Source organism: Streptomyces luteireticuli (genome assembly GCF_041519305.1).
Taxonomy (GTDB): domain Bacteria; phylum Actinomycetota; class Actinomycetes; order Streptomycetales; family Streptomycetaceae; genus Streptomyces; species Streptomyces luteireticuli.
The window spans coordinates 1-109,636 of record NZ_CP167928.1 but is presented as its reverse complement, the minus strand read 5'-3'; the positions used below and the strand labels follow the sequence as shown (position 1 = coordinate 109,636).

General features: G+C 69.6%; 126 protein-coding genes and 4 pseudogenes (1 of these 130 cut by a window edge). 55 read left to right on the top strand and 75 right to left on the bottom strand.

What is annotated here, in order from left to right; translation table 11 throughout:
* Together AB8735_RS36090 and AB8735_RS36085 are read right to left on the bottom strand one after the other, a co-directional pair.
* Nucleotides 1-365: the 5' portion of a hypothetical protein gene (locus AB8735_RS36090; protein WP_372412093.1), read on the bottom strand. The gene continues 361 nt to the left of window position 1, outside the view; the window shows 365 of its 726 coding nt (coding positions 1-365); it begins with the start codon at nt 363-365; its stop codon lies beyond the left edge, outside the window.
* Complete coding sequence (locus AB8735_RS36085) at nt 362-949, bottom strand: RNA polymerase sigma factor (protein ID WP_372412092.1); 588 nt, start codon at nt 947-949, stop codon at nt 362-364. Before AB8735_RS36085 ends, AB8735_RS36090 begins: the two co-directional genes overlap by 4 nt.
* A gap of 506 nt (nt 950-1,455) precedes the next feature.
* Here AB8735_RS36085 and AB8735_RS36080 point away from each other — a divergent pair.
* Complete coding sequence (locus AB8735_RS36080) at nt 1,456-2,415, top strand: hypothetical protein (RefSeq protein ID WP_372412091.1); 960 nt, start codon at nt 1,456-1,458, stop codon at nt 2,413-2,415.
* On the opposite strand, the gene AB8735_RS36075 is transcribed toward AB8735_RS36080, so the two are convergent.
* From AB8735_RS36075 to AB8735_RS36050, 6 genes are all read right to left on the bottom strand, one after another.
* Complete coding sequence (locus AB8735_RS36075; protein WP_372412090.1) at nt 2,412-2,699, bottom strand: hypothetical protein; 288 nt, start codon at nt 2,697-2,699, stop codon at nt 2,412-2,414. The genes AB8735_RS36080 and AB8735_RS36075 overlap by 4 nt on opposite strands.
* Nucleotides 2,700-2,726: 27 nt before the next feature.
* Nucleotides 2,727-3,215: a hypothetical protein gene (locus tag AB8735_RS36070; protein WP_372412089.1), complete on the bottom strand. Its 489-nt coding sequence runs from the start codon at nt 3,213-3,215 to the stop codon at nt 2,727-2,729.
* A gap of 95 nt (nt 3,216-3,310) precedes the next feature.
* Nucleotides 3,311-3,412, bottom strand: coding sequence for a DUF6354 family protein (locus AB8735_RS36065; RefSeq protein WP_372412088.1), 102 nt, complete (start codon nt 3,410-3,412; stop codon nt 3,311-3,313).
* Complete coding sequence (locus tag AB8735_RS36060) at nt 3,409-3,882, bottom strand: hypothetical protein (protein ID WP_372412087.1); 474 nt, start codon at nt 3,880-3,882, stop codon at nt 3,409-3,411. The genes AB8735_RS36065 and AB8735_RS36060 overlap by 4 nt, the downstream gene beginning before the upstream one ends.
* Nucleotides 3,883-4,000: 118 nt before the next feature.
* Nucleotides 4,001-4,570 (bottom strand): GNAT family N-acetyltransferase, encoded by a 570-nt coding sequence (locus AB8735_RS36055; protein ID WP_372412086.1) that lies wholly within the window; start codon nt 4,568-4,570, stop codon nt 4,001-4,003.
* Nucleotides 4,567-5,775, bottom strand: coding sequence for a hypothetical protein (locus AB8735_RS36050; RefSeq protein WP_372412085.1), 1,209 nt, complete (start codon nt 5,773-5,775; stop codon nt 4,567-4,569). Before AB8735_RS36050 ends, AB8735_RS36055 begins: the two co-directional genes overlap by 4 nt.
* Before the next feature lie 192 nt (nt 5,776-5,967).
* Here AB8735_RS36050 and AB8735_RS36045 point away from each other — a divergent pair, with 192 nt between their 5' ends.
* The 5 genes from AB8735_RS36045 to AB8735_RS36025 are packed head-to-tail and all read left to right on the top strand — an operon-like array spanning nt 5,968 to nt 8,758.
* On the top strand, nt 5,968-6,231 hold the full coding sequence (locus AB8735_RS36045) for a hypothetical protein (protein ID WP_372412084.1): 264 nt from the start codon (nt 5,968-5,970) through the stop codon (nt 6,229-6,231).
* Nucleotides 6,228-6,605 (top strand): DUF6415 family natural product biosynthesis protein, encoded by a 378-nt coding sequence (locus AB8735_RS36040; protein ID WP_372412083.1) that lies wholly within the window; start codon nt 6,228-6,230, stop codon nt 6,603-6,605. Before AB8735_RS36045 ends, AB8735_RS36040 begins: the two co-directional genes overlap by 4 nt.
* A 17-nt stretch (nt 6,606-6,622) precedes the next feature.
* Nucleotides 6,623-7,129: a hypothetical protein gene (locus AB8735_RS36035; RefSeq protein ID WP_372412082.1), complete on the top strand. Its 507-nt coding sequence runs from the start codon at nt 6,623-6,625 to the stop codon at nt 7,127-7,129.
* The gene (locus AB8735_RS36030) at nt 7,126-7,839 is read left to right on the top strand and encodes a hypothetical protein (protein ID WP_372412080.1); all 714 of its coding nucleotides are present in this window, start codon (nt 7,126-7,128) and stop codon (nt 7,837-7,839) included. The genes AB8735_RS36035 and AB8735_RS36030 overlap by 4 nt, the downstream gene beginning before the upstream one ends.
* On the top strand, nt 7,832-8,758 hold the full coding sequence (locus tag AB8735_RS36025; protein ID WP_372412079.1) for a protein kinase: 927 nt from the start codon (nt 7,832-7,834) through the stop codon (nt 8,756-8,758). The genes AB8735_RS36030 and AB8735_RS36025 overlap by 8 nt, the downstream gene beginning before the upstream one ends.
* A 231-nt stretch (nt 8,759-8,989) precedes the next feature.
* Here AB8735_RS36025 and AB8735_RS36020 read toward each other — a convergent pair whose 3' ends face one another.
* The 8 genes from AB8735_RS36020 to AB8735_RS35985 all read right to left on the bottom strand — a co-directional run bounded on the left by AB8735_RS36020 (nt 8,990) and on the right by AB8735_RS35985 (nt 17,167).
* Nucleotides 8,990-9,292, bottom strand: a complete 303-nt coding sequence (locus AB8735_RS36020; protein WP_372412078.1) for a hypothetical protein — start codon at nt 9,290-9,292, stop codon at nt 8,990-8,992.
* Between the two features lie 109 nt (nt 9,293-9,401).
* Nucleotides 9,402-11,537, bottom strand: coding sequence for a hypothetical protein (locus AB8735_RS36015; RefSeq protein WP_372412077.1), 2,136 nt, complete (start codon nt 11,535-11,537; stop codon nt 9,402-9,404).
* Complete coding sequence (locus AB8735_RS36010; protein ID WP_372412076.1) at nt 11,534-12,607, bottom strand: hypothetical protein; 1,074 nt, start codon at nt 12,605-12,607, stop codon at nt 11,534-11,536. The genes AB8735_RS36015 and AB8735_RS36010 overlap by 4 nt, the downstream gene beginning before the upstream one ends.
* A gap of 11 nt (nt 12,608-12,618) precedes the next feature.
* Entirely contained in the window at nt 12,619-13,905 is a 1,287-nt protein-coding gene (locus tag AB8735_RS36005; RefSeq protein ID WP_372412075.1) for a hypothetical protein, read from the bottom strand.
* Nucleotides 13,905-14,198, bottom strand: a complete 294-nt coding sequence (locus AB8735_RS36000; protein ID WP_372412074.1) for a hypothetical protein — start codon at nt 14,196-14,198, stop codon at nt 13,905-13,907. The genes AB8735_RS36005 and AB8735_RS36000 overlap by 1 nt, the downstream gene beginning before the upstream one ends.
* 3 nt (nt 14,199-14,201) lie before the next feature.
* Nucleotides 14,202-15,263, bottom strand: coding sequence for an NlpC/P60 family protein (locus AB8735_RS35995; RefSeq protein ID WP_372412073.1), 1,062 nt, complete (start codon nt 15,261-15,263; stop codon nt 14,202-14,204).
* Nucleotides 15,264-15,353: 90 nt separating this feature from the next.
* On the bottom strand, nt 15,354-16,937 hold the full coding sequence (locus AB8735_RS35990; protein WP_372412072.1) for an FtsK/SpoIIIE domain-containing protein: 1,584 nt from the start codon (nt 16,935-16,937) through the stop codon (nt 15,354-15,356).
* 56 nt (nt 16,938-16,993) lie between these two features.
* Nucleotides 16,994-17,167, bottom strand: coding sequence for a hypothetical protein (locus AB8735_RS35985; RefSeq protein WP_372412071.1), 174 nt, complete (start codon nt 17,165-17,167; stop codon nt 16,994-16,996).
* Nucleotides 17,168-17,860: 693 nt separating this feature from the next.
* Between AB8735_RS35985 and AB8735_RS35980 the strand changes: the two genes are divergently transcribed.
* Nucleotides 17,861-18,289 carry a hypothetical protein gene (locus AB8735_RS35980; protein WP_372412070.1) on the top strand — a complete coding sequence of 143 codons (429 nt, stop codon included), beginning with the start codon at nt 17,861-17,863 and terminating at the stop codon, nt 18,287-18,289.
* Between the two features lie 671 nt (nt 18,290-18,960).
* On the opposite strand, the gene AB8735_RS35975 is transcribed toward AB8735_RS35980, so the two are convergent.
* The 3 genes from AB8735_RS35975 to AB8735_RS35965 all read right to left on the bottom strand — a co-directional run bounded on the left by AB8735_RS35975 (nt 18,961) and on the right by AB8735_RS35965 (nt 19,753).
* Nucleotides 18,961-19,215 (bottom strand): hypothetical protein, encoded by a 255-nt coding sequence (locus AB8735_RS35975; protein WP_372412069.1) that lies wholly within the window; start codon nt 19,213-19,215, stop codon nt 18,961-18,963.
* A complete protein-coding gene (locus AB8735_RS35970; RefSeq protein WP_372412068.1) occupies nt 19,212-19,412 on the bottom strand; it encodes a hypothetical protein in 201 nt (66 codons plus the stop codon). Before AB8735_RS35970 ends, AB8735_RS35975 begins: the two co-directional genes overlap by 4 nt.
* A 65-nt stretch (nt 19,413-19,477) precedes the next feature.
* On the bottom strand, nt 19,478-19,753 hold the full coding sequence (locus AB8735_RS35965) for a hypothetical protein (protein WP_372412067.1): 276 nt from the start codon (nt 19,751-19,753) through the stop codon (nt 19,478-19,480).
* A gap of 329 nt (nt 19,754-20,082) precedes the next feature.
* Between AB8735_RS35965 and AB8735_RS35960 the strand changes: the two genes are divergently transcribed.
* The 4 genes from AB8735_RS35960 to AB8735_RS35945 all read left to right on the top strand — a co-directional run bounded on the left by AB8735_RS35960 (nt 20,083) and on the right by AB8735_RS35945 (nt 21,920).
* Entirely contained in the window at nt 20,083-20,463 is a 381-nt protein-coding gene (locus tag AB8735_RS35960; protein WP_372412066.1) for a hypothetical protein, read from the top strand.
* A 66-nt stretch (nt 20,464-20,529) separates the two neighbouring features.
* Nucleotides 20,530-20,838 (top strand): transposase, encoded by a 309-nt coding sequence (locus AB8735_RS35955; RefSeq protein ID WP_372404934.1) that lies wholly within the window; start codon nt 20,530-20,532, stop codon nt 20,836-20,838.
* On the top strand, nt 20,835-21,755 hold the full coding sequence (locus AB8735_RS35950; RefSeq protein ID WP_372404936.1) for an IS3 family transposase: 921 nt from the start codon (nt 20,835-20,837) through the stop codon (nt 21,753-21,755). Before AB8735_RS35955 ends, AB8735_RS35950 begins: the two co-directional genes overlap by 4 nt.
* 33 nt (nt 21,756-21,788) lie before the next feature.
* On the top strand, nt 21,789-21,920 hold the full coding sequence (locus tag AB8735_RS35945) for a hypothetical protein (RefSeq protein WP_372412065.1): 132 nt from the start codon (nt 21,789-21,791) through the stop codon (nt 21,918-21,920).
* A gap of 63 nt (nt 21,921-21,983) precedes the next feature.
* On the opposite strand, the gene AB8735_RS35940 is transcribed toward AB8735_RS35945, so the two are convergent.
* On the bottom strand, nt 21,984-22,403 hold the full coding sequence (locus tag AB8735_RS35940) for a type II toxin-antitoxin system death-on-curing family toxin (protein WP_372412063.1): 420 nt from the start codon (nt 22,401-22,403) through the stop codon (nt 21,984-21,986).
* A gap of 501 nt (nt 22,404-22,904) precedes the next feature.
* On the opposite strand from AB8735_RS35940, the pseudogene AB8735_RS35935 reads away from it, so the two are divergent.
* Nucleotides 22,905-24,363: pseudogene (locus AB8735_RS35935) on the top strand (NF041680 family putative transposase).
* Nucleotides 24,364-24,366: 3 nt separating this feature from the next.
* Here AB8735_RS35935 and AB8735_RS35930 read toward each other — a convergent pair.
* The 6 genes from AB8735_RS35930 to AB8735_RS35905 all read right to left on the bottom strand — a co-directional run bounded on the left by AB8735_RS35930 (nt 24,367) and on the right by AB8735_RS35905 (nt 32,202).
* Nucleotides 24,367-24,741, bottom strand: a complete 375-nt coding sequence (locus AB8735_RS35930) for a hypothetical protein (protein ID WP_372412062.1) — start codon at nt 24,739-24,741, stop codon at nt 24,367-24,369.
* A 359-nt stretch (nt 24,742-25,100) separates the two neighbouring features.
* A complete protein-coding gene (locus AB8735_RS35925) occupies nt 25,101-26,342 on the bottom strand; it encodes a cell wall protein (RefSeq protein ID WP_372412061.1) in 1,242 nt (413 codons plus the stop codon).
* 344 nt (nt 26,343-26,686) lie between these two features.
* Entirely contained in the window at nt 26,687-27,136 is a 450-nt protein-coding gene (locus AB8735_RS35920) for a hypothetical protein (protein ID WP_372412060.1), read from the bottom strand.
* Between the two features lie 396 nt (nt 27,137-27,532).
* Nucleotides 27,533-28,618, bottom strand: a complete 1,086-nt coding sequence (locus tag AB8735_RS35915; protein ID WP_372412059.1) for a hypothetical protein — start codon at nt 28,616-28,618, stop codon at nt 27,533-27,535.
* A complete protein-coding gene (locus AB8735_RS35910) occupies nt 28,615-29,475 on the bottom strand; it encodes a ParA family protein (protein ID WP_372412058.1) in 861 nt (286 codons plus the stop codon). Before AB8735_RS35910 ends, AB8735_RS35915 begins: the two co-directional genes overlap by 4 nt.
* 2,259 nt (nt 29,476-31,734) lie before the next feature.
* On the bottom strand, nt 31,735-32,202 hold the full coding sequence (locus AB8735_RS35905; protein WP_372412057.1) for a hypothetical protein: 468 nt from the start codon (nt 32,200-32,202) through the stop codon (nt 31,735-31,737).
* A gap of 150 nt (nt 32,203-32,352) precedes the next feature.
* Here AB8735_RS35905 and AB8735_RS35900 point away from each other — a divergent pair, with 150 nt between their 5' ends.
* The 3 genes from AB8735_RS35900 (at nt 32,353) to AB8735_RS35890 (ending at nt 34,958) form a co-directional block, all read left to right on the top strand.
* Entirely contained in the window at nt 32,353-32,661 is a 309-nt protein-coding gene (locus AB8735_RS35900; RefSeq protein WP_372404934.1) for a transposase, read from the top strand.
* Entirely contained in the window at nt 32,658-33,578 is a 921-nt protein-coding gene (locus AB8735_RS35895; protein WP_372404936.1) for an IS3 family transposase, read from the top strand. Before AB8735_RS35900 ends, AB8735_RS35895 begins: the two co-directional genes overlap by 4 nt.
* 558 nt (nt 33,579-34,136) lie before the next feature.
* The gene (locus tag AB8735_RS35890; protein WP_372412056.1) at nt 34,137-34,958 is read left to right on the top strand and encodes a S1 RNA-binding domain-containing protein; all 822 of its coding nucleotides are present in this window, start codon (nt 34,137-34,139) and stop codon (nt 34,956-34,958) included.
* Between the two features lie 478 nt (nt 34,959-35,436).
* Here AB8735_RS35890 and AB8735_RS35885 read toward each other — a convergent pair whose 3' ends face one another.
* Nucleotides 35,437-36,447 carry a hypothetical protein gene (locus tag AB8735_RS35885; RefSeq protein WP_372412055.1) on the bottom strand — a complete coding sequence of 337 codons (1,011 nt, stop codon included), beginning with the start codon at nt 36,445-36,447 and terminating at the stop codon, nt 35,437-35,439.
* A 596-nt stretch (nt 36,448-37,043) separates the two neighbouring features.
* On the opposite strand from AB8735_RS35885, the gene AB8735_RS35880 reads away from it, so the two are divergent.
* From AB8735_RS35880 to AB8735_RS35865, 4 genes are all read left to right on the top strand, one after another.
* Nucleotides 37,044-37,643 carry a hypothetical protein gene (locus AB8735_RS35880; RefSeq protein ID WP_372412054.1) on the top strand — a complete coding sequence of 200 codons (600 nt, stop codon included), beginning with the start codon at nt 37,044-37,046 and terminating at the stop codon, nt 37,641-37,643.
* 69 nt (nt 37,644-37,712) lie between these two features.
* Nucleotides 37,713-39,245 carry an ISKra4 family transposase gene (locus AB8735_RS35875; RefSeq protein WP_372412053.1) on the top strand — a complete coding sequence of 511 codons (1,533 nt, stop codon included), beginning with the start codon at nt 37,713-37,715 and terminating at the stop codon, nt 39,243-39,245.
* A gap of 92 nt (nt 39,246-39,337) precedes the next feature.
* The gene (locus AB8735_RS35870; protein WP_372412052.1) at nt 39,338-39,871 is read left to right on the top strand and encodes a CbrC family protein; all 534 of its coding nucleotides are present in this window, start codon (nt 39,338-39,340) and stop codon (nt 39,869-39,871) included.
* A 276-nt stretch (nt 39,872-40,147) separates the two neighbouring features.
* Complete coding sequence (locus AB8735_RS35865; protein WP_372412051.1) at nt 40,148-40,462, top strand: hypothetical protein; 315 nt, start codon at nt 40,148-40,150, stop codon at nt 40,460-40,462.
* Nucleotides 40,463-40,629: 167 nt separating this feature from the next.
* Here AB8735_RS35865 and AB8735_RS35860 read toward each other — a convergent pair whose 3' ends face one another.
* Together AB8735_RS35860 and AB8735_RS35855 are read right to left on the bottom strand one after the other, a co-directional pair.
* A complete protein-coding gene (locus AB8735_RS35860; RefSeq protein WP_372412050.1) occupies nt 40,630-41,115 on the bottom strand; it encodes a hypothetical protein in 486 nt (161 codons plus the stop codon).
* Between the two features lie 278 nt (nt 41,116-41,393).
* Nucleotides 41,394-42,674 carry a transcriptional regulator gene (locus AB8735_RS35855; protein WP_372412048.1) on the bottom strand — a complete coding sequence of 427 codons (1,281 nt, stop codon included), beginning with the start codon at nt 42,672-42,674 and terminating at the stop codon, nt 41,394-41,396.
* A 158-nt stretch (nt 42,675-42,832) separates the two neighbouring features.
* On the opposite strand from AB8735_RS35855, the gene AB8735_RS35850 reads away from it, so the two are divergent.
* Both AB8735_RS35850 and AB8735_RS35845 read left to right on the top strand, forming a co-directional pair.
* Nucleotides 42,833-43,354, top strand: coding sequence for a helix-turn-helix domain-containing protein (locus AB8735_RS35850; RefSeq protein WP_372412039.1), 522 nt, complete (start codon nt 42,833-42,835; stop codon nt 43,352-43,354).
* Nucleotides 43,318-43,845 (top strand): transposase, encoded by a 528-nt coding sequence (locus AB8735_RS35845; protein WP_372412047.1) that lies wholly within the window; start codon nt 43,318-43,320, stop codon nt 43,843-43,845. Before AB8735_RS35850 ends, AB8735_RS35845 begins: the two co-directional genes overlap by 37 nt.
* Here the strand turns inward: AB8735_RS35845 and AB8735_RS35840 are convergent, their stop codons facing one another.
* From AB8735_RS35840 to AB8735_RS35825, 4 genes are all read right to left on the bottom strand, one after another.
* Nucleotides 43,846-44,766 carry an IS3 family transposase gene (locus AB8735_RS35840; protein ID WP_372404936.1) on the bottom strand — a complete coding sequence of 307 codons (921 nt, stop codon included), beginning with the start codon at nt 44,764-44,766 and terminating at the stop codon, nt 43,846-43,848. It lies immediately after the preceding gene.
* The gene (locus tag AB8735_RS35835) at nt 44,763-45,071 is read right to left on the bottom strand and encodes a transposase (RefSeq protein ID WP_372404934.1); all 309 of its coding nucleotides are present in this window, start codon (nt 45,069-45,071) and stop codon (nt 44,763-44,765) included. Before AB8735_RS35835 ends, AB8735_RS35840 begins: the two co-directional genes overlap by 4 nt.
* 330 nt (nt 45,072-45,401) lie before the next feature.
* Nucleotides 45,402-45,632, bottom strand: coding sequence for a hypothetical protein (locus AB8735_RS35830; RefSeq protein ID WP_372412046.1), 231 nt, complete (start codon nt 45,630-45,632; stop codon nt 45,402-45,404).
* Nucleotides 45,629-45,940, bottom strand: a complete 312-nt coding sequence (locus tag AB8735_RS35825; RefSeq protein ID WP_372412045.1) for a hypothetical protein — start codon at nt 45,938-45,940, stop codon at nt 45,629-45,631. The genes AB8735_RS35830 and AB8735_RS35825 overlap by 4 nt, the downstream gene beginning before the upstream one ends.
* 393 nt (nt 45,941-46,333) lie before the next feature.
* On the opposite strand from AB8735_RS35825, the gene AB8735_RS35820 reads away from it, so the two are divergent.
* Together AB8735_RS35820 and AB8735_RS35815 are read left to right on the top strand one after the other, a co-directional pair.
* Nucleotides 46,334-46,642: a transposase gene (locus AB8735_RS35820; RefSeq protein ID WP_372404934.1), complete on the top strand. Its 309-nt coding sequence runs from the start codon at nt 46,334-46,336 to the stop codon at nt 46,640-46,642.
* On the top strand, nt 46,639-47,559 hold the full coding sequence (locus AB8735_RS35815; RefSeq protein WP_372404936.1) for an IS3 family transposase: 921 nt from the start codon (nt 46,639-46,641) through the stop codon (nt 47,557-47,559). Before AB8735_RS35820 ends, AB8735_RS35815 begins: the two co-directional genes overlap by 4 nt.
* A gap of 28 nt (nt 47,560-47,587) precedes the next feature.
* Here the strand turns inward: AB8735_RS35815 and AB8735_RS35810 are convergent, their stop codons facing one another.
* The 4 genes from AB8735_RS35810 to AB8735_RS35795 all read right to left on the bottom strand — a co-directional run bounded on the left by AB8735_RS35810 (nt 47,588) and on the right by AB8735_RS35795 (nt 52,261).
* On the bottom strand, nt 47,588-48,745 hold the full coding sequence (locus AB8735_RS35810; RefSeq protein WP_372412043.1) for a helix-turn-helix domain-containing protein: 1,158 nt from the start codon (nt 48,743-48,745) through the stop codon (nt 47,588-47,590).
* 304 nt (nt 48,746-49,049) lie between these two features.
* Nucleotides 49,050-49,715 carry an HAD-IA family hydrolase gene (locus tag AB8735_RS35805; RefSeq protein ID WP_372412446.1) on the bottom strand — a complete coding sequence of 222 codons (666 nt, stop codon included), beginning with the start codon at nt 49,713-49,715 and terminating at the stop codon, nt 49,050-49,052.
* A gap of 237 nt (nt 49,716-49,952) precedes the next feature.
* Nucleotides 49,953-50,852: a ParA family protein gene (locus AB8735_RS35800; RefSeq protein ID WP_372412042.1), complete on the bottom strand. Its 900-nt coding sequence runs from the start codon at nt 50,850-50,852 to the stop codon at nt 49,953-49,955.
* Nucleotides 50,849-52,261 carry a ParB/RepB/Spo0J family partition protein gene (locus AB8735_RS35795; RefSeq protein ID WP_372412041.1) on the bottom strand — a complete coding sequence of 471 codons (1,413 nt, stop codon included), beginning with the start codon at nt 52,259-52,261 and terminating at the stop codon, nt 50,849-50,851. The genes AB8735_RS35800 and AB8735_RS35795 overlap by 4 nt, the downstream gene beginning before the upstream one ends.
* A 303-nt stretch (nt 52,262-52,564) precedes the next feature.
* On the opposite strand from AB8735_RS35795, the gene AB8735_RS35790 reads away from it, so the two are divergent.
* Both AB8735_RS35790 and AB8735_RS35785 read left to right on the top strand, forming a co-directional pair.
* Nucleotides 52,565-53,086: a helix-turn-helix domain-containing protein gene (locus tag AB8735_RS35790; protein WP_372412039.1), complete on the top strand. Its 522-nt coding sequence runs from the start codon at nt 52,565-52,567 to the stop codon at nt 53,084-53,086.
* Nucleotides 53,050-53,679: a transposase gene (locus AB8735_RS35785; protein ID WP_372412038.1), complete on the top strand. Its 630-nt coding sequence runs from the start codon at nt 53,050-53,052 to the stop codon at nt 53,677-53,679. The genes AB8735_RS35790 and AB8735_RS35785 overlap by 37 nt, the downstream gene beginning before the upstream one ends.
* Nucleotides 53,680-53,844: 165 nt before the next feature.
* On the opposite strand, the gene AB8735_RS35780 is transcribed toward AB8735_RS35785, so the two are convergent.
* From AB8735_RS35780 to AB8735_RS35640, 29 genes are all read right to left on the bottom strand, one after another.
* Nucleotides 53,845-54,516 (bottom strand): hypothetical protein, encoded by a 672-nt coding sequence (locus tag AB8735_RS35780; protein WP_372412037.1) that lies wholly within the window; start codon nt 54,514-54,516, stop codon nt 53,845-53,847.
* Nucleotides 54,517-54,589: 73 nt separating this feature from the next.
* Nucleotides 54,590-55,042 (bottom strand): hypothetical protein, encoded by a 453-nt coding sequence (locus AB8735_RS35775; protein WP_372412036.1) that lies wholly within the window; start codon nt 55,040-55,042, stop codon nt 54,590-54,592.
* Nucleotides 55,039-55,725: a GGDEF domain-containing protein gene (locus AB8735_RS35770; protein WP_372412035.1), complete on the bottom strand. Its 687-nt coding sequence runs from the start codon at nt 55,723-55,725 to the stop codon at nt 55,039-55,041. The genes AB8735_RS35775 and AB8735_RS35770 overlap by 4 nt, the downstream gene beginning before the upstream one ends.
* A gap of 90 nt (nt 55,726-55,815) precedes the next feature.
* Nucleotides 55,816-56,106: a hypothetical protein gene (locus AB8735_RS35765; RefSeq protein WP_372412034.1), complete on the bottom strand. Its 291-nt coding sequence runs from the start codon at nt 56,104-56,106 to the stop codon at nt 55,816-55,818.
* A gap of 99 nt (nt 56,107-56,205) precedes the next feature.
* Nucleotides 56,206-56,511: a hypothetical protein gene (locus tag AB8735_RS35760; protein WP_372412033.1), complete on the bottom strand. Its 306-nt coding sequence runs from the start codon at nt 56,509-56,511 to the stop codon at nt 56,206-56,208.
* 13 nt (nt 56,512-56,524) lie between these two features.
* A complete protein-coding gene (locus AB8735_RS35755; RefSeq protein ID WP_372412032.1) occupies nt 56,525-56,668 on the bottom strand; it encodes a hypothetical protein in 144 nt (47 codons plus the stop codon).
* A 54-nt stretch (nt 56,669-56,722) separates the two neighbouring features.
* Entirely contained in the window at nt 56,723-57,703 is a 981-nt protein-coding gene (locus tag AB8735_RS35750; RefSeq protein ID WP_372412031.1) for an AAA family ATPase, read from the bottom strand.
* Entirely contained in the window at nt 57,700-58,086 is a 387-nt protein-coding gene (locus tag AB8735_RS35745; protein WP_372412030.1) for a hypothetical protein, read from the bottom strand. Before AB8735_RS35745 ends, AB8735_RS35750 begins: the two co-directional genes overlap by 4 nt.
* Nucleotides 58,055-58,516 (bottom strand): Pycsar system effector family protein, encoded by a 462-nt coding sequence (locus AB8735_RS35740; protein ID WP_372412029.1) that lies wholly within the window; start codon nt 58,514-58,516, stop codon nt 58,055-58,057. Before AB8735_RS35740 ends, AB8735_RS35745 begins: the two co-directional genes overlap by 32 nt.
* 292 nt (nt 58,517-58,808) lie before the next feature.
* Complete coding sequence (locus AB8735_RS35735) at nt 58,809-59,861, bottom strand: hypothetical protein (protein WP_372412028.1); 1,053 nt, start codon at nt 59,859-59,861, stop codon at nt 58,809-58,811.
* A gap of 214 nt (nt 59,862-60,075) precedes the next feature.
* Nucleotides 60,076-60,330, bottom strand: a complete 255-nt coding sequence (locus AB8735_RS35730) for a hypothetical protein (RefSeq protein WP_372412027.1) — start codon at nt 60,328-60,330, stop codon at nt 60,076-60,078.
* A 52-nt stretch (nt 60,331-60,382) separates the two neighbouring features.
* A complete protein-coding gene (locus tag AB8735_RS35725; protein ID WP_372412026.1) occupies nt 60,383-60,685 on the bottom strand; it encodes a hypothetical protein in 303 nt (100 codons plus the stop codon).
* A 96-nt stretch (nt 60,686-60,781) separates the two neighbouring features.
* Nucleotides 60,782-63,109 carry a hypothetical protein gene (locus AB8735_RS35720; protein WP_372412025.1) on the bottom strand — a complete coding sequence of 776 codons (2,328 nt, stop codon included), beginning with the start codon at nt 63,107-63,109 and terminating at the stop codon, nt 60,782-60,784.
* A 101-nt stretch (nt 63,110-63,210) separates the two neighbouring features.
* Nucleotides 63,211-63,591 carry a hypothetical protein gene (locus AB8735_RS35715; RefSeq protein ID WP_372412024.1) on the bottom strand — a complete coding sequence of 127 codons (381 nt, stop codon included), beginning with the start codon at nt 63,589-63,591 and terminating at the stop codon, nt 63,211-63,213.
* A gap of 21 nt (nt 63,592-63,612) precedes the next feature.
* The gene (locus AB8735_RS35710) at nt 63,613-65,331 is read right to left on the bottom strand and encodes a hypothetical protein (protein WP_372412023.1); all 1,719 of its coding nucleotides are present in this window, start codon (nt 65,329-65,331) and stop codon (nt 63,613-63,615) included.
* A gap of 105 nt (nt 65,332-65,436) precedes the next feature.
* The gene (locus tag AB8735_RS35705) at nt 65,437-65,994 is read right to left on the bottom strand and encodes a GIY-YIG nuclease family protein (RefSeq protein ID WP_372412022.1); all 558 of its coding nucleotides are present in this window, start codon (nt 65,992-65,994) and stop codon (nt 65,437-65,439) included.
* Nucleotides 65,995-66,137: 143 nt separating this feature from the next.
* Complete coding sequence (locus tag AB8735_RS35700) at nt 66,138-66,734, bottom strand: hypothetical protein (protein WP_372412021.1); 597 nt, start codon at nt 66,732-66,734, stop codon at nt 66,138-66,140.
* Nucleotides 66,735-66,780: 46 nt separating this feature from the next.
* Nucleotides 66,781-67,278: a hypothetical protein gene (locus AB8735_RS35695; RefSeq protein ID WP_372412020.1), complete on the bottom strand. Its 498-nt coding sequence runs from the start codon at nt 67,276-67,278 to the stop codon at nt 66,781-66,783.
* A gap of 318 nt (nt 67,279-67,596) precedes the next feature.
* Entirely contained in the window at nt 67,597-70,008 is a 2,412-nt protein-coding gene (locus AB8735_RS35690) for a hypothetical protein (protein WP_372412019.1), read from the bottom strand.
* 53 nt (nt 70,009-70,061) lie between these two features.
* Nucleotides 70,062-70,412, bottom strand: coding sequence for a hypothetical protein (locus AB8735_RS35685; protein ID WP_372412018.1), 351 nt, complete (start codon nt 70,410-70,412; stop codon nt 70,062-70,064).
* A gap of 103 nt (nt 70,413-70,515) precedes the next feature.
* Nucleotides 70,516-70,776: a DUF5999 family protein gene (locus tag AB8735_RS35680; RefSeq protein ID WP_372412017.1), complete on the bottom strand. Its 261-nt coding sequence runs from the start codon at nt 70,774-70,776 to the stop codon at nt 70,516-70,518.
* A 147-nt stretch (nt 70,777-70,923) separates the two neighbouring features.
* Complete coding sequence (locus AB8735_RS35675) at nt 70,924-71,352, bottom strand: hypothetical protein (RefSeq protein WP_372412016.1); 429 nt, start codon at nt 71,350-71,352, stop codon at nt 70,924-70,926.
* Nucleotides 71,353-71,481: 129 nt separating this feature from the next.
* Nucleotides 71,482-71,640 (bottom strand): hypothetical protein, encoded by a 159-nt coding sequence (locus AB8735_RS35670; RefSeq protein ID WP_372412015.1) that lies wholly within the window; start codon nt 71,638-71,640, stop codon nt 71,482-71,484.
* A 35-nt stretch (nt 71,641-71,675) separates the two neighbouring features.
* Nucleotides 71,676-72,011 carry a WhiB family transcriptional regulator gene (locus AB8735_RS35665; protein ID WP_372412013.1) on the bottom strand — a complete coding sequence of 112 codons (336 nt, stop codon included), beginning with the start codon at nt 72,009-72,011 and terminating at the stop codon, nt 71,676-71,678.
* 330 nt (nt 72,012-72,341) lie between these two features.
* Nucleotides 72,342-72,587, bottom strand: a complete 246-nt coding sequence (locus AB8735_RS35660; protein WP_372412012.1) for a hypothetical protein — start codon at nt 72,585-72,587, stop codon at nt 72,342-72,344.
* Nucleotides 72,574-72,906: a hypothetical protein gene (locus AB8735_RS35655; RefSeq protein WP_372412011.1), complete on the bottom strand. Its 333-nt coding sequence runs from the start codon at nt 72,904-72,906 to the stop codon at nt 72,574-72,576. Before AB8735_RS35655 ends, AB8735_RS35660 begins: the two co-directional genes overlap by 14 nt.
* The gene (locus AB8735_RS35650; RefSeq protein WP_372412009.1) at nt 72,903-73,493 is read right to left on the bottom strand and encodes a WhiB family transcriptional regulator; all 591 of its coding nucleotides are present in this window, start codon (nt 73,491-73,493) and stop codon (nt 72,903-72,905) included. Before AB8735_RS35650 ends, AB8735_RS35655 begins: the two co-directional genes overlap by 4 nt.
* A gap of 220 nt (nt 73,494-73,713) precedes the next feature.
* Nucleotides 73,714-74,466, bottom strand: coding sequence for a hypothetical protein (locus AB8735_RS35645; protein WP_372412008.1), 753 nt, complete (start codon nt 74,464-74,466; stop codon nt 73,714-73,716).
* A 146-nt stretch (nt 74,467-74,612) separates the two neighbouring features.
* Nucleotides 74,613-74,762: a hypothetical protein gene (locus AB8735_RS35640; protein ID WP_372412007.1), complete on the bottom strand. Its 150-nt coding sequence runs from the start codon at nt 74,760-74,762 to the stop codon at nt 74,613-74,615.
* Between the two features lie 753 nt (nt 74,763-75,515).
* Here AB8735_RS35640 and AB8735_RS35635 point away from each other — a divergent pair.
* The 5 genes and pseudogenes from AB8735_RS35635 to AB8735_RS35615 form a co-directional block, all read left to right on the top strand.
* Nucleotides 75,516-75,848, top strand: a complete 333-nt coding sequence (locus AB8735_RS35635) for a GntR family transcriptional regulator (protein WP_372412006.1) — start codon at nt 75,516-75,518, stop codon at nt 75,846-75,848.
* A gap of 151 nt (nt 75,849-75,999) precedes the next feature.
* The gene (locus tag AB8735_RS35630) at nt 76,000-77,442 is read left to right on the top strand and encodes a helix-turn-helix domain-containing protein (RefSeq protein WP_372412004.1); all 1,443 of its coding nucleotides are present in this window, start codon (nt 76,000-76,002) and stop codon (nt 77,440-77,442) included.
* Between the two features lie 20 nt (nt 77,443-77,462).
* Entirely contained in the window at nt 77,463-78,143 is a 681-nt protein-coding gene (locus tag AB8735_RS35625; protein WP_372412003.1) for a RibD family protein, read from the top strand.
* Nucleotides 78,143-78,610 carry a deaminase gene (locus AB8735_RS35620; RefSeq protein WP_372412002.1) on the top strand — a complete coding sequence of 156 codons (468 nt, stop codon included), beginning with the start codon at nt 78,143-78,145 and terminating at the stop codon, nt 78,608-78,610. Before AB8735_RS35625 ends, AB8735_RS35620 begins: the two co-directional genes overlap by 1 nt.
* Nucleotides 78,610-78,717, top strand: a pseudogene (locus tag AB8735_RS35615) (GIY-YIG nuclease family protein); the annotation flags it as partial. The gene AB8735_RS35620 and the pseudogene AB8735_RS35615, both read left to right, overlap by 1 nt.
* A gap of 12 nt (nt 78,718-78,729) precedes the next feature.
* On the opposite strand, the gene AB8735_RS35610 reads toward AB8735_RS35615, so the two are convergent.
* On the bottom strand, nt 78,730-79,365 hold the full coding sequence (locus tag AB8735_RS35610) for a hypothetical protein (RefSeq protein ID WP_372412485.1): 636 nt from the start codon (nt 79,363-79,365) through the stop codon (nt 78,730-78,732).
* A 1,238-nt stretch (nt 79,366-80,603) separates the two neighbouring features.
* Between AB8735_RS35610 and AB8735_RS35605 the strand changes: the two genes are divergently transcribed.
* From AB8735_RS35605 to AB8735_RS35585, 5 genes are all read left to right on the top strand, one after another.
* Nucleotides 80,604-82,532 (top strand): hypothetical protein, encoded by a 1,929-nt coding sequence (locus tag AB8735_RS35605; protein WP_372412001.1) that lies wholly within the window; start codon nt 80,604-80,606, stop codon nt 82,530-82,532.
* Between the two features lie 563 nt (nt 82,533-83,095).
* Nucleotides 83,096-83,824, top strand: coding sequence for a hypothetical protein (locus tag AB8735_RS35600; RefSeq protein ID WP_372412000.1), 729 nt, complete (start codon nt 83,096-83,098; stop codon nt 83,822-83,824).
* A 63-nt stretch (nt 83,825-83,887) separates the two neighbouring features.
* Nucleotides 83,888-84,568 carry a DciA family protein gene (locus AB8735_RS35595; protein WP_372411998.1) on the top strand — a complete coding sequence of 227 codons (681 nt, stop codon included), beginning with the start codon at nt 83,888-83,890 and terminating at the stop codon, nt 84,566-84,568.
* The gene (gene dnaB / locus AB8735_RS35590) at nt 84,565-86,010 is read left to right on the top strand and encodes a replicative DNA helicase (RefSeq protein WP_372411997.1); all 1,446 of its coding nucleotides are present in this window, start codon (nt 84,565-84,567) and stop codon (nt 86,008-86,010) included. Before AB8735_RS35595 ends, dnaB begins: the two co-directional genes overlap by 4 nt.
* Before the next feature lie 139 nt (nt 86,011-86,149).
* Nucleotides 86,150-86,419: a hypothetical protein gene (locus tag AB8735_RS35585; protein ID WP_372411995.1), complete on the top strand. Its 270-nt coding sequence runs from the start codon at nt 86,150-86,152 to the stop codon at nt 86,417-86,419.
* A 127-nt stretch (nt 86,420-86,546) separates the two neighbouring features.
* Here AB8735_RS35585 and AB8735_RS35580 read toward each other — a convergent pair whose 3' ends face one another.
* Nucleotides 86,547-86,837, bottom strand: a complete 291-nt coding sequence (locus AB8735_RS35580; RefSeq protein WP_372411994.1) for a hypothetical protein — start codon at nt 86,835-86,837, stop codon at nt 86,547-86,549.
* 352 nt (nt 86,838-87,189) lie between these two features.
* On the opposite strand from AB8735_RS35580, the gene AB8735_RS35575 reads away from it, so the two are divergent.
* On the top strand, nt 87,190-89,193 hold the full coding sequence (locus AB8735_RS35575; protein ID WP_372411993.1) for a hypothetical protein: 2,004 nt from the start codon (nt 87,190-87,192) through the stop codon (nt 89,191-89,193).
* A 76-nt stretch (nt 89,194-89,269) separates the two neighbouring features.
* On the opposite strand, the gene AB8735_RS35570 is transcribed toward AB8735_RS35575, so the two are convergent.
* The gene (locus AB8735_RS35570) at nt 89,270-89,401 is read right to left on the bottom strand and encodes a hypothetical protein (RefSeq protein WP_372411992.1); all 132 of its coding nucleotides are present in this window, start codon (nt 89,399-89,401) and stop codon (nt 89,270-89,272) included.
* 509 nt (nt 89,402-89,910) lie between these two features.
* On the opposite strand from AB8735_RS35570, the gene AB8735_RS35565 reads away from it, so the two are divergent.
* From AB8735_RS35565 to AB8735_RS35505, 13 genes are all read left to right on the top strand, one after another.
* Nucleotides 89,911-90,951: a hypothetical protein gene (locus tag AB8735_RS35565; RefSeq protein ID WP_372411991.1), complete on the top strand. Its 1,041-nt coding sequence runs from the start codon at nt 89,911-89,913 to the stop codon at nt 90,949-90,951.
* Nucleotides 90,952-91,219: 268 nt separating this feature from the next.
* Nucleotides 91,220-91,480, top strand: coding sequence for a hypothetical protein (locus AB8735_RS35560; RefSeq protein ID WP_372411990.1), 261 nt, complete (start codon nt 91,220-91,222; stop codon nt 91,478-91,480).
* A 329-nt stretch (nt 91,481-91,809) separates the two neighbouring features.
* Entirely contained in the window at nt 91,810-92,904 is a 1,095-nt protein-coding gene (locus AB8735_RS35555) for a hypothetical protein (protein WP_372411989.1), read from the top strand.
* Nucleotides 92,905-93,184: 280 nt separating this feature from the next.
* A complete protein-coding gene (locus AB8735_RS35550) occupies nt 93,185-93,370 on the top strand; it encodes a hypothetical protein (protein WP_372411988.1) in 186 nt (61 codons plus the stop codon).
* A gap of 85 nt (nt 93,371-93,455) precedes the next feature.
* Nucleotides 93,456-93,779 carry a hypothetical protein gene (locus tag AB8735_RS35545; protein WP_372411987.1) on the top strand — a complete coding sequence of 108 codons (324 nt, stop codon included), beginning with the start codon at nt 93,456-93,458 and terminating at the stop codon, nt 93,777-93,779.
* 82 nt (nt 93,780-93,861) lie between these two features.
* Nucleotides 93,862-94,077, top strand: a complete 216-nt coding sequence (locus tag AB8735_RS35540) for a hypothetical protein (protein WP_372411986.1) — start codon at nt 93,862-93,864, stop codon at nt 94,075-94,077.
* Nucleotides 94,078-94,152: 75 nt separating this feature from the next.
* Complete coding sequence (locus AB8735_RS35535; RefSeq protein WP_372411985.1) at nt 94,153-94,380, top strand: hypothetical protein; 228 nt, start codon at nt 94,153-94,155, stop codon at nt 94,378-94,380.
* A complete protein-coding gene (locus tag AB8735_RS35530) occupies nt 94,377-95,099 on the top strand; it encodes a MucR family transcriptional regulator (protein ID WP_372411984.1) in 723 nt (240 codons plus the stop codon). The genes AB8735_RS35535 and AB8735_RS35530 overlap by 4 nt, the downstream gene beginning before the upstream one ends.
* A 69-nt stretch (nt 95,100-95,168) precedes the next feature.
* Nucleotides 95,169-95,501: a hypothetical protein gene (locus AB8735_RS35525; protein ID WP_372411983.1), complete on the top strand. Its 333-nt coding sequence runs from the start codon at nt 95,169-95,171 to the stop codon at nt 95,499-95,501.
* Nucleotides 95,498-95,866 carry a DUF6354 family protein gene (locus AB8735_RS35520; RefSeq protein ID WP_372411982.1) on the top strand — a complete coding sequence of 123 codons (369 nt, stop codon included), beginning with the start codon at nt 95,498-95,500 and terminating at the stop codon, nt 95,864-95,866. The genes AB8735_RS35525 and AB8735_RS35520 overlap by 4 nt, the downstream gene beginning before the upstream one ends.
* A 248-nt stretch (nt 95,867-96,114) precedes the next feature.
* Nucleotides 96,115-96,546 carry a hypothetical protein gene (locus AB8735_RS35515; RefSeq protein WP_372411981.1) on the top strand — a complete coding sequence of 144 codons (432 nt, stop codon included), beginning with the start codon at nt 96,115-96,117 and terminating at the stop codon, nt 96,544-96,546.
* A gap of 217 nt (nt 96,547-96,763) precedes the next feature.
* Nucleotides 96,764-98,461 (top strand): hypothetical protein, encoded by a 1,698-nt coding sequence (locus AB8735_RS35510; RefSeq protein WP_372411980.1) that lies wholly within the window; start codon nt 96,764-96,766, stop codon nt 98,459-98,461.
* A 165-nt stretch (nt 98,462-98,626) separates the two neighbouring features.
* A complete protein-coding gene (locus tag AB8735_RS35505) occupies nt 98,627-99,202 on the top strand; it encodes a GNAT family N-acetyltransferase (RefSeq protein WP_372411979.1) in 576 nt (191 codons plus the stop codon).
* A 302-nt stretch (nt 99,203-99,504) separates the two neighbouring features.
* Here the strand turns inward: AB8735_RS35505 and AB8735_RS35500 are convergent, their stop codons facing one another.
* Nucleotides 99,505-99,738, bottom strand: coding sequence for a hypothetical protein (locus AB8735_RS35500; RefSeq protein WP_372411977.1), 234 nt, complete (start codon nt 99,736-99,738; stop codon nt 99,505-99,507).
* 620 nt (nt 99,739-100,358) lie between these two features.
* Between AB8735_RS35500 and AB8735_RS35495 the strand changes: the two are divergent.
* The 3 genes and pseudogenes from AB8735_RS35495 to AB8735_RS35485 form a co-directional block, all read left to right on the top strand.
* Nucleotides 100,359-100,955: pseudogene (locus AB8735_RS35495) on the top strand (reverse transcriptase domain-containing protein); the annotation flags it as partial.
* Nucleotides 100,956-101,088: 133 nt separating this feature from the next.
* Complete coding sequence (locus AB8735_RS35490) at nt 101,089-102,348, top strand: IS4 family transposase (protein ID WP_372405003.1); 1,260 nt, start codon at nt 101,089-101,091, stop codon at nt 102,346-102,348.
* Between the two features lie 178 nt (nt 102,349-102,526).
* On the top strand, nt 102,527-103,210 hold the full coding sequence (locus AB8735_RS35485) for a reverse transcriptase domain-containing protein (protein WP_372412444.1): 684 nt from the start codon (nt 102,527-102,529) through the stop codon (nt 103,208-103,210).
* 77 nt (nt 103,211-103,287) lie between these two features.
* Here AB8735_RS35485 and AB8735_RS35480 read toward each other — a convergent pair whose 3' ends face one another.
* The 3 genes from AB8735_RS35480 to AB8735_RS35470 all read right to left on the bottom strand — a co-directional run bounded on the left by AB8735_RS35480 (nt 103,288) and on the right by AB8735_RS35470 (nt 105,561).
* Nucleotides 103,288-104,175, bottom strand: a complete 888-nt coding sequence (locus AB8735_RS35480; protein ID WP_372411976.1) for a hypothetical protein — start codon at nt 104,173-104,175, stop codon at nt 103,288-103,290.
* Nucleotides 104,176-104,335: 160 nt separating this feature from the next.
* The gene (locus AB8735_RS35475; protein ID WP_372404936.1) at nt 104,336-105,256 is read right to left on the bottom strand and encodes an IS3 family transposase; all 921 of its coding nucleotides are present in this window, start codon (nt 105,254-105,256) and stop codon (nt 104,336-104,338) included.
* A complete protein-coding gene (locus tag AB8735_RS35470; RefSeq protein WP_372404934.1) occupies nt 105,253-105,561 on the bottom strand; it encodes a transposase in 309 nt (102 codons plus the stop codon). The genes AB8735_RS35475 and AB8735_RS35470 overlap by 4 nt, the downstream gene beginning before the upstream one ends.
* 69 nt (nt 105,562-105,630) lie before the next feature.
* Between AB8735_RS35470 and AB8735_RS35465 the strand changes: the two are divergent.
* The 3 genes and pseudogenes from AB8735_RS35465 to AB8735_RS35455 all read left to right on the top strand — a co-directional run.
* A pseudogene (locus tag AB8735_RS35465) lies at nt 105,631-105,897 on the top strand (IS110 family transposase); the annotation flags it as partial.
* 48 nt (nt 105,898-105,945) lie between these two features.
* Nucleotides 105,946-106,755, top strand: coding sequence for an ExeA family protein (locus tag AB8735_RS35460; RefSeq protein ID WP_372411975.1), 810 nt, complete (start codon nt 105,946-105,948; stop codon nt 106,753-106,755).
* Nucleotides 106,756-107,428: 673 nt separating this feature from the next.
* The gene (locus AB8735_RS35455; RefSeq protein WP_372411974.1) at nt 107,429-108,391 is read left to right on the top strand and encodes a hypothetical protein; all 963 of its coding nucleotides are present in this window, start codon (nt 107,429-107,431) and stop codon (nt 108,389-108,391) included.
* A gap of 11 nt (nt 108,392-108,402) precedes the next feature.
* On the opposite strand, the gene AB8735_RS35450 is transcribed toward AB8735_RS35455, so the two are convergent.
* Nucleotides 108,403-108,831 (bottom strand): hypothetical protein, encoded by a 429-nt coding sequence (locus tag AB8735_RS35450; protein WP_372411972.1) that lies wholly within the window; start codon nt 108,829-108,831, stop codon nt 108,403-108,405.
* Nucleotides 108,832-109,048: 217 nt separating this feature from the next.
* A partial coding sequence (locus AB8735_RS35445; RefSeq protein WP_372411971.1) for a hypothetical protein occupies nt 109,049-109,636 on the bottom strand: 588 nt, incomplete at its 5' end.

Here is a 109,636-nt window from a genome sequence, read left to right as displayed (position 1 = left end):
CCCAGGCCGCGGGCGCCGACCGGGTCGGTGGGGCACTCGGCACCGACGAAGCGGAACAGCCGGGGGGCGGCTCCGGGGGCCTTGATGATCTGGCGGCACAGGCCCTTCAGGTCGCGGCGCAGCCGTTGCTTGAGCTTGCGGGGCGCGGCCGGTGTGGGGCCTTCGACGGATTCCAGGACGAGCGCGGCGAGTTCGGGGGAGGTAGGGGCGAGCCAGCCGGAGATGTCCCGTACGGCGCGGGCGCGGCGTTCTTCGACCTGGTGGATGCGGGCGAAGAGCTTGTGGTCGTCCTCGGCTCGCTGTTCGCCGGTGTAGGCGGGGGTTCGGGTCTGCGCATCCTGCAGGGCGCTTTCGATTTCGATCACTGGTGGTGCCCTTTCGTGTGGCCGGGAGTGTCGCCGTCGGGGGGAGTCAGCGTCGTGGCCAGAGCGGCGCAGCCGGCGGCGAGGTGCGAGCGGACGGTGGAGGCGGCGAGGCCGGTGAGGTCCGCGATCTTCTCGGTGGAGTAGTCCTGGAGGTAGTGCAGGGCGATGCAGGTCTGCTGCCGTCCGGGGAGCCGGGAGACCGCGTAGTGGACCTCCAGGCGGCGGGAGGCGCGCTCGATCTCCTCGTCCGGGACGGCGGCGACCGGCCGGGTCGACGCCTCGAAGATCAGCCCGACGGGGATGACCGGGCGGCGGTCACGCCTGCGCAGCTCGTCCGCCACCGTGTTCCGGAGGATCTTGAAACAGAAGGCGTCGGTGTTGTCGCTGGCGAGCGCGTCGTCCCACTTCAGGTAGATCTGGAACAACGCCTCGTTGGCCATCTCCCGGGCGTCCTCCATGGAGTACAGCCGGGTGTAGGCCCAGGTGACGTACCCCTCGCGCTTGCCCAGGACGAAGGACTCGTACGCGACCTGCGCGTGGTGCTCCGTGGTCACGGTGCGCAGTACCGTGTGGCGGCCGCTCATGCCGGCCCTCGCACGGTACTGGTCGCGGTGGCCGGGTGGTGCAGGTGGATCTGCTCTTCGCGCCGTCCGGTGGTTTCCCCCCGGTAGGGCGGCGTGCCGTAGAACATTGCTGTCCTTATGTCTCGTACTGGACACCTGGTCCCTGCCCCCACCGAGACCCGGGAGAGCACGGCGCTCTCACCTCTTAATGCCGTCGCCGAGGCGCCATACGTCCAGCCGAGCACACAAGAATATTGACGTAACGTTACTTCCTGGTCTCTCTCGGTATTCCCGTTGTGCGGTCCGGGGCGGTGACGGCAAACGTCCGTGCAGGAGCCGTTACAGGTGCGTGGTGCGCTGTTCACTCATCTGGTGCAATGCGCATGCGCCCGCCCAGCGGAACGATCGAACCTGAAGAGCGGAGCACCGCCCTCGGTCAGCCGGGGGTATGGGGCTCCCCGGTCCGGTCTCCTCGAGTCGAGCTGGAGGATCCCGCCCTGTCCGTTTTCTGGAAAGGCGATCGTCGGATGAAGACCCCAGCCACCCTCTCCTCCCCGGATCCGCGTGCTCGGCGCCGGAGACCGGACATCCGCCTGGCGACCCGTCTGCTCGCCCTCACCGGATCCCTCCTGATGCCCATAGCCACAGGCAGCCCCGCCTCGGTGGCTGCCCCCGCCCTGGCCGACCCCGTCGTGGGTTCGGCCGACTGCACCAGAGCAGGGGAGTACATCCTCACCCTGCCCACCGAGGCCGAGCAGCTCACCGTGACGCTCACCGTCCGCGGCGCCGGCGGCGGAGGCGGTGAATACGGCGCCACCAGCACCGGCGATCTCATCGGTGGCGGCGGCGGAGGCGCTGGCGGCACCGCGGTGTGCACGGCGACCGTGCCTGGGGGAACCAACCTGACCGTTGTCGTCGGCGGCGGAGGGGACAACGGCGGCAAGTCGTATCCCTACGGGGGCACGAGTGCCCTCAACGGCCTCGGTCACGGCGGCACCGGAACCCCCGGCGGCGCCAACGGCATCAATGGAGGCGGTGGAGGCGGCGGTGCCTCTGGAGTCTTCGCCGGATCAACGGTCGCAGCCGTGGCCCTGCTGGCCGACGGCCGCGGCGGTGGGGGTGGTGGCGGCGCGGCCGCCGGCGGCGCCGGGGGAACTGGGGGCAGCTTCGACGGCAACGGCGCCCTCGGGGGCACTGCGGGCACCTACGGTGGACCCGCTGTCGCCGCCGGTGGCGGCGGTACCGGCGGCGGAGGCACCTGCCGCGCCTACTTCACGGGCAACGGTGCCCCGGGCCAGGACGGAGGCAAGGGCTCCACCCTCCTCTCCCTGGCCGTCGGCGGCAGCGGTGGCCTGGCAGGAACCCCCACACCCCCCGGCCTCGGCCTGCTCCCCACCCAGGGCGCCGGCGGCCGCGGCGCAGGAGACATACTCGACGCCCGCGACGGCAACGCCGGATTCATCAACGTCAACTGGAGGAGCGTCTAGGCGCGCGCGGCCAACTGGTCAACCGCGTTCTTGGCGTCCTTCAGCCCGTCCCCGGTGAGCTCGCGGTACGCCTTGACGGCCTTGATCCTCTCGCCCTTGCGCGCGAGCTCCGCGATCCGGGCCAGCTCATGCTCCTCCTGCCGGATGCCCAACTGGTCAAGGATCAAGTCGACCTTGCGCTCGAGCCGCGCGACCTTGCGGCTGACGCGTTCGATCCGGCTCTCGACAGTCCAGGCGAGGAGACCGATGAGGGGAAAGATGAAGAGGAGTACTGCCGTGTCCATGATCGAGGATCCTAGGCCGCGCCCCGGTCAGACGCCGGGGCCGGCCTGCGGACGTTCCAGCCCCCGGGAACCGGTCTCCGTGTCCAGCGTGCCGTTGTCCTCGTCGAGGTCCGCCAGCGCGGCGTCCATGGCGTCGATGGTCTCGTAGTCCGGGCTGCCGTCGCGGAGCCTGGGCAGGTCATCGTCCTGCGGGACGGGCCCCTTGAGGAACGGCGGGACGACCGCGTCGACCGTCTGGGCCATGGGCGCCCCGTAAACGGAGGCGTGCCGGCGGGCCTGCTCCCACCAGCCCCCGGCCAGGCACACGGCGAGGACCCGCAGGCCGTCGTGTCCGTACTTCCGCGCGACTTCGTCCACCCAGTCGATCGCGAACTCCGCGATATCGACGTCCTCCCCCATGTCGTGCTCGGCGGCCGGGTCCCGGATCATCGCCAGCGAGATCCCGAGCATGCGCTGCTGCATGCCGATCAGCTCCCGCCGCTCCCACGCCTTCTCGAACTCCGACCGCTCCGGCACCACAGCACTCCTTCCGCTCCCCGGGATTCGTCGACGCCGACCGTACGGCCGCCGACCCCACCTGGGAAGGCCCTGCGGTTTGACCATGTGAAGAGTCAAATGCCCTGTACAGCTGCCGTCACCCGCAGCTGGCGGTCCCTCCAGGTCATGTCCGGTGCCAGGTCGCGGTACAGCTGGCCTTCCTGGACGTTCCTCACACCGCCACCTCCTGCTCGCGGACGTTGAGGGAGGCAGCCTCAGCTGTGCACACCTCGACCACCGGCCCAGTCAGGCGACCGGTCTTCCAGGATTCACGCAGCCCGGCGTCGAGGAGGTCCTCACGGTGGGCAAGGAGCCGCATTTCCCCCGCGAAGTAGCCCTTCCAAGCGGCGTCCGGGGTGACGACGGTGATCCGCCCCGTGCGATCGGCGACCAGGACCGAGCGCTCGGACAGGGTGGTCAACGCCCGCAAGTGCTCAACGCGCACCGTGGCGGGAGCCCACCCCGACTCCACCAGGACCTGCTTGTGATCACGCTGTGTGGACATCTTGTCCTCCGGTCCTTCCGGCTCTTCAGCGGGGGTACAGCATTCGGTCGTGGTCGGGGGCAGGACGCGGTCGAGGAACTCGTTGCGGGCGTCCTTGTCGAGTTTGACGCCGAGGCCGAGCGCGGTGCGCAGGGAGTGCACGGTGACGTCCCGGGGGATGTCGAACCGGCGCGTACCCCTGGCGGCGTGGCTGTGTCGCTCTCCGGGAGGTACGTAGCCACGGCCTGCCGCGGCGGGGCAGGAAGTGGTGGGACGGGGGTCATCCGGCTTTCCCGGCGACGGCCGACAGGCTGGGGCGGATCATGACGGTCAGGACGGGCGCGGTGTCCTGGGGCTGGGCGTGCCCGACGGGCACGTACCCCCACCGCTCGTAGACGGCCTGGACCTTCCCGTCCCCGGCGAGTGGGTTGACCATGAGTGTTGCCCGGCCCGTCCAGCCGTCCAGGAGGTGGTCGTGGACCGTCCGGGCGGTGCCGGTGCCGCGCCGGGAGGTGAGGACCGCGATCTCGTCCAGCCGGAACGTGCGCTGCCCGTCCTCGCGGACGATGTCCGCCGAGGGCGGCGGGTAGACCCTGGGCCACCACGTGTTCTCCGCGCCGAGCGGGCAGCCGTAGGCGTAGCCGACGGGCTCGTCTTCGCGCCAGGCGAGTGCGGCCAGGCAGCCCGGGCGCGTCGCGTGGCGCTTCAACTGCGCGCGCATGCGGGGTGGTTGGTAGTGCTCCAGGTGCTGGAGTTCGGCGCGGGCGTCGACGTAGACGGTGAGGATCGCGTCGATGGTCTCGTCGGTGAGCGGGGTGCGGGTGAACCGGTCAGGAGCGGTTTGGGTCATCGGGCGGCTTCCAGGGTTGTGGTGAGGCGGTGGATGGCGGTGTGGACGCGGGCGCTGCCGGGGAGGCCGGCGGCGAGCCGGGCGGCGCGGTCGATGGTGTCGGCGGCGGCGTCCCGTTCGCCCTGGGCGAGTTGTGCCTCGGCGAGGTGGACGCGGTAGAGGGCGCGGTCGCGCAGGTATCCGGCGTGGACGGTGGCCAGGGCGGTGCGCGCGTGGGTCTCGGCGTGCTGGGGGCGGCCGAGGATGCGCAGGGACTTGCCGTGGAGGGAGTGGAGGTCGGCGGTGCCGTAGAAGCCGAGCCACCGGGGCCGCGGGACGGGCTGGCTGTGGGTGAGGGTGTCGTGGGCGCGGTCGAAGGCGGCTTCCGCGCGCCGGCGGTCGGCGAGCAGGGCGGCGGCGGTGCCGAGCCGGGCCTGGGCCAGGGACCGGCACAGCGGGTCCTGCCGGGCCGCCCGCAGCGTGCTGAGCTTCTCGGCCGCGGCCTTGGCGTCGGCGCGGCGCCCGGTGGTCAGCGCGTAGTGCACCTGGGAGTTCCAGGCGTGGAGCAGGGCGTAGGGGTCCCGGGAGAGCGCGGCCAGGCGTGTGGCGGCGTCGATGTGCTGGGCGGCTGTGGCGGTGCGGTGGCCGTCCAGGGCGTACCAGGCGCTGGCTGCCACCGCGTCGGCGGCCACGGCATAAAGCATGCGTTCGATGCGGTCGGAGCAGCCGCCGGCGTTGACCGCGGCGGTCGCTGTGTGGCAGATCGCTTCGGCGGCCTGTTCGAGTGCCTGGCCGCCTTGGGTCTGGTCGGTCCGGGTGAGCCGGTCCAGTTGCTCGCGCAGGTCTTCCACGTCGGAGGTTCCTGTGCGCCAGCGTCCCCGTCCCGCGGCAGGCGTGATGGCCAGCGTCGCGCTGACGGCGCCGGCGCCGGTGATGAATGTGCGGCGGTGCACCGGTCCCTCCTCCGGGCGTGCGGACGGGTGGATGAAGCCCAGGTCGGCGGCGGTCAGGCCGCTGACCTGGGCGAGGGCACGGCGTTGGAGGGCCCTGGGCCATTGGGTCTCCCCGGAGCGCCATTTACGGACCGTGCCTTCGGTCAGTCTTCCCTCCCGGCCGGTGATGGCACCGATCTCGGAGTTGAGCGCTCGGGCCAGGTCGGGGGCGCTCAGGCCCTGCTTGCCCATCCACTCGACCAACGGCGTGTTGCGCCTGCGCTGGGTGCTCACGGGCCCCAACGGTAGGGGCCGGGAGCCTCCTGCGGCAGGTAAAGAGCGGGTCATTTCGATAGGGGTGGTGCGGGCAGAAAACCGCGCTCCGGTAGGGGCATTGGACGGCGTGCGGGGGTTGCCTGTCCGTACAACTCCCCTTCGCGGCGGGCCGCCCAGGGCGCGGCCCTCCGCTCGCTCAAGGAGACCGTCGTGACCACACCGCCGTCCCCCGTTCCCCCTGCTCCGACCAGGACGCCGGTCTTCGTCTCCCACGTGGCGCCGTCGCAGCGCGACGTGGCATACGACCACCGCGCCGCCCAGGCCGCCGTCCCCGTGACCGTGCACTTCCGCGACGAGACGAGCACCGAGACGCTGCTGGTCCTCGGCCCCGACCAGTTGTCCTGCCTGCTCCGGCAGTTGGGGCAGGCGGCCGAGCAGCGGCGCGCCCTGCTGGCCGAGGCAGGCGGCCGGTGAACCGTCCTGTGGCCGGCGCGGACGGCGACGTGCCCGTCATCGCGCCGATGCTGACCGGTGACACCCGCCCGGTCGACCTCGTGACGATCCGGGCGACGGCCGACCGTGCCCTGCAGGAGCGCGCGTCCGTTCCCCGCCGCGCGGAGGTCCGGGAGCTGACCTCCGCGCTCCACGAGCACCTCGTGCTCCTGGTCGAAGCGGCCCAGCACCGGCGCGACGAGGCCAAGGGCGAAGCCCGGCGGCACTGGGCCGCGGTGCTGAACCGGGGGCAGATGGATCTCGCCCGCCGCGGCAACACCGGGCAGTCGGCCGTGCAGTACCTGCAGGAGATCGCCCGGACCTGCCGGTATCTCACCGACCTGCTGGCCCGGTAGCGGCACGACCGGCCGTCATGTCCGGCGGACAGCACACCGACCGATTCCTGACCCACTTCGACGACGAGAAAGGCGAACACCACATGAGCACCATCACCACGACGGACGTCGAGTCCGCCACCGAGCGCCAGGCGCTCGCCGAGTTGGGCAAGTTCTTCCAGCTCCACGCCGACCGCACCGCGGCCGGCGACACCTCGCTCATGCCGATGTTCAGCGGGCGGATCGACGCGGCCTGGCACCGGCTGAACGACGACCCCCAGGCATGCGCGCAGTTCTGCACCGACCACGCCGGGCGCCAGGTCACGCACGTCTCCACCCTCGGCCGCGGCTTCGTCCAGTGGACCAGCGACTACGAGGCCCGGTTCGGCGCCCTGCCCGTCATCTGGTTCGCCGCCGCCACGGGCAGCATCAACCAGGCCGCCTATGAGCTGTACCGCTCCACGGGCCGCGTCGAGGCGTCGTGGAACTGCGGCCCCGGCGGCGGTGACGGCGACGGCAGCGTGACCGAGGACACCACCGCGTGAGCACCACCAGCAACAGCGGGCCCCGGAGCACCGGCTCCGGGGCCCGCCCCGTCTCGGTCTCCACGCTCGTCCGGCTGACGGAGCCGACGCCGGACGCCGGCCAGCTCGACCACCGCCTCGGCCCGTACACCGCCGCCGTGGCCGCCCACTGCCCCTACCTCGGCCCCTCGACGGCCCGGCAGCTGACACGGTGGGAGCTGTGGGAGCCCGCCGACCGGGCCGCGGTGCCCCAGGCCATCGAGGCCGCGCTGTTCGCCGCCGGCCTCATGGCCGCCGAACGCGTACGGGCCCGCGCCCGCACCCTGGGACCACTGGTGTGCGAGAACGTCGCCGTGCGCTGGGACGCCCCGACCGAGGACCAGCGACTGGCGCTGATGTGGCCGCACTGGGCCCTCAAACTCCTCTACGCGCCCGTCGGCGTGATGGTCGGCAAGTTCTGGGCGGGCGAGACGGACACCGACCGCCGCGGGCGCCCCGTCCCCGTCCCCCCGATCACGTTCCTGTCGCTGCGCCCGGCCGTACGGGCCCGCGACCCGAAGCTGCTGACGTCCCATCCGGACGTCGGCGACATCATCGCCGCCGCCACCAACGATGACGACCGCGACGTCCTGGGCGACGTCCTGGACGATGGCGAGCGCATCGACGAACACGCATGGACCCGCGTACGAGCGTGGGCCGCACACCAGGCGAGGGGAGACCAACATGACTGACCCGGTCGAGCAGTTCACGATGGTGGTGGACGAGACGATCGTCTCGTCCACCGTGGTGTCGGACCGGCGCGGCTCGACCGCGTGGAAGGTCACCACGACCGCCGGCACGTACGTGGTGAAGGCGAACACCGAAACCAGCGACGGCCACGGCAGGGACAAGGAGCGCGAGATCGAACGCGAAGCGTCGGTCCTCCAGCGGCTCACCGCGCTCGGCGCCATCGACCGCACGTACTTCGCCGCGGCCAAGACCTCCCCGCCGGGCGCCCGCTGGGTCGCCGCCCGCTGGATCGACGGCGACGCCATGTGGCCGGCCCTCGCCGAGGCCCGCGACGAGGACACCCCCGCCGCCCGGAAGCTCCTGACCACCGTGACGGCCACCTTGGCCGAAGCCCTCGCCGAGCTGCACGCGGTGCGCTTCACGCACGCCGACGTGCAGCCGACGAACATCCGCGTCACGCCCGACGGCACCGGCGTGCTGCTCGACTACGCGCTCGCCTGCGGACCGGAAGAACACGCGGGCCGCGTCCCGTACCGGGGCGCGCTCACCCACACCACCGCACCGGAGACGGCCGCCGAACTCCTGGCCACCGGCGAGCGCGTCCACGTCCAGACGCTCCCGCCGGCCGACGTGTGGGCCCTGGGCGCCACCCTGTTCTGGTGCTGGACCGGCGAACGCCCCGTCACGTACCGCGACATCGACGCCGGCCGCGCCGGGATGCTCCGCGACATCGCCGACGGAGACCGCCTCCACGACCTGGCCACCGCACGCCCATGGCACTTCCCCCAGATCGAGGACCTCATCACCGCCTGCCTGGCCGACGATCCATCCGCCCGGCCGACCGCTGCCGCCGTCGCGCAATCGCTCGCCCGACCGGCCGCGCAGACGAAAGCGGAGCAAGATATTCGATCAGCCATCTGATCGGCGGCCACGGGGTCACCGACCGCGCCGAGGTACTCACCGGCGTCCGGCCCCCGACAGCACCGGCCCCCGAACTCCCCCAAGCCGCCTGACCCCGGCCGCCGACCACGACGGGAGCCGCCCGGCCCCCTCCCAGGGCCGGGCGGCTCCGCCGTACCGAAGGGGCCTTCAGCCGACCTGGGGATCGTCGTGCATGCCCGGGGCCGGATACGGGGCACGGTGGCCGCAGGGTCACCTGCCGGAAGCCCGCGCGGGTTCGGCCGGCTCGGGGCTCTCGCCGGGCAGCAGCCAGAGGTTGCCGAAGGAGCTGGGCTCCCACGTGCCCGTCGTAGCAATGCGGTCGAGTCGGCGCTGCCGTTGCTCCTGGACGTAGCCGCGGCAGAGACGGGGGTCGTGCCGGTTGTCCGGGTGGCCGGAGAACTCGGCGCAGTGCGGACATCCCGTGCCTCGGGTGAGCCAGGCCCGGATCCCGAGGGCCAGGAACACGCCGCTACCGCCGGCCAGGGCTCCCAGGGTGAACATCTTGGTCGTCATCGATCCCCTTCCGAAGGGTCTTGGTTCAGACAAGGGGCCCAGCCCGGTCGCCTCCCGGAGCCGGGCGGTTCCGCCGTACCGAGGAGAGCCACGACGGCCGGACAGTCCATCAGAGGTCAGAGGGGAGCTTTTCCCCGGTCTCTCCGTCGTACGCGACGCCGGTCGGCGAGAGCCTGATGGTTCGGGAGGTGGCGCGGCTTCCTTCCTTCCAGCTCTTTCCGCCTATCGCCACACGAACCATCACATCGGCGTTGCGATCTTTGACCGGTAGCTCGATTTCTGGACTTTTTGGGTACCAGTCTTTTTTGATGCTCTGGGCGCTCTTTCCGTCTGCATCAAGGCGCAGATATTTGGCGTCGGGGTTGAAGGACGATCTCAATTCCACGATGACGGCGTCTCCGTCTCGGGTCCAGTGGGCGACTACATCGGCGTCGACTGAGTCAACGGTCAGGCTGGCGCCGGACCTTCCTTTATAGGCGGCGGCCTTTTGCTGACGTTCATCGCTCCTGGTGTCGTTCTCCCCTTTCTGCCATACGCCGGTTGCGGTGATTGCCAGAGCTGCGATGGCGGCGACGTAGGGCCAGGTACGGCGACGGGCGCGGGGCTGCGGCTGGGCGTCGTCGGCCGTGGGCGCGGGTGCAGGAGGCTCGGGGAGTCGGTGCCATTGGGCGGTGGAGTCGTCGGTCTGCTCGAACCAGGATGTGCCGTCGTTGTTCCCCATTCGGGCGACGGTAGCGCGCAGTTGAGCGGCCTGGGCTCGATTCCCGGACAGTTCGGCGACCTCGGCGCGGGTGAGGAGCCAGGCCGCGACCTGGGGGGAGTTGATGCCGTGGGCGGTGATGTCCTCCCGCTCGCCCAGCGCGGCGAGTTCGGCGGCTTCGCTGAACCGTCCCTCGCCCGCGGCCTGCAGAACGGTGTAATGCCGGTGGTCGGGCTGCGGTGCCGTGTCGGCGGCGTTGGGCGGCAGGTCGGAGCCCGGCCCGTCATCGGTGCGGGGGTCCTCGTCCTCGTAGACCTCTTCGGGCACCGCCTCCTTCTCCAGGATCGCGACGGGTTCCTCGTCGGGGGCCAGGGCCTCTTGGGCCTTGCGGCGGCGGGTTGAGGTGTCGGTGAGGCGGGCCTCGTCCTCGTCGAGGGTGGTCTGGACGACGTCGATGTAGTCGGGGCCGACCTTCCACACGGCCTGTCCAGGCTGCAGGGTCGGAATCTTGGCGATGGCCCAGGCGGGCAGGCCGAGGATGGCTCCGACGATGGCGGCCTCTTCGGGGCCGAGGCGTCCGACATGGGCGATCTCGCAGAGCCGGGCCAGGTCCTGGGCGCGGCCGTCGCCGAGGTCGGACAGCGTGTGCATGACCACGTCCAGCGACAACGCCGCCTTGCGGCTGTTCTTCAGCAAGCGTTGGATCAGCTCGGCCGTGGCCGGGGAGAGGAGGATCTGCCATGCCTCTTCGAGCACCAGGTGCCGGTGCACGGCTGTCGACTGCCGCAGCCACACGTGCTCGACCCACGCGGTGATCGCGGCCATGAGGGCGGGGATCGCGGGGCTGTTGCGGTCGAGACTGGAGAAGTCGAAGGAGACGATGGGCAGGTCGGTCGGGGGCAGACTCGCGTCCGGGCCGTCGAAGAGGCCGCGCAGTGATCCTTCGGTGTAGCGGGACAGGGCGATGGCGACGCCTTCGCCCCACGCGGCGAGCTTGTCGGCCGGCCACCGTCCGTCCTCCGGGCTCACCAGCGCGTCGACGAGGCCGCCGAGCCGGTCGGCCTTGGGGCTGTTGAGGGCGTGCTGGAGAGCATGGGTGGACTGGGGGGTGAGCGCGGCGGGTTCGACCGCGGCGATCAGCGAGCGGATCAGCTGCTCGCGGACGTCCGGTTCGAACTCGGGGCTGCACGGGTTCAGTGTGAAGGCGCCGGCCTCGATGACCAGGCCGCCGAGGGATCGGGTGAGCTTGCCCCACTCGCCGGCATCCGTCTCCTCCCCGAAGGAGTCGATGACGACGTACTGGTGGCCGTGGTGCAGGATCTCGCGACGCGCACGGACCTTCGCCGTGGTGGACTTGCCCGACCCGAGTCCGCCCAGCGCGAGGCTGTTGGTGGCGGGCAGGACGGCGGCATCGACCAGGACCGGGGTCAGGTGGAAGGGGCGGCCGTCGGTCTCGGAGCGGCCGATCGGGACGCCGGGAAACCGGGCGTCGGAGGCGACCAGGGGCGCTGTGATGGCGGCCTGTGTCGCGGGCAGACGGATCACAGGACGGCCCCCTTCCTGGTGGGTGCGCCGTGCGGGGTGGTCATGGCATGGGCGCGCTGCTGCTGGCCGGTGAGCCAGTCCAGGGAGATGCGGTGCCGGTCGGCGGTCAGGGAGACGTTCCAGCGGGCGTCCGTGACCTCTTCGGGGCTGTCGCCCCACACGGTGAGGTAGGCGTCGACGTCGACCAGGCAGGCGCCTTGCACGAGGGCGTCGCGCACGGTGTCGCTGGCCGCCTCGTTCGTCTCCTTCTTGATCGTGTCGGTGGGGAAGGCCGCGCCGGCGGCGGCCTGCCACTTCGCGGAGCGGCGGGACTGCGCGGCGGGCAGCGGCCGGTAGAGCACCGCGAAGGAGCGGTCCGCGTCCCGGCCGAGGAGGAGCTTGGGCATGAGGTCGCCGCCGGTCTCGGCGGGCCAGCCGGTGATCCGCGCGGTGGCCGCGTACCGGCCGTCCTCCAGCGCGGCCCAGGTGGCGGAGCGGCCGGTCACGGCGGGGACCGGTTGAGGGGTGGCGGGGGTCAGGACGCCGAGCGCGGCGAACTCGCCCTCGATCGTGCCGAGAACGCGCTCGGGCTGCCCGACCAGTCCCTTGGGGATGTGCACGGAGACCGTCTGCTCGTGATCGGTGCAGTCGCCCACCGTGGCGTGGTGAGCGACATGCACCTGAATTCCCGCCGTTCGGGCCTGGCCGGCCGCGAACGTCAGTGCACGGGCGAACGCCGCGTGGAAGCTCTCCCTCACGTGGGGGTCCTGCATGGTGCCGTGGTGCGGGTACAGCGTCCACGTCCTCGTCGTGCCCGCGCTGGTGGCCAGGGCGGGGGTGGTGCGGCGCTCGCGCCAGTGCCGCACCCCGACCGTCGCCCACCGGGCGACCGAGCGGTGTCCGGGCGCGACGTTGACCAGTGAGGCGATCCCGGCGACGATGCCGAACGCCCAGAGGGGCGGCGGCTGGAGCATTACCGATGCCAGGATCGCGGCCCCTGCCCCGGCGTTCGCCTTGGTCAGCACGGCCTCCGCGGGGCTGAGCCCGCGCTGGATGGCAGGGACGCGGTAGCCGGGGGTCAGGGAGTACATCGAACCCTCCTTCAGGGGGTGGCCGGCCCGCCGCCCGATCCGCCCGACCGAGGCTGCGGCGGCGAACTGGGCGTCGACGTCGGTGACGCTGGCCTGGGCGCGGGGTTGGTGTTGGGAGCGGTGGTGGGTGTCCTGCGCGAACCTGCGGGTTGGTTGGCGCGGGCCCGACGGCGTGCCTCCGTGAGTTGTTGGGTGCGCGCGGCGTCGGCGTTGATCTGGTCGGTGACCGAGTTGGTCGTCAGCCGCCCCGGCCGCGGGCGCGGTCTGGCCCCGTATGAGGCGAACAGGACGTCGGCGTCCTTGCCCATCCCCCGGCCCGGGGTGGTCACCAGGCGGGGCCCGCGCGGGCTGTTCTCCTGCTCGTAGAAGTCCGGCGCACCCGCCCGAACAACCTTGCGGACCAGGGGGTTGGACGTGCGGCTCTCCACCATCGACCGCGCGGCCCGGGCCATCCGGGGCCCGAAGTACGGCACCCCGTGAAAGATCATCCGCAGCATCAGGACATCGGCAGCGACCAGGAGCACCCCGTCCACCACCAGCGAGCCCCTGGCGAGGGCCACGAACGGGCTGACCAGGAGCAGCGCGAACGGCGCGAACATCAGACCCAGCAGCTTCTGTGCCCACGCCTGAACGGCGCTGGTGTCACCCCCACGTGCCAGGGACGCGAGCACGAGCGGCGACATGCAGACGAACGCCAGGATCCCGAGGTTGCGCGTCACGAAGACCAGCGCAGCGAAGCCGAGCGCCACGCAGAGGGCCGCGACCATGATCAGGATCGCCAGCGGGTTTCCCGAGTCTGCGCCGTGCTTGAGGTCCTGGGGGATGACGCCGAACAGCGTCGACTCATCCGAGTCGAACGCAGCCTTGAAGCCTTCGCTCACGGCCTTGTTGAGCAGCATCACGACGCCGGGTACGGAGGCCATGCCGGCCACGGCCACCAGCGTCCAGCCGGTCGAGTACCCCAACTGCCTGAGGCGCGGCGCACCCTGCCACGCGGACAGAGCGCACACAACCACGACGCACGTGAAGATCGCGACGGCCAGGTGCTGGCCGAGCCACAGGAACGGTGTGAACACCTCGTCCGTGGCCTTCTCCGGCGCCCATGCCTTGTTGGGTGCAATGAGCCCTTCGATCTTGTTGATCAGCCAGTTGGCGAGGTCTTTGACGTGGTCGGAGGCTCCGTCGGTGAGCCCCTTCCCCGGGCCGGGAGGAGTGTGCCCTCCCCCGCCCCCGCCGTCCTTCCTGACGCAGTACGGGTATGCCGGCGAGCCCTTCAGCAGGTCACACGGGTCCGCCATTACTGCCGCCCGGAGGTGACCGTGGAGAAGAGGTCGGCGCCGTACATCGCCAGGATCACGGCGACGAACAGGACGCCGATGCCCATGGACCCGGTCCGCAGCGCGCGCCGGGGGTCGTGGGCGGTCTGGAGGAGCATGCGGACGGCGATCACGGCGATCACGGCCGCAATCGCCTTGGTGACCAGGCCGGCGCCGGTCAGTCCGATGGAGTTGAAGAAGTCCACGAATCCGACGGAGAAGTCGGTCGGCTTGGCGAGCTGCACCGTGTCGGCGAGGATGACAGGCTTGAGCATGGGTCAGATCTCCTTTGTGCCGTGAATGGGGCGGGCGGCGCCGAACAGGTCACGCATCGAATCGAGCGGGTCGAAACGGACCTTCGTATCGGGCTTTGCAGCGTTGATCATGTAGCCGCCGCCGATGTACATGCCGACGTGATGAATACTCGACGCACTCGATCCGTAGAACACCAGATCACCGATCTGCATGTCCTTCGGATCGACGGGCTTGGATGCCGCGTACTGCGCCTCCGCCGTGCGCGGCAGGGCGATCCCCACTTTCGCGTACGCGTAGAGAACCAGGCCGGAGCAGTCGAAACCGCTGATACCGGCCCCGGAACGGCCCCTGGGGGAACAGCAGGTTCCCGTGCTCGGGCCGGACTGGCTGCCCCCGCCCCACGAGTACGGGGTGCCCAGCATTTCCTGAGCCGCGTTCACGGCCGTAACACCCTGCTGGGCCGTGACGGTTGTTCCGGCCTTTCCTCCTTCCTTGCTGGCCTGGTTGGCCAGGGCGTTGATGGCACGGACGTAGTCCTTCGTCTCCGGGATGTTCGGAACGCCCTTGGCGTCGATCACTGCCTGGGGTCCGGCGTTGTAGGCGGCGAGCATGTTGGACTGCTTGTCACCCGGTACGTCTTTCACGTCCTTGGCCAGGGTGCACAGGTATCCCGCTGCTGACGGTATGGCATCCTCGGGATCCTCTATATCGCGCTTGCCGTCCCCGTTCCCGTCGACTCCGTATTTCTCCCACGTGGACGGCATGAACTGCGCGATCCCCCGCGCCCCGGCAGGAGATTTCGCCTTGGGCTTGAATTCGGATTCCTGACTGAGGAGTGCAGCCAGCAAATTCGGCGTAATCTCCGGGCAGGTGTTCCCCGCCTTCTCGATCAGACCTCGGTACTTGGACGGAACGCTCAAGCTGAGCGCGGCATTCAGGGCCGCGTCGTCGCCGGCGGCCTGGACGAACGCGGCCCCAATGACGAGCACGGTCGCCCCCGCGCCGACCGCCACCGCTGCGGTGCCAGATCTCAAGACTCCCCCCATCCCTCCGTTTTCGGTGTTTGTACTGGTCAGCACCGCCACCCGGCACCGCCACCGCACCGCCACCCGACCGCCACCCTGACCGCCGGGTGGCGGTGCAGTGGGCGGTGCCCAGGCGGTGCCGGGTGGCGGTCACGAATCGGACATAGCAGCGGCGATGAGGTCAGTCAGCCGGTAGCCCCGCACGCCCTTCGCGCCTTTACCGGCCGGCACTCCGAGCAGTGCCTTCAGCTTCTTTCCGCGCTCCGTCGAATCGCTTTCCACGACTCCGAGGACCGGGGCCAGATCGGCAGTGGCGATGAAGTCCAGCTCTTTGCTCTGCATCAGCTCGATGGCCTGCTTCAGCGGGGTATCCGGGGACGCACTGAGCCGCTTCTGGCGCCGGTCATGCGCGTCGTCGATGACTTCCCAGATGAAGTCGTCAGGGAAGTTGAAGCCCCGGATGTGGGTGGACGTCCCGTGTACGAACAACACGGCCTGGCCCTTGTGCTTCGGGTTGAGAAGTACGGGGTTGATCGGCGCCATCGTGGTGAAGTACGAGTCACCAAGGGTGACCTTTGCGGCGCCTTCGGAGTCAACGTACAGGCACGCCCGGTACTGGAACTGCGCCCTGACATTAACCGGGATCGCATCCTTGTCGGGACGCTGGGTCAGGAAGATGACGGAGACACCGGATTCAAGCGCCTTGGCGACCACGTACCGCGACTTGTCCTCAACCCGGGAAACCAACTCCCGGGATTCCTTACTGCCGTTGGACACATAGAAGTCCGCCGCCTCGTCCACGATGAAGAACAGCCGCCTGAACCGGGGCTTCTGCTGCCGCGCCCGGATTGCTTTCTCGATCTCCGCGTACCGATTATCCACTTCGGCGATCAGGTCATCAAGCATGTTTTCCAGAACGGCCGGATCGGTGGACGACTCGTAGCGCAGGGCGATTTTCGCGAACCTGGCCAGGCCAATGAATTTGCCGTCCAGCAAAATCATGTCGAAGTCATCACCGTAGGCGACACACAGGCAGGTGACGAGCCCATTGAGCAGCGTGGTCTTACCCATCTGGCTCATGCCCGCAATGAGCATGGACGCTCCGTCGAACGTCTCCACACCGAACAGCGCGCCCGTGACATCGTGCCCCAGAGGAATCCCCTCGAAGGCGCGGATCTGCTCGCGGCTCGGCGGGTCGAACAGGCGGCTGAACGGCGGCTCTTTGAGGACCAGGAGCCTGACCCGGCGCTCCGTGTCCCGGGAGGTCTCCAGCTTCAGGTGGAGCCGGGTCACGCCGAGCATCGAGCCGATCGGCCCGAGCCGCTTGGCCACGTCCTCGTGGGTGCCGCCCTCGGGCAGAAGGAACGTGTACTGCGTCCCGACGTCCAACACCCTGGTGTCGACGTCGTGCAGGGGGATCACGTCGTCCTTCCCGATCGCCCCCGTACGGACCAGGGCACGGGTCAGCTCCGGATGGGGCACGACCCCGACCGCAGGCGGGGACTCCTGCGCCAGGACCTCGGACGACGCTTCGGCCGGCTGTCTGGCCCATCTGCGGACGACTTCCACCTTGATCCGCCAGGCCAGATACCCGAGCCCGACCAGGACGCCCACGGTGAGGAGCACCGCAGCCGGCCACGGCAGACCAGTCTGGTCCTTGATGGCGTACAAGATGCCCAGGACGATGACCAGTCCGCCGATCGCGCCTGCGCTCTGGCCGTAGACGTCCTCCACCCGGTCGTCGTCGTACCGGTTTCTCCGGTCGTCGTACCGGTATCTCCTCCTTCCCATCAGCGTGTCCCGCCGGCTTCCTCCTCGGCGACGGGATCGGCGGGGGCGGGCAGGACGTGGTCGTCCGCCGCCTGCCGGGCAGGCTCCGGGACGGTCTGCTGCGGCGGGATGTGTGGCGCGATTGCGGGGGCCGCCGGGGCGGCCGATTGTGCCTGCGTGCTGCGGGTCGACATGCTGGGTGGTGCCTCCTGCCGGTGACGTGCTGGTCGTGGTGCTGGAGGTCCGGGCCGGCGGGCGGGGCTGCATCCCGCCCGCCGCACCCGTCACAGGTAGATCACTCCCCGTGAGGTTAAGCGCCTGGTCTGACAACAGGCCAGGGTTTATCGGCAATACCCGCTGCGGCAGCACCCGCCCATCCCGGTCCACCGTGCCGCCGAGCGGGGTGACGCCGTGGTGGCCGCGCTCCCATTTCATCGGGGCCGGCCTATCCTCCGGGGCGGTCTCAGGTTCGGGGAACGCCTTCGCACTGGCCGGGTCCAATCGGCGCGGTGCCGCGGCCTGACGGTGTGCGGCGAGGGCGCGGCGGTAGCCGTCCGAGGCGGTCTCTTGGGTATGCACCGGACCGGCGGGCGCAGGCGCGGGCGCCGGATCGGCGTCGGCCGGCTCGGGCACCGGCACTGCGACGGGTGGCAGGATCCACACGGAGTGAACGACCGTCCGGCCGGCCGACGTGTTGGCGGCCTCGATGAGGCGGTTCTGCTCCAGGCGCGTCTTCGTTGCCTAGGCCGACGACTCTGGGCACACGGTCTGACAATTGTGCCCGGCGGGTGGTAGAGCGTCGGATAATCTCCCCTTATCTGACGCGACGAAACGGACATGACGACCCGTCGGTAGCGTCGCCTGGCAGGGAGGGGAAACCGGCCGACATGTTCTACTTCTTCCACGACGAGCCCCGCGTCGCCCCGTTCAACGCCGACGAGCTGACCGAGGAGCACGTTGCACAGCTCCGGCGGTTCCTGCAGGCCCGGGTCGAGGAACTGCGCGAGCGCCACCCGGCCGGCAGCCCGGAGGAGCGCGCCGCCCAGGTCCTGCACGAGTCCGTCGCCACGCAGATCGACGAACTCGCCTACTGCTTCGACGACGAGGAGCCCGCGACGCTCAAGTCCCGCCTGGCCGCCTGGAACAAGGTGATCTTCGCTATCTGGCCCTGGGAGACCGCCGAAGGCTACGACACCGACCGGTGGCGGCAGGTCCGGCACACCGACATCGACGACGCCGTCGAGGGCGCCCGCAGCCTGCTCAAGGCACGGGAGGAGCAGGCGGAGCGGAAGCACGCCGAGCGGGAGGCTCCGTGACCACGACCGCCAGGGTGCGCTGTGCACCTGCCTCGCCCCGCCCCCGTCGGCCGCCTGGAGCGCCTCCGCCGCGCCCTCGATGAGCTCGCCGCGGCGGCCGGACCTGACGGGGCCCCGGCGGCGAGGGCATCGCACGCCGCCCTGGACGAGCTGGCCGTCCATCAGCAGCAGGTCCGTCGCCTGTTCGACGCTCGTCACACTCTGCCAGACCGGCACCGGTTCGAGGGCGGCGTGCGGGCCGTGCTCCAGGCTCGAGCCCGCAGCGCTTCCTGGGCCAGGTTGTGCAGGCGCAGCGAAGTCCTTCTACCCTCGTCTTCGCTGATGCCCATCGCAGGGTCGCCGAAGGCGAGGAGGGGAATGTGGTCGCCGGGTATCCCTGGTGGCCGAGGTACCTCTCGATCTGACGGCCGGTCATCCCGCAGACCCTCTTCTCGGTTACCTCGTCCAAGACCATGAAGCCGTCCAGCCAGTCCCGCTCCTCGAGCGCTTCGTGCAAGGCGGCGGCGAAGCGCAGCTGCTCCGGCGGCGGCGCGATGGTCACCGGAGCCGCCCGGTGGGTCGGCCGCTGCCGCTCCATGCGGCGGAACCGCGCAGCCAGGGTGGAGCGTGTAGAGGGGATCCGGCCGGGCAGGATGGTCAGCTGGCGGCTGGCGAACTGGTTCGCCCTGCTGCTAGAGGTCGAAGTCGGTGATCGTGACGCGGGGTGATTCGGTGCCACGGGAGACGACGTAGACGATGGCGATCCCGTACAAGAAGGCGGAGCGGAAGTCGTCGCTCCCCCGTCCTGGGTAGGCGATGGATACCGCAGCGTCGAAGGGGTCTGCGGCCAGCTTGGCGAGGGCGGCGTCCAGGAGGCGCTGGTCGTATTCGTCGAGCGCCGTGTACTTCTTGTCCGCGTCCGGAGTGAGGGCGATGCGGTAGGTCACCGCACGGCCTCGTGGGGAACGGCCGGCAGGGCATCGGCTTCGGCCTGGTCGAACGCGGCGTGCACCGCCGGGTTCTGCTCGAAGACCGCAATGCCGCCCCACAGCCCGATGAGGTGTTTGACCGCGTCGTCGTCGACGGCGCCTGCGACAGCGTCGGCGAACTCGTGACGCAGACGCGGGGGCAGGGCGCGGAGCACGGCCAGGACGGTATCCGGGCGACGCGGGCGCTCCGCCCGACCGTACGGCTCTACAGGCTGTGCGCTCACAAGCTTGCTCCCACCTGGTGTTGCTGGCGAGCGGTCATCTCCCGCAGACGGGCGATGACCGCGTCGTCCTCCTCGCCCGCGGACGTCAGGGACAGCGCCCAGGACGCGAGCACCAGCGGCAACTGGTCCGCCGGCGCAGACCCCACCTCGGCGTCGAAAACCACGCGCTGCTCCTTGAGGAGCGCGGTGCGGACGGTGTCGATCGTCGCGGGAATCTCGACCAGTTCGCCGTCGATGTGGGTGGTCCAGGTTGCGGGGGCGATACCGCTCACAGTGCACCTCCTCAGGCGTACCACCGTAGTGGTCCGCGCCGGAGCGCGTACGCGGTTGCCGCGACTGACGACGGCGTCCGCGTCCGGGCAGGAGCCGTCACACATCCCGCCCGGACACCGGCAGCGTACGGGCGGTACCACCCTGGCCAACCAGCCTGACCGTTTCCACTGGAAACGGGACTCGGGTGTGCCTCTGGACCCCGAGTGAGTCCGCAGCCAGCGTGCGAACAGGGCACGCCGGGCCCGAAAGCCCGTTCTCCGGGATCTGATCGGTCGGTATCCCCGATGATGGGGACCGCTCTGGGAAACGGAATGCGGGAGGTGCGCACGTGGCGGTGGAGGCTGGCACACGGCAGGAGGAGCACGTCGCGGGGCGGGTATGGACGGTGCGCCTGGATCCGTACGGCCGTCCTTCCGCCGGCGCGGTGAGGCTCTCCTGCTCCCGCCCGGCCTGCGCCGATCAGCGCTTCCCCGGCGGTGCCGCCGAGGGGCGCAAGGCCGCGATCGGCCACGTCAATGAGCACTTGGCCCGCATCCGCGCAGGCGGAGGGCCGCGCGGCGAGGCGTGGTGCGCCTGCCGCGCCGCCGGCTGCGCGTGGCACACCCCCGACTTCGGCACCGGACGGCCAGGCAGTACGCGACCGGGCGCGGTGCGGTGCGGCGGCCCGATGGTGTTGACGGTGTACGCGGACCGTGCCGGAAGGCTGTGAGCTTCCCCCGAGATGCGGAGTCAGTTGACAGAGGGTCAGATGGGACTCATGAGAGGACCTTCGACCATGGCTGCCCCGAGAAGATATCCGCTGGAGTTGCGTGAGCGTGCGGTGCGGATGTACCGCACCTCCGACCCGAGGCCGCAGATCAAGAAACTGGCCGTCGACCTCGGCGTGCATCCGGAGGCCCTGCGCGGCTGGATCCGCCAGGCCGAGGCCGATGCCGGCGAGCGCGACGACCGGCTCACCACCGACGAGCGGGCCGAGCTCACGGCCCTGCGCAAGGAGAACGCCCAGCTCAAGCGGGCCAACGACGTGCTGCGGACGGCCTCGGCGTTTTTCGCGGCGCAACTCGACCCGACCCGGCCCAGGTGACGGCGCTCGTTGACGAGCATCCCCGCCTGGGGGTCGAGTGCGTACTCCGGGAGCTCCACATCCCTTCCGCCACTTACTACCGCTGGCGCCGCGCGGAGAAGGAGCCGTGCGAACGGCGCCGCCGGGACGTCGAGCTGACCGAGCAGATCCGCACGATCCACGCCGACTCCGGCGGGATCTACGGCTCGCCGCGGGTGCACGCCGTCCTCAAACGGGAGGGCGTCCGCGTGGGCCGCAAGCGGGTCGAACGGCTGATGCGCGAGGACGGTCTTGCGGGCGTGAGCCCACGCCGCAAGAGCGGCTTCACGCGCCGGGACCCGAAGGCCACCTTGGCCCCGGACCTGGTCAACCGGGACTTCACCGCACCCGCGCCGAACCGGCTGTGGGTCACCGACCTCACAATGGTTCCGACCGGCGAGGGGCCGCTGTGGCTCTCGGCGATCCGCGACGCGTTCTCCCGCCGGGTGGTCGCCTGGGAGACCTCCGCCCGCGCCGATGCGGACCTGGTGCTGACCACCCTCGAGTACGCCCTCTCGTCCCGCGAGGTCGAGCCGGGCAAGCTCATTCACCACGCCGATCACGGCTGTCAATACACGTCCATCAAGCTCACGACCCGGTTGGTGCGGGCGGGAATTGAGGCGTCCATGGGGTCCGTGGGGGACTCGTACGATAACGCCCTCGCGGAAAATCTGTGGATGCTGATCAAGACCGAGGGCCTGCGCGGCCGCACCTTCGCCACACGTGCCGAGGCGAACCTCGCGCTCTTCGAGTACATCGACGGTTTCTATAACCCCCGCCGCATCCAAGAACGGCTCGGCTACCTCAGCCCGATCGAGTTCGAGGAGAAGCACTACACCGACCAGGCGACGGCCGAACCAGCGAACCTGAACACCCATCAACCCGTCCCGACCTGCTGATCAGCAACTCTCACGCAGCGGGGGAACCTCAGCATGCTCATGTTGGCACTGGTGATCGTCGTCAACGTCCTCCGCCCGCGTCGGCGGGGGCAGCACCTCGCGACACGGCTCGGCACGGCGGTACTGATCCCCCTCCCGTTCGCAGTGCTCCTGTCCCTGGTCTGACGTACTCCATGCCACTTGCGATCACGGGGTCCCGCGCTGCCTCTCGGCCTGCGCCGCTCAAAGTCAGCACGGTCCTGCAGGAAGATCTGTATCCAAGGGCGGATCCTCCACCAGGTCCCGCAGCTCCTGGGCGATGTCGCGCACATCGCGTATTTCACCGGTTGTCACAGCGATCACCAGACGTTCTGCGGCATCGATGTCCGACCGCAAGTCGATGCCGTTCAACGCCAGAAAGGTGGCGCAGGAGAGCCAGGCCGTGCGTTTGTTGCCGTCAAACAGCGGATGGTTGATGGCTATGGCCTGGAGCAGCGCCGCAGCTTTGTCGATAAGATCAGGATGAACCTGCTGCCCATACATTTCCGCGAGTGGCCGATGCACAGCGGATTCAAGTGAGTTGACGTCACGGAGCACGAGCTCGGTCTCGCCGCAGGCGGGTTCTGCGACGATGAGGACGTCAGCCGTACTCAGGTAGTGAAGTGTCACTTGAGTCGCTCCAGAAGCGCGTGCCACTTCGCTGCTTGCTCGTTGGCAATGCGACGTACCTCGGCCTGATGGCCAGAGCTCTTGGCCGCTTCCTGAGGGTTCGGGTCCGATGCCATGCGGAAGAGCCTAGGAGCGTTTGAAGCATGGCGCGTCCGATTTATCGCTGCCTGGCGGACTGACACTGACCGCGCCAAGTCGGTGCTGCAGGCTGGGCGCTGAGTGGTCGGGGCCAGCAACGGCACGGCGCTGCGTCCTCCCAGACGCTGACCAGGACAGATACCCCTCAGCGCCTGATCGGCACGGTCCATCACGAAGAGCCACACCCACGTCAGGCCCCCGCAAGCACATCTCAAACACGCCCTAACTTGATCTTTAAGGTCGAGGGTCGAATGTGTCCTCGAACTTGATCACTGGTGACGGTAACTTCCGTACACGCAGGCGGCCTTCGGCTGATCATGTGCTCCGACCAAGGACACACATGCTCAGCACGAAGGCCGTGGGATGAGTCTGCTGCACAACGCTGCTCCGGCGGAGCCGTTCGCCGAACTGTCACGCTTCCGGGGCGAGCTCTACTCGTGCCTGACCCCGCGTGCGGATGCTCTGTTCGAGCTGGCGGATGCGGTGTTGTGCACGGATGGCCCGGTCAGGTCGCTGGTCGAGTTGTCGCTGGTGGGCGAGCATCGCCGTGGGCACGGCAGCCTGTACTCCGCCCTGTCGGCGGGTCGGGTGGACGTGTCCCGGCTGCGGCGGGCCGTGGCCACAGTCCCGCTGCCGCGGGCGGCCGACGGTCGGCTGGTACTGGCCGCCGACATCACCTGCTGGCTGCGGCCGGATGCCCATACCTCGCCTGAGCGGATCCTGTGCCACACCTACGGTCGCGGCAAGGACCAGCACATTCCCGTTCCGGGCTGGCCGTACTCGGTGATCTGCGCGCTGGAGACGGGCCGCAGCTCGTGGACCGCGCCGCTGGTGCGCTACGGCTGGCTCCGGGGGATGACGGCGCCACGGTGACCGCGCGGCAGATGCGCGAGCTCATTGAGCGCCTCATCGAGGCCGGGCAATGGCGCCAGGGCGACCTGGACATCCTCATCGTGGTCGACGCCGGCTACGACGTGCCCCGCCTGGCCTTCCTCCTCGAAGACCTGCCCGTGCAGGTGCTCGGGCGGATGCGCTCGGACCGTGTCCTGCGCCGGGCCGTCCCGCCACGCGAACCGCACACCATGGGCCGCCCGCCACGCCACAGCGGCGAGTTCGTCTTCGGCGATCCGTCCACCTGGGGGGCATACCCGATGCCCAGACCACGGCCGAGACCCGCCTCTACGGGAAGGCCGCCGCCCAGGCATGGGATCGTCTTCACCCGCGGCGGACCCACCGCTCCGCGTGGACCGCCCAGTCGGGCGCCCTCCCGGTCATCGAGGGCACCGTGATCCATCTGCGGGTCGAGCACCTGCCCAGCGGAGCCACCCCGAAGCCGGACTGGCTGTGGTGGTCGGGCACCGGCGCCACCACCGCGGACGTCGACCGGCTCTGGCAGGCGTTCCTGCGGCGCTTCGACATCGAGCACACCTTCCGGTTCTTCAAGCAGCCCCTGGGCTGGACCTGCCCGAAGATCCGCACACCGGAAGCCGCCGACCGATGGACCTGGCTGATCCTCGCCGTCTACGCCCAACTCCGGCTCGCCCGGCCACTGGCAGCCGACCTACGTCGCCCCTGGGAGAGGCCCAGTGAACCGCACAAGCTCACTCCCACCCGCGTCCGACGCGACTTTCGACACCTCCGCCCCAAGGCCGCATGCCCGGCCAGCGCACCGAAACCCACCAGCCCAGGACCGGGACGGCCGCCAGGCCGCAAGAACGCTCGCCCCACCCCACGCCACGACGTCCACACAGTCCGCAAAGCGGACACTGCGAAACAGAAGAAGAAGGCGTCAACCACCCCTCGCCCACGGCGCACAGGTTAAAGATCAAGCTAAAAATCGAACGTCGCATGGCTGAGGATCCAGAAGAACCTCACGATGCCACAAATCACGAGACTGAGTGCCCCAGCCACGCGCCGGTCGCGCCCCCTGCTCCCACATGCCTGCCACGCGCGCCTGCAACAGTCCCTCCCAGGAACGCCCCGCTGAGGGCACACCGAAAACAACAGCGGACATCACCACGAACTGGACGCTGTTGTCGTGGTTGCTCTTCCAGTCATGGGTCGACGGGTACCGGAACGCGTCGAGAGCCCACGACCACACCCACAGGCACGGTGCCAGGAAGAGCACCGTCAAGACAAGCATGAACAGGATCTGGACTCCCCTGCCCTCACCACGAGTGATACCGGTTCCATCAGTCATGACACCCACCCTGGACCGCAGGGCCCACGGCGGCCTATCCGCTCTCGTACTCAGACCGACGGCCATCTCTCATCGAAAAGGCCTGCCTCCCTGCAATACCTCGCCCCAGCCAGCAGCGAGACCGGCGGGAGACAAGCCAGATGTGGCACACCCAGGCTCCGGCCGACGCCGGTCGGTCATCATCAGCACACGGCCATGCGGGCACGATGCTCCGACCTCCAATTCGAAGACCTACGTGCTTCTGGAACAGCTGTCATCGGAGTCGGCAACGCACTTCGGCGCATTCCATGCGCCGTCTCGCTGGTCAACGACACCTGCTCGGCTCTCCTGTCCACGGTTGGATGGTGTGGCTGCAGCTGTCAGCCAGTGCCCAGGTGAACGTGGGAGGAGTGGCTGAGCCCCACGAGCTGGGCGACCAGGACAGTGCCGAACAGGTCGAGGGCGTCGTCCTCACCGTGCAGGTCGATGTGGTCGAGCACGAGGTGGGGGTTGTAGCGGGCGGCGAGACGGGCCTGGGCCCGGTCCTCGTCGGTACGCACGGCGGCGGAGTCCTCGTCCTGGGAGCAAGTGGTCCGTCGGCTTTCGCACCAGGCGCGCCATGCGGGGTTGTCCTGGGGTGCTACTGCGAGATGCGGCCCGCCGGCTGGTTCAGTGGCGGGTTCGGTGGAGGGTCGGCCGTGCTTGTGGAGCTGGGCGGAGATGTAGGCGGCGGGCCTGGCCGGGCGCCAGACGAGGTACCACGAGTGGAGCTCGGCAGCGATGTCGTGGACGTCCAGGCCCGCGTCGATCAGGGGACGCAGGGAGAACGCCAACCGGCGTAGCCCCTCGGTTTGCGTCCAACCCACCAGAGGACGTACTTGGCGGGTGATGAGGATGTCACGGGCCACCTGCCTGGCTGGACGATGAGTTCCACCGCAGGTGCCGTGGCGTGCGGGCTTCCGCGGAGACTTCTTCGAGGGAGATGTGGGGGTGGTTGGACGCGTCGCGCGCTTGCGCGAGGTGTCTTTTACCCCACCACTCACCTCAACTGTCCCTGACTGGGGGGTACGACCAAGAGAATGGGGCTCACGCCCCGCCTGAACAGCGTGGTGTCCTGCCTCACCGGACCGCAGTCGTACCTCGGCGACAGCCCGCTCGCGGCCCTGGGGAGTAACTCCGCTGATCCGTGCTTCGTAACCGGCTCCGGTGACGATATGGCCCATGGCGGTGTCGTAGCAGGGCGGGATGACGGCCCCGTAGACCGTGGCCGTGGCCGTGTATTTGCGGCCGGGGATGCGCAGGTTGCGCTTGGAGCCGTGCACCAGCCAGACCAGCGCCCCGAGTTCGCGCAGTACAGCCGCGTGCCGCTTGACGGTGGGAACACTTAGGCCCAGACGGTGTGCGGTGCCCTGGAGGTCGTAGAGCACGATGCCACGGCCGTAGTCCATACGCGCAGCAAGGTCGCGTGCCAGTGCGGTGGTGGTCGCGTTCGCCTTGGGGTGCAGGCCGGCGCCGACGAGCCAGGCGACGGCCCGCAGCCAGATGCGGGGCTGGGCGCGACGGGAGGCGGTGTGCAGAGCTTCCTGCTGCCTCCCGCGGACCAGGATCTGGGCGGCAGGCACGGGGGTGTCAGGTGCGGAGACGGGCCGGGGAGAGAGGTACGGACCGGTTTCAGGCAACACTGAACCGGCCTTCTGACCAGTAGGCATGTCTACTCCGGTCGAAGGGTGGAAAAGGGGAACCCTTATCGCCGCCTGGGCCGTGGGGCGTTGCCCGGCCGGGCGTGGAATGTGAGGGTCAGTGAGCTAGGGGTGGGAGGTGGCGCCACCTCGCTCTCGGAACAGGAAAGCCCGGGGACGGTGCCCCCGGGCTGTGGTGCCGGAAGGAAGCGCCGCTGTACCCGGGTATGGGGACCGGCGGCGGGCCCACGGCCTTTGCGGGCCGCTGGTGGCGCGGGACGGGGTTGTCATGCGGAGGCGGGCTCGGGGGCCTGCTCGCGTGCCCGGCGGCGGGAGGGGAGTTCCTCGAACCACTTGCCGATCGGCGCGAAGTAGAAAGGCTCGTCGGAGAGTTTGAACAGGGCCTGGCAGTACGGGCCGGGGCCGGTGGCCAGTGTGCAGCCGGTCTGATGGATGAACAGGCCGCTGTCCGGTGCGATGTCGTCGGGGATCGCTGCACGGGCGGTCTCGACCGTTATGGCCTCCCAGACGCGCAGTGCCTGGTCCTGGTTGGCCGGGCGGCGTTCCTCGGGCCAGACGAGACGTTTGAGGGCCCCGTAGAGGCGGACGAGGACGATGTCGTTCTCCACGAGGTAGGTGGCGTCGATGACGCCTTCGGCCGCCGCGTCGCGAGCGACCTTCGGCAGGACGCCTGCCTCGGAGGCGATCTTGCGCAGGGACCAGGTCTCGGATCGCATGTCTTTCCCTCTCCTTGGGCTCTCACTGTATCTGATCGGGACTCACTTTGTGGAACTGACAGAACCAAGTGGGCGTGTCGGCGAAGCGTCCGCCGAGTGGGAGGCAGTGCCTCAAATCCGCCTGAATGCTTGATCTCTGGCCTTTTCGAGCGCTTGCCGGAGGAAGAGCGGGTGGGCCTGACAGGGCGTAAGTGAAACTGTCAGAGTCGTAGTGTGTGCAGGAGCCGGACAGTGGGAACGCACGACAGCATCACTGACGAACCCATCGCATGCATGACCGCATGTCAAAGTGCATGCATGACCGCAAGAGTGAATGTGAAGACGTGAAGACCGATAGCCGGAAGAGGCGGACACCCAGATGGTGTCCGCCTCTTCCGGCTATCGGGTCCTGCAGGGTCAGCCCTCTATGGGCCCCTCGGCCTCCAGGACGTCGAGGAACGCGTCCACTGCGGCGCAGACGACGTCGATGACGATGCCGTGCCGGTAGCCCCGCAGCGACTGCCGCAACCCGTTCAGCAACTCGGCCGACACCGGGCTCACACTGAACTGCGCGCTCCGGCCGGCCGGGTGCTCCCCGTCCCACCGTTCGATCAACCACTCGTTGGCCAGCGCCACTTGCTCCTCCGCGCTCTTCGGCAGCGAGCGCAGAGCGGCGTCAAGGTAATGCCCCGCCGACAGACGGCCGCGCCCCGACGAAGCGGCATCGGCCTCCGCCCGGTCCTTGAGCCGGGTAACAGTCTCCGGGACCAGACGCCCCGACCACATCCCCCAGTTCCGGCCGGTGCGCTGGGCAGCGAACGACGCCAGCACCGCAGCCTGGGCCGGCTTCTCCTTCCTGCTCGAGCGCTTGGGCTTCGCAGCCCGCAGGACGGGAGGCTCGGCAGAGACCGCCGAAAACGTCGGCCCCTCGTTCACCCGCACCGACGTGCGCACGGTGCGCTGCGCCGGGTCAGGCCTCCGGGGCGTGGGGGCAGCCTGTGCGACCGGCACGTCCTCGAGGATCAAAGGTGTCGGTTCTGCGGGTGACACCGGTACCGGCTCGGCAGGAGCCACATCCGCGGAAGCCACCTCGGCAGGAGCCGACTTGGCAGACGTCGGCTCTGCCGGTGCCACCTGGGCGGGTGCCGCCTCGGGGATCTCCGCAGACACGGCCGGAACCGCAGAGACGACAGGCGTCACCTCGGGTTGCGGGACTGTCTGCTCCGCAACGGGCGACGGAACGACCGGCGGCGCCTCCGCTGCCGACGTCCGCTGCTCCTCCGGTGCGGGAGCGGGAGTGGCCGTTGCTGCGGGATCCGCAGAGGAGCGGGGGGCGGGCTCGGTGGCCGGCGACGGCACGTGCGGCTCGTCGACCGGCATCACCGACTGCCGCTCCTGCTCGGCCTCCTCGTTTCCGAGGAAACCGCCCTCGTCGGCGTCGTTCCCCACATGTTCGACGGCCGCGAAGTTGAACTGGCGCTTTTTACCCCGGCGCGTGCTCATGCGTCACCCGCTTTCTCCACCTCGGCCAGGCGGTCGAGAATCTCCTGCGTGAGGTCCTCGTACCACCGGCTGGCCGCATAGGACGGCTCGTCGATCACGATGGGACGGCTGACACCGTAGGACGCGGAGATCTGGTCGCTCGTGCGGATCTGCTTCTCGAAGGCCTTCAGATCCCACTTGACCAGGTACTCGTCCACCGCATCGCTCTCATCGTTGCGCTTCGACGGCGTCCGGGCCTCGTTGAGGATCGTGCCGAGGAACACCGGATGACACACACCCCCGGTCCGCTCGGGAACCTTGGCAGTGTTGTTCCGGACAACACGGGCACCATCGGCCGTCGCGATCCGCGGCGTGCAGACCGCGATGACGTAGTCGGCAGCCGCCAGGGCCACAGAAGCCAGCGCATCCGCCGACGGCGGCGTATCGATGAGAACGAAATCGAAGTCATCTTTCACCATCAGCAGCAACTGCCGAAGCGTCGACGTCGCTTCCCAACCCCGCTTCGCCACTTCGGTCTTGGCGCGCTCCGTCACACCCATGACCGACCCGATGACATGCAGCGACCCCGGTGTGTCGAAACCCTTCAACAGCACCGAACGGTCGATCAGCCGCTCCCGCAGCGATGCCATCGACGCCAGATCACCACTGTCATGCGCATCGATGTAATCGAGCAGAGCACTACCGATGTCCGCAGGCTTCTTGGCGAACGCACCGACCGACACTCCAAGCTGACCCTGAAGCTCAAGGTCGATCAGAAGAACCCGGGCCCCGCCACTGGCGAGCGACGCCCCGATGTTCACGGTGGTCGTGGTCTTGCCCACCCCACCCTTCTGACTGGCGACAACAAGAACCTTCATGGGGTGCCCTTCATCTGCATCACTCGCAGGCACAACGCCTGGACCGGTCTCACAGGACGCCGCCCGACCCCTACTTGAGACTGACAGCATCACCGAACTCCGGACAGATTAACAGTCAGCTCACCCTCATCCACACGATAGAGGGCGCTATGAGCGTGTCTCCGGGCCACCACCACATGAATAGCGGTACTGACAGCACCGACAAATCGGTTGATCTGCGCTGATGAGCCCCCAGAAACCTGCCCAGGACAGCCGTACGACCGCACGGACGACAGCACAAACCGCCATACCGCCGCCCGAATGCCTGCCGGCCCACCCGCCCGTCACACCGCAGGAACGCCTGCCGAAACAGGCGAACGACCGTCAATCCGCAGCACCGACCAACGGCACGCACAGCCGACAGCCCACCGGAACGCACGATGCTGCGCCGGCCTGACCGACCTGCTGCAGAAGTGACGGAACGCAGGAGCGCCCTGACGTCGGATCGTCCGGACGCCCGGATGCCTAGGCGTCACGCTGTCCGTCCCGGAGCGGGAGAGGACGAGCGAAAGCCCGGCAGAACGCACGGGGATCCACCGGAGTGTGTGCCCGGCCGGAATACGGCAGGACCGACCGGCCGCAGGAACGCCGGAGCAACTGTCCGTCAGGGAGCACCGGTGCTGGTGTGCCGGTCTGCACCAAAGGACGCGCGGCTGAGGGCCTGCCAGAACGGCCGCAAGCAGAACCGCACGCCCGTCTGTCACACCGTACGGCGGCACGCAGGGACGGACGCAGAGGCGACCGGATGACTGCCGGTACGGATGCACTGACGTCAGCCCGCCGGACAGAACGCAGGCAAGCACGGACGGACGCCCGCTAGAGCGCAGGAGACAGCGCATGCCTGCACGCCCGGATTGCAGGACGACAGACCAGATGCCTGGAGGAAAGACCGGACGAGCGGATGAGTGCAGGCACAATCGCGCTGCCGTCCGTACGCCAACAGGATCGCAGGACCGAGAGCATGAGCAGGTGCACGGACGCCTGAGCGCTCGTGTACCTGCAGGAGCGTGCATAGGAAAGCGTGAAGGCATGGATGCACACCTGAACGCAGTGAGCATTGTGCAGATGGCTGTCTGTGTGTCCGGAGGAGTGCCTGCGCCTGTGCGTGACCGTAAGCATGACTGTGTGCAGGGATGAACGTTCAAGTGCATCACTTGGTGTGTAGGAGACGGCAGGTATGTGAGTGCGAGAGAAAGCTCGCGTGACCGGATGCAAGAGAGGAGGGGAGATCGAAGAACAGAGAGTGTGAAGGGATGTGAGCAGGGATGCGCGAATGGAAGAGAGACCGCATGCCCAGGGGAATGGATGGGCGGATGAATGAACCAGGTGCTGAGCGTACGACTGTGAGGGTCACTGCCTCGGTGAATGGAGAGAGGAAGGAGAGAGGGGGCGAGTGGAGGGCTGCGCGAATAGAAGAAGTTAAGAGTGAGGGAGTGAACGTGGGCTTGGACGGTCGAGTGAACAAAGAGAGGAAGGAAAGGGGGAGGGAGCGAACGGATGCTGGTGGGGAGGAGAGTGAGCAAGAGGGTGTGAGTGCAGGAGTGGGGTAATGATCGAGTTGTTGTGAGAGTTGACGAGAGTGTTGATGGAGGAGTTAGAGCATGAGAGGACAGTCGCATCGAGGATCGACTCTATGGATGATCAATAGAAGGTGCTTCTGCACGTAGAGCCGCAAGAGTTGATGCATGCGTTGGTGCATGATTGAACGCAAGATAGATTGAGACTTTGTGAAAACCGGTTGGGTGGCCCGTCCCGTGGCTTCACCCCACAGGCTGGAGCCGACGGACGCGTCCCCACCACAAACCTCCAGGCTCCCACTGAAGCCAGGCTGCTCGTGACAACCGCACATCAGACTGCAGTCACATAGAAGACCCAACCCGCCGGCTCCGGCTGCCCAAAGCAGGGACCGGCAACGGGAAAGCCCAGCCCTTCGCCTCCTGGCCCGCCGCAGCCAGAACCCGGACGTGACACAACAGGCCCCCGGACCACCAGCCGCTCGGAAGCCTGCCGCACCGAACGCACGACAGCTCGTCGATCTCGCCGGAGAGGAGTCTGACACTCCACACGAAAAGGGCTGCTGGAGCCCTTTGGTCTTGAGCACGGACCAGGGGGGGCGGGGGCGCCCGGTGCGGAAAACCGATGCACCGGACGCTCCGCCCAGCGCCCCACCCTGCTGTGCAGCCGGAGCAGTCCACGGCGGGAGATCTGCGAGGCCGGCGGTCAGGCGACTACTGACCTCCGTGTAGTGCGCGCACCAGGCGCATGCATGCCCTGGATGAGGTCGTGCACGTATCGGCGGGGCATGCCGAGCCGTGCGGCAATCTCGCCGTCGGGGACACCGAAGGCCGCCAGGTGTGCGATCTCCGAACGCCGGTAAGCGGCCAGCTCGTCCCGACCGCAGTTCTCCCGCACACCGGTATCCGGCATGCATGCCGGATCATCGATGTCGTCCCAAGCGGCAGGCGGCTCCCAACCGTGCTTGCTGGCCCAGGACTTGGCCCGCACCACTCCCGCACGCGAAACGCCCAGCTCGACGGGATCGGCATTCCACAGCCGGGTGTAGGCCGCTGTGATGGCCTGGGCCACGGAGACACGCACATATACACGCCGCCCTTGCCGGATCGCCCCGACGGTCTCCCCGCTGACCCCGACCACCTCAGCAAGCAGCTCCAGCGTGAAACCGACCACCGAGAGAGCCTGAAGCCGACGACGCGCCCCGACGGCGTCGACGAGTCCCTCGCGAGCACTCCGATAGCCACGACGCGGAACTGAGCTTCCCCCGAGATGCGGAGTCAGTTGACAGAGGGTCAGATGGGACTCATGAGAGGACCTTCGACCATGGCTGCCCCGAGAAGATATCCGCTGGAGTTGCGTGAGCGTGCGGTGCGGATGTACCGCACCTCCGACCCGAGGCCGCAGATCAAGAAACTGGCCGTCGACCTCGGCGTGCATCCGGAGGCCCTGCGCGGCTGGATCCGCCAGGCCGAGGCCGATGCCGGCGAGCGCGACGACCGGCTCACCACCGACGAGCGGGCCGAGCTCACGGCCCTGCGCAAGGAGAACGCCCAGCTCAAGCGGGCCAACGACGTGCTGCGGACGGCCTCGGCGTTTTTCGCGGCGCAACTCGACCCGACCCGGCCCAGGTGACGGCGCTCGTTGACGAGCATCCCCGCCTGGGGGTCGAGTGCGTACTCCGGGAGCTCCACATCCCTTCCGCCACTTACTACCGCTGGCGCCGCGCGGAGAAGGAGCCGTGCGAACGGCGCCGCCGGGACGTCGAGCTGACCGAGCAGATCCGCACGATCCACGCCGACTCCGGCGGGATCTACGGCTCGCCGCGGGTGCACGCCGTCCTCAAACGGGAGGGCGTCCGCGTGGGCCGCAAGCGGGTCGAACGGCTGATGCGCGAGGACGGTCTTGCGGGCGTGAGCCCACGCCGCAAGAGCGGCTTCACGCGCCGGGACCCGAAGGCCACCTTGGCCCCGGACCTGGTCAACCGGGACTTCACCGCACCCGCGCCGAACCGGCTGTGGGTCACCGACCTCACAATGGTTCCGACCGGCGAGGGGCCGCTGTGGCTCTCGGCGATCCGCGACGCGTTCTCCCGCCGGGTGGTCGCCTGGGAGACCTCCGCCCGCGCCGATGCGGACCTGGTGCTGACCACCCTCGAGTACGCCCTCTCGTCCCGCGAGGTCGAGCCGGGCAAGCTCATTCACCACGCCGATCACGGCTGTCAATACACGTCCATCAAGCTCACGACCCGGTTGGTGCGGGCGGGAATTGAGGCGTCCATGGGGTCCGTGGGGGACTCGTACGATAACGCCCTCGCGGAAAATCTGTGGATGCTGATCAAGACCGAGGGCCTGCGCGGCCGCACCTTCGCCACACGTGCCGAGGCGAACCTCGCGCTCTTCGAGTACATCGACGGTTTCTATAACCCCCGCCGCATCCAAGAACGGCTCGGCTACCTCAGCCCGATCGAGTTCGAGGAGAAGCACTACACCGACCAGGCGACGGCCGAACCAGCGAACCTGAACACCCATCAACCCGTCCCGACCTGCTGATCAGCAACTCTCACGCAGCGGGGGAACCTCAGAACCGGCACCCCCAGGACGGCAGCAGCCGTGTCACGATGGACGGCCGCGCGACGGCCCGAGACGATGCCCGCGACAGTCGAGGCGGACAGACCACCGCGCGCGGCGATGTCGTGCACAGGCATACCGGCCCGCAGCAGACGCAGCGCGTGAGCCTGAGCATCACGGGCCGGCACCGTAGCCCGGATCCCCTTACGACGGTCGGATTGACCAGCCCGACGGGCGCGTTCAGCAGCTGCGCGGCACTCGGGCCGTGCACATCCGTACCGACGGCAAGAAGCCATCCCATGCCGCACACGGGACTTCAAAGGCCTGGCCATGAGCACTCCTCATGTGATGAAGGAACGGGCCGCCCACACGATGCGAGCAGCCCAGGACGAAAGAAACAGGCGGGCAAGTGACCCACTGACGGGCCCAACCCGCACACACGGGAACTGGCAACCACCCGCAGGAAGCCCCAGCGAGAAGCCGATGCATCTGCACCGCTTCTGCGCTCAGTTGGGGAATGCCGCGGGCTAGGCTTCGCCCGTGCCTGAAGCTGCCTCCGACCCCCGCCTGCGATCCTTGTTCAACCGGCTGGAACCAGGACCGGTGAGACGAGCGCACGTCATCGGCTTCGACGGGCCGGATGTCCTCGTGCACCTTGAGGGAACGGAGGGACGGAACAGCGAAGTCGGGCGGATCCCCGAGCTTGAGGTGTCGATGCGTCGCATCGAGCACCCTTCGGAGATCCTCGAGCTGGGCCAGGAGATCGAGGCCGAAGAGATCGGACGCTGGCGCGAAGGCCAGCTGCACCTGTCAGCAAGGGCTTGTGAAAACCGGGCGCTGCGGTCCTTCCTCATCGGCATGCGCCCAGGACAGATCGTCTCGGGGACGGTATCCGAGGTTCACGACTTCGGGGTCTTCGTCCACCTGGACGGCGAGCCGGATGGCCTCTGCACAGGATTCATCCGAGTACCGGACCTTTCCTGGTCACGGATCGCCTCCCCCTCAGAAGCCGTGGAATCCGGGCAGCGGATCGCCGCCAAGGTGATCACGTCCGAGACACGGCAAGGCCAGGTCACCGTCTCGTTGAAAGCCCTCCAGGACGACCCGCTCGTCGACTTCGCCTCCCAGGCAGGCCGGATCATCAGCGGAACGATCACAAAGGTCCTCCCCTTCGGCGTCGTTGTGCAGGTCGCCCCCGATGTCGAAGGCCTTCTCCACATGACAGAACTGACTGCGGAGTCCACCGACATCCCTGACCTCCACGTAAGGGAAGGAGGATCAATCAGAGTGCAGGTAACGGAAGTTGACCACCAGTGCCACCGGGTCAGCCTTCACGCAGTCGCGAACGACACGCCCAACTGACCCCGCCAGCCATCAGCAGGGGAGAACGGCTCAAATCCGATGCTGGCCACATCGAAGGCCGCAGCTGGGTGTGCAACTCGGACGTCGGGCCCAGCGAAGGCAGCGCTGTGACCGCGTCGCCTTGTACGGGATGGGAGGCCTGGGACAGACATCTGGATGGCACTGTGTGTTCGTCCCGGGGCGGAGCTGTGGCTCGAAGGGCTGGTGTTGAGCCAGCTGTGCGGGCTGTTCCAGGGGCCGGCGGTCGAGGCTGGCAAGTCGTGCTCCCAGCCGGGCCGGAGCCGTGGGCGCCCCAGCCGTCCCGGGCACCCGTGGGCATCTTGAGTCCCACCTGGGCCGCGGCGCAGGCCGCGTCATAGACGTGCGCCCGGCTCTTGGGCGGTTGCGGGGACGGGAGTGGGCGGCCCGCATGGTGGTGCGGGCCGCCCACTCGGTGGAGGCAGACGTGGCCTGTTGTCGTTGCCGGTGCGGTGTTCTGTCAGGCGGGGCTGTTCTGGGCTGCCCATGCGGCGAGGTGCTTCTCGTAGGCGTCGTGCCAGGCCTGAGGGTCATGGCCGGCCTGTTCTGCCGCGTGCCAGGCCAGTTCGCCGAACTCGCCGCTGTCCAGTTCCACGGCGAGGGTGGTAATGGTCGTGTGCAGCAGGTCGGGTGCGGCCTTCGCCAGCGCTTCCAGGAACCGGTAGGCGATCCAGGACCGGCCTCCGGCGAGGGCGTAGGCGGCCAGGGCGGCGGGGTCGCCGGTAGCGGCGGAGAACACGTCGGTCGTGGACCGCAGGATCTGCTGCAGAAGGTCGACGGTGAAATCGTCGACGAGCTTGGCGCTTGCGTCCGTTCCGGACAGCACTTGCCGGTCGTGCGGTGCAGTGGGGTCGAGGCTGGTCTGCCACTGTGCGCGGGCGGCGGCGGGGTCCATCGTGTCCTCGGGGGCGCGCGGCAGCAAGGGCATCTGCAGGCCGAGCAGGTTGTGGCCGATGACGATGAGCGGGGCCGTGGGGTTGGCCTGCCAGGTGGTGACGGCGTAGCCGCCGGCCTGCCAGCGGGCGAGGAGTTTGCTGTTCCAGCAGGCGGCCGTTACTTGCTCAAGGGGAGCATCGAGGGCTGTGACGGTCAGGGCTCGCCAGTCGGGCCAGTCGGTGGAGGAAGTTTCCACGGGCAGCCGGGAGCGGCCCGGTTCCGGGGCGAAGGTCAGGGTGTGGTCGTCGACGGTGAGGGTGATGCGGGCATTCTCCCGGCAGCCTTCCACCCAGGAGGTCACAGTGTCGAGGTCGTCGGCGGCGATGGTGCGAGCCCAGACCGGGCCGTCGGAGTCCTCGGTGAGAGGCTCCCGGGCGACAGCGAGCGTGTGCCGGTCACTGGCGATGGCGTGCAGGTGGCAGCCGTCGCTGTCCAGGCGCAGGCCGCGGAGCCCGCGCTGCCCGGAATGGACGCCGAGGTGCGGACGGGTCTTCCTGATCAGCTCGGTGAACTGGTAGGTGGTGAGCGTGGTCAACGATGCCTCCGAGAAGGTTGATTGGGATGGCGGGTCCGGAAGCTGTCCGGCTCCCTGCCCGCCTTTCGCCCGGGCTGGCGTCGGCCGGGGCGAAAGGGGGACGGGCAACCATCAGACGCTGCGGCGGATTTCGTCAGCGCGCTGTTCGTGGAACCCGGCCTACTCGCGGTGACCGGTCTCGTCGGACGCCGGGCTTTGGCCTGGTAGGACCTGATCAGCAAAGCGGCATGGCCGGGCGGCGGACGCTTGAGTACGCGCTGTTCGGGCGGCCTGCCCCGTACTCGACTCCCGGGTTGGGTGAAGTTCGAGTACGACGCAGGGTGTCCGGGTCAGGGGCGGATATCGGGAACATCCCCGCGTGCGCGGGGACCACAGGCCGTGACCTGGGCCTTTACAACGAGGGGGCGAGGTTTTTACTCACTTTCGCTGAGTCTGACATTTAGTGCTTCTCTGCTGAATGGGGCGTGCTGATGAGGGTGTTGCTGGGCAAGTAGCGTAGCCCGAAGGTGCACTGATCTCTCGTTGGTCTCTGCGCTTGCGGAGATGGGTGCGGATCCTTTCAAGGGAATGGCTGAGTCGGCGGGACGCTGACGGGGGTGTGCTCGGGGCTGCTCGTCTCTACCGTGGCGGTGGAGGAGGGGTGGCGGATGGGCTCGCTGTTCGAGGAGTTGGAGGCTCGTGAGGCGGCCGCCCGGGTGCGGGTGGAGGGGCTTGAGGCCGAAATCGCCGCAATGGCCGGGAAGTTGGAGGTGGCCCGGGAGGGGCTGGAGCGGTTGCGGATCGCCCGGGAGACGGTCGCCGAGGTGATGGCCGAGATGTCGGCGGACGCGCCGGCGGTGCAAGCGGAGGGGCCCGAGACCGAGGCAGTGGACGAGGTCCGGGAGCCGTCGCCGTACGCGGGTGCGGAACGGCGGGTGGTGGGTGTGCTGGCCGTGCCGAAGTGGCAGCCGGGCATGGACGTGAGCGTGCTGCCTCGGGTGTACCAGGACATCCTGGAGGTCGTTGCGGATGCTCCGGGGCCGGTGCGGGCGAAACAGGTCGTGCCGAGGATCGGGCTTCCCGCACAGACCGGGAAGATCGAGGGCACGCGGTCGAAGCTGAAGCGGCTGGTCGAGCGGGGCTGGCTGGACGAGGACGAACCGGGGCTGTTCACGCCTGCGCGCCGCAGGACGGCCGCATCGCCCAACACCTCGTAGTGGAGGGGCTCTTCTGTCTACAGTCGTAGGTGCCAACCAGTGACCTGCAGGACGAGAAGAGCCCCGAGGATGGAACCGTACGCCGCCAACAGTGCCGCTGACCCCTTTGCCCGCTCCCTGAGTGCCTTCGAATCGCTGACACGCACGCTGTCAGGCCCGCCCGCCGCTGACTGGACCCACGCTGAGCTGGAGGAGTGTCTGGAGGAGGCGGGCCGGGAGCTGCTGCGGCAGCTGCTGCAGGACCATCTCGACCTGCGTGCTCTGCGGGAGGAGAGCGAGGTCCGGGCCGGAGCCCGTCCGGCTGTGGTGGGGCCGGAGGGGCGGACGCGGCCCTGGCGGGAGCCGGGGCATACGCGTTACCTGGCCTGCCTGTTCGGTCTGGTGCAGGTGCGCCGGGTGGCTCACCGGGGCCCCGGACTGCCCAACGTGCACCCAGCCGACCGGCAGCTCGCGCTGTCGGCGGGCCGGCACTCGATGGGACTGCGCCGCCTGGCGGTCACCGAGGCGGTGCGCGGCTCCTTCGACCAGGCCGCGGAGGCGGTCGAGCGCCGCTGCGGAAGGGTGCTCGGCAAACGCCGCCTGGAAGAACTCGTCACCGCGGCGGCCGTGGACGTCGCCGCCTTCTATCAGGCGAGGGTCCCCGTTCCGTGCAGCCGGGACATGCCGCTGGTTCTCCAGGCGGACGGCAAGGGGGTGGTGATGCGGCCCGAGGCTCTGCGTGAGGCCACCCGCAAGGCGGCCGAGAAGAACGCGGGCACCCATCGGGGCCGGCTCGCGCCGGGCGAGAAGCCGAACCGCAAGCGAATGGCCACCGTGGCCTGCGTCTTCGACACCCGCCCCGCCCCGCGGCGGCCGCATGATGTGATCCACCCGCCCGGTGGCCGCAGTGGCGAGCGCGCTGTCCGTCCGGGACCGCGGGCCGAGCACAAGTGGTGCACCGCCTCGCTCGTCCATCCGCCGCAGGTCCTGATCGCGAACGCCTTTGCCCAGGCCGAGGCCCGCGACCCGCACCACACCAGAACCTGGATCGTGCTGGTCGACGGCGCCCGCCACCAGCTCGACCTCATCCACACCGAGGCCGAGCGCCGGGGCATCCGCATCCACGTCCTGCTGGACTTCGTGCACGTGAGCGAGTACTTGTGGGCTGCGGCGCACGCCTTCCACCTGCCAGGCAGCCGCGAGGCCGAGACGTGGGCCGCTGGCCATCTGACCGCGATTCTCGCCGGTCACGCCGCCCGCACCGCTGACGAGATCGTCGCCGAGGCCGACCGGGCCGGGCTGTCGGCGGCCCGGCGCGAAGCGGTCGACGCCTGCCACCGCTACCTCACGGGCCACCTCGATCAACTCCGCTATGACACCGCTCTGGAGGCCGGCTGGCCGATCGCCACGGGTGCGGTCGAGGGGGCCTGCCGGCACTTGATCGCCGACCGTCTCGACATCACCGGAGCACGCTGGGGCCTCGCCGGCGCCGAAGCCGTCCTCCAGCTCCGCGCCGTCGTCGCGAACGGCGACTTCGACTTCTACTGGCGCTTCCATGCCGCCCGCGAGCACCAGCGCCTCTACCCCGGGCCCCACCAGCAGGAATACGAACTCACCGCTTGATCACAGCCCCTCCTTGCGGAGAGACTGCAGACCATGGAGTTCATCGGCGGGGCCGTCGGCACCCAGATCAACAGCGACGTCCAGGGGCAGCAGTGAGCGTCAGCCTGCCCTTCTTCCGCTACCACCCCGATCCCCTGGCCACCGGATCCGTCCGGGCGAGTGCCGAGACATGCGTCTGCTGCGACCGCAGCACGGGATGGATCTACACCGCGACCTTCTACACCGCCCAAGAAACCAACGGGAACTTCTGCCCCTGGTGCATCGCCGACGGCGCCGCCGCCGAACGCTTCGCTGGTGAGTTCACCGACGCCTACGGGCTCGACGGCGTCAGCGAGGAGACCCTGCACGAGGTCACCCGCCGCACCCCGGGCTTCCACGCCTGGCAGGATCCGCACTGGCTCGTCCACTGCCAGGACGCGGCCGCTTTCATCGGCGAGGTCGGATACACCGAGCTGGCGGCGCACTCCGAGGCCCTCGACCAGCTCCGCCTCGACCTACGGATGGACGGCTGGCACGACGCCTCCCAGCTGGAACACTTCCTGACCCACCTCGGTCAGGGGGCAAGCGCCATGCTTTTCCGCTGCACCGTATGCGACACCCATATCGCCTACGCCGACGCTTCTTGACCCACGCCGACGCCAGCAACCGCGAAACCGAGCCGATCCTCCCTTCAAAGGATCCGCACCCTGCGGAGATGCACCCGTGCTTGAGTCCTCCGCTTGCTTGGCGGTGAACCGCTGGCACTCCAACCCGTTCCGGGCGACCGGCTCTGCTCTCCGTCCGCGTGGAGATGATCCGCTGTTCGCCGAATTGAGGGTCTGCACGCGGCGTTGCTCACCGTTTTCTGCAGGTTGGGGGCTGTCTTCGGGTTCGCGACGACTGCTGATCCCCATGATGGGCAGATGACGACGTGGATGCGCTGCTACTGGGACGAGGAAGATGTCTGGTTCTACTTCGAGGTCGATTCCGAAGGTTGGGTGACCCGGCAGGTCGAGCTTCGTGGGCCTGAAGGGACCCCGCTCACAGCGGCGTCCCTGGAGGAATGGCAGCGGGCCCAGCAGGCAGGATGTCTGGCTGCGTACGCGAGGGAGTACGGCCTTACAGCAGAGCTCCCTGTCTCGCAGTGGGAAGGCCACGAGCCCGTTGAGCTGACCTCGCAGGAATTCGAAGAGACTTGGGATGTCGCCCGTCGGCAGATCGCCTCCCGGCCCCGCTGACCTCTCAGCCCTGCTCGGGAGCATTCCCGGGTATCCACTGGCCCATCGCTTCGACCATGGCCGGGGCCCCGGTGCCTGGGCTGGGCGGGCGGTCGTAGCAGCGCGCGGTGCCGTGAGCTCGTGGAGTCGTCGATGACGCGGACCGTACTGGCGAGAGGACGTCCGGGTCAGCGATGGATGTCGTTGTGAGCGCGGGCGAACATCCCGCGCTGGTGGCTGGTGTTGTAGTTCTCGGTGTAGGTGACCGGGCCTTCGTAGATGTGGGTGGAGACGGCAGTCCGGGCACGGGAGACGGCGCTGCCGATGGCTGTGGCGAGTATGGCGGCGCCGGTGAGCGGCAACGTGACCATGAGAACGCCGGTGAGAGTGACAGCAGCCAGGCCGTGAGGAACCAGCCAGGCCCCGCAGCCGATGCCGGTGATACCGGCGCCGACGCCAACAGCAGTGACTGCGATCCCCGTTGCCCAGGCAGGCACGATCCGGCGGTCGTCCTGCTTCACGGGCGGGGCGGATCCGTACGCGGGGACGAGGGAGTCGTCGCGGTAGGAGGTGGGGAACTGAGGCTCGGGACGGTACGCCTCGGCGATGAGGCGGTGGGCTTCGGTGGCGGCCTCGGACTCGGGCAGGCCGTGCTGGGTGTGCAGGGGGTCCATCGGGATTCTCCGATCACGCGGAAAGTGGAGCGCCCTCCTGGCTGTGGTGGCCGGGAGGGCGCGTGGGGGAGAGGCATGCACGGCGGCGAGAGGGCTCCGCCGGGGCCGTCCGGCGGAGCCCTTCGCCACCGCACGGCAGGGGAGTGGGGCTGGCGGACGGGTAGTCACCGCACCCGTTCCCCGGGCATCCTCGGGCCGACAAGCGCGGGGAGGAGGACGGGTGGAGTTCGTTTTCGAGTGCGGGTGGTGCGGCGGGGACAACTACCTCGGCGTGGACTTCACGCGGGCGGGGCGTCCCACATGGCCAGGACCTCGGCGACTTCCGGCACGCGGCGGTGATGCCGCAGGGCGGCCAGGACCACGTTGCCGCGCTCGGCCGCGCGCGTCGACGGCACCGAGGCCGCCATGGCGAACATGCGGCTCGCCTGCGCGGCCGCCTCCTCCATCTCGTTCGCGTCCAGGAGCGCGGTAACCAGCCAGGAGGTGTACAGGGCGTACTCGCGGACGTGGGTCGGGTCGTAGCCAGCCAGCACGCCGCGCAGCAGTGGGACGGCCCACAGCGGGCGGTGGAGCTGGGTGGCGACCCGGGCCTGCATGACCTTCTGCTCCGCCGAGTCGACCCAGTACAGCCACAGCCGGTCGTCGGCCTCGCGCGGGTCGGCGTCAGTGATCTGCTGCATCGCCTCCCCCATCGCCCGCAGTGCCGTCCGGTCGTCCCTGACCAGCGCGCTCGTCCACGCCAGCCGGGCCGACGTCAGCGACCGTGCCACCAGCGGGACATCGGAACCGGCCGCGGCCTCGGCTGCCTGCACCAGCTCGACGCCCCGCCGCGCGTCGCCAGAGTTCGCCACCCAGTAGCCCCAGGAGCCGAGGAGATGCGCGGCCAGGGCCCCGTCCCCGGCCTGGCGGGCAGCCGACGCGCCGAGGCGGAAGAGCGGTTCGGCATTGACCCGGCCGCCGGTGTCGGTGGCCACCCAGCCCGCGAGCTGCGCCATCTCGGCGACGGCGACCAGCAGGCGCCGCCCCACCTCCTCGGTGTGGGAGGTCTGGTTGAACAGGTTCACCGTCTTGCGCAGCTCGCGCACGCACGTCTCGACCAGGTCTCCCCCGGCCAGGACGTCGTCGGCCAGGCGCATGCCGTGCACCCGGCGCAGCAGCGCCTCCGCGTCGTCCATGCCGACCCGGCGCCCCGCCTGCGTGCCGCACGGGGCGAGGAGTTCACCGGGCGGAAGGAGGGAGGCCAGGACCTCGTCGGGGGTGGCGGTGGCGACGTGGCCGATCCTGCGGGCCGCCTTCGAGGCCGCGCGCGCGGCCTGCAAGCGGGCGACGGGCACGTTCAGGACGCTGGCGAGGTGCGGGAGCCAGAAGGGCCCGGTCGTGCGGCCCTCGTACTCCACCTCCCACCGCCACACCTCGGTACGGGTGATCGTGTTGCGGCCGGAGACGGCGACGAGGGCACGGGCGAGGTCGTCCTCCGCCCATCCCCCGCGCTGGCGCAGCGCGCGGATCAGCGGCCCCAGCCGCTCACCGGTCACCGGAGGTTCAAGCATCACAGACATGTGTACCCCTTCACGAGCAGCCAGGGGAGAGGGCAGGGTCAGTCAGCCGGCGCGCAGAGCGGCAGGGCCAACGGCGCCGGATCGGCGCCGGTCTCGTCTAAGCGGTCTTGGTGATTTGCGGTGTGGCTTGGGTAGATGGCATGGCAGGAGGGGCTGCCATGGCGATGAAGCCACTGCGGGTGGAGCTGTCGCCGACGCAAGTTGCCGGGTTGCGGCGGCGGTTGAGGGCACGGGACCTGACGGTCAACGAGCGGATGCGGCTGGAGTGCGTGCGCCTGTCGGCGAGGGGCTGGACGGTGCCCAAGATCGCGCCGGTCGTCGAGAAGCACGAGGTCACGGTGCGAAAAGCACTGCACCGGTTCCTCGACGGGGGCTTCGATTCCCTGGCTGACGCACCGCGCGCGGGCCGTCCGCCACGCTGGAAGCGCGAGGACCTGGACGCGCTGGAGGCGATGCTCGACGCCGCGGCGGAGGCGGGGACGACGTGGACACTGCCCGCACTGGCCGAGTGGCTGCGCCGCGAGCGCCGGGTGGACATCGACTCGTCCTGGCTGTCGGTCCTGCTGCACCGGGACGGCTTCCGCTGGAAACGCACCCGCGACAGCCTGCGGCACAAGGCCGACCCGGCCCTCCAGGCCGCCGCGTGGGAGCGGCTGGAGGGTTTACGGCTGTACGGCTGAGGGCCGAAGCGGGCGAGGAGGACCTGTACTTCCTGGACGAGTCGGGGTTCTCCCCGACTCTCCCGACCGGTTTCACCTGGGCCCGCACCGGGGTACGTCCCGTCGTCAGGCGCGAGGACACCAAGAACCGCCGGGTCAACGTGCTCGGCGCCCTCAGCGGAACCGGACCGGACCCCGAACTGGTCTGGACTGCCGTTGACCACAGGATCGACGCGCGGATGGTCCTCGACTTCGTCTGCCGGCGGATCGCCCGCATGCCCGACGGCGCGGACCAGCTCGCCGGCCCGCCGTCCACCTGGCGGCGGCACCGGCCGTGCACGGTCGTCATGGACAACGCCCAGATCCACCACGCCAGGCTCTTCAAGGGACGACGCGAGGAGCTGGAAGCCATAGGGGTCCACCTGTTCTACCTCCCTCCCAGGTCACCGGAGCTGAACCACATCGAGCGCGTGTGGCGCTCTGAGGTTCCCCCGCTGCGTGAGAGTTGCTGATCAGCAGGTCGGGACGGGTTGATGGGTGTTCAGGTTCGCTGGTTCGGCCGTCGCCTGGTCGGTGTAGTGCTTCTCCTCGAACTCGATCGGGCTGAGGTAGCCGAGCCGTTCTTGGATGCGGCGGGGGTTATAGAAACCGTCGATGTACTCGAAGAGCGCGAGGTTCGCCTCGGCACGTGTGGCGAAGGTGCGGCCGCGCAGGCCCTCGGTCTTGATCAGCATCCACAGATTTTCCGCGAGGGCGTTATCGTACGAGTCCCCCACGGACCCCATGGACGCCTCAATTCCCGCCCGCACCAACCGGGTCGTGAGCTTGATGGACGTGTATTGACAGCCGTGATCGGCGTGGTGAATGAGCTTGCCCGGCTCGACCTCGCGGGACGAGAGGGCGTACTCGAGGGTGGTCAGCACCAGGTCCGCATCGGCGCGGGCGGAGGTCTCCCAGGCGACCACCCGGCGGGAGAACGCGTCGCGGATCGCCGAGAGCCACAGCGGCCCCTCGCCGGTCGGAACCATTGTGAGGTCGGTGACCCACAGCCGGTTCGGCGCGGGTGCGGTGAAGTCCCGGTTGACCAGGTCCGGGGCCAAGGTGGCCTTCGGGTCCCGGCGCGTGAAGCCGCTCTTGCGGCGTGGGCTCACGCCCGCAAGACCGTCCTCGCGCATCAGCCGTTCGACCCGCTTGCGGCCCACGCGGACGCCCTCCCGTTTGAGGACGGCGTGCACCCGCGGCGAGCCGTAGATCCCGCCGGAGTCGGCGTGGATCGTGCGGATCTGCTCGGTCAGCTCGACGTCCCGGCGGCGCCGTTCGCACGGCTCCTTCTCCGCGCGGCGCCAGCGGTAGTAAGTGGCGGAAGGGATGTGGAGCTCCCGGAGTACGCACTCGACCCCCAGGCGGGGATGCTCGTCAACGAGCGCCGTCACCTGGGCCGGGTCGGGTCGAGTTGCGCCGCGAAAAACGCCGAGGCCGTCCGCAGCACGTCGTTGGCCCGCTTGAGCTGGGCGTTCTCCTTGCGCAGGGCCGTGAGCTCGGCCCGCTCGTCGGTGGTGAGCCGGTCGTCGCGCTCGCCGGCATCGGCCTCGGCCTGGCGGATCCAGCCGCGCAGGGCCTCCGGATGCACGCCGAGGTCGACGGCCAGTTTCTTGATCTGCGGCCTCGGGTCGGAGGTGCGGTACATCCGCACCGCACGCTCACGCAACTCCAGCGGATATCTTCTCGGGGCAGCCATGGTCGAAGGTCCTCTCATGAGTCCCATCTGACCCTCTGTCAACTGACTCCGCATCTCGGGGGAAGCTCACTCGGTGAAGTACGAGGACATGCCAGTCCGCGCCTACACCAGCACCGCCACGCTGCACGCTGCCGTCGACCAAACCATGACACGACGAGCCACAGCACTGGCACCAAACACAACGCACTTACTCAAGACCGCTTAGGAGCGCGCCGCCGTGACCATCCAGGATCACGGCGACGGGCACGCCGAGGGCGATGGAAGCCAGAGCGAGGAAGGCCCTGGCAGGGTGTGCGGTATCGATGGCGTCGTCACGGGCATGCCGGGCGCTCACCGATTTGCCGCCGTGATCCGGTCCACGGGGGCGGTCCATTCCCGTCCACCGTGCTCGGGGGCCAGCCAGGCCCGTGTCACCATGCGCGACCGGCCGCCGGGGCCCTCGACCTGCTCAGGAGCTACCGCGCGCAGAACCCCGGTGCGGTCGGTGGCGGTATCCACGACGAGGCGGCCGAGCAGTGGGTGTGCCTGGTGCCCAAGTCCGAGATCCTGCTGGGCGCTCACCGGTCTCCGCCTTCCCGGCGGGCCATCTCGGCGGCCTCGCGCTCCTCAGTCCTCTTCCGCAACGCGTCCCGCCGCTTGTCGATCGTCTGCTCCAACTGGAGGTGGAGGAGCTCGACTTGGCCGGAGGTAAGGACTAGGACGGCCTCGGCGCTCGTTCCGTCCCGGAAGCGGACCCGTACGGGCAATGCGGCCTGACTGGCCCTGTCGTCGTAGACGACGTCCCTCTTCAACGGCTCGACGTGGGAGACGAACACCGGGGTCCGGGTCGGGGTCGGGTTGCTGGTCTGGGTAGTTACGGTCGGGCTCATCGAGGAGGTTCCTCTGCGTGGGTGTGATGGCGACGGACCGCCGACTCATCACCACATCTCCGGCAGCCCGCCGCGCTGTGTAGGGCGCCGCCCGGGGCCCCAGGGGAGCGCAGGGCTCCAGCCCCGGGCGGCCTCACCCGAGCAAACCGCGCTGGGCACGCCCGGGGAACGGGCACGGTTGGTGCTGCTGAGATCGCTGTCGGCGAGGTGATGCGCCGCGCATCACTTCCCAGGCGGCTACGCGGCCAGGACGTTCATGTGCCGGGCGAGCGGAGCCAGGCCCGGAAGTCGGCGGCGGCCCTTGGACTCCTGGATCTGGCGGACTGAGCTTCCCCCGAGATGCGGAGTCAGTTGACAGAGGGTCAGATGGGACTCATGAGAGGACCTTCGACCATGGCTGCCCCGAGAAGATATCCGCTGGAGTTGCGTGAGCGTGCGGTGCGGATGTACCGCACCTCCGACCCGAGGCCGCAGATCAAGAAACTGGCCGTCGACCTCGGCGTGCATCCGGAGGCCCTGCGCGGCTGGATCCGCCAGGCCGAGGCCGATGCCGGCGAGCGCGACGACCGGCTCACCACCGACGAGCGGGCCGAGCTCACGGCCCTGCGCAAGGAGAACGCCCAGCTCAAGCGGGCCAACGACGTGCTGCGGACGGCCTCGGCGTTTTTCGCGGCGCAACTCGACCCGACCCGGCCCAGGTGACGGCGCTCGTTGACGAGCATCCCCGCCTGGGGGTCGAGTGCGTACTCCGGGAGCTCCACATCCCTTCCGCCACTTACTACCGCTGGCGCCGCGCGGAGAAGGAGCCGTGCGAACGGCGCCGCCGGGACGTCGAGCTGACCGAGCAGATCCGCACGATCCACGCCGACTCCGGCGGGATCTACGGCTCGCCGCGGGTGCACGCCGTCCTCAAACGGGAGGGCGTCCGCGTGGGCCGCAAGCGGGTCGAACGGCTGATGCGCGAGGACGGTCTTGCGGGCGTGAGCCCACGCCGCAAGAGCGGCTTCACGCGCCGGGACCCGAAGGCCACCTTGGCCCCGGACCTGGTCAACCGGGACTTCACCGCACCCGCGCCGAACCGGCTGTGGGTCACCGACCTCACAATGGTTCCGACCGGCGAGGGGCCGCTGTGGCTCTCGGCGATCCGCGACGCGTTCTCCCGCCGGGTGGTCGCCTGGGAGACCTCCGCCCGCGCCGATGCGGACCTGGTGCTGACCACCCTCGAGTACGCCCTCTCGTCCCGCGAGGTCGAGCCGGGCAAGCTCATTCACCACGCCGATCACGGCTGTCAATACACGTCCATCAAGCTCACGACCCGGTTGGTGCGGGCGGGAATTGAGGCGTCCATGGGGTCCGTGGGGGACTCGTACGATAACGCCCTCGCGGAAAATCTGTGGATGCTGATCAAGACCGAGGGCCTGCGCGGCCGCACCTTCGCCACACGTGCCGAGGCGAACCTCGCGCTCTTCGAGTACATCGACGGTTTCTATAACCCCCGCCGCATCCAAGAACGGCTCGGCTACCTCAGCCCGATCGAGTTCGAGGAGAAGCACTACACCGACCAGGCGACGGCCGAACCAGCGAACCTGAACACCCATCAACCCGTCCCGACCTGCTGATCAGCAACTCTCACGCAGCGGGGGAACCTCAGACAACCTCGCGGGCGTGGACCTGGTAGCGCATCCACTCCGGCGCCATCGCGTGCACCTTCGCCAGCGTGCGCACCGCCTCGGCGTACCGGCCCTGCCAGGTATGGGCCTGGGCCACGTCCAGCAAGTGCCGGCCCCGGGCGACCGGAGGAATGCGCCGGGTCGGTGGCACCTGCCGGGCCAGGCGCAGGGCCTCGTCCGGATTCTCCTCGGCCATGGCCAGCTCGACGCCGACCATGGTCACCAGCGAGGGGCCGAAGGCCGCGTGGTGGGCCCCGTTGACCAGATCGGTGGCGTCGGCGTCCACGATGGCCGTGCACCGCCTGGCGGTGGCCAGCAGCTCGTGGGCGGTGGCGTAGTCCTCCAGGCGGGCGGCCGCCGTCATCGCCGACAGCTTCAGCCGCCCGTACATCCGCACCGCCGGGTAGTGCTCCCGGATAAAACGCACTCGGAGTTGGTCGGCGGCGGTGGTCGCCACCGTGGCCACCATCTCGTTCTCCTGCTGGCGCATCAGCACCCACGCCAAGGCGTTGAACGCCCCGGCGATCAGCACCGCGTCGTCAGTGCCCTGTGCGGCCAGCAGGGACCGCTCCACCGCTGTGCGGGCCAGGTCGTCCTGGCCTAGGTGTACCGCCCCCCACGCGGCGGCCTGGTAGCCGCGGGCGAGCGCGGCACGGGCCGAGCGCCGCTCGTCGCCCCGCAGCTCCTCAGCCGCTGCCCGGGCTGCGGCCAGGAACGCCGGCAGGCCACCCATCATCTCCGACAGGGCGCCGTCCCAGTACCGCTGCCAGGCCACCTCGACCTCGCCTCGCAGGTCCGCGGCGGTCAGCGTGCCCGCCTCCTGCTCGGCCAGCTGCAAACCTGGCAGGGTCTCCAACGGGTGGACCGCCCGTCGCAGCGCGCGGATGCCGTCCTCTTTGGGGGCGTCGTCCTGGTGGAGGGTCTGGCGCTGCCCGAGCAGGATGGACGGCTTCACGTCCAGAGCCCGGGCAAGCTTGGCGAGGGTGCCCATCAAGGCGGTGGTCCGCGCGTTGCGTTCCAGGCCCCGGATAGTCGGCAGGCCCACGCCCGACCTTCCGGCCAGTTCCCGCTGGGTCAGGCCAGCCTGACTGCGCAGGCGGGCGAGGTTGTCGCCGATCGTCGGTTCCGTGCTCACCACAGGGCTCCCCTGGAATTGCGATCCCGTACCCGGACGGTACCCGCCCCGGCACATCCCTCGAACCGGAACCCGGTCACATCTTCGGACCGCGAAGGCAGCCCCAGCGGAGAATGCGCGCGTCCGCTGGCACCGAGGACGCATCGCGGGCGACGTATCGAAGGTGGGCTCGTCCGCGTCGTCGATACCTCTCCCCCACCGTGTCAGCTCTGTGGCTTCGGCAGCGTGTTGACGGCGCCGATCGTCTCCCCGGTCGCGCCGAGGCATACGTCTTCCGCTCAGGTGGACCAACCCCACCGCCGCTTCAAGCGGTACAGCCAGCGTCGATCCCCAGCAACGTCTCCACGCGCGCCGCGGCCCCGCTTCCCGGCTGAGCAAGCACCGTAGTCATGCCGGCCTCGCGGGCAGGGGCCAGGTTCCACTCGTAGTCGTCGACGAACACGCACTCCTCGCCCGGCAGGTCCAGGCGCTCCAGCACCGTCCGGTAGATCGCGAGGTCCGGCTTGGCGACCCGCTCGCGTTCGGAGATCACCGTCACGTCGAACAGCTCCCACACGCCCAGGGCCTCGTACGGGTTGTAGGGGTGCAGGCCGAAGCTGTTCGAGAGCATCGCGACCTTGTACCCGGCCTTACGGGCCGCCCGCGCCACGGCCACCATGTCGGCGGCCGGTTCGACGTCGGCCCACACCCGGCCCATCAAGTTCTCATGCTGTTCGAGCCCGAGCAGCAGCGCGGTCTCCCGGTTCCACTCCTCCTGGGTGAGCGCCCCGACCTCGAGCTGCTCGTACAGGCTGCGACCAACCGGGTCGTCGCCGAGGGTGTACCACCATGCACCGGGATCGAGCCCCTCGCTCATACACCAGGCACGGTGAACAGGGCGGAGGTCTGCTGTCAGCACCCCCGCAAAGTCCAAGACGAGCCCTCGAAATCGGCTGTGGCGACCGTTGTAGCTCTCACCCGTGTGCGGCATGCCCATACTGTCCCCCTCCGATGCGTGGCTCACTGGGACGATATCGACAGTGTCCGGACCATCTAGGCAGCGCAGGAAGACTCGGGCCAATGCCCGGTAAGACGCGTAGACAGGTTCCCCTTGGCATCCGCGCCCCACCTGCCCCGACCACCAGGAACAGAAGGGCCGGTTCCTCATTGAGGGGAACCGGCCCTTCTGTTCCGCGAGGTGTACGCGCGGCGTTTCCATTGGAAACGGTCAGGCTGCTCGCTCGGTGAAGCCGAGGTGGGTCATCACCTTGCGATAGTCCACGGAGGGGTTGCTGTTCGGCAGGAGGACCGGCAGCGGGCACTCGTCCTCATACAGCTTCTTCGCGTCGGCCGAGTACCGCACGTACGGAAGCAGGATCGAGCCGTACAAGGCTTCGGCTTGCTCGGCAGCGCGGCGGGCGGCAGCTTCCTTGTAGGTCTTGGTCGGCGTTCCGGTGAGGAGCATGTGATTGAGCGTGGGGCGGCCGGGTACGGAGCGGCGGTTACGGTTCTTGTCCCGTACTCGCTCCAGCTCCTCGATGAGTCCCTGAACCAGGCGGACGTCTTTCGGGTCGGCCTTGACCGAGGGGATCACGGAGTCGTCCTCGTCCATCATGCGCAGGACGGAGTAGGGCATCCTGCCGTAGCTCGCGGGGAAGTCCATGTAGAACACGGTGTCGTCGCCCTCGTAGGCATGGAGGATCTCGGCGAACCAGTCGTTGCGGTCCGGGTCCTCTGCGATGGCGGTGTCCGCGCCGGCCATGGCCGAACTGCTGGGCACGACCCGGAGGTTCGGGATGGGGGCGAACGCGTCGTCGTCGTAGCCCTCACCGATGCGGTAGCGAGCAGGCAGGGCGACCTCGTCCAGCGTCGCGCCGCCGTAGATCAGGTCGAGCGAGGTCTTCTTGCCCTTGAGCGCGGTCTTGTCGTAGCCGAGGACGAGCGAGGACGACATGTTGCTGTCCAGGTCGAAGACGACCCCGGGGTACTCGCGCAGGGCCGCGGTGACGGCCATCGAGGTCACGCTGGTGGTCTTCGAGGAGCCGCCGCACTCGATCACGTAGGACCAGATGAGGGGCCAGCTACGGCCCTTGGGGCGGAAGCGGCGGTTGAGAGCAGTGGCGGTCATCGGGCTCCTCCTGCGGCGACCAGGCCGAGTTCCTTCTTCTCCCACTCGGTCTGTGGTTCGTAGTCGGCGTGCTTCTGGAGGATGCTGAGGTGGTGGATCTCGCGGCTGGTCCAGGTCTGGCGTCGGGCAACCGTGCGGAGTTCTGCAGCGGCCAGGGCACTCGCGAAGGCGGCAAGGCGCTGCAGGGCGATATCGCCTGACTCCTGCACGGCGCCGAAGTAGGCCAGGGCGTCGGTGGCGTCGATGCCGTGGCGGTCGACTTCACGCAGCCAGACGAAGGCACGCTGCTGTGCAGCGGACTGTTGCTGCGGGGCGAGCAGGGTGGCGGTGAGCACGCTGAGGAGCAGTTCGTGGGTCGCTGCGTCGTCCGTGTCGACGGTCTCGATGAGGAGGCGACAGGCGGTATCCCGGGCTGCTGCTGCAGCCCGGCGGTCGGACTCATCCTTCCCCGCGAGCGACTTGCTCTGCTTCGGCTTGCGCTGGGCTGGCGGGCTGCCCGCAGCGTTTCCATTGGAAACGGCTTCTTCGTTCGGCAGCGATGTCGTGTTGTCGGCCTCAACCTCGCCGTTTCCATTGGAAACGGCGAGGTGGTTCGCCGATGACGCCTCGGTGGCGGCCACATCTCCGCCGCCGGCGTTTCCATTGGAAACGGTGACATCATCGAGGGCCTCATCGACCTGGCGTTGGCGGGCCAGGACCTGGGCATGGGCTTCTGCAGGTCGCGCGCCGCCGAGTACGAGGGCGAGGTAGTCCCGCTGGTCCCCGCTGTCCAGCTTCTGAGCCTTCTCGGCAGAGCTGACCTTCAGCCTCCCGTCTCGCAGCGCCTGCTGCACCTCCGGAGCGAGGTCGAGCAGCTTGACGCGCTTCCAGACAGTGCCCTTGGAGATGGCGCCGTCAGCGGTCTCGCCGACCTTCTCGGCGATCTGCTCGTAGGAGAAGCCCGACTCGCGGAGCGCGTGGTAGTGCTCGGCTTCTTCCAGCGGGCTGAGCTGAGCACGCCTCAGGTTCTCGATCAGGGTGATGAGACGGGCGTCCTCCACCTTGTCGTCGCGCAGCACGCTGGGGATGGTCTTCCATCCCAACTGCTCGATTGCGCGCCAGCGGTGCTCGCCGAAGAGGATCACGTTCGGTGCGGTGATCTTGTCGGCAGTGTCCGGGTAGGTCTGGAGCCAGACCTCGGCGCGGATATGCGCGATGTTCTGCAGGAGGCCGACTTCACTGATGGTCGCGGCGAGCTCGGGCACCCCCTTCATCTCCCGCTTGTTGAACGGGTTGGGGCACAAGGTCGCGGGATCCAGATCCAAGGTGTCGCCGCTGCGGTCCTTGTCTGTGTAGAGGACCTCCTCGGGCGCAACCTGAGGGGTGGACTTGGTGCTTTTGCGCTTGGGCCGCGGGAGCGCGCCTGCCATTGATTCTCCAGGACTGCGATCAGAAGTACGGCCTGAGAGTAGCGTTTCCAATGGAAACGTCGCCTCTCGGCGTCACCAGAACCTGTCTTCGCGTCGCCGACCAAGCATCATAAATCGGGGCAATACCCCTGGCCGAGCGGGCGTTTCCATTGGAAACGGGGCCCTGAAACACGAGATGGGTCCGGTTCATCCCCACCTTCGGGAGACGAACCGGACCCATCGTCTGCGAGGTCAGCAAGTACCTAAGCGGTCTTGGTGATTTGCGGTGTGGCTTGGGTAGATGGCATGGCAGGAGGGGCTGCCATGGCGATGAAGCCACTGCGGGTGGAGCTGTCGCCGACGCAAGTTGCCGGGTTGCGGCGGCGGTTGAGGGCACGGGACCTGACGGTCAACGAGCGGATGCGGCTGGAGTGCGTGCGCCTGTCGGCGAGGGGCTGGACGGTGCCCAAGATCGCGCCGGTCGTCGAGAAGCACGAGGTCACGGTGCGAAAAGCACTGCACCGGTTCCTCGACGGGGGCTTCGATTCCCTGGCTGACGCACCGCGCGCGGGCCGTCCGCCACGCTGGAAGCGCGAGGACCTGGACGCGCTGGAGGCGATGCTCGACGCCGCGGCGGAGGCGGGGACGACGTGGACACTGCCCGCACTGGCCGAGTGGCTGCGCCGCGAGCGCCGGGTGGACATCGACTCGTCCTGGCTGTCGGTCCTGCTGCACCGGGACGGCTTCCGCTGGAAACGCACCCGCGACAGCCTGCGGCACAAGGCCGACCCGGCCCTCCAGGCCGCCGCGTGGGAGCGGCTGGAGGGTTTACGGCTGTACGGCTGAGGGCCGAAGCGGGCGAGGAGGACCTGTACTTCCTGGACGAGTCGGGGTTCTCCCCGACTCTCCCGACCGGTTTCACCTGGGCCCGCACCGGGGTACGTCCCGTCGTCAGGCGCGAGGACACCAAGAACCGCCGGGTCAACGTGCTCGGCGCCCTCAGCGGAACCGGACCGGACCCCGAACTGGTCTGGACTGCCGTTGACCACAGGATCGACGCGCGGATGGTCCTCGACTTCGTCTGCCGGCGGATCGCCCGCATGCCCGACGGCGCGGACCAGCTCGCCGGCCCGCCGTCCACCTGGCGGCGGCACCGGCCGTGCACGGTCGTCATGGACAACGCCCAGATCCACCACGCCAGGCTCTTCAAGGGACGACGCGAGGAGCTGGAAGCCATAGGGGTCCACCTGTTCTACCTCCCTCCCAGGTCACCGGAGCTGAACCACATCGAGCGCGTGTGGCGCTCGGTGAAGTACGAGGACATGCCAGTCCGCGCCTACACCAGCACCGCCACGCTGCACGCTGCCGTCGACCAAGCCATGACACGACGAGCCACAGCACTGGCACCAAACACAACGCACTTACTCAAGACCGCTTAGCCGCTTGTCAGGAGGCCAGCGGAGCCCGGACCTTCGGGGTGAGGCACGGCCGGCCCTATCGGGCCTCTCACTCCATTCTGCATCTGCTGCAGGGGCACCCCGAGTGATGCTGGTCGAGACGTGGATACGGGGGAAGGGCGTACGGGGGCCGGGGCGGTCATGCACTCATCCCGCGATGGCGTCGGCGAGGAGTACCGCGATGTCGACGTCCTGCGGGTCGATATAGCTGTCATGGTCGCTGACGTCGAACACCGCATCGTTCGCGGTGACGGTAAAGCCGGGGACGACGAGGGCGGCGCGGCCTTCCAGTTCGGTGTTGAAGCCGTCGGCGTCGCGGGAGGCAAGCCAGGTCTGGGTGTAGGGGCCGAGGCGGAGCACCGCGTAGCCGGTGCCGTCGGCACGGCGGGCTTCGACATCGACGCCGTAGTGGGCGGAGGGCATGCCGATGTCGTCGGGGAGGGGCAGGTGCGCGGCGGCGTGGGTGAGCATCGTGTAGGCCCGCTGCCAGGTTCCGAGGATCGCGGTCGTCTCGCAGCGCAGCCATCCTCGGTCGGTGTAGCCGAGCTGGCGGCCGTGGAGGTAGGCCGCGGCGTGCGGGGTGTCGGGGTGGACCAGGGCGACGGCGATCATCTCGGTGCCGTGGTCGTCGCCGGGGCGTGGGTGCGCGCGCTCGACGAACGGTCCGACCCGGACGGCGATGTCCTGGGAGCAGCCTGGCGTCCAGGGCTGGGGATCGCGCACGGCGGTGAGCATGGCGCGAAAGTCGTCGACGGTGGCTTGGTCGTCGGGGGAGAGGATGCCGGGCGCGCGGCCGGGGCGGCGGAAGAGGCGCTTCATCGGGTGGGCTCCTGCTTGCGGGCGGGGTGGGGCCAGGGGAGGACACGGTCGCGGTCGTCCTGCGGGGTGCTGCTCATGGTGTGGCCTCCGGGCGGAGGTGCGGGAGCTGGAGGAGGATCTGGTCGACGAGGTCCTGGGTCGGCTTCCAGGCGCCGAGCGCGCCCTTCGCGGGCACGGGCAGGGCGAGCTCCTGGACGTCGGCGAGGACCAGGTGATGGGCGTCGCGCTGTGCCCAGGGGCTGGTGCACAGCGCAGAGCCTTCGTCCTGGTGGCAGTCAGTCAGGCGGGCGACGCCGATGACCGCACCGCGGTGCAGCTCGCGGCCGCGGATCGCGGTGGCGACCAGCGGGTCGTGCAGCACGGTGCGCTCGAGGGTCTGCCCCGCGTGCAGCAGGACCCAGCTGCGCCATGTCCAGGGCTTGGGCCGGTTTTCCGGGTTCTTCCCGGCGAGGACGCAGGTGGCCCAGGGCTGTCGGATCGTGATGCCCCGGATCCAGTCGCCGCCCTCGAGTTCGGCGGCGGTCACGCGGCCCTCGCCACGGTGTGGGTGCCGAGCCGCCCGGCGCGGCGTCCGTTGATGCTCGGGGCGTCGGCGTGCTCGATGTTGGCCTGGATGACGGTTCCGGTGTGCTTGCCGGCGTACATCGCGGCGTCGGCGGCGCGCATCAGCCGTGACCGGTCCCGGGTGCCGATGACGTCCGCGGAGGCAGCACCGACCGAGACGGCGACGGGCACGGTGTGGCCGTCGCCGGTGGGGACCGGCTCGTGCAGGGCCTGGTTGAGCTGGTCGAGACGGACGGTGCGGCGACCGGGGCCGACCCAGGCGGCGATGATGAACTCGTCTCCGCCGTCGCCTCCGAGCCGTCCGACGACGCCGCGGCTGCCCGCCCACTGAATGATCCGGGCGGCCGTGGTCGCCAGGACCAGGTCGCCGACGGCGTGGCCGTAGTCGTCGTTGAACCGCTTGAAGTGGTCGATGTCGCGGACGAGGACCAGGGCGTTGTCGCCGTAGCGGTTGATGAACCGTTGCACCTGCGGTTCCCAGCTTTCGCGGCGCAGGGCGCCGGTGAGCGGGTCGCGGCCTGCGGCGGCCAGGCGGCGGTGCAGTGCCACGGCGTGGACGGTCCAGCCGGTCAGCGGGACCGCGACCGTGGTCAGGAACAGGGCGCACTGCGCGAAGCGGGCCTGTGCGTGGGTGTTGGAGGCCATACTGGTGGCTCCCTCTCGTCTCATGCGGGATGGGTGGGCCCGGGGCGGCCGACTGGTTTTCCGGCCTTTGGCGGCCGTCCCGGGGCGAATTCAGATCAGACTGTTGGGGTTGATCCACGCCTTCGTGGTGGCCTTGTGCCAGTCCATGACCCAGTCGGGGCGCAGACCGTGAACGGCCCATCCGTCGCTGGAGTCGTCCGGGACTGCGCGGCCGGCGGACACGTACTGCACGGCCCTGTCGTAGGCGTTGTGCGCGGCCGCCAGGGCCTCACCGGGTCCGGTGGCACGGCCGGTGAGGACGTGATGACCGCGCTTTGCCTGGTCCGTTGAGTGGTGTATCGGGACGTCGACCTCGTAGTACCGCAGGCGCATGACGTCCATCTCCCTTCGTCGTGTTCGTGGTTGAGGGGCCACTGCGACCGCCCCGGCCCGGCGGTGCGGGTCCGGGGCGGCACAGAGTGCGCTCAACTCGGGCGGGGATCAGCTGGCCGTCTGGATGCCGTCGCGCAGGTGGGTGCGTGCCCAGGCCAGAAGCGAACGCTGGTCGCCGTCCGGGCTGGTGAGTGCGTCGGTGAGGTAGGTGAGGGCGGAGTCCAGTTCCTCACTGGCGTCCTGCCAGTGGCCGAGGCTGGACGTGGCGAGGACGTCGCGGACTTCTTCGACCAGGTCGATGAAGTCGTTCGGGGTGACGCCGCGCTGCGGCGGGCCGCCGATGAGGGCGGCGAGGTCGGTGGCGAAGCAGTCGCGCAGCGCGGCGAAGGTGTCGGTCCTGGTCTGGACGGTCATGCGGATCTCCTAGTCAGAGGTCGAGCCGGATCGTGATGGGGATGCGCGGGTCACCGGCGTTGGTGTGGACGGTGCGGCGGTGGGCGGTGAGGCCGGCGGCCCCGACCCTGGATGGGCAGGTGGCAGTCCGGGCAGCCGTGGAACCAGTCGTCGCCATCGGGGAGTTCGGCCGGGGTGAGCGGGTGCGGGTGCGGCCCGTCGGCGGCGCGGCTCACGCGCGGACCGCGTCCGCGTACTGCTCCTCCAGGTCGGCGCGGCCCTCGGGGTCGTCCTCCTGGTCGTCGTCCTCGCGCGAGCCGTGGACGGTGCAGCGCACGTCCGGGTCGTGCATCAGCTCGCCGGTCAGGGCGTGCAGGAGATCCGTCGCGTTATGGACTGGCACCCACGCCGTGCCCTCGCATTCGCCGTCGTCCGGGCAGCCCACCAGGGCCTCGAAGCCGATGTCGCCCGCGCCGTCGACGTCGTTGCGCTGTGCGAGGATGACGCGGTCCGCTCCGAGCCGGATCTCCGCTACGCGGTCGCCGTCGGCGAGCTGCGAGCCGTCGCGCCAGCGCCACATCCGCAAGGCCTCGGAGCCGGAGTAGCGGCGGACCAGGAGCAGGTCACCCAGGCCCTCGCCGCCGTCCCATCCGAGGTCCGCGCGCCAGGCGTCGCTGACGCGTTGCAGCAGTGTCTCCAGGCGGTAGAGGTTCTCCGCGACGACGACGTGGTCGAACCCTTCGGCGGGCAGGCCGGGCCACGCGTTGACCATGGCGGCGTGCTGGGCGAGGACGACCCGCTCGGGCACCCGCCGGTTCGCGGGCTGGCCTTCCTGGCGTTCAACGCACACGGAGGCCGGGGTGGGGATGACCAGCGCGACCGTCGGCACGCCGTGACGGCGGGCGGTCGCAATCAGGTTGGCGCGTACGGCCTGCTCGCAGTTCGTGGCATCGACGACCGTCATCTTCCGGCGGGCGAGGCGGGCCTCCAGGACGGCCTGGAGCGCGAACACCGCGTCGTCGGTCGCCTCCTGGCAACCCGCGTTGTCACTGACCAGGGCCCTGAACCTGTCGAGCTCCAGGACCTGGGTGTCGGGCCAGGTGGAGGCCCACGTCGACTTGCCCGACCCGGCCGCGCCGATCAGGCACACCAGCGACGGGTCGGGGATGGTCATGTCGACGGGCAGCGCGTTTTCCAGGCGGAACGGCTTCATGCGGATCCTCCCTGCGGGTCAAGAGCACGGGTGGCGTAGTAGGTCTGAGGGCCGGCGTTCTCGGTGATGAGCGCGGCGGCTTCTTGCAGCGCGCACGACATCTGGCCGTCGCGGTCCGGCTCGATCCGCGCGGCGGCCTGCGCGGCGGCGGTGAACAGCTGCGCGAGGGAGCCGAAGACGCCGTCCTGACGGTGGTCTTCGTAGTGGAGTTCGCGCAGGATCTCCGCACGTTCCTGGGCGTCGATCTCGCCACGCAGTTCGTCCTCGACCTGCTGGAGGGCGAGCTGGACGATCCCGGCGGAGGCGCGGACGCGGTCGATGCAGGCGCGGGGCGTGAGCCCCGGGCCGCCGTCACAGCGGGAGGCTAGCGGCGGCCAGCGCAAGCAGGGCCAGGGCGGCCAGCATCAGGTCGATGGAGCGCCGCAGGTGGCGGTACTTGCTCACGGCGAGGGTGGACAGGATGCGGATGCGGGCGGCGCGGGTGTCGTCGTTCATGCAAGCGCGGATCTCGTCTTCGTCCAGGCGGGCCCAGTACGGGAAGGAGGCCCGGTCGTCGCCGCGCAGGCGGGGCCGGACGACCAGGAGCAGCAGTACGGCGGCTGCGCCCAGGGCGACGACGGCGAGCGCGCCGAGGGCCTTGGTCGTGGGCGGCAGGTCCTTGTCGGCGACGGAGGCGAGGCCGGCGAGCACGGCGCCATTGAAGGCGAGCAATAAGGCCGACTTACTGTCCGTGCGGCCGATCTCAGTGGCGACCGTCGTGAGGGCGTTGTCGAGGTTCTTGTCCGTGATGGGGGTAGGGACGGTGGTCGTCATGTGGTGGTCCTCCTGGTTGTGAAGAGGGAGCAGGCGGTCACGCCGCTCGGGCGTAGCCGCCTGCTGAGGAGGTTGGTCAGAGGGGCCCGTCGTCGGGGGAGGGCGAGCCAAGGTGGGCAGGGTCTTGGTTCGTTACGGCTGCGGCGGCGGCCGTGGCCGGTTCGGCGGCCTTCGGCGGTACTGGACTTGACGGCTTCGTCGTCGCGCTTGGCCTGCAGGCAGCCGCACTCTTCAGTACGAAGTGCTGTCGCCCCGGCCGGTGTGGCCGGGGGCGACGGTCTGTACTGCTGGTTCAGCCGCTCGTTGCCGCCGTGTCCGTGGTGCTGGGCTTCTCGGCTCGGGCCTGATCACGGTCGTCGGCCCACTGCTGCGGGTCGTGTCCGGCTTCGACGGCGGCGTCCCAGGCCCATTCGCCGATCTCGCCGGAGTCGAGCTGTTCGGCGAGGTCCGCGGCGGTGTCGGCGGCCAGGTCCGGGTCGGCCTTCACCAGGGCCTTCAGGAACCGGTACGCGGCCCAGGCGTGTACCCCGGACAGGGCGTAGGCGGCGACGGCTCCGGGGTCGTCACTGGGTGCGTTGAACAGGCCATTGGTGGCGTTCAGGGTCTGTCGCAGCAGTTCCTCGGTCTTCTCCGGGACCGTGCTGGCGGCGGTGTGCGCGGTGCGGCGGGGCTGGGGGAGGGCGTCGGCCAGGTCGAGGCGCTGTCCGGTGTCCGTGCCGAGGCTGGTCTTCCATGCGTCCAGCGCGTCGGCGGGCGTGTCCGCCTGGTCCAGGGTGGGGGTGCGCAGGCGGTGGGGTGCCTGCAGGCCGATGACGTCCGTGCCGACCACGATCAGGGGGTTCTCTCCGCCGGCGTGCCAGGTGTGGACCTCATGGTTGGCGTGCTGCCAGCGCTCCCACAGCCTGGAGGTCCAGCGCGTGCACGGGGCGTCGTTGGGGACGTCGGCGAGCGCGGTGTGCAGCAGCTTTCGCCAGTCGGGGAACTTCTCGCCGTCCGTGACGGGGATACGCAGTGTGCCGCGCGGGCCGTCGAGGACGAGGCGGCCGGCCTCGGTGGTGAGGGTGAGGGCGGCCTCGCCGTGGTGTGCGTCGACCCAGGCGCGCAGCGCGGCGATGTCCGGGCAGTGCACGGTGCGGGCGAACGGCTCACCGGGGGTGATGAGGCGGGCCCGGGCGACGGCCACGGTGTAGCGGTCGCTGGCGATGGCGTGCAGGTGGGTGCCGTCGCTGTCGAAGCGGATGCCGTCGAGCGCGTCCAGGCCGACGCCGTCCGCCGCCGTGTGCGGCGCGGTTGTGCGGATCAGGCGGGCGAGGTTGTGGGCGTTGAGCGTGGGTGAAGAAGCCACGGCTGGATCTCCTTGTGGTCGAGTGAGCCGAGCGGTGCGTATAGCGGTTGGTCAGCGGTGCTCGTGCCGGGGCAGCCGGAGAGGGCGGTGCGGATAGCGGGGCCGGGGCGCAGGGGCCGGCCTTCTCGCTCGGGTGGTGCGTGCGGCCGGGCGGCCTGTCCGGTCCTCGCCGATCCCTTGGGCGGGGCGGGCGAGGACCAGGCGGGGCGTCAGGTCAGCGGGCGGTGCGGAAGCCGCGGGTGGCCCACGACCGCAGCCGGTCGAAGCGGGAGGGGTGGGTATGCCGCCAGGCGGTGTCGAACACGCCGTGCTCGGTCGGGAAGGAGTTGGACGCACCGCACGTGCACGTCCAGACGTACGGCTCGAGGCGGGTGTCGTCGCGGGTCGCGGTGGCCTTGGCAGAGAGGCCGTCATGGCTCCCGTGGAAGGTGCCGACCCAGAACTCGGTCTCCTCCAACTGCGGCTTCATTGGGAATCCCTTCGATGCTCGGTGGTGGTGCTGGACATGGGTGGCGGGCGGGTCAACGCCCAAGCGGATAAACGTTGTCGGGTCCGTCGTCCAGGTCGTCGTGGTCGTGCATGGGCTGCGGCGGGAAGTGGAACGCAGGGTAGATGTTGACCCGCAGCGCAGCGAGAGCCGGGTTGTTGATGACCGGACGCAGGCTCAGGCCGCGCAGAGCGAAGATGCTGGAGAGGGCCCGCTGGAGGGCGGCGAGCTGTTCCTCCAGCGGGTCGGTGGCAGGGACGGCGGCGCCCCACCGGCGAGGGGCTGTCCGGAGGGGCGCGTGGTGCTGTGCGGTGACGGGTTGCTGCGGTCGGCGCACTCGCCGCCGTGGTCTGCGCGGTGGTGGCTGCCGGAGCTGGAAGTGGGGGTGTAGGAACCGGAACGGCGCGCCCCCGGTGGGGAGCGCGCCGTTCGGTCAGGCGGCCTCGCCGCTGGTCTTCTCCGGTCGGCCGCCCAGGGCCACCTTCGAGACCTTCCCCTCCTTGATCCGGTGGATCTCCCCCTTCTTCTCCAGCTTGTTCAGCACGTTCGCGAAGGTCGACTCCGCGACCCCGCAGGCGGCCTGCAACTGGCCCCGTTCCACGTAGTCGATGTCGTCGGGGTCGATCTCGTCGCCCTCGTCGACCATGTCCACGTACATGGGGTCGGACTCGTCACGGAGGGCGGCCAGGACCTTCTCCTCCGACGTCAGCTCCTTGGCCTTCGGGAGGTCGACGCCGGCGAACGAGGTCCCCGCCTCGCCGGTTGCCCCCTCGTCGTCCTTCTCCTCGAAACCGGGGATGGGGGTCTGGGCCAGCTCCTCCATGTACGCCTGGTCGCCCCACCAGGGGACGTCGACCGGGGCCATGATGTTCTCCGGCCGGATGTGCTCGGTGGCGTCCTCCAGGGTGTCGATCCGCATCATGCCGGCGCGCCCGCCGGGTGCCGCGACGTAGCCCAGGCCGAAGGTGCGGCGAGGGTCCGACTCGTCCATGGTCGGGTCGTACACCAGCGCGTCGTCCTCCTCCACCCATACCGGCGGGATCAGGGAGGGGTCGATCCCCTCGAAGCCGGGGGGAAGGTCGCCCAGGTTCACCTGGTCGCTGTCGGTGCGGAGGATGATCCAGGTTCCGCCGGCCAGGAGGTTGGCGCGGATCGCTTGCTCTCCGCCCAGCTGGTCCAGGTTCACGGTCTGGTTGATCAGGACCCAGGGCATGCCCATGGAGCGGGTCAGGGAGGCGCCGTCTTTGACGATCTTGACGGCCTCCTTGCGGTTCGGTGCGCCCGGGGCCAGCATCTGGGCGGCCTCGTCCAGCAGGGTGGCGCAGTACGGCCGCATCGGGGACGGCTCGAAGTTCTTCAGTTCCAGGCGGGCGGCCTCTTCGATCCGGTGCTGGAGGACCCACCAGGACAGCCGCATGGCGCCCAGGGCGCCGTGCTTCGTCAGGCCGCTGTACGCGGCCATCTTCGGGATCGCGGGGTTGCTGGCGCCCTTGGGGTCGCCGTAGATCTGGGCCATCTTGTTGGCGTGGTACGCCAGGCTGACCATCTGGCCCGTGCCTCCCTTGCCGGAGCCGGTGGTACCGGCGATCACGACGTGGAGGGCGCCCAGCTTCGGGTCGAACAGCTGGATCTTCGCGGGGAAGCCGGAGACGATCTTCCCGATGTTGACCCAGCCGCCCGGGGTGGCCACCAGGGAGTCCAGGCCCTGGAATTCGTGGCCGGCCTCCAGCGGGTTGTGGTCCATGACGCGGATGATCGCGCGCCTGGGGTCGCGCCGGCCCGGCTCGTAGGAGACGAGGTCGATGGAGCGGCGCAGCGCGCCGGCCAGTTCGCCGACGTTGACGACGCGGGGGAGTGCGTCCAGGTCGTCGTCGGCCACGACGCGCGCCACCTGGCCGCCGGTGTTCTCGTCCTTGCCGACCTCCTCCAGGTGGGTCTTCGGCAGGACCCGCGCCCTCACTCGCTTCCAGGCGCCCTGGAGGGTGGAGGGGTCCAGCTCCGCGCGCTGGGTGTACCAGACGGTGATGAACGCCTCCCCGGAGTGCGCGCCGTACTTCATGTCGATGTCCTCGACCGGGCGGCCGAAGAGGCTGGAGACGGCCTCCTTCGACACGTTCACGCAGTCGCCCAGGGCCGCGGTGATCCGTCCCTGCCAGCGGTCCGCGTAGATCACGACGTCGGAGAGGACCTGGTTGCGGTGGCGTCCCGTCTTGGGGTCGCTGATCACGCGCCCCCAGGCCGCGATCATCTTGTCGGCCAGGGACACCGGAGCGGGGGCGCCGGTGTTGGCCGGACCGGTTGGCGTCGGCGCCTGCTCCACCTCGACTTTCTGCCGGCCGAAGACGCGGCGCAGGCGCCAGCCGGTGAAGGCGACCGCGGCCCACCAGCCCAGCGACAGGATCCCGGGAACGGTGGTCGGCTCGAGGAAGCCTGCCATCAGCGCCTCGGACGTGCCGGCTCCGCCCAGCTGGCCCACGGCCAGGCCCATACCGGTGGTGATCGTGGAGAGCCCCATGGTGTCGCGGTGCGCCCGCGCGATGTCGATCCCGGGGAGCTGGTTCGCCCAGCGGCCCAGCCGGTTCATGTAGTTGGCGCCGGCGAACGTCGCACCGGCCGCGAAGCCGGACCCGACGTAGGCCGCCGCGTTCGGGTCCAGGTAGGGGGCCAGGATGCCCACCCCGACGGGCAGGACGATCTGGAGCGCCGCGGTGGCCCGCTCGGCCGGCTCCGCCTTCGGCACGGTCTTGGTGATGGTGAGCATCGGGGGGGCAACTCCTGTCTGGATCCGGGGTGATCAGCAACCGGCGCGGCCGGCCCGCAGGGTGCGATCCCCTGGGGCCGGCCGCGCCGGTAGTGGTGGTGCTATTCCTGCTCGAACCAGTCGCGCGACACCTTCTCCAGGCCGTCGACGTCGGAGCGGTCGAAGGCTTCCTGGAACCCGGCGTGGGTGGTGCGGGCCTGGTCGCCGGCCGCCTTGGCGGCCTTCGCGGTGTCGGCCGTCTTCGCCGCGTAGGTGAGCGCGCCCTGCGACACCCCTCGGATGACCTTCGCCAGCTCCTGGCACTCCGCCAGGGAGTCGCGGTCCACGCTTTTGGCGCCCAGCGCGTCCGCGTCGGAGGCGGTGTCGTCGGCCAGCTCCTTGATGTTGTCCGCGGCCTTCTTGACGCCGTCCGCGTTACGGGCCAGGGCCTTCTCCTTGGCCTCGGTCTTCCGGACGAGGACCTTGTACGTCAGCTCCGCCATGATCGACTCTCCCGTCTGGTCCTACGCGGCGGGCGCGTAGGAGCCCTTGTCGTTGTAGAAGCGCAGTTCGGCCGGCTTCGTCTCGTCGCTGTCCACCACGGCCTTGTACAGCGGCGCGTACCGGGTCCCGATGTTGGTCAGGACGACCTTGCACATTTCCGCCGCCCGCTTCGCGCGCTTGTGGAGTTCGGCGGCCTCCGTCGCCTGGGCCTTCGCCGCGTCGGCCAGCTTCGTCAGCTTCGCGGCCAGCTTCTCCCCGCCTTCGACGGCCTTCGCCTGGTCGGCCAGCTCCTGGCAGTCCTTCGCCTCGTCCTCCGCGGCGGCCTGGAGCGACTTGCACGCGTCTGCCACCTTGATCAGGTGGTTCTCCTTGGCCTCGAGCTTGCGTTCGTACTGCTTGAAGTTGCGCAGTTCCTTCCGGCTGATCGACCCGCGGGCGCCCTCCGTGCCCAGGGTCAGCGTGTTCGTGTCGATCTCCTTGACCAGGAGGGGCTTCACGTCGGTGCTCACTCCGTCGTCTCCTTTGTCCGGCGGGGCGATGACGAGCCTCTGGCCGCTGGGCCCGGTGACCGTCGTCCCCTTCGGGTTGTCCTTCTTCGGGTCCTGCTGCTTCGCCTTGTGGTCGGCGTGCGCCTTGTCCAGCCGGGCGTGCTCCTTGCCGTTCTCCTCTTTCGTGTCCTGGTAGCCGTCCTTCGCGCCCTTCGCGTACGCCTTCACGTGGTCGACCGCGTTCCGGACCGCGGAGCCGTCGCCGTGCCCCGTCTCCCGCGAACGTTGGAGCGGGGTCCGGTTGTCGGTCCCGTTCGAGCTGTGGCCGGCCGCGCCGTTCTTCCCGGCGCTGCCGCCGGAGCCGCCGTTCTTGCCGGAGCCGCCGCGCGAACCGGATCCGCCACCGCTCCCGGAGGAACCGCCCGAACCCTGGCCGCCGCCGCCCTTCTTCAGGTCGACCTTCGTGCCCTTGCCCTGGCCGGCCTTGTCCTTCGAGCTGCCGGAACTACCGCCGGACGAGCCGCCCGACGTCGATCCGCCGCCGCTTCCGGAGGCACCGGCCTTCCCGTCCTTGCCCGCCTTTCCGCCAGCTCCCGCGTTCCCCGATGAGCCGTCCTTCCCCTTACTCCCGGAGTCCTTCGCCCCCTTGGAGCTGGTGTCCTTCGACGAACCTCCGCCACCGTTTCCACTGGTGCCGCGCCCGCCGCCGGATCCGCCGCTCCCATTCGAGCCGGACGAGCCGCGCCCGCCGCCTCCGGTGGCGCCGCCGCTTCCGCCGCGTCCGGTACCCGTGGAGCCGTTCCCGGTGGAACGACCCGAACTCCCGCCGCTGTTTCCGCCGGAATTACGGCCCCCTCCACCGGCCCCTCCGGAGCCGTTTCGGGTGGGAAGCCCAGGCGACTTCATGACCGTGGTGGTCCGGGTCTCTTTCACCTGGTGCGCACTGGCCCTGGCTTTCTCCAGGTCCAGCCGCTTGTTGGCTGTCCCGCCGCCCTTTGCCCAGCGGGTCGCGCCCGCCCAGATCAGCGTTTTGAACACGCCCTCCTTGTGCCGGGTGCCGGCGGCGTCGGATCCGGCGCCGGTCAGGTCTTCGGGGGCCTTGAACGACTCGCTGGTGATGCCCGGGGAGGAGCGGTCCACCACTCCGTCGGGGTCCGCCTTCGCGGCCGGGTCGTCGCCGTCCGGCCTGGCTCCGGCGCCGGTCGCTGTGACCGGTCGGGCAGGCTCCACCGCGGCCATCAGGGCAGCCATGATGCCGGTGTCTGCGGCGGGTACCGGCCCGGTGCTGGCGGCCGGCGCAGCGGGCGGATCGGGGGGTCCCGCAGGGACCGGGGGCACCGTATCGGTCGCCATCTCTTACTCCCCTTCCTCGTGTGCCACCAGCGACCACTGGCGCTTCGAATTGCTGACCAGCCCGGCGCTCTTGAGCTCGGACAGCTTCACGGCCAGATGGGGCACGGGAACACCTGTTTCTGCGGCTACCTCATTCACCGTCATCGGTGCGCCGATGACCTCCAGAGCAGCCAGGATTTTCTCCTTGACCGTGGGCGTGGACGGGGATCGTTTCTGACTTTCCCGGAGTTCTTCCAGCCCTTCCAGGGGCGGGAATAGCCCTTCGTTCCGGAGGGCCTGAACCGCGTCGGTGACCATATGGACGGGGTTTGCCTCCCCGAAGTCGAGCCACTCCCCGATCCCCCGGAATCGCTTCAGGTGATCGTGGATCAGCCCCTCCAGGAGGCGTCCGCCCTCGATGGTCGCCAGGATGCGGAGGGGGTTCGGGTTGCCCGACTGCAGCTCCACCAGGCGGTTGCGCGCGTTGCGCGCAGAGCCGATCTTTACCCGTCGGTCGGCCGCGGATCCGATCACGTAGACCACCCCGTGCGCGTTGCTCCGGCCGGTCCTGTCGTGCCGCATGTGCTCCCTCGATCGTTACTTAGAGTGGTTACTCCTTACCTGCTTCCGGGCCGAAAGAGCGCCCAGGGCGCCTCCAGGGGACGCCTTTTCGCTGTTCAGGCGATCGGGAGTAGGTAAGGAGTAACCATCTCGACTACTGTGTGTTACGAACTGGTGGCCTTCTTGCCCTTGCGCGCGAACACCGCGACGGCCAGGCCGCCGCCGGCGACGAGACCCAGCAGGGCGGGGGAGTTGATCCCGCCGCCACCCCCTCCGTTACCGGCATCCCGGGTACTGCCGGCGGCTTCCACGCCGGAGCCGCCGGTGGCCTCGTACTGCTGCTTGCAGTCCGCCACGACGTCGCCCCTCGAGGGCGCTCCGTACCCCTTGCCGATCTGGCCGGAGGAGTCCTTCACGCACTTGTCGACGGCCGCCTGGATCTTGTCGGCGGAGGCGGTCGCGGCCTTCTTGTCGGTACTCGCCTTCTCGTTCCGGATCTTCATTTCCTCCAGCTCCAGCTTCTTCATCTGGACCTGGAGGGCGGCGGCCTCCTTCTCGTCCTTCGCGACGGCCGCCGAATGGACCTGGAACCAGATGGTTCCGCCACCGACGATCGCCACCCCGGCCGCCGCGATGGCGACCTTTCCACGGCGGGTCAGACCGGCCTTCTTGTGCTTTGCGACCGGGGTTCCGTACGGCCCTTCATCGGCGTACGGAGAAGCGTTAGGTTCGCTATTTCCAAAGGTCGTTCCTGCCGCCATTCCGGCCCGAATACCTTCGAACACCTTCTCTTCTTCCGGTGTCATTTCAGTCTCCGTTCTTTCGTGCCATATCGGAGGCCGCCGAAATCGTGGCCTCCACACCCCGGAAGGTGTTGCAGGGAAGGTCGTTCCATTCCCAGAACCGCATGTTCACGCCCTGGCGGGCCAGCTGGTCCTGGATGTAATGCACGGCCTTTCCCCGGTCGATCGCGGTCACGTGCCCGGTGGATTCCAGAAAGGTCTGGGCACCCCTGATGCACATGCGTCCGGTGGGGGAGAAATCGAAGCTCTGACACCAGCCGTAGCGGGTCAGGACCTCGATGACCTGGATGAGGTGGTACGACGGCTTCAAAGGGCGCGGCTCCTGCCAGAGCCCCAGGTCAGTCATCGCGGACCGGATCCTCCTGGGGACCAGGCGCTGCCCCCAGTTCGGGGGGTCGGGAGCCCAGATCTCCAGGGCCGGCGGGATCACCGCCGGGGGTTCCAGCGCGGGCGCCGGCGGAGCCGTCGTGTGGGTGAAGCTCCCGGACGTCGTGCGTGCCATGCTGTGCTCCTTCCTTGCGTGAGTAGGGAAGCCAAAGGCCCCCGCTGATCACGTTTCAGCGGGGGCCTTTTCGGGGCGGGGCGGTCTGGGGGCTTCGTCCTGGCGTTTCGGCGCCTTTACCGCGCTCCCGAGGCGCTGTCTTCGTCTCGGGGGCCGGCGGAACCGCGGAAACAGCGGTTCGTGGGGGGCAGTCGCAGCGAGGGCCAGCCCGATACCCGTGAGGTGTCGTCACTGGTGGTGCCGGACTCTGGATCGCGGCTGAACGTCGGAGCTCGACCCGGCGTTGGACCTCTCGGAGCGGGATGCGGTCGCATCTGCTCACCTCGGGACGAGGTACTTGTCCGCGTCGGCCGGGCGGAGCAGGCCGGCCTCCTGCAGCAGCCGCACCGCGCGGTCGCGGTTGCAGCCGAGCGTGGTGCGGACGCGGCTCACGTTGACGAAGCCGTCCTCTTCGCGTGGTAGTTCGCGCACGCGCTTGATCAACGTGTCGTCGTCCCGTGCGGGCGACGTCGTACTGGTACGGCTGCTCGTACGGTCCGTGGTGCTGGTACGGCGGGCCGGGCTTGTACGGGTGCCGACTCCTCGGTCCTGGGCGGGCGGGCTCATGCGGACATCGGTGTCCGTACGGGCCGTACCTGTACGGGCCGCCGGGGTCTTGCTCGTACGGTCCGGGGGGTACGGGGTGTACGCCGGGGCTGCTTGTACGGCGCTAGTACGGTCGCTGTCCGTCCTGGTCAGGGCCGTATCGGGTGTGCCGCCGGGCTGGGCTTCGCCGCTTGTACGGGCGGCGGGCGTACAAGACGGACCGGAGGACTCGGGGGCGGTGTCCGTACTAGCCGGTGCGTCGTACAGGGGCGTACCAGTAGCTCCCGTACCCCCTTCCTCCGTACGGTCGGCGACCGGCGCCGAACCTGTACGAGACTCCGTACCAGCGTGGGTTCCGTCGTCGGCGCCGGTACGGTCGGGCGCGCTGTGGTGCATCAGGGAGTGGACTCGCCAGATGACCACGACGAAGATCAGCACCACGTAGGTGGTCAGCGGCCAGGGCGCCGGGTGACCCGGCTCGCCGACGCCGGCCTGCTCCGCGAGGTGGTAGGTGACGTTCGCGCTCGCCATCAGCAGGAGCGCGGCCGGGATGTCCTTCTGGGTCCGGAAGCTCGTGACGCAGTAGACGTCGAGGCTGACCGGCAGCAGGGGCGCGATCACTTCGTGGATGCCGGCCATGCGGGCGAGCCCGAACTCCCCGCTGGCCGCCAGCCCAACGCCGGCGGCAAGTGCCACCCACGGGGCCAGCCGCCACACCTTCTCTCCAGCACCACGGCGCACCGCCTGCCACCAGGACGCCTTCTGCTTGGCCTCCTTGGCCTCGGCGAGCATCCGCTGTGCCCGGGACTCATCGGCCTGGGCCCGGCGGGTGATGGCCTCGGCCTTCGCCTTGGCCTCCTTGACGACGCGCTCGGCCTCCTTCTCCGCGGCCTCACGCAGCTGCTGCGGGACGGCCGCCGCTTCCCGGCGCAGGCGCTCACGCTGCGCTTCGCAGGCACGCTTCAGCTCGGCGAGCTCGCTGTTGAGGGCGATGCGCTTGGTCTCGGCCTCCTGGTCGAACTTCTCCCGCAGGCCGCGCAGTTCCGTGCGCAAGTCCGCGCGGGCGTTCTCCGCTTCGGTGTGGAGAGCGGTCGCGGCCTGCTCAGCTTCCCGGCGGCGGGCGTCGGCGGCCGCGACCGCGTCGCGGTAGAGCTGCTCACCCTCCGCCCGGCGCGCGTCGTACTGCTCGGCCGCCGCAGCGGCGAGCCCTGCGACGCGAGCGCGGGCCACCTCAATCTCGCGCTGCGCCGCGGCCACAAGGTCCTCGGCCTGCTGCTGCGCGCAGGCCAGGATCTCGCCAGCCTCCGCGCGGCGTTGCTGGACGAGGCGGGAGAGCTCGGCAAGGTCGTCCTCGGCCAGCCGACGCAGCTCGGCGACAGCGGTGCGGGTCACGTCCTGGTCCTCGGCGGCCAGGGCGGCGAGCTCCTCGACTCGGGCCCGCGCGGCGGCAATGAGGCTGTCGGCACGCTCACCAGCCTCGGCCAGTGTCCGCTCCGCCTCGTCCCGGCCCTTGGCCAGTTCCTTCTCCAGGCCGTCACGGCGGGCGGCCGCCTCCTGGGCGGCTTGGGTGGTGAGGGCTTCGGCCTGGGCCCGTGCCGCGCCGAGGAGTTCCTCGATGTGGCGGTGGGTTTCGGCGAGGTGCCGCTCGGCGTCGCTCTCGGCCTGCCGCTGAAGGTCGGCAGCCGCCGACCGGGCGGCATCGACGACGCCCTGGGCCTCGCGGGCGGTCTCGTCCAGCAGGTGCTGTGCGAGGTCGGCCTTGTCGGCGGCACGGTCCCGGGCGTCGGCCGCCTTGTCGAACGCGGCGTTCTGCAGGGCGTCGGCCTTCTCGCGGGCCAGGTCCAGGATGTCGGCGGCGCGGTCCCGGGCGTCGGCGTCTCGTTCGGCGCTGCCTGTCTGGAGGGACGCGGCGGTCTCGCGGGCGCTGTCGAGCAGGTCGGCGGCGCGATCGCGTCGGTCAGCGACCTGGGTGTCGGCTTCGGGCCACCGGGCGGCCGGCACCGACGGATCGGCCGGAGCGGGGGAGTGCCGGGGCGCGGGCGGCGTCGACGTCGCGGCCGAGGTCTTCGCCGGCGTCTTCTTCCTCTGGTTGCGGGTACGGGTCGCGGAGCGCGCGGCCATCGCCATCCTCGTCTCGTCGTTCATGAAAGGGGCCCGCACCGGTCGTTGCCGATGCGGGCCGCGGAGAGGGAGCAGGTTCAGGGGAGTTCGGGCCGCTGGGCGGTGGTCGCCGTGTGCTGGGTGAGCCAGGCGACGGCGGCTGCCGTCATGCCTCCGACGTCGCCGTCGGACTGCAGCGGGGCGGTGTCGATGTCGCGCATCGCGTCTTCCGGCGGCAGCAGCCGCATGTAGTCGCCCTGCGCCCCGCTGATCCAGCCGCCCGTCACCGGGGCGAGGTCGTAGCGGACGCCGCTGGTGTAGTGGATGGCGTCCGCGATGCGGCAGACGACGGTGTGGCCCGGCTGCCCGCGCCAGAACTTGGCCGGGTCGCGGTACAGCACGTAGTCATCGACCCTGAACGTGGTGGTGGTCTGGGTGGAGAAGGTCATCCGTAGCTCCTCGTCACGTACGCGCCAGACTGTCCGGCTCCCCTTCACCGCCCGTCCCGGCCGCCACCGTTCAGCGGTCGGTGCGGGTGGATCAGGGCAGCCGTCAGGCCGCGATCGCGAGGGTCCGGTGCGGGGCGATGACCTGGCCGTCGGGGAGCAGCTCGCCGGTGTCCTCGAAGAGGAGGACTCCGTTGCACAGCAGGCTCCAGCCCTGCTCCGGGCGGCCAGCGACGGTGTGTGCGGCTTCCCGGTCCGGGCTGCTGGCCGACGGGCACGTGGGCGTGTGCGGGCACGGGGAGTTCGGCAGCCGCCAGGCGGAGCCGACGTCGTTCGTGGTGGTGCCGGGCGGGGTGGTGCGGCGCATGGAGAGTCCTCCAGGGACGCGTGCTCGGGGTTTCCCCGGGCACTACGGGAAGGGCCGACGGTCCGAGACGGGGCCGTCGGTCTGCTGAAGCGGTGCTGTGTGCGGGAAGTGGCCCGTCCTGTCCCGGTGGGTGGGAGGTGGCGGGGGTCAGCGGCCGTCGTACGGCAGCGCGCGGCAGACCTCGGCGTGCTTTTGCGCCCAGGACCGGACTGTGGCGACCAGGGGCAGCGCGGCCTGGGCGGTCTCGGCGGCGTCGGCGTCCAGCAGGAACGCGTCCGTGGTCAGTACCTCGTGGTACGGGTCGGTGCAGCCGTGGCCGGTGCACTGGGCGAGCGCAGCGACCTGGACCGTGTCCTCATCGCTCCAGGTCGTCTTGCTGTAGCGCTGGCCGAACTTGATGTGCAGCTCGGCTTCGACGACCGCTTCGGCGACGGCGCTGAACCGGCCCACGACCTCCTTGTCGGTGGAGTGGTGGCTGATGCACCGAGCGCCGCTGGCGAGGTACTCACGGTGGTCGCGGATGGACTCGGTGACCGTCTCGGTGATGTCGGGCGCGAAGGTGGGACGGCGGGGCATGGGATGCCTCGATTCATCGGTGGTGGTCCGGGCTGTCCGGCGCGGAGACGGAGCGGGTGGATCATGCGGTTGGCAGACCGCGTCGACCGTCGACCGTTGCGATGTTGCGCGGCTCGCGGTCGGGTTCCTCTACGGGGTGTCGGCGTCGGTACGGACGACGGCGAAGGCGTCGTCGTGCGCGTCGAAGTGGACGTGCACAGGGCGTCCGGTCAGCGCGCGTTCCTCGGCCGCCCGACGGTCGGCGCGCCGGGCGGAACGCGGATCGCCAGCGGGGAAGGTGCGTAGCATCACCGGATCCCCGGTCGCGCAGTCGCGGCAGGCCATCACCGTCCACCGCCCGACCCGAAGCCTTCGGTGCCCCCGGTCTGCCGACGCGCATCGGCGCGCCGCAGCCGTCGGCGCTGGTTCTCGTCCAGGCCGCCCCAGATGCCCGATTCCTCGCGGCTCTCGAGCGCCCAGGTGAGGCACGTGTCGATGACGGGGCAGCGGGAGCAGACGGCCTTGGCCTCTCGCGCCTGGAACACAGCGGGGCCGGTGGTGCCGATCGGGAAGAACAGCTCGGGGTCCTCGTCCCGGCAGGCGGCGTTGGTCCGCCAGTTCGTGTTGACGGGGAGGTTGGGGGAGGGGGCGTAGGTGGCGCGTACGATGTCGCGTTGCATGCGGGGCCTCCGATCAGGTCCTTGGATGCGAAGTGGCCCTCGGGGAGCACCTCCCCGGGGGCCACTTGCTGTCGTGTGCCGGCCTTGAGGCCGAGCGGGGCCGGGGATAGGCCCCCGCGGATCCGGGTACGGGCGGACGGGCCGGGTTACGGGTGTCCGGCGGTGGCTGCGGGATGCGGACGGGCGGGACCCGGGTCCTCGGCGCGGCCGTCGCGCTCGTGCGGCATCGGTCGGACGGGGAGTGGGGGACGGGTCGTCATCGCGGCCTCGTCTCGCTCTCCCGGTTGGCCTGGGCGACCTTGCGGGACAGCTCGGCGCGCTCTTCCTCCGTCATCGCGCTGCACCTCCCCACGTCCTGGTGGCGGTGTTCGCGGTGTACCAGCGGCCGTTGACGGGACCGTGCTCGATCAGGTCTCCGCGGCGGGCGCACAGCTGGAGGTCGTGGCGCGAGGTCGAGCGCTGGCATCCCCAGCCCAGTGCCCGGTATAGCTCCATGCAGCGGCGGGTCGTCCAGGACCCGCCCTCGCGACGGACCACGGCGAGGAGTCGGCGTCGGCGGTGCTCAGCGGTGGCCATCGACGACCGCCTCCTTGCTGGATCGCATGGCTGTCGCGGCGGCGCGGGCGGCCTGGAGCTGTGCGTACCGGGTGCGGTGGGTGCAGTGCTGGCAGCGGCAGTTCACCGGATGCTCCGGCATCCGCGTCCGCGCGGCGGCGGCCAGGCCCTCCAAGTACCCGGCGACCGCCACCTCGTCCTCATCGAGGAGGAACTCCCTCAGAGGGGTCTCGGTGTCGGCCGTCGGCGACGTCGTCCTGCCCGCGTGGAAGGCGATCAGGAACCGGACCGTGTCCGTCGAGCGGGCGGCGCGTTCTTCCGCCAGGGCGTAGTCGGTCATCGTCCGCCCCCGGCGCCCGCGGTTTCGCGGCGGTCGGCCTCCCGGGCGCGGCGCAGGGCCTCGTCCGCCTGCCCATGGTCGTCTTGCTGCGCGACCGTCCACCTGGCCCGGGCTCGCCGCTCCTGGCGGACTTCCTGGAGCCGGCGGACGGCGGCTTCCCGCTGGCGGCGGGCACGGGCCGAGCGCTCGGCCGAGGGCCGCGTGATCACGGCTCCCGCGGCGTGCACTGCGGCTGCGGCGGCCATGTAGCGGCGCCACTCCACCAGCTGGGACCGGTCCTTGGCTGCCTCGGCCCGTAGGCGCGTTGCGTCCTGGACTCGGAGGTCCAGCAGTTCGAAGCCGGACAGGCCGCCGCGGACGACGTCGTCCTCGCGTGAGCGGCCCTCGCCCTGGCGCAGCGCGAGTTCGCGGCACTCGGCCATCACCGGGCAGACCTCCCGGCAGAACGCCTTCAACCGCTCAGCATGATCCGCCCATTCGGCGTCAGACTCGTCGTCACGGAACCACTCGTCCGGGAGCGGAGCATCGTTCGGACGGCCACAAGCCCCACGAGCCATCACCGTCTCGACGAGCTCCGCAGCCCGCATGTGTTGCACGTCCTGCGCCCGAGCGGGCGCAGCTGTCATGATGGACACGGTCGCAACTCCTTCTCACCGGAAGCGGCTGGACACAGACAGCCCAGGGGCGCAATCCCTGGGCTGTCGGCGTTCACTCCCCAAATGGGGAGTCGACTCGGCTGCCGCACGAGCAGCCACGACCGCCTCCACCCGGCCGAGGCGGTGGGGACGATCGTGATCGCTCGTCAGCTCACTGGCCGGCGGCTGTGCCGGACAGGCGGCCCACCTTGCCGACGTGGGCGTCCTGCTGCTCGACGAGGCGGCGGACCAGTTCCTCCAGCGGCGGGTAGGAGTCCCAGGAGCTGTAGTAGCGCTTGCCGTAGTCGCTGGCGTCCGCGATGTGCCAGCCCTTGGCCTCCGCGTATCCGGCGGCCTTCAGCGCGGCGTCGTGGCCCAGATCGGCGGAGCGGTGCTTGTCCTGGACCTCGGCGATCTCCGCTGCCCGCAGGTCGAAGGAGATGGCGGCGGCCATGGTGCGGTCCTGGGCGTCGACCAGGCGGGAGACGGCGGACGGCCACTCCCTGCCGGCTTCTGGGGTGCGCAGGTAGTCGTACGCCGTCTCCAGGGCTTTGAACTCGTGCTGGTAGGTCTTCCAGAGGGCGGGCGCGTCCTGGACCACGGCCTTGAGGTCCGCGACGTACGCGGCGTCCTTCCACTCCCCCCGCGCCCGTCCGTAGAGGTTGGACAGCACAATGCGGGCCTTCTCCCGGAGCAGGTACTCGGCCTCGTCCTCCGCCTCCCGCACGTAGCTGAGCTTCGGGTCGTCGTAGGTAGCGGGCTCGTACGGCTCCTCCTCCCGCCCTGTGAACGGCTCGAACTCGAAGCGGATCCCGTCGGAGCGGGGCTCCACCTTCGTGAGGTACTTCGGGAGGTACGGCTGAAGTCGGGCGAAAATCTCCTCCAGCTCCTCCGGGGTGATCTGGAAGCTGTAGCCGAGCGGCATGGTCAACTCCTTCGCGGATGGTTGCGTGGTGAGGGCAGTGACGACCGGGCAGGGCCGAGGCCCTGCAGGTTGGCTGTCGTTCGTGCAGCCGCGGCCGCCGCCCCCGTTCGTTGGGGTGGCGGCGGCCGCGGTGGTCCGTCCAGGTCTCAGCCGTGTTCGGCGTCGCGGGCGTCCAGCTCAGCCAGGAACTCCTCGTACTCGGCCTGGTCCATCGCCTCGTACGTGGCGTGCACCTCCTCCAACTCGTCCTGACGCTTGGCGTAGGCGGCCATCCGTGCTTCGAGTTCGTTGTCCATGACTTCCTTCCTGCCCTACGACGGGGGTCACGCCGAAGAACTGGTGGTTGATCAGGGAATCTGTGGCTCTCCTGGCGTGGGGGGGTGGGGAGCGGGTAGTCCTCCGCGCTCTCCACCGCTCACCGGACCACCCGAAGGCGGGTCGGTGAGCGACTGGGCAGCGCGGGGCTGCGGTGGTGGCTGCGCGGCACCCCGGTGCTCCTGGTGCCGGATCTCGTAGGGACGCGGACCGCGAGCCGTCCGGGAGATCCGTCCGGTCGGGCAAGTGCGGTGCAAGGTCTGCCGCGTCGTTCTTTAACGTCGCGAGGGTGTCGACCCTCCGTGCTCTCCCGCAGCAATGAACCCTGCGGTGTCGTCGCACGCGCCGGCTGCCACCACCAGCGGTAATGGCGCCTCGCGACGGGTTTCCACTCACCCCGGCCGGTGCGGTCACGGCCGGTACTGCGGTGGTGGATCACGCTGTGGAGTTTTCAAGGAACGGCTGCCTTTTCCCCTCCCGCTTTCGCGTTCGAAGTCCGGGCGGTGTCAGGAGGCCGAGGGTCCGGCTCCCACATCCGGCACCGCCGATTGGCGGTTCCGGGTGGAGGAGCCGGGTCCATGAGGACCCGGCGCGCTGTCAGGGTGCGAAGCTCCGTCGACCACCTTCATCGACATTGCTAACTTAGCTGATACAGTCGGGGTTGTGTCAAGCAGGTTGGTTGGTGAAGCTATGGAAGCTAGCTAGGTCGAGGGAGTCGCTCTACGATGTCGCTCATGACAAACGAGGCCGTCCAGCCGTACCAGCGGATCGTGCAAGGCGTGCGCGACAAGATCCGCACAGGCCGACTTGCGGCTGGCGCCAAACTGCCCAGCACCCGGGAGCTCGCCGAGGAGTACGGCGTCGCCCCTGGAACGGTGCAACGAGCACTGGCCGAGCTCCGTGCGGCGAAGTTGATCTACTCGCACCAGGGGCGTGGATCGTTCGTCAGCGAGGCGGCTCATGGCATCCGTGAGGACTCGACCACTCGCGCCATCAAGGCACTTGAGAATCAGGTAGCTCAGCTGACCGCTCGCTTGGACAAGATTGAGCAGGAGCGCGATGACTGACTCCCTTCCCCTGCTGCTGTGCATAGCCGCTACTCCCTCGCCGCGTTTGCCGTCGGTACGAGATTTGTAGGCCCGGGCGAGGAGCGCTTTCTAGATCCGACATGTATCCAGCCGCTGGATACATCGAGTGGAGACATGGAGGGGGCTCGAGGTGGGGCAGCAGCCGAAGGCGCTGACACCAGAGCAGTCGCCCCAGCATCGCTTCGGCTACGAGCTGCGACAGCTTCGGAAGAACCAGGGGCTGTCCATGCGGGCCTTGGCAGCGCAGGCGTTCATTTCGCACTCCAAGCTGCAGAAGTGGGAGAACGGGGAGCGTCCTCCCAGGTACCGTTCCGAGGTCGAGTTCGTCGATTCGCTGCTGAACGCGGGCGGCTCCCTGGTTGAGTCATGGGAGCTCATCAGCCCGCGTGTATCCGGGCGCGGCCATGTATCCGATTCACGGCTCCATGTATCCGAAGCGTCGTTGGGTCTGGCGAAGGCCACGGCCATCCAGGCACCGTCAGACGATGAGGGGATCTTTGTCCCCGCTCGTCTACGGGATGGATCGGTGATTTTCGTGGCACTCGATCGTCGCGCAGTATTGCGCGGAGGGGTCGGCATCGGTGCTGCGGCTGCAATCGGCGCGGGGACGCCGACGGCCGCAGACTCGGGTGTCACGTCGGGGCTGTCACGGCACCCCCGACGATTCGCGGGCGCCTACAGCGGAACCCCGGTGGAGTACCTCCAGCGGACTCGTCGGTTACTGATCGACAGCGACAACCTCCTCGGGCCAGGGCAGGCCATCAAGGCGGCCCGGGAGCACATCAGCATCATCAAGGAGCTACGGCGGGACGCCAACGGCACCGACCGGCACGTCCTAATGGAACTGCAGACCCAGTACGCGGAATTCACCAGCTGGCTCTACGAGGACCTGGGTGACTTCGAGAGCGCCCAGTTCTGGCTGGACCGGGCGTTCCAGTGGAGCCACACCGTCGGCGACGGGGATCTGACGGCGTACGTCATGGCCCGCAAAGCGCAACTCGCTGGAGAAATGCGGGACTTGGGCGATGTAGTGGATCTGGCCGAAGCTGCACGGCGCATGGCACGGCCCCGCAGCCGACTCGCCGCGGTTGCACGGACGTACGAGTCGTACGGCCACGCGCTCCGAGGCAAAGCGGCGGACAGCGAGAGGGCCATCGACGAGGTCCGCAACGCCCTGGACAGCGTCTTCGCTGACCCAAGCCCATGGGGCGTATGGCTGAACCCCCAGTACGTGGACGTGCACCGAGCACAGGGCCTCGAAGCCCTCGGAAAGCACGGCCAGGCGGCCGACATCTTCATGACGGCGATTCAGTCTTTGCCTGAGGGCTACCATCGCGACCGCGGTGTCTACCTGGCTCGAGCAGCCACGGCCCATGCCGGCGCTGGCGCCCCGGAGCAAGCGGCCTCCGTGGGCCTTCAGGCCCTGGTGGTGGCGGGAGACACCGGTTCGGGGCGGATCTTGCAGGAGCTCGCCCGTCTGGACAAAGCACTCACGCCCTGGCGGCGCCTCCCCGAGGTGAACGAGTTCCGCACCACTTTCGACTCCGTGCTCGTACACGAACACGAGTCCTGACCGAAACGGATTCCAAACTGATGACGACGCGCCCGTACGTCTTGTTGTCTGCCGCGATGAGCGTCGACGGCTACCTGGACGACACCACACCCGAACGACTCCTGCTCAGCAACGAAGAAGATTTCGACAGGGTCGACGGAGTCCGCGCCTCATGCGACGCGATACTGATCGGCGCGACGACGATGCGCCGCGACAACCCCAGGCTTCTGGTCAATTCCGAGGACCGCCGCGCGGCCCGAGTCGCCGCAGGAAAGCCCGCATACCCCCTGAAGGTCACCGTGACTGCATCCGGTGACCTCGACGCTGGCCTCAAGTTCTGGCACCACGGCGGCGACAAACTCGTCTTCACCGTCGACAGCGCCGTAGAGAAAGTCCGAGCCACTTTGAATGGACTGGCCGACGTCGTCAGCACCGGGTCAGAGCTCGACTGGGACATGGTCCTCGAAGAGCTTGGCCGCCGTGACGTCGGCCGGCTCATGGTCGAGGGAGGCGGCACGATCCACACCCAGCTGGTGGCCCAGAACCTTGCCGACGAAGTCCATCTTGCCGTCGCCCCGCTCCTGGTAGGCCAGCCGGACGCCCCGAAGTTCCTAGGCCCCGCCGACTACCCGGGCGGGTCGACCGCCCGGATGCAGTTGCTGGAGGCCCGAGCGATCGGCGACGTTGTCCTGCTCCGCTACGCCCCGAAGGGGCGCAGCTGATGCCCGCGCCCAACCGAGACCAGGACCTGTTCTGGATGCGACGTGCGATCGAATTGGCGGCGCGGTGTCCTCCAGCTGCGGGCGCCTACTCGGTCGGTGCCGTGATCGTTGGCGGGGACGGCACCGAGCTGGCGACCAGCTACTCTCGCGAGACGGACCCCCGCGGGCATGCGGAGGAGGCCGCCCTCGCCAAGCTCCCCGAAGGCGACCCGCGGCTGGCAGGCGCGACGATCTACAGCACGCTGGAGCCCTGCTCCCAGCGCAGCGCGGACCGCACGCCGTGCGCGCAGCGGATCCTCGCCGCACGCATTCCCCGTGTCGTCATCGCCTGGCGAGAGCCGACCCTGTTTGTCGCCGACTGCGTCGGTGTCGAACAGTTGGTGGACGCGGGGGTGGCCGTGGAGGAGCTCTCAGAGCTCGCCACCGATGCCAGGGCAGTCAACCGTCATTTGCTCGGGGACTCTTGATGACCGTCATCGTGTATGCCATCAGCAGCTTCATGCAGCCAGCACCCGTCAAAATCGGTTTGACGACCAACGTCGCCAGGAGGCTGCGCCAGCTGCAGACCGCCTCCCCTGTCCAATCCTCATTGAGGAAGCGCGGCTGCGAACGGATGGGCAAGGTGTCCTGGCGCAGCCGTGCGCTCGCCCTCTCCAGCTTCGACGCCGACTGGGGTGAGGGCGCAGAGTGCGGCCTTGAGCGTGGTGGTGTCCTGCTGCCAGCGCTTCGGCGCGATCAGCTTCAGCCGTGGAGCGTCCCCCGGTGGGAGGACCTGGTTCTTGCAGTCGATTGCGGGGATGAGGCCAAGGTTGTGACCGTACAGAAGTACCGGCTTCTGCGCGATGAGGGAGCGCAGTTCGAGGCGAGCGATGGGGCCGAGGAGGTAGACACGGCTACCGGCCCGCTTCTGCTTGCCCACGACGACGAGGCCGTCGAGGTGTTCAGCGAGGCTCTCCCAGTTGTACGGGCGGTCGTCCGTGACGGTGTTCCGGTAGTGGAGGATCTCGACGCCGGCGGGCAGCTCTTCGGCGATCTGCGCGAGCCACGAGTCCCACTTCGGGCCGTTCATGGCTCTGGGGGATGCACTGACGTAGACGCGCACCGGGGTGCCAGGGTCCCGGTCAGCGGCAAGCCGACCCATGGCCGTGACGAAGCGCCGCTGCTGCACCGGCGTCGAGAAAGTTGCCACGTCCAGGGGATCGTCGGTCGGCGTCTTCTGCATGCTGCTCATCATGCCGGAGTCGGCACTGGTGGAGCAGCGTGGGGGAGAAGCACGGTCGGGCTGGTGACTCGTCAGGAGGCCATGGGCGCACGGCGACACGGTACGCGCCGGGATGTCGCTGGCTGCCCTGAGAGGGGTAATGTGTCCGTCGATAAGATCTATACGGACATGGTTTGGCCCCGCGAGGCTGCACTCCGGGGCCCGGCCGCAGACCTTCATAGGCGGTCTCGACATGACCCAGGGTACCCGCACCCTCTTCTAGACACACAACAAGGCACCCGCCCCCGTAGCAGCGACGACACGCTCGTCGCTCCGGTCGGCCGGTGCCTTTCCCATGCTTCCGTGCCGGTCCGGGCACGGGTACACCTCTCCCCGGTTGGGGGTTGAGATGACGTAGGCCTTGGGGCGGCGCCCGCTGTGCGGGGCTTCTAGCCGCCCGGGTCGCTCGGCCTTCCGGTGATTGCAGTCACCCCGGCTCAGCGCCCATCTGATCTCCGCTCCGGCCTTGCAGGGCCTTCGCGGAGGGATTGCTCGACCCGGTTGCAGCCGGCTTCGAACGGTCCAACTTTCGGTTCTCCCAGAACCAGCCACCCCGTAAGGGCGGCCTTCGCATACCTCCGAGCTCGAAAGAGCGCTACTCGAAGGAGCGCTGTCATTTTGCACTACACCTCAGGGTCCTGTCAGCCCCGGCATGTCCATTTGGCGTGGATTGTGGCTTCGTGTGCGTCACATCTCCGTCCGCCGAGTGATCGCGCACGGGCGTACCAGCGCCGGCTCGGTGCGCTCGGCCGACCGCATGCGCCCGTCTCCCAGCCAGCGCTCCCGGCCGAAGTTCAGCGGATTACCCCTTCCTCCTTGCTCCCGTTGACCGCTTCCGTTGCCCGGCCCGGGAGGCGTCCGTTGAACGCGGTGGCGGCGTCGACCGCTGCGGTGGTCCAGAAGGCCGTCCCGCTCCACGGGAAGGAAATCAAGATTCCTGCCCACCGGGCGGGAGCCTTCGGGGTTCTGACTGCTGCTCGGGCCCTGTCCACAGGGGTCCTGCGTGAGGCTGCCGGGATGTTCTTCGAGCAGTTGTTCAGGTCCGCGATCGCTACGGCGGTGGGCCGGTGAGCGCGGTGGCGGCGTCGGCCGCCCCGCTCATGTGTCCTCTCGGGGAGGTCGTCGACGACTCCGTCGGCGAGGCCCCGGTCCGGCGTTCCAGGCGTCGGTTGGAGCCGGTTCCCGCGCAGGCGGGTCCGGTGCCGGTTCGTGGGCCGGGTCACCCGCTGGCGCTGGGGCGTGAGGCCCGTGCCCGGCTGGGCGGTGCGGTCCACGCGCTGCTGGACGTGCCCGGCCTCGAGGGTGCGGTGGACGCGGTGCGGTTGGCGGTGGTGGTGCTGGCGTCGCGGACGCCGTCGGAGTCGGGTGTGGTGGAGATCCGCACCTCGGAGTTGGGCCGGTGGCTGGGGCTGTCGGTGTCGTACGTCGCCTCCGTCGTGCTGCCGGTGCTGCGCCGGTCGGGTGTGGTGTCGGTGGAGACGGTGGAGGGCGAGTACGGCCAGGACGTCGGTCTGAGGTGCAGGGTGCTGCCGCTGTGGGCCGCGCGGGACGTGGTCGGGCATCCGCTGGCTCTGACGAAGAAGGAACTGGCGACGCTGCTGCGGCTGGTGGAGGCCGTGATGGCGCCGGGCTGGAGGCACCGGGACGGGCGGGTGACTCCGCCCGGGCTGATCGGTACGCGTACCGGTCGGGGCGCGGCGACGGACCGTCTCGCGTTGTTGCTGTTGGTGCTGGAGGCGCGGGAGTCCGGGCGGGTGCGGCAGTGCGGCGGGAAGGTGGACACCGGGCGCGGGCGGGCGGCGGCGACGGTGGGCCGGCTGCTCGGGTGCACGGCGTCGGCGGGGGAGCGGGTGGTCGAGCGTCTGGAGAGCCGGGAGCTGGTGCTCCGGGTGCGGCTGCGGACGGGCTCGGGCTTGGCGAACCGGTCGCGGTTGATGGTACCGGCGGTCGCCGCCGCGCACGCCCGTACGGTCGTTGACGATGTCCGGGAGGACCTCGCGGAGGCCCTGGAGCCCGGAGGATACCCCGACGTTGCGGCAGGGCCGAGTGAGGCATCGAAGCCAGCGACGAAACCGCAGGTCAGCGACAAGCCAGGAGCAGGCGAGGCCGATATTCCAGAGCCCGACGCTACGGCAACCCTTCACACTAACCACCCTCACCTGGCTACTCCCGTCGTCCCCTTGCAGCTCTCTGGTCGTTGTTCCGGCGAAGCCGGTAGGGGTGAAGGCCGTCGGCCGGAGCGCGCGTGCGTGCGCGAGGACCAGACCGGCGACGGTGAAGCCCCCGCTGTTGAGCCAGCGTTGTCGGTGGTTGAGGACGGCCCGCTACGCGGGGAACACCCGGAAGAGCCCAAGTTCCCCTCCGTCCCTCTTGGCAGAGTGCTCGCCCGGCGGGCGCCGAGGACGGCTCGGCTGCTGGCCAAGGTGGTCGGTGGGGTGACCGGGTATCAGCAAGGGCGGCTGGAGCGGTTGGTGAACGGGTTGCTGATCGACGGGGAGACCGACTCGATGATCGTGATGCGGTTGCGCGACCGCCTGGCCAAGATCACTACCGGTGATCCTGGGCGGCCGTACGCGTTCCGGCGAAACGGCCTGTCATGGGCGCTGAGCATCGGTCTGCCCTACCGGCCGGGCGGGATGACCCAGGTGCCGTGCAGGAACCGGTGGTGCCGCAACCTCGTGCTCGGCAAGGCGACGGACGACGTCCGCTGCGACGCCTGCGAAATCGCCGCGCAAGATGCGGTTCACCGCCGACCCGCTGTTGCCGAGGCGGCGCCCCCGCCGCCGCTGGAGGTGCTGCGCGCGCGGTTCGCCGCCCCCGCGGCCGCGGACGCCGAGGATCTCCCGCCCAGCAGCGGGGAGGAGGTGACACCGGCCCCGGTCGACCGGGTGGACGACGAGAGGCCGGTGGTGCCGGCCGTGGTGCGGGAGCAGATCGACGTGATCGCCTCCGTCGATGCCCGCGCCGGGCGCCTCGCAGCGGAAGCCGCTGCCGCCCTCTACGGCCCCGCACCGGACGACCAGCCGGAGGAGTACGAGCGCGTGCCCGCCGCTATGGCGGTCCTCAGCGCGATCACCGAACGCTACGCGGACGTACTCGCCGCGCACTACTCCGGGACCGCCGCATGACCAGGCAACGGTCCGAAGACCGTGGGGCACCTGCGGGATGTGCAGCATCCGCAGCGCGGTGCCGTAGCCGCCCTCCGGGCAAGCGAAGTGGGCGAGGCGGTTCGCCGACCGGGGTGATCGCGCGGCGAGGGCCGGCGGAAGTACCGCCGACGTCGGCGGCAGCCGGTGCCGCGGTTGCGGACGGATCGCTGCCGGGCAGGAACGGTGCTCTGGTGCGGGGTGCTGGTCGATAGGCTGACAGGGTTGCCGTCTCGCTGGGCCGGAGGGTTTCGTGATTACACGTCATACCGGGGACCGGGTGGTGGTGCGGTGCGATCTGTGCCCGGGGCGCCCGGTGTTGCCGACGCCGTACGAGGACGTGAATCCGGCGAAGTGCATCCGGTGCCAGGGGGATTACCGGTGGCTGCCGGTCCCGCACCCGGACAGATCACCTGTGTGAAGTGTGCCGGCGGGAGTGCCCGGACTGCCAGGCACCCTCCCCTGAGGGAGGCCGGTGTCTGACCTGCCAGGGGAAGTGCCGGACGTGCCGGGGGCCGCTGCCCGAGCGGGAGTACGTCGTCGAGGTGGTCGAGCCGGACAAGCGCAAGGACCGCAAACGGCGCTGGAACCAGCACTTCTTCCCCCAGACAGCCCTCCGCGACCAGTGCGACGCCTGCCTGGCACAGGCAGGCTCCCGCGACCCGCTGCGGGCGGTGCTCGCGGCGTTCCCGGACCCGTTGCTACGGGCCTGCGAAGGCGTACTGCCGCCGTCGGCGGTAGCGACGATCCGAGACGAACTGCAGTACCGCACCGTGCGACAGCTCACCGACCGGATCGAACGGCGCTGGTGGACCAGCTGGTCCAGCCGCCCCCTGCAACGACCGGCGGTCGAGAAGCAGGAGGGCTACGGCCCGGACGACGTAGTGCTGTGGCTGCTGGCACCATCGGAGTGCCGGGGCGGCTGCGAGGACGGCTTCGCCCCCGACCGCCCGGACGCACCCTGCACGGTCTGCCGCGGCACAACCCAACCTCCCGGACCAACCCCCGCAGACACCGCAGCCAGTTCGGGACGGTGGGGACGGCCCGCCGAGCCGGCCGTAGCGGCAGCGGCGGACCGGACGCCGGAGGAGGCGGTCGCCCACCGGCCACCGATGACCGAGTGCACCGGCCGCGGCGGCACCTGCGGCGTCCCCGTCACCACCCCCTACACCCAATGCCCCGCCTGCCTCAACTGGCCCCGCTGCGCCTGCGGCCGGCACTACGACCCGACCCAGCACACCGCCTGCACCACCTGCAGCGCGTACTCCTCTTGATGCCCCCGGGATTTCGGCCGTGACCTGGAACCCGCTGACGGACCGGCGCACAGGAGGCCCCAGTTGAGCAAGCCCTCCCCGCCCCGGGGCCTCGCCCCGACCTCGGCGGCACCCGGCCCCGGGCCGGACCTGGCGCTGATCGCGTTGCGCAACGCCCGGCACGACGCGCGCTTCCGCACGGCCTCACCAGCCCAGACCCCCAGACCCCGCCCAGCACGAAGACCAACCTCATCTCCCGTGCCGTTGGGGGCTGTCGTCGAGGAGCTCATGCTGCGCGAAGGGCGCAGCTTCCTGCCCGGCGGGGAGCTGCTCGCCCAGTGGGCCGATGCCGTGGGTCCCCTCGCCCGTGGGGTACGTGCGGTGGCGCTGCTCCCGGAGCGTGGCGAGCTCGTGGTCCGTGCCATCTCGTCGGCATGGGCGACGCAGACCCGACTGCTCGCCCCGGCACTCGTCCAGCGGGTGAACGAGAAGCTGGGCGAGCACCGGGTCCGTTCGCTCCACATCCTTCCGGACCACGGCCCGCTTCCGGTCGCCACTCGACCCATCACGGTCTCCACCGTGCCGTCCGCAGATCCGTTGTTCGACGCCGCGGTACGCGCCGCGGCCGAGCGGCAGTCCCGGACCGCGGCACAGGAACCCGCCCACGCCACCGGCGTCACAGCGGCCGACTCGCGGGACCGCTCGGTGCGGGCCCGTGCCCTGCAGCGGGCCCGCACCGAGCGGTCCCACGGCGAGGAGGCGTGACACCCCGTGAGGGCCGGGGCGACGCCCGGCCATTAAGGTGGCCCGGATGCGTACCAGCCCGTTCCCCGCGGGCGAGAAGAAGAGGGGATGGACGGATGGGCCAGGACAAGCTCGAGGCAACGCACAGCGCCCACGACGTGGCCGCGGAGAGGGCTCTCCTGCGCGCGCTGCTGCAGTCCACCGAAGCCATCGCCGACATCGTGGAGGTGCTGCGGAGCGACGACTTCTACCGGCCCGCCCACGCCCTGATCTACGACACCGTCCTCGCCCTCTACGCCGGCGGCCAGACCCCCGATCCGGTCTCGGTCGCCGCAGACCTGGCCAAGCGCGAGGAGATCGACAAGGCGGGCGGCGCGGACTACATCGCCTCGCTCGCCGGCACCCCTTCACGCAGCAGCGGCTGGGCGAAAGACGCCTCCCGGGTCCAGTCCCTGGCCGTGCTCCGCCGCACCCGGTCGGCCGCGATCCACATCGAGAACCTCGCCAACGAGGGAACCGCCGAGAACGCCGACCGCATCATCGAAACGGCCCAGGCCGAGATCTTCGCCGCCACCAGCCGGCGCCGCGACGTACTGCCGCCCCTCTACTCCCTGGGCGACATCCTCGAAGGCACACTCGACCAACTCGAAGCTACCGGCTCCCGAACCAGCGAACTCCCCGGAGTGCCCACCGGCTTCACCGACCTCGACACCCTCACCCAGGGCCTGCACCCCGGCCACCTCATCGTCCTCGCAGCACGTCCCGCCATGGGCAAGTCCACCCTCGCCCTCGACTTCCTGCGCTCAGCCTGCCTCAAGAACAACCTCCCCGCCGCCCTGTTCACCCTCGAGTCCAGCCGGGACGAGATCGCCACCCGCCTCCTCTCCGCCGAAGCCCGTGTCGGCCTCCACCACATGCGCTCCGGAGCCATGACCGACGAGGACTGGACCCGCCTGGCCCGCCGCATGCCCGACATCGCCGCCGCCCCGCTCTACATCCAGGACAGCGCCTACTCCACCCTCGTCGACCTGCGCGCCCAATGCCGCCGGCTCCACAGCCAGCAGGACGTCCGGCTCGTCGTCGTCGACGCGCTGCACCTGCTCACCTACGGCACCCGCCCCTTCGCCTCCCGCTACGAGGAGATCTCCGAGATCGCCCGCTGCCTCAAGCTCCTCGCCAAGGAACTCGGCATACCGATCGTGGCCATCTCCCAGCTCAACCGCGGCCCCGAACAGCGCACCGACAAAAAGCCCATACTCAGCGACCTCCGCGACTCCGGAGCCCTCGAGGACAACGCCGACACGGTCATCTTGCTGCACCGCGAGGATGCCTACGAGAAGGAGTCCCCGCGCGCGGGCGAGGCCGACCTGATCGTCGCCAAGCACCGAAACGGCCCGACGGCCACGATCACGGTGGCCTTCCAGGGCCACTACTCGCGCTTCGTGGACATGGCGCAAACGTAGAAGGTCCTGCCTGCTCAAGCGCGAGCCTTCCGGCTGCTCCGAGGTGGAGGCATTGTGGGGCGGCGCAGCAGTAGTCGAACGCGATACCGTGAGGCACGATGCCCGCCCAACGCGATCATCACCGGATGGGAGCGAACTCGTGACCGCACAGCCCGTAGAGCCGTACGGCCAGCCGGAGCGGCCGCGTCGCTCGGACACCGTCTTGGCCGTGCTGCGTGCCCTTCCTCCTCGTCTGCGACACGAGTTCGCCGATGCTGTTGCGGGCGCCCCCGACGACGAAGCCGTCAAACACCTCATCGGGCTGTGGGGCGGCATCGCGGTCTTCGAGAAGAACCCGGCGGTGCACGCCGCGTTCGCCCAGGCCGAGTCGGACACTCTGCCTGCCGTACTGCACGAGGTCTCTCGGTGACCTATGGGTGGAGGATGCCACCCGCACCGCATGGACTCTGGTGACTCGCTACAGCCTTCCGAGCTGGCGCGGCGGTGTCCGTTCACGGTGGTCCGACAACAGCTGACGAAGTCCTCCTCGGGAACCATTAGCCGACGGGCTCGTCGTCCTCGCAGGGGGCGTGGAGTGCGCAGTCCTGGCAGTACTCGCCCTGGTCATTGACGAGCCACCCCTGTCCCTGTGCCAGGACTTGCACCTGCTCACCGTGAGCCCGTAGGGCCGCCCAGGTCGGATCGTCCCGGTCTCCGGACGCCGGGCCGGGCAGCGGCTTGGCGAGCGGGAATTCGCGTTCCAGCACCTTGGTGCAGTCCCCGTCCTGGCCGTCGCACTGCACACCCGCGACGATCAACGTGGTGAAGTTGTCCGCATACGTACTCATGCCCGAGCACCCTGGCGGACCGGCGGTCAGAAGTCCTGGCCGCCACCACGGCCTTGCTGCGCAGTTCCGCCGCATGGAGCACGGGCTGGTCGGAGGCTTCGGGGTGCGAGTGCACTCGGAGCCTCCGTCGCCCGGCAGGGCGCTGTCGCAGGGGCCCCGCCACGTACAGCGGGCCGGTGGGTACGCGGACACGCTAAGGACAGATGTGCCGAGAGCTGGTCTATTGGAGTCCGTGGGGGTCCTTCCATGGAGGGAAAGCAGTAGGCCGAAGCAGTGGCGGTGGCCGCTCCGGGTTGGTGCACGGCGTCATCGTGATGGCCTATCAGGCGATGTCGGTCCGGCGGGAGCGGTCATGGTGTACGAGGTGGTCGAAGCGCGGTTCCGTACCGAGTTGGAGGCCCGTTGGTCGGTGTTCTTCGACTACCTCGAGGTGCCGTATACCTACGAGCCGGCGACGTTCAAGGCTGGCGACGGGAGCGTGTGCACGCCGGCTTTCTGGCTGCCGCGGGAGCGGTTGTGGTTCGTCGCCGCGCTGGAGACCGCCCCGCCCTGGTGGTGCCGGTTCGCGGCCGCCGCCAGCAACCAGGGCTGGGTGTGGGATACGTGGAAGTACTCCGACGAGGAGGACGAGGAGACGGATGTCGATCCCACGCCGTTCGCGGTCGGCGAGCAGTGGCAGGGCAGCGCTCTGCTGTCCCTCGGCGGGATTCCTGATGGGTACGCCAGGTCCCCGCATCTCACCCAGGGGCCGTGGCGCGAGCACCATTTCGGCATGTACACCGAGAACGACTGCCCCTACCAGTGGACGCTGTGCCCGGAGTGCGGTTCGTTCGGAGCCACCTTCTGGGGATACGCGGAGCGGTTGCCATGCCGGTGCATCGACGATCACGTTCGCCACAAGGTGGCCAACGGCGCCGACGAACGGCTACTGGTCGCCTACCGCGCCGCCGCTAAGGAGGACATCACCATCGTCCCGGACCCGGGCAGCGGAACGGCCGTCGCCGTCCGGGAGGCCCTGGCACGCCAGGAGGACACCGCCCTGGTCGCCGAGTGCTGCACAGGAAACTGCCAGTCCGTCGGCGAGCGGCTGCGCGCCGAACTCCCCGTCGGCGCCTACATGGGCGGGATCGTCGAGGGCTCGGACGTGCTGTGCGGGGAGTGCCCGGGCTTCGTGTGCACGCGGTGCGGCCAGCAGCCGGCCGCGGCAGCCGGTGCGGCGTGCCGAGAGTGCGATCCCCTGGTACTGCTGACCTACGACCGGACCCGGCAGGTACTCAACACCAAGGCCGGCGAGGCCGCGCACGCCGTCGGCCGGTCAGCCCGCGAGATCAACACCCTACTCAACCGCGAGACGCGGGCGCGCAACCGGGCTCACGCGTCGATGGAGCAACTCGCGCAGGCCCTGACGCTCGTGGACTCGTGGATCGCCGACCCGTCACAGATCCCGCCCACCGGGACAGCCCGCCGACCGGTCCTGTCCGAGGACGAGCTCGACACGCTGCACGGCAAAGAGCTGAACCAGGTCCTCAGCCAGTGGGTCGGCCCGCTCGCCGCCGCCACCGGCCGCACGATCCCCCTGGTCCAGCTGTGGCTCAACGACGTGATGGGCGTGGAAAAGCGCAGTGAGGCCAACGACGAACAGCTACGCGAGGCGATCTGGCAGGCCCAGGCATGGGTGCAGGACCCGGCGTCCTACACCGCGTACCTCCACGCGGCCCAGGCCGAGGTGCCATCGGGCGGTCTGCCCGAGCCGCTGAGCACCCGGCTGGCCCGGGCGGAGTCGACCTGCAACCTGTGCACCAGCCCGGTGGCCGAGGGCGACGTCATCGGCCGTCTCCACGCGCCGATCGGACGCCGGTTCGCCCGGATGGGCTGGCTGTGCGCACACTGCCTGCATGACCGCCGGACCAAACCCCGCCGGCTGGACGTGATCCTGCGGATCTTCCACCACACCTTCTCCGGCGGCGGAGTACGGCTGAACAGTGCCGAAGCGGAGGTCCTGCTGCGTTGGCTGCTTGACCTCCCGGAGCCGGCCGAAGCCGACCGGGAGGCGGTGCAGGACGCGCTCGTGGCACTCGGGCACGGTATCGATGACGAGGAGCCCTCTCTCCTGCTGCGCTACCAGCCCACCCAGAGCCTGATCCGCACCCTGTACCAGTCTCTGGATCCAGTAGCCACCGACGAGCAGAGCGTGGTGCTGAACGCCGTGGCACAACACCTGGCGGAATGGCACGACAACCCCCAATGCCTCGACCCCGCCCACTACACCAGCCGCGTGGCGTGGCGTCGCGCCATCTTGGAGCAGACCGAATACCCCACCGTGCTCTCCCAACGGGGCGGACCCTTCTTCGTCTGATCTGTCCCGGCGACGAACCGTGCTGAAGCCATGGGGCCGTTTCCATTGGAAACGGCGGAAGGCGATCAACAGGTGGTCAGCCTGTGAGGGAGCGCAGGTACTCTGCCGCTTCCCGCGCGGCCTGCTGCGTGTCCTCGTCGCGTTCCCCGGCCCGCCGTTCCAGCTCGTCCAACAGGCCCGCGATGCCGTCCAGGACGAGGACCGGCACCTGGGACGGTCTGAACAGCTGCCAGAGCGGCGCGGGCGCGCGCCGCCGGAGACTGGGCAGCCGTGGCGTCGGCGGGGATCAGGGCATGGACACCGCGCCCCAGGGCACGGTCGCGCGTCGGGGTACTCACCGCGCAAGTCGAGCGTTATCTAGTGCTGTTGCCTATCTACGCAGGTAGAAGGCATGCATGCTCGGGAGACACGTGAGTTACGTGCTTGCCAGTTGCCGTAGGTGCAGGCGACGCCCTGGCCGGCGGTACAGCAGGCCTCGGTCTGGGGCGACTCGCGCCAGCAAGATGCGGAGTCGCCTGCGAGACCGGGTGAGTGTCACAGCCCTGTCGAGCGATGGGCGGGTGAGTTCCTGTACAGGTGTTGCCGTTTCCTGACTGGCATGGGTGATCTTCGGGGCTTTCCGTGCCGCATCGGGGTGATTACCGGTTGAGTGCACTGTGTGACCAACGGTGGTGACCCTCGGTGAGGGAGGAACGGCTGATGAGGCGAACACGGTGGTTGGCAGGCTGGGTGGCGGCGTTGGCGGGGACGGGGTTGTTGTCCGCGTCCTTGACGGTGCCGGCGGATGCGGCGCCTGCCCGGTATCAAGTGTTCACCGGCGCTGGCGGGCAGAAGACGTGGACAGCCCCGCAGGGAGTGAAGAAGGTCCACGTCTACGTCTGGGGAGCCGGTGGTGGCGGCGGTGGCGGCGGCGGTGGCGGCGGTGAGGGCACCGGGTCAGCCGGGTTCGGCAGCTGGACGGGCGGTGGCGGCTCTGGCGGCGGTGGAGGAGCCGGTGGGGGCGGCGGTTCCACCGGTGCGTTCAAGCACTGCGTCTTCGACATCGCCAGATGGAAAGGAGCGCGGACTCTCCGGCTGGACCCGGGCAAGGGCGGATCCGGCGGAAGTCGCGGTTCGGGAGGTGCGGGCGGTGCGCGCGGCCTCAACAAGGTCGGTAAGGACGGCAAGATGGGCAAGAACGGCACGTCGGGCAGCAAGGGGTCGGATGGCGGTATCAGTCATGTGGAGTACTACTCCACCTCCCGCCAGGGCTTCTTCGGGTTCACCACCGTCTTCGCGGGCTACGGCGGAGGCGGAGGACACGGTGGTCATGGGGGTAACGGGGGCACGGAAAACGGGGCGGCGGCCGGACGGGGCTCGCGCAACCCGGGAGCAGGGGGCGAAGGCACGTGGTCCGGTCGATGCTGGGATGATGTGAAGGTCCTGCCCGTCAAGGCTGGGTCGAAGGGGGGTCTCGGCATCAGCAGTGGCCGTGTGGTGAAGGACGACGACGACCCGACCGGGGGCGGCGCTCCGGGCTCCGGGGGCGCAGGAGCGCCCGCCTACGCCAAGGCAGTCAAGCTGCCCAGCGGCTCCACCTACACCCCGCCCGCCGGGGCCGGTCGTGGCGGGAAGGGCGGCAGCGGCAACATGACAGTCGGATGTGGCCGTGGCGGTCGGGGTGGCAACACCGAGACCTCTCCGCAGGCCGGCCAGCGCGGCTGCGACGGAGCGGCGGGCTCCAAAGGCGGGGACGCGGTGATTGTTGTCGCCTGGTGACCTTCCCGCCCCACGCATGTGTGGGGTGTTCCTGCCCGGTCACGGGACGGAACACCCCACACTGCTGTTCCCGCCCGGGCACTGCCCGCCCGGCCAGGCTGCCCGCCACGCCCGCAACGGGGGTGAAGCTCTGGTCAGCGAATATCCGATGATCCGTCGTTCGGGTTGTCGGGCGCACCCTGGTTCCGGAATGCGGCGTTCACAAGGTGCCGCGTGCCCGCCGGGCACGGGCGGTCCACAGCCCGCAGGAAAAAGGGGAGTTACCACGATGGTCAAGTTCAAGAAGGCCGCGGCCGTCGCCGCGTGCGTCGCCGTGCTGGGCACCGGCGCCGGATTCCTCTCCGCCGGTACAGCCGCCGCCGACACCATCAGCTGCTCCGACACGCTGCCGGCGCACACGAACGGGAATGCGGCCAACGACGTCCCCCAGCAGGCCAACGCCACTGGAGGCTCGCTGTTCGACCTGGCCAAGTGCACCGTGAACCAGGGCAACAAGGGCCTCAACGGCGCCGACAACGACGAGGGCTGACCGGCGCGGCCGGCCACCGGCTTCCGGTCTTCCTCCCCCAGCCGCCGGCGGCCGCGGCCGGCTCCCTGTGTCCCGCGGCCGGGCTGCGGGACACAGGGATTTTCCGCTCCGGGAGCACGAGGTCCACGCGTGCCGTGCGGGGGGGCTGTGTGTAGTCGATCCTCCTCCTTGTGGACGTCGGCCCCGGGGCCGGGAGTTCCTGCAAGCCTCCGTCGGCACGTCCGGTACCGGCGCCCTGAGTCAGGTGCTCGCGGGCCTTCGGGATGGTCCTCGCAGCTGTTCATCACGGTGCCGCAGCAGGCACCGCGACACCGAAAGGCAGGAAAACCATGAGTCGTGAACGGGCTCGCGCCTTCCGCTCGGCCTCACCGTCCACCCCGGCCCTGCGGACCGCGATGGGGGTGCTGTCCCTGTTGGGGGGCGTCCTGACGCCGTTGACGCTGGCTACTCCGGCATCCGCCGCCACCTGCGCCACCAGCTACACCAAGCCGGGCATCTACCTGTGCTCGCCGCCCTCCGGCACGAAGAAGATCACCATCACGGTGAAGGGGGCAGGCGGCGGAGGCGGCGGCGGGGAGGATTCGTCCGGCGCCGGCGGCGGGGGCGGCAGCCAGGTGCAGTGCACCGTCTCGGGCCGCAGCGTCGGCTTGCCGCTCAGGATCACTGTGGGCGAGGGCGGCGGAGGCGGACGGGGACCTGAGGGTGGGTCCGGGGGAAGCGGCTACGGTCGAGGCGGCAAGGGCGGCGACGCCCGTAAGACGACCGTCTCCGAGTCCAAGAAGAACGGGGTCGTGCCCGCCGCGGGGGGCGGCGGAGGTGGCGGCGGGACCAGCAACGTCCGATGGCAGAAGTACGACCTCAAGTTCAACGCCATGGCTCAAGGAGGTGGTGGTGGAGGCGGCGGCGGCAGCATGCTCGACAGGAACTACCTTGCTAAGTACCCGGGGGGCGGCGGGGGCGGGGGCGGCGGTGAATATCGGCACCCGGGGAAGGACGGCCAGGGTATCCGCAAGTTTGACGTCTACCACAACCATGGCGGTAAGCCCGGAAACCGCGGTGGAAGGGGCGGTAACGCCGCTTGGTACGACGGCTATCACGAGAAGGGCGGTGACGCCACGGGCGGACGGGGCGCCGAGAGCGGCAGCTGCGTCGTCAAGAAGTCCGGGGTCTACTCGAAGAACGAACCTGACGCCCGGGTCGACTCCGTCTCCTCTTCCGACGGACCCAACGGCGGAGCCGGCCAGCATCCCAACGGGGCCCGGGGAGGCAACGGCGGAGGAAACGGTGGCGGCGGCGCTGGCCGCAAGGGCAGCAGCGGCGGGAACCGGGGAGGCACCAGCACGGGCGGCGGCGCCAACGGCCAGGCCAACGGCGGCTCCGGAGGCAAGGGCGGCGACGGCAGCGTCACCCTCCGCTTCTCCTGATCTGTCCGGGTACCGGGACGACACCACCGTCGTACTGCGGGCAGGAACGCGGGCAACGTCTATGCAGGCCCGGTCTACGCCGCTGCGAAACCAGGCGGCCGACTGCGCCGTGGCGCATCGCGAGCAGGAGTGCCGCCTACTTCCATGGCCCGCCAGGCCCCCGCCCCGTCCGGGCGGGGGCCTGGCGATGTAAACGCGGAAGTGTCAACTCCCCTTCCTTCTCACAGTCGTTCGCGTTGCCGCCCGAGAGGCGCTGGCCATCATGGGTATCGGTAGGCGGGTGACCACACACCTTCGCTGGCGCCGCGCCGCCGCGGCCGCCGCCCTGTGCCTGTCCGCCCTCCTCGCCACCGCCGCCCCGGTCTCGGGCTCCGCACCCGTCTCCGCCCCCGTGGCCTTGCGGGACTTGCCCGAGCCGCCGGAGACCGACACCGGCCGGCTCGATGATGCTCCTTCTGTCCGGTGAGCCAGGTCCGGTGGGGTCGAGGTGCGGCCCGGGCTGTTCTTCGGCAGTCTGGGATCACGTGGACTGATCGCGAAGGGACCAAGCCATGGAGATCATGGATCAGTTGCAGGACAAGGCTGGCGAGCTCGAAGAACAAGCCTGGAGGGCCATGGGTGCGACCAGAGACGAAGCATCCGAGCATGCCCAGCAGGACCCGGAGCAGGACGAGGACGAGCAAGAGGACGAGGAGGACGACGAGGACGAGGAATACTCCAGCCCCGGCAGCCCCGGGGGGCCACCTGGGCGGCCGGACTTTCCCGACTGGAGGGCGGTGAAGTCGGCGTGGGCCTGCTCGACGGCTTCTCCCGCTATCTATGGCTCAAGGAACTTTGCGCAGGTCAGATGGCTGATGGGGTGTGAGGGACGTTAGGTACATGGCTGGACACCTTGAACTATGAAGCGCAATGCTTCATAGTTGATGTCGTCAGAGATGCTCGTACAAGGGAGTCAAGATGATCACCACGCGCGACCTGGCCGCAGAACTTGGCGTTCCTGCCGACGACATCGACGTACTCGCGGGCCAACTCGTCGATCTCGACGGTGAAGATGCAGTCGTCGCTGACAGCCGCGCCGTCGTCAATGCTTCCGGGCGCCAGGTGGGCGTCGAGACCACGCTCACCGATGAGGCGGCGCAGGCCGTTCGGGAGCAGATCACCGCCCAGGACTGAGCACCGTCACCGGCCACAACGCCTCCGCCGCCATATGCGCGGGGGCGTCTCCGGCGTGCAGAGGGAGATTCCACTATGACCGGCACGGACTCTGTGCTCTGGACGCTTGACGAGGTGCGCAACTACCTCGGGCTCGCCACCCCCAACGGGGCGCGAACCGCCCTGTCGCGCTGGGGTGTGCGTCCCGTCGCGCGCCAGCCCGGCCGCAGCGGCCAGAACCTCTACAGCCCCGAGGAGGTTCGCAAAGCCCACGCCACACGTCCTGGGCGTGGAGCCCGCACCGATCTGAAGAGGAGTGAATGACGCAGCAGGTCACGCGCCGGGAGGCCGAGGCCGAACTCGGCTACGCACCCGGGAGCCTCAAGACGCTGATGCAGCAGAGCCCAGGGCGCTGGCCGGCTCCCGTAGGGCGGCAGGATCACCACCCCCGGGCCTTGCTGTACGACCTGGAGGCCCTTCGGGCGGCCGTCGGCACCCGGACCGCGGATGTCCGGGGGAAGCGGCCCGACGGAGCGGACCCGGACGGTCTGGTGACGTGCCTGTCGTGCGGACGCAGGTTCCGGTCCCTTGGACCGCATCTCGGTCGGGTGCACGGCATGAGCGCGGCGGACTACCGGGCGGAGCACCGCCTGCCGGCGGCCAGTGCGTTGATGGCCAGAAGCACCCGGCAGGCCCTGTCCGCCGCGCGCACCGGGGCGATGGAACAAGACCCGGAGATCATCGCCCGGATGAGAGCCGCGGCTCTCCCCGCCGAGGAGCTGGCACGGCGCTCCGCCGAGGCCCGGGCCGGAACCGACAGCCTTCCCGCCGTTCGCGCGGCGCGTGCCCGAGGAGCGGCCCGCACCCTTCCCCTCGCGCAAGCAGCACGGCGGGAACAAATCGAGCAGACCGCGCGGGCGGCCGGCTATCCGTCGATGGCTGAAGCGGTGGAGGCGACGCGGCACCTCTCCGTGGGGGCTGCGGCAACTCGAATCGGTGTCGGGTCCTCAACGATCAAGCGTTGGAGGAAACGTGCTCAATGACCGTGTCCTGCCCCCGACCACGGCCGAACGCTGACCCCGGCCGGAGAACCAGCAGAATCGGAGGATCAGATGTCCACACAGCGTGATCACGAGCAGACCCCGGTAGACACGGGGTGGTACCCCGCCACGGTGCGCGTCGAGCACCTGCGGGCGCTGACCACCCTGTCCGAGCGCGCGGTCCTGGTCGCCGACCGCGCGGGCCGGCTCACCGTCGTCACCCCGGACGCCGCCGCCAGGGGATGCCTCGCGGGGGAGATGCGGATGCTCGCCACCCGCGAGGATCTCCTCGACGCCGGGCTGCGCGAATCCTGGAAGGCCGGTCGCCTGATCGGTCCGGTGGTCGAGGTGTGCACGACCGAGGCCGCCTCCATCAATGCCCGCGAACAGGCGGTGGCGGTGTGAGGAACGTCCAGGAGGGCCAGCTGTACCGCGACCTGGCACCGGACATGACGTGGCGGGACCGCCGGCTGCGAGTGACGGCGATCGAGGACGGCGGCCGCGCCGTCTGCGCCATCGAGCACGACGTGGGCGGCCCCACCTCCGGCGCCACCACGCGCATCCACGCCAAGAACCTGGCCAACCCCCGCAAGTTCGAACTCCTGGAAGAAGCCGCCGCACTCGCCACGGACCCGCGCTACGCGAAGTTGCTGGCCGCCTTGGCGGCGGTCGACCGTCCCGGCGCCACGCTGCAGGACTACGCCCGCGCCGCCTGGGACACCTTCGTCCCCGGCCCACGGGACGCCGTCACCGCGCCGGAGGTGCGCTGAGCGTCCGCCGTGCGGGGGACCGTCATGACGACGGGGTCCGTCCCGCACGGCCTCGCTGCGAAGGGCCGCGTTCGTGCTTCCGTCCCGGCCCGGTACAGCAGGACACGAGTTGCCCACGGACGCCTCCGACGTCGAAGTGCAGCCCTCCACCCCCGCTTCGTCATCGAATTCCGGAAAGGCCGCGCGGGCCGCTCGCCCCGGGCCATACCCTCGCGGTCATCGAATCGGTCAAACGGAGGGGAGCGCCGATGTCCGAGATCCGTGGTCCGGTGAAGGAGCTGGAGTTCTCCGACGATCTGCACACGGACGATGTCGAACCGTTGAAGGCGTTTCTCAGCGCCCGCCTCGGAGAACTCGTCCGTCAGCATCCCGAGGGAAGTGCTGAGCACTTCGCCGCGGTGAGGCTCAGCGAGGTCACCCGCGCCGACTGCATCTACCTGTCCGATATCGCCGGTATGTGGGGCGATTTCGTCGTCGCGGGCCGGGGCGGGGACCCCGGTCTGGTCCAGTGGCTGCGCCAGAACGTGGCGCAATGGTGGAACCGGTTGTGCGGCACCGCCTCCCGGTTCAGCGATCATGCCGACTACAACCCTCGCTGGCGGCGGCTGGAGAGCATGTGCGCCGAGCATGCCGCGATCGAGGAGGCGCTGGCCCTGGAACGCGCACGGCGGTCGAGCTGACACGGCTCACCTGCTGTTCGCCACGCGTCAGGTTTTGGCCACAGGGGGTACTCCTCGGTCGTTATGTCCGCCGTGGTGCCGCGCTCGGCGGCTGCGCTGGCACGATGACTTGCGTCAGGGGGTGGGGCGGCAGGCTGGGGGGCTTGTGCGGGATCGTCGGCGGATCCAGACCGCGGTGCTGGGCAGTGCGGACTCCGAAGAGCCTCTAGCCCTGCCCATGGAGGCGATCGAAGTCGACGCCTTCCGCCGCCGGCACGAGAGCGACACCTTCTGGTGCGGGTTGTTGCTCGGCGGCTGCGGTGGGCAGCTGACCACCAAGCTCTACACGGACCGGGTCTGCCACTTCGCTCATCACCCCGGTCCGGACGGGCAGCCGCACGTGTGCGGGCGCCGGGCCCGCGGGGTGGACAGTGCCGACCACCTGTACGTGAAATCGGCGGCCGCTGCCTGGCTCCGGGACCGGGACGGCCAGGCCGGTGCCGACCTCGCCCGGCCGGCCGGGGCGCCGATCGGCTCGGTGGTGGACGTCCGCTTCCGGCACAGAGGGCTGCGGGTGCACCTGGACCAGGCGGTGCCGCCGGTATGGGACCAGGAGGATGTGGAACCGGTGCTGGGGATGTCCGTGCCGGTGGACCAGGACACGGTGATCCGCCGCTGGTACGTGCACCGCATCCGCCTGGACAGCGAGGGAACGACCCGCCAGGTCCGGATCGGCACCGAGGCGTTCGCCCGGCCCACCGAATGGTTCCCCCTGGAAGCATGCGAGATCACCGACCGCGGACTGTCGACACCCGCCGTCGAACGGATCGTCCGCTCCCGCAGCACCCGGCCCACCACCGCACCCTGGTCGCGACAGCGCACCGGGAAAGGACCCGACCCGCAGGCACGGGCCCAGGCACTGCTGGCGAAGCTGGCCCACGCCCGCAAGGTGGACTCCGTCATCGTCGTGACCCGGCTGTGCGGCGACATCGCTTCGGTGACCGGCGTGGACCAGGACACACAGGCGCAGCTGACGGCCGCCGTCTCGGACGCCCAGCGCTGGCTGAAAGCCCAGGCCGACGTACGGCGGGAGCTGTTCTCCCGCCTGGAGGAGGCGATCGCCGCCCGGGAGATCCCCCTGGTCCGTGAGCTTCTGGCACGGGTCAACGCGACGGCAGACCACGACCGCACCGACGAGGAGGACACGGTCACCGCGGCGGCCGCCGAGCAACTCCGCGACGAGCGGCGGGCGCAGAACCAGGCAAGGGAGCAGGCGAACCGTGATCGACACGCGGCTGGAGCAGGGATCCGTGTGCGCAGCCTGCTCCGGTCTCTGCAGCGTCACGGCGCCGATCAGCGGCCGGCGTTGCTGCGCGAGATGGTGCGCGAGCTCCTCCTGGTGGCGGAGAAGGCTGGCAACCGGATCGACATGCACCAGCGGGAAGAGATCGACGCATGGGCGACCCGTGCCGGTCTGGGCGAGCCCCCTGCGCAAACGACCCCCTCGGTGCGACGGACCACCAGCTCCCTATCGCATGCGAGCAAAACAGAGCCGAGAGCGAAGCGGAAGCCGTCACTGTACGAGCAAGTCGAGCTCCGCTCCTGGTTCACGAAACCGTGCCCACGATGCGGCGCCCCTGAGGGCAAGAGCTGCTACAACGACGACCAGGTCGGCAACGGCCCCCGCCGGCAACTTCCTCACGACGAACGACTCCGGCTGATCACCGACGAAAAGAAGTCCCGCACAGGCCAGGGCAAGCAGCGCCCTCGGCCGCGTGCACGCCAGAACCCGTCGGCATCCGAGCCCTCGTGGCGAGTCATCGACGTCACCTGCCCTGTCTGCGACGCAACGCCCGGATCGCGCTGTGCGACACCAGGGCGACGTCCGCATGAAGCCCGTGTGACCCGGTTCCGGCTCCGGTTCGAGTCACGTTGAGCAGGCGCCGCCCATCTACCACCAGGCTTCCGACAGGCGCAGCCACCGCAATCCCTACGCGCCGCACGTATCCCCCTGGCTGGGAGGTGTGAGCCCCGCCGGAGGGGCTGTGGCCACCGCAACCGGACTGGTGGCTCGATCCAATGGGCCGGGACAATGGATCTCATGAACGCATTACCCACGCTGACTGCCACTGAGATCACCACAGATCGTCTCAGGCTGCGACAAGCGCACGACGCCGACATCGACGGCCTCATCGAGCTCCAGACCGACCCACAAGTCCGTGCCCACCTCGGCGGCCCGCGGCCCCGTAGTGTCGTCGAGCAGTACTTCAACGCGAACGGCATCAGCGCTATTGCAGGCAAACCCGGTACCTACGTCATTGCCGAAAAGGCAACCGACCGGCTCATCGGGACACTCGTACTCGACCGCCGCTCCGCCGACCTTCCCGGACACGTCACCGAGGAAGGCGGGGAACTGGAGCTGACCTACCTGCTCCGGCGTGGAAGTTGGGGTGCGGGGCTGGCCTTCGACGCCGCCAAGGCTGCGTTGCGGGCCGCCGCCGACGAGCTTCCCGACCAGCCGGTCCTGGTGGTGACCCAGACGGCCAACGAGCGTTCCCTCAAGCTCGCCACCCGTCTCGGCTTCCAGCGCATGGGCACCTTCGAGGCGCACGACGCGAAGCAAACCCTCGCTGTAGCCGATCTGCACTCGTTCAAAGCCCGGTCTCCTACCTCTTGACCCACGCACACCTGCGTACGACACGAAGCTGCGCTGGATCGGGAACAGTTGGTCGCAACGGAAGTCCGCAGCCTGCACGTCCTGCCACCCACGCCCCTATACCGCGGCGCCCGCTGCAACGGCGGCCGCCGGCCCAGTCCCGCAATCCGCGGCCGCGCCCACCGGGCCGGTCAAGACGCAGGAGACCGACTCGGACGGCTACCGCCGCGCGCTCGAAGTACAGCGCTAAACCGCGCCGCCGCGCCGGGTGGACCTGCCATCGCCCAGGCGGTGGAACAGCAGGACAGCATGACCCACCGGTGTCACAGCAGTCCTCCCAGCGGCAGGGCCCGCTCGGCGAGTTGTCCGCGCAGCCGTTCTCCGGAGGTGTCGGCTTCGGTGAGCCAGTCGGCGGCGAGGAGCAGTTCGGCGTGCTCGCCGATGTGGTCGGGTGGCAGGGTGAAGAACGCGGCAACCTGGTCCGGGGCGAGTCCGTCGTCCTCGGCGCTCCCGAGGCGGCCGTTGGGGCGGGTGTGGGCGGCGGTGTACAGGGCCAAGAGCCGGGTGGCGGCGGTGGCCTTCTTCTTGCGTTGTGTCCTGAATATGAAAGGGAGTTGGTTGTAGGTCAGCTTCTGGAAATAGTGCTGTGCGGGAGATGAAGGGTTTGTGGCCCTTCGGAGTCGCCCTGCGGGGGGAGACTTCAAACCGCCTCATGCTGCATTGGTTTGAAGACCGTTGTAGTGAGCGATGAGGAAAAGGCGTCGTTAGAGGCGTCAGGTGGGGTCCGGGAAGACGAACACAAGTGAATCGCTGCTGACGTGTCGAAAGGAAGTCAGACGACATCAAAACCGGGGTGTCGTAAGAATCCCGGGATAAGCCTGGCGGGTGCCCGTTTATTGGCCAGGCGGTGTCCGGCATGCAGGCGACGTGAGCCCGGACTGCGGCTTCCGCATGGAACAGGAGAAGGCGTGCTCCGATACGGTCCCGTCCTTGTGGCGGGCGAGAGGGAGCGCCCCAAGCGGCAGACACTGCGAGGGGCTGAGTACCGATGCGGTGCACGCTGGCGGACCGGCTCGCAGTAGTGACGAAGCCCCTGTAATGGGGGTGGAGCGAAGGGGTCGGGTCGTTCGTGACTGCGTTGATCACATCAACCGGACGGCAGTCCGGGAGGAGTGCGATGGGCCAGTTGAAGTCTCAGGTCAAGCCGTTTGATATCTCGAAGTGGGAAGTTAAGGAGGCGTGGGAGGAAGTCAGAGCGAATAGGGGTGCACCCGGTGTGGACGGGCAGAGTATCGACGACTTCGAGAAGGACCTGAAGAACAACCTCTATCGGGTCTGGAACCGTATGTCGTCGGGCTCCTACTTTCCGCCTCCGGTGCGCGCGGTTGAGATTCCCAAGCCACACGGAGGCGGCACGAGAATACTCGGCATTCCTGCTGTCGCCGATCGGGTGGCCCAGACCGTTGTGGCCCGGCACCTGATGCGAAGGGTGGATCCTGTTTTCCATCCGGACAGCTACGGATACCGGCCTGGACGGTCCGCCTTGGACGCGGTGGAAAGGTGCCGGGAGCGCTGCTGGAAACGGGACTGGGTGGTGGAGTTCGACATCGCCAAGTTCTTCGACAGTGTGCCCTGGGACCTGCTGGTCAAGGCGGTGGAAGCTCACACCGACGCCGTTTGGGTGAAGCTGTACGTGCGCCGGTGGCTCGCCGCCCCGCTCGTCATGCCCGACGGCTCCCTGCTGGAGCGGGAACGCGGAACCCCGCAAGGCAATGCCGCGTAGTTAAGAAACTCGGCGTTCCGTGTCCACATTTTCACAGCGACACGCCGGGGATGGTTGTGGACAGTCAACCTGGGGCGGTTCTGCTCTTTCGCTGTGGCCACGAATCTGGTTATGTTTCTCGTTCATGGGTGGGATTCGAGATGAAGGGGCCATCTCCGGCGAGCGTTTGACTGACCGGGTGGGTATCGGGGTTCTGACGCGTCTGGTGCACCGTGACCTGGTCGATGAGGTTCTCGCGGAGACGGGGCGGACGGAGAAGAGATCTCGTCTGCTGCCTGCACGTGTCGTTGTGTATTACGTGATGGCCATGTGCCTGTTCTTCGGCGAGTCGTATGAGGAAGTGACCCGTCTGCTCGTCAACGGCCTGCGGTTCCTGGGGACATGGCGGAAGGAATGGACGGTTCCCACGTCCAGCGCGGTCTCCCAGGCGCGCCGGCGTCTGGGGCCTGAGCCGCTGAAAGCGCTGTTCGAGCGGGTGGCGCTGCCGTGTGCCCAGCGCGGTACGCAAGGGGCATGGCTGGGGAATTTTCGGCTGATGGCTATTGACGGTTTCGTACTGGACCTCCCCGACACGCCCGCGAATGACGCGGAGTTCGGGCGTTCCGGCGGGGAGAAGAATCCTGCCCCGTTTCCACAGGTGAAGATTGTCGGGCTGGGAGAATGCGGCACGCATGCCGTTGTGGCTGCACGGCTGGGGCCCTGGCGTACGGATGAAGGGACACTGGCCCGGGATCTCGTGGCGGATTTCGAGCCGGGCATGCTCATCACTGCTGACCGGGGATTTTACGCCTACCGGCTGTGGGAAGCTGCTGCGGCCGCGGGGGCGGATCTTCTGTGGCGGATGCCCGACGGACCTCATCTGCCGGTGGTCCGACCGCTCAAGGACGGCTCGTACGAGTCATTTCTGCTGGACCCGAAAGTACGCCGCCGGCGTGCCGTCCAGCGTCACCGAGGGGCAGCACACATCGAAGAGCCGTCCGGCATCCCGGTCCGGGTCGTCGAGTACGAGGTGACCAACCGTGAAGGCAAAGGAGAAATCTTCTGCCTGATCACCACCATCATGGACCCGGACGACGCCAGTGCTGCCGAGCTCGCGGCGGCGTACGCGGAACGCTGGGAATTCGAGTCCGGCCTCGACGAGATCAAAACCCATCAACGCGGCCGCGGCGCCGTACTGCGTTCAAAATCCCCGGACATGATCGAGCAGGAGATCTGGGCGCTCCTGCTCACCCACTATGCGGTCCGGCACCTGATGTGCGAAGCCGCCGACCAAGCCGATATCGACCCCGACCGGCTATCTTTCATCCGCTCACTGCGCATCATCCGCCGTCAGATCACTGACCAGGCGGGCTTTTCCCCCTCACCGTCTCGCGAAAGCTCTTGAATCAGCTTTCACAGAAATTCTGGAGAGGCCCAACCCCAGCCGGCGCCACCGCACCAGCCCACGAGCCGTCAAACGCATCCACGTCCACGCCTACAGGAAAAAGAAGCGCACCGAAACCACAGTCCACCACCCAGACCCACCGGACATCAAAATCCTCGCCGTTTCTTAACTACGCGGCATTGCCCCGCAAGGGGCTCCGGTGTCTCCCGTCCTGGCGAACCTGTTCCTGCACTACGCGTTCGACACCTGGATGACGCGGGAGTTCCCGACCATCTGGTTCGAACGCTACGCGGACGACGCGGTGCTGCACTGCGTCACCGAGCGCCAGGCCCGCCAGGTGCTGGCCGCACTCAGGGACAGGCTGGTCGAAGTCGGGCTGCAGCTGCACCCGGACAAGACCCGGATCGTCTATTGCAAGGACACGAACCGCCGCGGCTCCTACGAGCACACGGCGTTCACGTTCCTCGGGTACACGTTCCGCCCCAGGCGAGGCCGGAACCGGCACGGCAAGCAGTATGTGTCGTTCACACCGGCTGTCAGCAAGGACGCTCTGAAGAAGATCAGCCGCGAGGTGCGGTCATGGCAACTCCACCGGCGCACTGACCTGTCCTTCCAGGAGCTCGCCCGCCGGATCAACCCGGTTGTGGCGGGATGGGTCAACTACTACGGGCGGTTCCGGCCCTGGGAGTTGCACCCCCTCCTCATGCGCATCAACGCCTACCTGGTGCGCTGGATCCGCCAGAAGTACAAACGGCTCGCGGCGAAGCGGAAGGCCATCGCGAAGATGCGGGAGATCGCCCTGCGACACCCCCACATGTTCGCGCACTGGCGGCATGCCACCGCCCCCGCCTCGGCCTGGTGATCAGGACGACAAGAGCCGTATGACGAGAGATCGTCACGTACGGATCTGTGAGGGCCGAGGGGTGAAACTCCCCTCGGCTACTCGGCGATCTTCCGGTCGCCCACCACCTTCTGGGCCCAGCCGGAGATCCTCGCTCGGGTGGTCTTGCCGAAGGCGAACGGGAGGGGCTGGCCGGGCAGCAGCGTGGGGACGGTGACCGGGGTGGGGTCTTCGGAACGGGAGGCCATCAGCTCGGCGACGGTGCCGGGGAGACGCAGCCAGTCGGCCGCGACCAACTGCTCAACCACGTGCTCGGCGTCGTCTTGGAGCCAGCCGGTGAGGTCCTGGCCCGTAACGTTCCCGGTGCCGGCCCGGGCGGCCCGCAGGGTGAGCATGAGGACCGCCAGGCGCGCCTCGGCCTCCGGGTGCGGGGCGTGGGCGGCGACGTAGTCCAGCACAGCACGGGCGTGCACGGCCTGGGTTCGGGTCATCAGCCGTTCCACCACCGGCCCTACCGGCCCTTCGTCCGCCATGTCGCCGATGGGCTGGCCGGTGCGGTTGGCGTGCATCTCGCGGGTGGTCTGCGCGGCTTTCTCGGCGCGAGCGGCCTCGTGGCGCAGGGAGCCGTCGCCGCTCACGTCGGCCCACAGGCGGAAGGCGCGGGCCTTGCGCTCGTGGAGGGTGGCGAGGAGGGCGAGGTCGGGTTCGGTGCGCTGCTGGTAAGTGCGGAACGCGTCCCCGAGTTCGATGAGCTCCAGGCGCAGGACGTCGGGCTCGAGGTCGTGCGGGACGATCCGCTGGGCGATCTTCCCCCGCGGCTTCGCCCGCCGGGAGGCTCCGCCCGGTGCGGCGGCGCGGGCGCGAGGGACCGATGCCGGTGTGGCGGCCGCGGACGACGCGGCACCGGCCGCGGGGGAGGGGGCGTGGTCGGAGAAGACCGCTGCCACACCGTCCCCCAGCGTGCCGCCTGCCCTCTCCTGCTCCATATCCGGCCCTTCCGCCGCCTGGTCCGCCCCGGTCGGGGCGGTGCGGGCCGGGGGCGGGGCAGTGTCCAAGACGCGGCAGTCGGGAGTGGCGGCCGCGCACCGCGCGCACATCTCCGCGATGCGCCACAGTGAGGTTCCCCCGCTGCGTGAGAGTTGCTGATCAGCAGGTCGGGACGGGTTGATGGGTGTTCAGGTTCGCTGGTTCGGCCGTCGCCTGGTCGGTGTAGTGCTTCTCCTCGAACTCGATCGGGCTGAGGTAGCCGAGCCGTTCTTGGATGCGGCGGGGGTTATAGAAACCGTCGATGTACTCGAAGAGCGCGAGGTTCGCCTCGGCACGTGTGGCGAAGGTGCGGCCGCGCAGGCCCTCGGTCTTGATCAGCATCCACAGATTTTCCGCGAGGGCGTTATCGTACGAGTCCCCCACGGACCCCATGGACGCCTCAATTCCCGCCCGCACCAACCGGGTCGTGAGCTTGATGGACGTGTATTGACAGCCGTGATCGGCGTGGTGAATGAGCTTGCCCGGCTCGACCTCGCGGGACGAGAGGGCGTACTCGAGGGTGGTCAGCACCAGGTCCGCATCGGCGCGGGCGGAGGTCTCCCAGGCGACCACCCGGCGGGAGAACGCGTCGCGGATCGCCGAGAGCCACAGCGGCCCCTCGCCGGTCGGAACCATTGTGAGGTCGGTGACCCACAGCCGGTTCGGCGCGGGTGCGGTGAAGTCCCGGTTGACCAGGTCCGGGGCCAAGGTGGCCTTCGGGTCCCGGCGCGTGAAGCCGCTCTTGCGGCGTGGGCTCACGCCCGCAAGACCGTCCTCGCGCATCAGCCGTTCGACCCGCTTGCGGCCCACGCGGACGCCCTCCCGTTTGAGGACGGCGTGCACCCGCGGCGAGCCGTAGATCCCGCCGGAGTCGGCGTGGATCGTGCGGATCTGCTCGGTCAGCTCGACGTCCCGGCGGCGCCGTTCGCACGGCTCCTTCTCCGCGCGGCGCCAGCGGTAGTAAGTGGCGGAAGGGATGTGGAGCTCCCGGAGTACGCACTCGACCCCCAGGCGGGGATGCTCGTCAACGAGCGCCGTCACCTGGGCCGGGTCGGGTCGAGTTGCGCCGCGAAAAACGCCGAGGCCGTCCGCAGCACGTCGTTGGCCCGCTTGAGCTGGGCGTTCTCCTTGCGCAGGGCCGTGAGCTCGGCCCGCTCGTCGGTGGTGAGCCGGTCGTCGCGCTCGCCGGCATCGGCCTCGGCCTGGCGGATCCAGCCGCGCAGGGCCTCCGGATGCACGCCGAGGTCGACGGCCAGTTTCTTGATCTGCGGCCTCGGGTCGGAGGTGCGGTACATCCGCACCGCACGCTCACGCAACTCCAGCGGATATCTTCTCGGGGCAGCCATGGTCGAAGGTCCTCTCATGAGTCCCATCTGACCCTCTGTCAACTGACTCCGCATCTCGGGGGAAGCTCAAGGTGCTCCGGGAAGACCAGTGGGAACCTTCGCAGACCACAGAGGTATCACCGGCGCCTGCAGCGCGTCTTCTACACCTCCGCGCTCTTCAGCATCCGAAGCGACCCCAACTCCCGGCAGTTCTACGACCGGAAGAAGGCCGAAGGGAAGCGGCACATCCAGGCCGTGCTCGCCCTGGCACGCCGACGCGTCAATGTCATCTGGGCCCTGGTCCGTGATGGACGGTGCTACCAAGTCACACCTCCCACGACAGCAGCCGCGGCTTGACATCAAGCATTGGGAAGCCTCCACCAGCGAACTCCCCGGAGCCACCACGTGATCGAGAAACTGCAAGCCCACTACGGGTTCGAGCGGATGCCGTTCGGCCGGAACCTCTCGCCGGGCATGCTCCACCGGCACCAGGCCCACAACGAGGCCGTCGCCCGGATCTCCTGGTGCATCTCCGAACGCTCGATCGGGGTGGTCACCGGCGAGGTCGGCGCCGGCAAGACCGTCTCCGTCCGCACCTGCCTCGACGCCCTCGACCCGTCGAAATACACCGTCATCTACCTGCCCAACCCGATGATCGGCGTCCGCGGCATCTACGAGGAGATCGTCAACGCCTTCGGGCAGACGCCCTCCCACCTGGGCTCCCGCCTGGCCGTCCAGACCAGCAAGGCCCTGATGAGCGAACGCGAGGAACGCGGACGCACCCCCGTCCTCGTCCTGGACGAGGCCCACCTGCTGACCTACGAACAGCTCGAAGCCGTCCGGATGATGACCAACCAGGGCATGGACCAGGACTCCCCGCTGTCCTGCCTGCTGGTCGGACAGCCCACCCTGCGGCGCACGATGAAGCTCGCCGTCCTGGCCGCCCTCGAACAGCGGACCGCCCTTCGTTACACCATGCCGGGCATGGCCTCCGCCGAGACCACCAGCTACATCGCCCACCACCTCAAGCTCGTCGGCCGACCCGACCAGCTGTTCACCGAGGACGCCCTCTCGCTGATCCACACGACCTCGCGCGGCTATCCGAGGGCGGTCAACAACCTCGCCCTCCAGTCCCTCGTCGCCGCCTTCGCCACCGGCAAGAACCTCGTCGACGACGCCTCCGCCCGCGCGGCCGTCAGCGAGGTGGTCGACTGACCAACCGGCACCTCGCCGACGAAAGCGACACCTTGCCGATGAACGCCCCGCTTGGCACCCCGCCAGCGGGGCGTCGTCGTCACCAAACATCGGCACCGTGAATGCCCGACTCATCGGCATTTTGAGCGCCGGGCAACAGATACCTGTCGCTGTCATCCCCACACCGCCACAAGACCACCACGCACCCGGCCGGCACCCGTGCCGGCCGGCACGGGGCACCGAACCTCCCAAGGCCCGGAAGACAACCTCCCCACGCGTCCCGCCCGAAGGGAAAACCGCCCCCGAGCACGCCCGCGCGTCAAAAGTGCCAGAGGTGTACCACCGACCACCCGCCACCGGACGACGACCACCCGCACCCCCGCCGCACCCACACCACACCACCGACCCGCCACCTGTGTGACAGACACACCCCCGGGCCCGGCACCAGAACCCCTCCCGTCCACCAGGAGCCCGCCTCCCCTCCCTCCCCCCCCCCAGGACTCCCCCACTCCCCCGCTCCCCCGCCCGCCCGGTCCGAAGTGCCGTCCCGTGAGCAGGACCGGGCCCGGCGACCGGCGTGCTACCGCCCGGGACACAGGCGGCTCGCGCCCGGTGACGCGCGCGCCGGGCGGCGCAGACTTGCGCGGCGTGGCCTGCGACGGGCGGGCCCTCGACAGCCGGAAGGGCGGCTGCGGTGGCGACCAAGGGCAAGGGGAAGACCGGCGAGATGCTGGCGCGGCGGCGGGCGGCGCTGGAGCGTGCCGCGCTGCGGATGGCCGAGGAGCGGCGGGCGGCGGAGGAGGCGGAGGCCGAGCGGCGGCGCCGGGAGGCGGAGTTCGACCAGCTGGTGGCCGACTTCGAGCTGGCGGTCGAGGACGCGGCGGTGGTGGCCGCGGAGGTGCGGCAGGTGCGCGAGCGCGGTCAGGCGCGGGTTGACGAGGCGCAGTTGGCGGTGGCACGGGTGGTGCTGGCGATGGGCCAGGCGGGAGAGACGGTGGCCGGGTGCGGGCGGCGGCTGGGCGTGGGGGTGGAGCGGGTCAAGGAGCTGCGGCGGCTGGGCCGTGGGGCGGCCGGGCAGGAGCCGACTCCGGCGCCGGGGAAGAGGGAGGGGGGCGTCCCGGGACGGCCGGAAGGGGCGCAGGAGGGGGCGGCCGGGGGCGGGGAGCGGCAGGCCAGGGAGCAGCGGGAGAGGGAGCAGCGGGAGAGGGAGCAGGACGGGGAGCAGCGGGACGGGGCGCGCGCGGCGGGGCCGACGAGTACCGGGCCGAGGGACAGGGACAGGGGCGGGGGGGCGGGGGCGGGGCCGGTGGCCGCGCCCCCGGTGGCTGGTCCGGCTGTTCCTGTGCCTGGGGGCGCGCGGGTTGTTCCTCTCCCGCCCGTTCCCCCCGGGGCGTTGCCGGGTGGGCGTCCCGGGGCGCCGGGGGGTCGTGGGGAGCGGGCGGGGTGGGCTCCGCCGCCGCGGGGAGGGGCGGGGCGGGCGCGCGCCGGTGGGTGCGTGTACCGGCGGCCCGGGGCGGGTGCCGGGGTGCTGTTCGGCCCGGGGCCGGCCGGGGGGGGCCGGGGGGGCCATGGGGCGCCCCCGGGTACCGGGGGGGGGTGCCCGGGGCCGGAGCCGGGGCCGGGGGGGGGGCCGGGGCGGGGGGGTGGGGAGGAATGAGGGGGTGGGGTTCAGTGCGGTGGGTTGGCCCAGGGGGCGGGGGGCCGTTGGGGCGCGGCCGACTGTGGGGCGGGGGCCTGCTGCGGCTGCTGGGCAGGGTAAGCGGGGTGCTGTTGCCAGGCCGCGGGGGCGGGCTGCTGCGGGGCGGCGGGCGGTTGTTGTGGGGTGTGGCCGGTGGGGTGGGTGGGGGTGGCGGCTTGGAGGGAGCCGGTGGCGGGGGCCCGGTCGGGGCCGAAGATGCGCTCGTGGACGCCGGGCGGGGTGAGGATCCACACGATGGTGTCGTCACGGCGCTGGGAGCGGCGGATCAGCGGCGGGGGGAGGGTGACCTCTTCGGTGATGCCGGTGTTGGGGTCGGTCTCGAGGACCGTGATGTGGTCGACGGTACTGAAGAGGCCCGTGTACTGGGCGAGTTCGTTGATGGTGGTCTCCTGCTTCACGGCGCTCCCCCCCCTTCCTGTGGTGGTGGCCTGGCCCCCTGGGTGGGTTCGTCGGGACAGTAGGCGGCCCGGGGGGCGTGCGGGGGCGGGGGTGGTGTGCGGGTGCCGGGGGGCGGAATGTGGGTGGGGGTGGCGGATGCTCCTGGCGGGAAACACGGCGAGGCCCCGCGCCGGGACGGGGATGTCCGGACGCGGGGCCTGCGGGGTGCGGGGTGGGCTAGTTGGTGGTCATGGTGAGCTGTATTCCCTCCTGGTTGTGGGTGATGTGGAGGAGGAGGCGGGTGGCGCCGTCGGCGGCGGCGGTGCGCAGCAGGTCGATCAGGGACTGACTGTCGCTGTCGGTGTCGGGGGCGCTGCCGGTGTCGCTGTCGGGGGCGGGGTCGGGGGCGGGGTCGGGGGCGGGGTGGGTGAGGTCGAGGGTGGTGTGGAGGTCGTTCCGGCCGAGGAGGGGGGAAGGGTCGGTGCCCGGTCCCCAGGTGTCGGCGTAGGCGATGTGGTGCCAGCGGCCGTTGGCGTCACGGGTGTTGGGGGTGTGGTGGTGGATGCCGTTGCTCATGAGGAAGGTGCCGTCGCCCTTGATCCACCACAGGCGGGGCGCGGTTTCGGTGTCACCGGGGCCGAGAGCGTGCTCGGGGGCGGTGACGGCGTGTTCGGCGGCGGCCAGGACCTGGTCGAGGGGGAACGCGAGGGTGCAGTCCTGTCCGGCGGCGGCGGCCTTGGCCCGGTGGGCGTTGCCGAGGACGTCGCGGAGCAGGGTGTCGACGTAGTGGGCGCCGGGCTGCGGGGCGGTTCCAGTGATGGGAGT

Excerpts from the sequence above, each read along its gene's own strand:
- AB8735_RS35640 (WP_372412007.1), bottom strand. The coding sequence starts at position 74,762 with ATGGACAACGAACTCGAAGCACGGATGGCCGCCTACGCCAAGCGTCAG.
- AB8735_RS35480 (WP_372411976.1), bottom strand. The coding sequence starts at position 104,175 with ATGGAGCAGGAGAGGGCAGGCGGCACGCTGGGGGACGGTGTGGCAGCG.
- AB8735_RS35675 (WP_372412016.1), bottom strand. The coding sequence starts at position 71,352 with ATGCCCCGCCGTCCCACCTTCGCGCCCGACATCACCGAGACGGTCACC.
- AB8735_RS35730 (WP_372412027.1), bottom strand. The coding sequence starts at position 60,330 with ATGAAGCCGCAGTTGGAGGAGACCGAGTTCTGGGTCGGCACCTTCCAC.
- AB8735_RS35985 (WP_372412071.1), bottom strand. The coding sequence starts at position 17,167 with ATGTCGACCCGCAGCACGCAGGCACAATCGGCCGCCCCGGCGGCCCCC.
- AB8735_RS35910 (WP_372412058.1), bottom strand. The coding sequence starts at position 29,475 with ATGAAGGTTCTTGTTGTCGCCAGTCAGAAGGGTGGGGTGGGCAAGACC.
- AB8735_RS35790 (WP_372412039.1), top strand. The coding sequence starts at position 52,565 with ATGGCGATGAAGCCACTGCGGGTGGAGCTGTCGCCGACGCAAGTTGCC.
- AB8735_RS36005 (WP_372412075.1), bottom strand. The coding sequence starts at position 13,905 with ATGGCGGACCCGTGTGACCTGCTGAAGGGCTCGCCGGCATACCCGTAC.
- AB8735_RS35660 (WP_372412012.1), bottom strand. The coding sequence starts at position 72,587 with ATGGCCACCGCTGAGCACCGCCGACGCCGACTCCTCGCCGTGGTCCGT.
- AB8735_RS35820 (WP_372404934.1), top strand. The coding sequence starts at position 46,334 with ATGGCTGCCCCGAGAAGATATCCGCTGGAGTTGCGTGAGCGTGCGGTG.
- AB8735_RS35825 (WP_372412045.1), bottom strand. The coding sequence starts at position 45,940 with ATGAGCCCGACCGTAACTACCCAGACCAGCAACCCGACCCCGACCCGG.
- AB8735_RS36075 (WP_372412090.1), bottom strand. The coding sequence starts at position 2,699 with ATGGACACGGCAGTACTCCTCTTCATCTTTCCCCTCATCGGTCTCCTC.
- AB8735_RS35740 (WP_372412029.1), bottom strand. The coding sequence starts at position 58,516 with ATGACGACCACCGTCCCTACCCCCATCACGGACAAGAACCTCGACAAC.
- AB8735_RS35555 (WP_372411989.1), top strand. The coding sequence starts at position 91,810 with ATGAGTCGTGAACGGGCTCGCGCCTTCCGCTCGGCCTCACCGTCCACC.
- AB8735_RS35875 (WP_372412053.1), top strand. The coding sequence starts at position 37,713 with ATGGAACCGTACGCCGCCAACAGTGCCGCTGACCCCTTTGCCCGCTCC.
- AB8735_RS35680 (WP_372412017.1), bottom strand. The coding sequence starts at position 70,776 with ATGCGCCGCACCACCCCGCCCGGCACCACCACGAACGACGTCGGCTCC.
- AB8735_RS35755 (WP_372412032.1), bottom strand. The coding sequence starts at position 56,668 with ATGGCGACGACTGGTTCCACGGCTGCCCGGACTGCCACCTGCCCATCC.
- AB8735_RS35715 (WP_372412024.1), bottom strand. The coding sequence starts at position 63,591 with ATGGCGGAGCTGACGTACAAGGTCCTCGTCCGGAAGACCGAGGCCAAG.
- AB8735_RS35490 (WP_372405003.1), top strand. The coding sequence starts at position 101,089 with ATGGGTGGGATTCGAGATGAAGGGGCCATCTCCGGCGAGCGTTTGACT.
- AB8735_RS36010 (WP_372412076.1), bottom strand. The coding sequence starts at position 12,607 with ATGTACTCCCTGACCCCCGGCTACCGCGTCCCTGCCATCCAGCGCGGG.
- AB8735_RS35750 (WP_372412031.1), bottom strand. The coding sequence starts at position 57,703 with ATGAAGCCGTTCCGCCTGGAAAACGCGCTGCCCGTCGACATGACCATC.
- AB8735_RS35690 (WP_372412019.1), bottom strand. The coding sequence starts at position 70,008 with ATGAACGACGAGACGAGGATGGCGATGGCCGCGCGCTCCGCGACCCGT.
- AB8735_RS35670 (WP_372412015.1), bottom strand. The coding sequence starts at position 71,640 with ATGCTACGCACCTTCCCCGCTGGCGATCCGCGTTCCGCCCGGCGCGCC.
- AB8735_RS35580 (WP_372411994.1), bottom strand. The coding sequence starts at position 86,837 with ATGAGTACGTATGCGGACAACTTCACCACGTTGATCGTCGCGGGTGTG.
- AB8735_RS35855 (WP_372412048.1), bottom strand. The coding sequence starts at position 42,674 with ATGTCTGTGATGCTTGAACCTCCGGTGACCGGTGAGCGGCTGGGGCCG.
- AB8735_RS35685 (WP_372412018.1), bottom strand. The coding sequence starts at position 70,412 with ATGACCTTCTCCACCCAGACCACCACCACGTTCAGGGTCGATGACTAC.
- AB8735_RS36020 (WP_372412078.1), bottom strand. The coding sequence starts at position 9,292 with ATGACGACCAAGATGTTCACCCTGGGAGCCCTGGCCGGCGGTAGCGGC.
- AB8735_RS35860 (WP_372412050.1), bottom strand. The coding sequence starts at position 41,115 with ATGGACCCCCTGCACACCCAGCACGGCCTGCCCGAGTCCGAGGCCGCC.
- AB8735_RS35665 (WP_372412013.1), bottom strand. The coding sequence starts at position 72,011 with ATGCAACGCGACATCGTACGCGCCACCTACGCCCCCTCCCCCAACCTC.
- AB8735_RS35710 (WP_372412023.1), bottom strand. The coding sequence starts at position 65,331 with ATGGCTGCCCTGATGGCCGCGGTGGAGCCTGCCCGACCGGTCACAGCG.
- AB8735_RS35945 (WP_372412065.1), top strand. The coding sequence starts at position 21,789 with ATGCTCATGTTGGCACTGGTGATCGTCGTCAACGTCCTCCGCCCGCGT.
- AB8735_RS35705 (WP_372412022.1), bottom strand. The coding sequence starts at position 65,994 with ATGCGGCACGACAGGACCGGCCGGAGCAACGCGCACGGGGTGGTCTAC.
- AB8735_RS36025 (WP_372412079.1), top strand. The coding sequence starts at position 7,832 with ATGACTGACCCGGTCGAGCAGTTCACGATGGTGGTGGACGAGACGATC.
- AB8735_RS36055 (WP_372412086.1), bottom strand. The coding sequence starts at position 4,570 with ATGACCCAAACCGCTCCTGACCGGTTCACCCGCACCCCGCTCACCGAC.
- AB8735_RS35800 (WP_372412042.1), bottom strand. The coding sequence starts at position 50,852 with ATGACCGCCACTGCTCTCAACCGCCGCTTCCGCCCCAAGGGCCGTAGC.
- AB8735_RS35525 (WP_372411983.1), top strand. The coding sequence starts at position 95,169 with ATGTCCACACAGCGTGATCACGAGCAGACCCCGGTAGACACGGGGTGG.
- AB8735_RS35780 (WP_372412037.1), bottom strand. The coding sequence starts at position 54,516 with ATGAAGCGCCTCTTCCGCCGCCCCGGCCGCGCGCCCGGCATCCTCTCC.
- AB8735_RS35700 (WP_372412021.1), bottom strand. The coding sequence starts at position 66,734 with ATGGCGGCAGGAACGACCTTTGGAAATAGCGAACCTAACGCTTCTCCG.
- AB8735_RS35655 (WP_372412011.1), bottom strand. The coding sequence starts at position 72,906 with ATGACCGACTACGCCCTGGCGGAAGAACGCGCCGCCCGCTCGACGGAC.
- AB8735_RS35645 (WP_372412008.1), bottom strand. The coding sequence starts at position 74,466 with ATGCCGCTCGGCTACAGCTTCCAGATCACCCCGGAGGAGCTGGAGGAG.
- AB8735_RS35470 (WP_372404934.1), bottom strand. The coding sequence starts at position 105,561 with ATGGCTGCCCCGAGAAGATATCCGCTGGAGTTGCGTGAGCGTGCGGTG.
- AB8735_RS35865 (WP_372412051.1), top strand. The coding sequence starts at position 40,148 with ATGACGACGTGGATGCGCTGCTACTGGGACGAGGAAGATGTCTGGTTC.
- AB8735_RS35545 (WP_372411987.1), top strand. The coding sequence starts at position 93,456 with ATGGAGATCATGGATCAGTTGCAGGACAAGGCTGGCGAGCTCGAAGAA.
- AB8735_RS35760 (WP_372412033.1), bottom strand. The coding sequence starts at position 56,511 with ATGACCGTCCAGACCAGGACCGACACCTTCGCCGCGCTGCGCGACTGC.
- AB8735_RS35610 (WP_372412485.1), bottom strand. The coding sequence starts at position 79,365 with ATGCAGAAGACGCCGACCGACGATCCCCTGGACGTGGCAACTTTCTCG.
- AB8735_RS35915 (WP_372412059.1), bottom strand. The coding sequence starts at position 28,618 with ATGAGCACGCGCCGGGGTAAAAAGCGCCAGTTCAACTTCGCGGCCGTC.
- AB8735_RS35720 (WP_372412025.1), bottom strand. The coding sequence starts at position 63,109 with ATGCTCACCATCACCAAGACCGTGCCGAAGGCGGAGCCGGCCGAGCGG.
- AB8735_RS35620 (WP_372412002.1), top strand. The coding sequence starts at position 78,143 with ATGCCCGCGCCCAACCGAGACCAGGACCTGTTCTGGATGCGACGTGCG.
- AB8735_RS35535 (WP_372411985.1), top strand. The coding sequence starts at position 94,153 with ATGACCGGCACGGACTCTGTGCTCTGGACGCTTGACGAGGTGCGCAAC.
- AB8735_RS35850 (WP_372412039.1), top strand. The coding sequence starts at position 42,833 with ATGGCGATGAAGCCACTGCGGGTGGAGCTGTCGCCGACGCAAGTTGCC.
- AB8735_RS35510 (WP_372411980.1), top strand. The coding sequence starts at position 96,764 with ATGGAGGCGATCGAAGTCGACGCCTTCCGCCGCCGGCACGAGAGCGAC.
- AB8735_RS35540 (WP_372411986.1), top strand. The coding sequence starts at position 93,862 with ATGATCACCACGCGCGACCTGGCCGCAGAACTTGGCGTTCCTGCCGAC.
- AB8735_RS36000 (WP_372412074.1), bottom strand. The coding sequence starts at position 14,198 with ATGCTCAAGCCTGTCATCCTCGCCGACACGGTGCAGCTCGCCAAGCCG.
- AB8735_RS35770 (WP_372412035.1), bottom strand. The coding sequence starts at position 55,725 with ATGGCCTCCAACACCCACGCACAGGCCCGCTTCGCGCAGTGCGCCCTG.
- AB8735_RS35635 (WP_372412006.1), top strand. The coding sequence starts at position 75,516 with ATGACAAACGAGGCCGTCCAGCCGTACCAGCGGATCGTGCAAGGCGTG.
- AB8735_RS35765 (WP_372412034.1), bottom strand. The coding sequence starts at position 56,106 with ATGGACGTCATGCGCCTGCGGTACTACGAGGTCGACGTCCCGATACAC.
- AB8735_RS35980 (WP_372412070.1), top strand. The coding sequence starts at position 17,861 with ATGTTCTACTTCTTCCACGACGAGCCCCGCGTCGCCCCGTTCAACGCC.
- AB8735_RS36085 (WP_372412092.1), bottom strand. The coding sequence starts at position 949 with ATGAGCGGCCGCCACACGGTACTGCGCACCGTGACCACGGAGCACCAC.
- AB8735_RS35695 (WP_372412020.1), bottom strand. The coding sequence starts at position 67,278 with ATGGCACGCACGACGTCCGGGAGCTTCACCCACACGACGGCTCCGCCG.
- AB8735_RS35900 (WP_372404934.1), top strand. The coding sequence starts at position 32,353 with ATGGCTGCCCCGAGAAGATATCCGCTGGAGTTGCGTGAGCGTGCGGTG.
- AB8735_RS35515 (WP_372411981.1), top strand. The coding sequence starts at position 96,115 with ATGTCCGAGATCCGTGGTCCGGTGAAGGAGCTGGAGTTCTCCGACGAT.
- AB8735_RS35805 (WP_372412446.1), bottom strand. The coding sequence starts at position 49,715 with ATGCCGCACACGGGTGAGAGCTACAACGGTCGCCACAGCCGATTTCGA.
- AB8735_RS35530 (WP_372411984.1), top strand. The coding sequence starts at position 94,377 with ATGACGCAGCAGGTCACGCGCCGGGAGGCCGAGGCCGAACTCGGCTAC.
- AB8735_RS35835 (WP_372404934.1), bottom strand. The coding sequence starts at position 45,071 with ATGGCTGCCCCGAGAAGATATCCGCTGGAGTTGCGTGAGCGTGCGGTG.
- AB8735_RS35795 (WP_372412041.1), bottom strand. The coding sequence starts at position 52,261 with ATGGCAGGCGCGCTCCCGCGGCCCAAGCGCAAAAGCACCAAGTCCACC.
- AB8735_RS36035 (WP_372412082.1), top strand. The coding sequence starts at position 6,623 with ATGTCCGGCGGACAGCACACCGACCGATTCCTGACCCACTTCGACGAC.
- AB8735_RS35955 (WP_372404934.1), top strand. The coding sequence starts at position 20,530 with ATGGCTGCCCCGAGAAGATATCCGCTGGAGTTGCGTGAGCGTGCGGTG.
- AB8735_RS35560 (WP_372411990.1), top strand. The coding sequence starts at position 91,220 with ATGGTCAAGTTCAAGAAGGCCGCGGCCGTCGCCGCGTGCGTCGCCGTG.
- AB8735_RS35930 (WP_372412062.1), bottom strand. The coding sequence starts at position 24,741 with ATGACTGATGGAACCGGTATCACTCGTGGTGAGGGCAGGGGAGTCCAG.
- AB8735_RS36080 (WP_372412091.1), top strand. The coding sequence starts at position 1,456 with ATGAAGACCCCAGCCACCCTCTCCTCCCCGGATCCGCGTGCTCGGCGC.
- AB8735_RS35505 (WP_372411979.1), top strand. The coding sequence starts at position 98,627 with ATGAACGCATTACCCACGCTGACTGCCACTGAGATCACCACAGATCGT.
- AB8735_RS35575 (WP_372411993.1), top strand. The coding sequence starts at position 87,190 with ATGGTGTACGAGGTGGTCGAAGCGCGGTTCCGTACCGAGTTGGAGGCC.
- AB8735_RS35920 (WP_372412060.1), bottom strand. The coding sequence starts at position 27,136 with ATGCGATCCGAGACCTGGTCCCTGCGCAAGATCGCCTCCGAGGCAGGC.
- AB8735_RS35625 (WP_372412003.1), top strand. The coding sequence starts at position 77,463 with ATGACGACGCGCCCGTACGTCTTGTTGTCTGCCGCGATGAGCGTCGAC.
- AB8735_RS35650 (WP_372412009.1), bottom strand. The coding sequence starts at position 73,493 with ATGCGGGCTGCGGAGCTCGTCGAGACGGTGATGGCTCGTGGGGCTTGT.